Genomic DNA, 84,847 nt, shown 5'->3' on the forward strand with positions numbered 1-84,847 from the left:
ACAGAGCCGCTCAATATGTCTATCGCTGATCAATCTGTGGTCAATCCAGCTGAAGCTCTTAGGGACTTTGCGCAACCGGCTCGGTAAAATCACATGCTTTACAATCATAATTTTCTCCTTTTCCGTTAAATTGACAGGACAAAACGTCCTGACCCAATTGTTGCATACGGCGCAGAGTTTTTACTATATCATCTTGTAACGCAGAACCGGTAAATTGAGAAATTAACCCTATAATAACAGCTGGTTGAATGATTAAGGAATCTTGTAACATATTGTTCGTAAAATCGCTGTTATCCTTATTTATTTCAGAATGTTGCGCATTTAAGCGATCTTGTAACGCATTTTGTTTGTTTGAAAAACTCCGTTTCCAATAGCCCGGATGTTGTCTCCGCCATTCCTGTACCCGCAGGGTATTTAAAGGACCTTTAAAGTAGTTTTTGTTCTCAGGTTTCTGAAGCCATTTTTGTTGACCTGCCGCCTTGGCCTTCTTACGACACTCAGAGTTTTTACAATACCTTTGCCGGTTGCGATTCCTGCAATCAGGCACAAATAAACGCTTGCAGTTACGGCATTTTATCTTTTTTACCATTCCCATTCAAATAGCACCTCCCAAACGGGTTCAACTATTTATGAATGGGTATGTTTTGTGAAGAAAAAAACTAAAGAAAAAACCGGAAGAAAAATGAAGAAAAGGGTTTAAAAATTTATTATCCTGGAAGAAAAAGAAATCGAAGAAAATTACAGTTTAACTCCGGGGATTGAATTACATTTTAAAGTCGGCCCTGACAATGACAATGGAGAATAAGGCCATAAAGATTATCGTCATTGGTAAACGATCCCACACCAATGTCTGGTTGTCAGGCCGGATATGGTAGAAACCGGAGCCGAATGCAACTAATATCATACCCGAAAATAAACAATAATATACAAATTTAATATCAGGTATGATTTTTAACCTTTCAGTTTCTCTTAGTTTTATTACTCCCAGAACACCTACTATAAAAAAAGCAATATTAGAAACAACATTCCGGAAATTAGGTATTGTCAGAATTAATTTTGAATCTTGAAATTGATGATATCCGGGATCCTGCGGGATTGGTTCAACAAACAAAAGCCCGACGATTGCAGCAGTGGTCACCAATATTATTAATGAAATCCCGATAGCTTTCTTTTTTTGTATATCCATGGTCCGTTACCAGTTAGATTGATTAGATGAAAATGCCTTCCAAAGATTTCGTTTATCTGATTATTTGGTTTCTATTATATAGCAAAAGTTAAGGCATTTATAAATAAATTTATTTACAATATGGATGTAACAATTTGTAAATATATGTTAATGAAAACATCCTGTTTTGGAAATAAATCAGCGGCCTTGATCTGAACTGCAATCTACCATTTCCGGACGGACACTAAATAGGTGGGGATTAAGAAAAAGATACAATCTCATTAATGCTCTCGCTAAGCATGCTCAATAGATCAAAGGCAGGGCTCACATGGCAGGCATATGTGGAAGAATATAAAAGAGAAGTACTATTAATGATGCTTACACCTACTACTGTTCGGTGATGGGTAGTTACCAGAATTGAGGATTACAGGAAGCAAATGATTAACTTTATAGCAAAAAAAATCCAACCCACATTTAGCCCCCATTCCCGGTCTGATTTTCAGTTGATGATCCAATTCTTTATAAGCAATATCGTTACGAGTGGAAAATATGTGTACAAAGCACAATGTAAATTTTAAATGTCATTTTAAATTTACAGAGCCAGTTTCAAAACGCCCCATTTTGGCCGATCTCTGCGTTGGGCTCAAATTTCAATCCTCGAAATACTCCATGTATTCCTGTGGTTAAAATTTTCTCCCGCCTTGAGCTTGACCAAGCTGAAACGTTTTGAAAGTGGCTCTACATTATATTAATTCGGAAATTGTGTTCTCTTTTTCGTGGGGCTAAACTTTAAATATTTGGAACAAATTGAAAGTTGCACTTGCAAATTACACCGTTTTAATCAGTGGAAGAAAAGTAATATTTACTTTTACCGCGACAGCAAGGGAAATGAGGTTGATCTGCTGCTAAAAAGTGGATCAGATATTTTTCCTGTTGAGATCAAAGCAGGCATGACCATAACCAGAGACTATTTCAAAGGCTTGAACCATTTTGCGAAAGTATTTTCAGAACACATTCCCAAAGGCGCTGGCATTGTTTATAGCGGTAGCGAAAGTCAAAAAAGAACGAATGTTACGATTGTTCCGTTTAAGCGCATGATTGATCTTTTTCGGATTGTAGAAGAATAAGATAGATTTATAAAAGTTGATGGAACCGTAATTTGCGGATTATTGTTTCTCCAGTTCAAGTTTAATTGCCAGTCCTATTTTTTCTAATGTTAACGGTTTTTTTAAGTATTGACCTGCGCCTAAGTCCTGAGTTTCTTTCACCTCATTTGTTTCAGAAAAGCCGCTGACTATTATAGCTTTTTGCTTAGGATAAATTTTTATTATTCTCTCATAAGTCTCACGACCACTTAAGCCCGGCTCCATTATCATATCCAGGATTATCAAATCTACGGCATGTTCTTTCAAATACTCAATCGCTTCCTCTCCGCCGGGAACCGCAAAACTATCATAGCCTAGAGTTTTTAAAATATTACAGGTTATCTCTCTTTGACTTTCCACATCATCGATAACCATAATAGTTTCATGGTTTCCTTTATATTCTTTAATCAATAAAGGTTTATCTTTTTTAAATGTTTTATCTCTTGTAATGGGAAAGTATAAATCAAATATAGTGCCACTCCCGTTGCTTGTAACATTAATGTAGCCTTTGTGATCCTGCATAACATTCCATACTACCGCCAGCCCCAAGCCAGTACCGCTTTTGCCCATTATTTTCTTTGTAAAAAACGGCTCAAAAATTCTTTCAAGATGTTCCACTAATATTCCTGGGCCATCATCTGCTACAGATAAAATAACATACTCACCTGTATTTACGTCTTCATATCCTCTTATGGGTCTGTCTACATAGCAGTTTCTAGTCGATATGATAACAGTGCCGCTATCTTCAATAGCTTCAGCAGCATTTGCTATCAGATTCATTATTAATTTTCTGATATGGATAAGTGAGCCGGCTATATTAACCAAATCCTGATCAAGGTCGGTTTTGATTTCAATGGCTTGATGGAATTGCTTAAGTTTATTATATTCGGGGGAATGCAAATATTCTTTGACAATATTATTTAAATTTAAGGGCTCTTTAGGTGATGCTACGCCCCTAGCTATAGTCAACAGTTCCTGAACGATAGAAACCGCCTTGTTTCCTGACTCCTGAATGGTTTCTATAGGTTTTCTTAATTTGCTGTCTTCAGGTAAATCAAGTAATAATAATTCCGGATAGCTGACTATACCGGATAATACATTATTCAGGTCATGGGCTACACCACCTGCCAAAAGTCCAAGTGATTCCATTTTCTTGGATCTTGCAAGTTTTTCTTCACTTTCCCGTAACCTGTCTTCCGCTTTCTTACGCTCGGTAATGTCCTGATTCACCCCATAAGTTTTGAGTATCTGACCATTGGCATCTCTAATAACGGAGCATAGGACGCTGATATAACCGATTGTTCCATCAGCGTAAAATATACGATGTTCCAGTTTATACTGGGAGGCGTTTGCTTCAATTGCTTTCCGGGATTCTTCCTCAAGATAAGATATGTCGTCATGATGGACAAAGCGCCGGAAGTATTCAGCCAATGACATTGTATATCCGCCTGCTTGATCGGCTGTGGTGTGAAAAATCTTGTAGAAATAGTCGTTGAACGTAAAGAGATCATTGATGGCGTCGTATTCCCATGAAGCAAGATGCGCCATTTCTAAAGCATTGGCCAGCTTTACCTGAAGGTTTTCCTGTTCTTTATCGGTCCGTTTTCGTTCAATATCATTGATAAAAATTTCACCAATGAAGCGCAGTATAGCCTGGTTATCGTAGTCCCAGGTTTGATACTCATGCACAGCGTCAAATCCGATAAAACCTAAGAGGTGATTACTAAGCTTCATGGGTAGAACAATAAGCGATTTGATACCTTGATCCTCAAAGTGTTTTTGTTCCACCAGTGCTTCAGGCGGCAGATACTTTACGTTTGGCACATAAAAAACTTCATGCTTTTGGATTTGTTCGGTAAACCATGGCAATTCAAGAGCAAGAGGAATATCCTTTAAATCATCTATTTGTGGTTGGATACCATTGGCACACCATTCATGACTATTGTCGACCAGGTTACCGCTTTTTTGAAAAAGAAAGACATAGGCACGGTCTGCTCCTGAAAAAGCACCTACAGAAGCCAGGGCAAGGTTGATACCTGCATCAATTTCGTCTGAACTTAGTCCCACAAATTCCGAAGATATTTTACTGATTAACCTTTCAAGCTCCATACGCCGTGCCAGGGTTTCTTCAGTCTTTTTGCGTTTTGTGATATCTTCAATTATTCCTGAACCATGAATAAAACTACCGGCACGAAAAATTGGAATCCAGGAAGCTATTATGTTTAATATTTTTCCACCTGTAAAAGATGTATATTGACCTTCATAATATCCACGAACACCATTAAGGGATTTGCGAATTTCATTTGTCATAGTTTCATTCGGAAGATCGAGCATATTCAACCCTATGAGTTTTTCCCGGGTTGAACCTAATATAGCAATCATCTCTTCATTAACAGCTGAGATTATTCCTTGCTTATCATAATGAATTATTCCAATTGGTGCATTTTCAAAGAATAATCTGTGCTTTTTCTCATTCTCCTTAAGAGCTTTGGCTGCCTGTTTTCTGGAAGCAAACAATATGATAGAAACTGCAAATAGAAGCATTACCGTAAATGGTATAAAGCAACGCCCGATGATTTCTTTGTACCAATCCTTAGCATCAACATCCATACCGAGAACAGCAACAAGATTATTAGTATGTGGATCTGTTAATGGAATAAGAGCAGTAACCAGTTTGCCCCATCTATCGGTAACCGGTCCTGCAACAGCTTCCTGTTTTGTGTTGAAATAATGAAGATAGGAGTCCGAAACTTCCTTGTAAACTAATCCGGGTGGTGCGTAATCCTTGGAATCCACAGGCAATGAATCCACATAAAAGAAAACCACGCCGTCTGAGCGGCGTCCCATCAGGTAAAGAAATCGACATTTACTAACGGCATTGCGCATTGATTCTAATTGTGACTTTATGCGCTCATAAGCTGGTGTACCCAAATCACTTTCAGAACCGGACAAAGAGTCAATATGTTCGATATTAATGGCATTCGCAGTGATCCTTGCATGTATAAGCAGCTCCTGCCGCATATTTTTATCGGTCGAATACGCTACCCACCACATGGCTGTGATGCCTATAACGAAAACAAGCAGGAGTAAGAGTAGAAATTTGCGGTTTATTATTTTATTCATTATTATTTAAATACTATAAATTTAAATATTATTCGATAGTTTTTACCAAAAAAAAAGCCGGTTTCTAAAATTTTTATATAATATTTGTAAAGGCTATATCGGTATATGAGCAAAAATATATGAGGGAAAATTTGCGGGATAATATATCAACTTCCAAAATTTCGGCAAACAGATCCAGACAGGAACAAAATACGATGTAAATTTAAATTGAGGCATGAAATTTATCATTATATAAATTGCAGAATTGTATTCTTTCTTTTTTTGGGCTAAGCTTCATAAAAATCAGATAATACATAAAGGAGGTCACTATGTACGCAATAGCAATAAACGGAAGCCCAAGAAAGGGCGGGAATACTGAATTGCTTCTTAAGGAAGTGCTTTCCGAATTAAATGATGCCGGCTGGGAAACAGAGCTTGTGAAAGTTGGCGGAACGGCAATTCGTGGTTGTATTGCCTGTGAAAAATGTTTTAAAAATCAAGACAACCAATGTTCTGTTAAAAAGGATAAATTTAATGAAATCTATTCAAAAATGTTGAAGGCTGATGCTATGATTCTGGGCTCACCAACTTATTTTGCGGCTGTATCGGCTGATTTAAAGGCATTGATTGAAAGAGCGGGTTTTGTTGCTTATGCCAACAATAATGCTTTTGCCGGAAAAATAGGGGCGGCGGTAGTTGCGGTCAGGCGAGGTGGTGCCACCCATGCATTTGATACCATTAACCATATGTTCCAGATGTCAAGGATGATTATTCCCGGTTCAACTTACTGGAATATGGGCTTTGGCTTAGGCAAGGGAGAAGTACTTGAAGATAAGGAAGGTCTTGCCAACATGCGGCATCTGGGAAAAAGCATTGATTGGCTTGGCAAGGCTATTAAACCCAAGCTCTCCAAATATCCTAAGAGTAATTGAAAATACTGCTATGGAACTTTCCGGACAGATTGAAATAATAACCTATACGAATGAAAAGACCGGTTATCTGGTTGCAAAGGTGAAAGTTGCAGGAATGAAAAAACCTGTTACCGTGGTGGGAAATCTTTTGTCCCCGGCCTTGGGCGAAACTTTTACAATGAAAGGAGAATGGATAAAGCATCCCAAGTTTGGTGATCAGTTTGCTGTTTCCGAGTTTGTAAGCATTGTCCCCGAAGATGCCTTGGGTGTGGAAAAATACCTGGGTTCGGGAATGATAAAAGGCCTGGGGCCGGTTATGGCTAAACGCATTGTTAAAAAATTTGGTGAAAAGGCCCTTTCTGTTATCGAAAATGAAACAGAAAAACTTACTGAGATTGAAGGCATAGGCAAAAAACGGATAGCAGAAATAAAAAAAGCCTGGGATGAACAAAAAAGTATACGCAGCATTATGCTTTTTTTGTATGCACATGGAATAGGTTCGGGGTATGCAATAAAAATATATAGAAAATACGGAGACAGAGCTGTTGCGGTGTTAAAGGAAAATCCTTACCGGCTCGTATCCGATATTTTCGGAATAGGGTTTCTGACAGCAGATAAAATCGCACAAAAATTCGGGTTTTTAAAAGATTCTGATGAAAGAATTGCGGCCGGAATTTTCTATGTTCTTTCCGAACTGGCCAATGATGGACACGTCTATTACCCATATAAACTGCTTGTTGAAAAATGTGCTGAGATTCTTGATGTAGATAGAGATAGTATAAAGAACAAGATAGATGATTTGTCTTTATCGGGAAAAATAGTAATAGAAGAAATTGAAGATAAGCAAGAAGATAAACAATCAAAAGGAGTATTTCTTTTAAGATATCATTATTGTGAAACAGGTATTGCAAATTGTTTAAAGCTTATTGCCGATTCGGCGGGCCCTTTTAAAATTACTGTTTCTGATAAGGCCATAGAATGGGTGCAAAAAAGTATGGCAATCAAATTGGCCCAAAAACAGATTGAAGCCATAAAATCCGCTCTTTATAGTAAAGTAATGGTAATTACAGGTGGTCCGGGAACAGGTAAAACTACTATTGTGAATGCCATCCTTAAAATATCTCAAAGTCTGAAGTTAAAAACACTGCTCGCAGCGCCTACCGGAAGAGCTGCAAAACGTATGAGTGAAGCTACAGCGCACGAAGCAAAAACAATTCACAGGATGCTTGAGTTCAATTTCGAGCAGGGAGGATTTCAGAAAGACGAGAATAATCCTCTTGATTGTGATTTGCTGATTATAGATGAAGCATCCATGATAGACACAATCTTGATGTTCGGGCTCTTAAAAGCGGTGCCTTCCGGGACGGCTCTTATTCTTGTGGGAGATGTGAACCAGCTTCCTTCGGTTGGTGCAGGTAATGTTTTAAATGATATTATTTCATCAGGACTTTTTTCTGTTGTTGTGCTGTCTGAAATTTTCCGCCAGGCGAAAAAAAGCCGTATTGTAATAAACGCCCACAGGATAAACAGCGGGCAAATGCCTTTTTTAAAAACTGAAGATAATGAAAGCGATTATTATTTTATAGAACAGAATGAGCCCGAAAGGGCGGTAGAAATAATAAGAGAGCTTGTTGCGCATCGAATACCAAAGCGGTTTGGGTTTGACCCGTTTTCCGACATACAGGTTTTAAGTCCCATGCACAAGGGTGAACTTGGAGTATCCAATCTTAACATGATTTTGCAGGAAGCGCTTAATCCTGGAGATGCATTATATTCGAGCCAGGAGAGAAATTATAAGATTGGAGATAAGGTCATGCAGATTAAAAATAATTATGACAAGGATGTTTATAACGGAGATATCGGAAGAATAACTTCAATTGATTCCAAAGAGCAGAATGTGATGGTTTCCTTTGACAACCGCTTGGTAAAATATGATTTTAATGAAATTGATGAGATAATACTTTCCTATGCGGTATCTGTTCATAAGTCTCAGGGATCTGAATATCCGGCTGTTGTAATTCCTGTTCATACCCAGCATTACATGCTTTTGCAGCGCAACCTGATTTATACTGCTCTTACAAGAGGACGAAGGCTTGTGGTTATGGTGGGTGCAAAAAAAGCGCTTGCAATAGGAATCAATAACAGCAAGACTCAAAAGAGATATACGTATCTTAAAAACCGGCTTAGTATGACATCAACTTTATTGTGAAAGGGAAGTAAACATAATGCAGATTACTTCAGAAATATTTCAGGTTGGAGGAAGCGGATATACATCAGATAAAGATGCTGCCGTATATCTTATTAATTTTGGAGGTCATGCAGCCCTGGTTGATTCGGGGTGCGGCTTTTCCCGAGAGAAACTATTGAAAAACATTGCTGCCTGCAAAATACAACCTGAGCAGATAGAATATCTTCTTATTACCCATTGCCATTTTGATCATACGGGTGGAGCTAAAGGATTGAAAGATGTCATTGATTTGAAGATAGTTTCTCATGAATTGGAAGCAAAATACCTTGAAAATGGCGATAACGCAGTTACAGCAGCCAATTGGTATGGTGCTACTCTCCAGCCTTTTTCAATTGATCGAAAACTTTCAAAGCCGCGTGAAATTATAGAGCTTGGGGGACGACAGATTGAAGCCATTCACATTCCGGGGCATTCTCCCGGTTCAGTGGTCTATCTGACTGAATCTGAAGGCCAAAAAGTCCTTTTCGGGCAGGATGTTCATGGACCGCTTAACTCTATCATTCTTTCCAATAGAAATGATTATATAAATTCTTTAAGTCTTCTGGTAAGCCTTGAGGCGGATATTCTCTGTGAAGGGCATTATGGCATATTTCATGGCAAGGATGAGGTGAGAAAGTTTATTACATCATTTTCAGCATCAAAATAATGATACCTTCATAAAAAAGTGGCCCTCAAAAACGGTAATTTCTTCACCCTATATCACCTCAAACCAACATACGCTGTTTTACGCATTGCAACTTGGATAAACAAATTGTAAAAGAAATTTCGCAATAACAATATCAGGCAGGAAAATGAATCAACTACGACAAATAGCTTTCGGATATTCCACCCGTTGCAATGTGAAATGCGCACACTGTGTGGCCTCAGGTGGATCACCGGGTACAGACAAAATGGACTTTATCCGGGCAAAAGAAATTATCGAAGAAATGGCCTTGGCACATGTGAGTGGTATCAGTTTTACTGCCGGAGAGCCGCTCATATTTTTAGATGATATCTGCGGCCTGATTTTGGTTTGTAAGCAAAACCGGATTTATACAAGGGTGGTTACCAATGGGTTCTGGGCAAACTCATCGGATCAGGCAGATAAAATGGTATCTACACTGAGAAAAAGCGGCCTGTCCCAGATGAGGATCAGCACCAGCCGCTGGCATCAGGAGAATATCGACCGCACAAACATTGTTAATGCGACAGCCGCTTGTGTGAAACAGGGGCTGGATTATTTTGTTTCCTTTGTTACGGATTTTTCGGAAACAGATGACGATGTTGAACAGTTTCTTAAAGAAAATGAGTTGCGATATTTTCCGGAACCTGTAATCTATTTCGGAAGAGCAGAGAATTTTGAACGCAGACAGATCTTTACAGATTATTATCCTAACATATGTTCCATGAATGCTTATCTTTCTCCCAATCAGGACATGTATGCCTGCTGTGACGCCGGAAACCGGTTTTTAAAAACCGGGTTTTTATACCTTGGAAATTTGGAAAAGGAATCTGTGGAAGAACTGTTTAAAAAAAAAGAACAGCATAAAATATATCATCTTATCCGAAGTATAGGGCTTACGCGTATGGCTACTTATCTTGGGTTTATGGCCAGTGAAATAGTGCGGTATCGCAAATGCGAGTTGTGTGAAATGCTTTTTAATTCAAAAGAGAATCTGGAAAAGATTGAACAGAGCATAGATGATCTGATGATTGTAAGATAAAATTAAGGAAAAATGAAAATGGTTGAATTAGGAAAAATAAACACCCTCAAGATTATTAAAGTGGTGAGATCCGGCATAATCTTAGACGGTGGCACACTCGGAGAGATATTGATTTCCGAAAAAGAAGCCCCTGCACATTGCAAGGTAAATGATAATATCGAAGTATTCATATATATCGATTCAAAAGCCAAAATGACCGCTACAACCCAAAAGCCCTATGCCGTGGCAGGTCAGTTTGCTTTGCTCAAGGTGGCAGTATCCAATTCCTATGGAGCTTTTATGGACTGGGGTTTAAAGCAGAACCTGCGCGTCCCGGTACCGGAACAGAAGCAGCACATGAAACTGGGGCAGTTCTATGTCGTGTTTGTTTACAATAATAAAAAGAACCACATAGCAGCTTCATCCAGAATAGATAAGTTTTTGTCAACACTGCCTGTCAATTTCAAAGAGGGTGAGCCGGTGGACCTTATTATCGGTGAGTCAACACCTTTGGGCTATAAAGCGATTATCAACAAAACCCATGTGGGTGTTTTGTATAAGAATGAAGTATTTCAGATCCTGGAACAAGGGCAAAAAGTAAAGGGTTTTATTAAAAAGATCAGAGAAGACGGCAAGATTGATCTTTGCCTTCAAAAACACAGTGCCCAGGCTTTCGATGATTTGTCACAAAGTATTCTAAATATATTAAAAGAAAATGGCGGAAGCCTGGAAGTATCGGATAAAAGTTCACCGGAAGAAATCTACAGGCTGTTTAGCGCCAGCAAAAAAAGATTTAAAAGTGCCATTGGCGGATTGTATAAAAAAGGGATGATTGTTATTGAGGAACACCACATAAAGTTATACCGGAAGCCGGTAGTAAAACATATAAAAACCCGCAAACAGAATTTAAACCAGGCTGCCAGGCGCAGGAAAATTGATAAGTGAAACTTTCTTTTGTGTATCGGTTTCACTATCTACAGCTGTTTATAAGCGAATCTTTTTGCGTTAATTATCTCTAAACTTTCCCACGGTTAAATTGAATTCATTCCTCTATACTGTTTCTTACCGCCCGTTCGGCGGCGGTCAAAGCGCCTTCGAGATAACCGCCGTGTTGGTCGGCGGTTTCCGAACCGGCAAAATGTATTGCGCCGTCCCAAATGGAGGCTTGACCTGCCGGGGGGTGATAGAGAGGGTGTTCGTACATAGGCGGCTGGTCAAACTGGGTGGCGGTAAATCGCTCGCGAGCCCAATCATGGTAGAAGAAGGCCGTTGGTTGTGCCGCAGGTTTGCCATAAATGTCTGCAAGTTGAGATAGAATCGCCTCGATAACGAGTTGTTGATGGTTGCGTTGCACCGCCGGAATACCGACAAAGCCGGTTAGTCCGTAAGGGTTCTGGCTGTTGTTGGATCCGTCATGGATTTCGCCCAGCGGACCGTGCTGGCTGAAAGCCTGGCCCGAGAGGCCCGTTTGCCGCCAGAAAAGCTCATCGTAAAGAGCACAGAATTTTGCCTGGCCCGCCATCCACGTACCGATTTTCAGCATTTCCTGAGTTAAATCATGAGATAGTTCAGGGTTAAAGAAAATGGTAGCAGCGGCAAGGCGCGGCGGCAGAGCAAGGATTACCTTCTTGGCGCTGAACCGGGCCCAAGGTTCTGTTTCCAGTTCTCCTACGCTAACCAGAGCACCGGGGAACTTTTTTTCGATCTTACATACCGGGTGATTGAGTCTGATAGCGTTTTCAGGAATATCCTTACTTAGTTTTGTGATTAGTGCCATCATGCCGCCGGAAAGCCGCCAGGAGATGGGTTCCATGACGTAACCGCTGACGGTTCGGACGGCTCCATCGGGACTTTGGAAACGGCCCATGCCCTCATCAAACTGACGATAACCCTTAAGGCCCAATGTTTGGATAAGGCGTGCCATTTCCGGGTGAATCGAAGGCCAATACCATGAGGGGCCGAGATCGGAGAAAAAACCTTGATGTTCAGGGCTTAAAATTCTGCCGCCGACACGCTCACGGGCTTCGAGAACAATAAAAGATTTATTTCTTTGGGACACCAGGTAGGCGGCATAGATACCACTGAGGCCGCCTCCGATAATTATGATATCAACTGTTTCAGTAAGAATTGTAATATTCTATATCTCCAATATCACCATAGACCTAATTGATTTGCAGATGTTCTTTGGCGTTGGTGCTAAAAATCTCTTTATGATAAAAGAAGCGTGCCTATTCAGGCATATCCGGATAAAACTTTTCGAACATGTATGACGATCTCATCAATCTGTTTGTGGCACCCGCCTTGTTCTATAAATTCCGTGTGTTCGTCAATGGTAGAAATTATATACCAAGCGAAATCATGCATTTTGTTGCTCTGTACAGTAGCGTAACGTACCGATCACCGAGTGCAAAAGGCTACCACAATATTATGCAAAAGCGAAAAATGTTGAAAAACCAATTTAATCTAAAAAGCCGCGGCCTTTTGCATCCGGTGCATTGGGTTGTTCGGCCTTTCCGTTCGACCCTATTTCTTTCGATGTATCTCATCATGACATACCGTACATATGGTAATGAGATTGCTATCCGTGTTGTCTCCACCCTCTGCATGGTGTTTTTTGTGATGTAACTCCAAGTGGCGAGGATCAGATCTGTTCCACTCTTCGTGGGACCATTTGCAGAGCGTGCATTTATACTCATCACGTCTGAGAACTTTTCGTTTGACTGGGTCAGGAATGTGACGGTCATGTTCAGGGCTTTGCCTGTCAGCTTCCAGCAGATAGACTCCCACTTCAAGATCAGGACGACCTGTATTCTGAGTGACGACAGGCCAACCATATTCTGTCCGTAATTCTCTTACTCTTCTGGCCCATTCAGATCTATCTTTTGCAAGATATTTCAGTTCCTCCCCTGTTACTTTCTGACCGACATTTTTTCTTAAATATTTTAATATTTTGTCACGAACAGCAATGTTTTCTCTTCTTATTTCGTTTGCCAAATGCCAACGATGGGCTGCATCTCTATCCTGAACAACTGAAAGCAACAAATAATCAGAAGGTCCCATGGTTGTAACGTCAATGTCAGAAAATGGAAATTCATTTTCTTCCGCCATTTGTTTGGCGGTCAGGCCGCTCACGATTGACCACCCATACTGTACTTTTAGCTCTCGAACCCTGCGGGCATATTCTTGTATGCCTGAAACTACAAGGAGTTCATCACCGCTTATTATGATGGCAGGATATTTTTTAAAATAATAAAGAATTCTATCCCGAGCGCTTTTTGCAATCGTGGCTGGAATTAGAGATTTTCCTAAATCTCGTAAATGCTGAAAGCAGGGGACAAGAGAAAGAACTTTATCTCGTAACCTGTCGGATTTTAATTCCTGTTCAAAGTTGGTTAATAGTTTCTGTAATTGTTTTCTAATTTCTTCAGAGTTCATATGTAATATGTCTCTTCATGCCCTTTGAGAAACAAAAGCAGTTTCTTTTTTAATTTGTCAGAGTCTTTCACTTCGCAGGTCCAGACAGTCAAAATATCCCAACCTAATTGTTCAAGCTTATAAACGGTGGCTTTGTCTCTTTCTATGTTCTTGTCCAACTTCTCATTCCAAAAATATTTATTGGTTGTCGGTCTTTTCGCCCGTGAGCAATCTATATGACCATGCCAAAAACAACCATGAACAAAAATGATTTTTTTGTGCTTTGGTAATGTGATATCAGGCTTCCCCGGCAAGTCATTCCTATAAAGTCTAAATCTGTACCCCATATTATGGAGCAAAGAACGCACAAACAATTCAGGTTTTGTGTCTTTGCCGCTTACGCGCGACATAATTTGGCTTCGCTTTTTTTGTGAGAAGAGGTCCATTGTTCATATCTTTGGTCAAGTAGTAGCCTAACGACATCGGCTACTCTCGCAGCAAGAAGAGGCGGCACGGCATTGCCGATTTGTTTTGCAATTTCAATTTTTGAACCCAAAAATTGAAAGCTGTCAGGAAAACTTTGAAACCGTGCGGCTTCTCTGTGAGTGATAGGCCTATGCTGATTAGGATGTAAATAACGCCCTTTTTCAGGTTTGAAAAATTCGGTACGTATTGTAACTGAAGGCTTATCCCACCAAAGTCGTCCAAATAAATCAGTACCGCCTGATTTCTTTCTAATCCAACATTTAGGCGTTAACTCCGGCGCAATACGTTGTAGATCGAATCGATTCATCCCTTCTTCAGGTATTGCTCTATATCGTTTTCGGCTTAGTTCAGTTGGATTCCTCCCGAAATGCAAGTCTAAGGGCGGCTGTATATTTCTAATTTCAGTTCCTTCAGGTTCCGGCAAATCGCCAATGGCGTCTTTTACAGTTTTCCAGCGTGAAGGCGTTGAAAGGTATTCCTGTCTATCGAAGAAAAGTTTTAGCTGTTTTCCGTTGCCATTAGGGTTAAAATGTGTTTTTCGCGGAGGGAATAAAATAGATGGATCTGCGAACTTACATCCAATAATAAAAGCTCGAGTGCGAGTTTGCGGAACACCATAATCCGCAGCAATCAATTTATCCTGCCAAACCTTGAACCCAAGAGATTCAGCTGCTCCAACTATTTCACCATGCTCAAAAGTTCCTAGTAACTGAGGTACATTTTCCATGACAAAAATTGATGCACCGGATTTTTCTACCACTTCTAAGTAAGGCCGCCACAACTCTTTACGTGGGTCATTTTCACGATTTTTGTTTAGGAGGCTAAAACCTTGGCATGGCGGCCCACCGATAACTACATCAGCTTTAGGTATTTCTATTTTGCCTTTTTTCAATATCTCAACAATATCGCCTGCGATGCTATGCGGACCAAAATTTTCATTATATGTCTCAACACAGAGCCGATTAAAGTCGTTCGCCCAAACAGATTGGAAAGGTTGCCCGAAAACTTCTGAGAACCCTAAAGACATACCGCCGGCACCTGAAAATAAATCTATGAGACGATAACGTCTTGGATTCTTGATCAACCCTCCAGAACAGCGAGAATAATAAGTTGCTTCGTCCTCTTTAACAATAAGTGCTTTGTCTATTTTTATTATATTTTCATATTGATACATGTTTTTGGTGCCTTATCGGTATAAGTTTTTTATATTGTTTTGTGACTCTACCATCGCAGGCAACATTTTTATATCATAAAATTGTATCGGAGGCCTAACAAGTTATTGTACTGACCAGTATATCTCCAAATGGAGAAAGATTTGACAACCTTTTTATGATGTTTTAAAGCATTTTCTAACAGTATATCACTCAAGATTGAATCATATACTGTTAACGGGATAACTCCAAATGCTAGAAATACCTGAGGGCATAATTTCAAGATTTGGTTCTTTTCTCTCCATGAAAAATATACCTTTAGCCTCTCATTTGTGACTGTCTCCATTCCAGTTTGCCGGAACTTATCTTTTTCGGAAAGCCTATTTTCTTCTTCGGTTTGCTTTCAACAACCAACATATGATCCAATGTCTCAAAAACAGCCCGGAAAAGATCTTCGTTAATTTCATTGAGTTCTTCAAGTTCTTTTCTGAGGACAGCATTATCAAGAAACATTTGTCTTAATTGCAAGCGGACTAATCATTTTTCATCTTTCCCGGCAGGAATGGTAATAACCGGACACTCTGCAAAGCGGACAACTCTTTCTGCAACCAAACCAAATACTATACGACGCCACCCGGTAAATCCGTGAGTGGCAATGACAATAGCATCCACATTTTCCTCTGAAGCTAATTTCACGATTTCTTCTGCCGGTGATCCACTTAAGACAAATGAACGGTTTACGACACCATCGGATACTTTTTTATTAATTACAAAATCCATGTTAGCTCTTGCTATATCCATAAAGTCCTCAAACATATTAGATATTTGATAGCTTGTTTGTATTGTTGAATCGATAGGTTGTAAAACTTGCATTGATGTTACAACATTAATTAGAAGCAGCTCTGCACCAAAATGGCGTGCCAGTTCATCGGCTGCAACAACACCTTTGTAGGATAGTTCGCTATAATCTGTTGGTGCCAAAATTTTTTTAACGGGCAGTAGCATCAGTTCTCTCCTTTCTTTAAGATAAAATATGTAAATCCTATATCGACAGGCTGATTTATTAAATTATATTCCAGGATTAATTTAAATACAATAGGGTAAATCCTTTATTCTATGATCATATAATGAATGGAATGTATCAAATGTGAGTTTATTGCCGCGTATTACTGCTTTCCCAAAAGCCGTTACGAATAGATTCAATCGTCAGAAAAGCAAGATCAGTATTACCCCCTTAATTAAGTTTAAATATTTAATACTCCCCCAATACTCCCCCTATTTTATATTTTTCTCCAACATCTCTTCAACAACATAGCCGCTCTTGCCGCTTTTATCATTAATCGAATAATGCAGGCTGTCGTTTGTTTTATTCTTATAAATACCTCCCCAGTAGATAAAGGCCCTGTCCTTTTGCCCTTTTACAATCACAGCAAGCGGCATTTTTTCCAGATGCCGTCTTTCAATTTTCAGCAGATAGGTGCCGGCATCGGATACATCCACCGATACATTCTGCTTCCATACTTCTGCCGGTAACCTTACATCCAAAATTGTGTCTCTTTTGTGCATCGACATCCATTTCTTCTTGATTTCGGATTTCAATTTTGCTTTGTCCCTCCCGCTATACAAATCTTTGGGCGCACTAACCGAATTGAGGTAAATCAAAAATGTTTTGTCTGCCAGCGTTTTCAGTTTTATATGAGTTCGATTCACTTCCTGCCATGTTTTGTCCTTGCCCATCAGATTTGCATACGCATCGTTTTTCGCTTTAATGGACGCCACTTGTTTCACCAGGCTTGGCGTATTCTTTTTCCATTGGGTATACATCTGTTCCGGCGTATTCTTTAAACTCGCCACATGCTTCTTCCAGTTGGACATCCGGGTTACATCGAAATGGCCGATGAGTTTATTCTGCATGGCTTTAAGTTTCATTTTATAATTATACGATCTATTTTTGCTGGTAAAACCTGTAAGCAGACGCTTTACATTAGCATTGTTCTTCCACTTGCTGTCCGTACTGAGGGCCACAACAAACATCTTGTCTGTTTCAAAGCTGTCCAGCCGGTCTTTAAGTTCCACCAGTACCTGTTTGTAGTGATCCGTAGCAGCACCCGGATTTTTCTTACTTTTTTTCACATTCAGTTTCGGCTTGAATGTTTCATACCGTGCATACAACAGCTTTACTTTGGCACTGTGGTCAACCATTGTATCGTTAAGGCCCGTTTTAAGGTTCTTTTTGTTGGCACCTGTATTAGCCTTTGCGTCAGTCTTTGTATTAACCTTTTCGTAAACTATATTTCTGGCTTTTGCATTGGCCTTGTCCTGCTTGTATTTCGCAGTCAGGGATGTTTTTAAAGCACGAACACTGGTTCTTGCCCGCTCAACACTTTTATAATCATAGGTTTTCGGATTGTTCAGCTTGAAGGCTTTTTGGATCTTGTTACACTGAATCTCAAGCTTTGTTATGGTTTTCATAACCATATCATAATTCTTATCACCGTCTTTAGCGCCAAAATCCACTTTCTTGAACTCGCGGTCAATATCTTGAACCTTATTGCTTACCTGATTCACATAATAATTGACCGATTTGGCAGCATAAACATTACTTGCCACCATCAACACCAATGAAAGCAAACTGATCCCCACAATGCGTTTCATTATCACCTGATTCATCCCATCCTCCTCAATAGATTCAACACACAACCATCTATGCAACATATGCAGTATCAAAGGGTGCAGTAGCTTACATAATTAAACAGGTTTAAGTATTTATCTGGATATTTCTCTAAGCATTGAATCAAATACTGATTTTCCATTTCTACCATATTCTTCAACGAAACCGCTTTCAATAATTGAAATCTCTTGTTTAATACTTGAATTTCTAAGGGCGGTTCGTGTTCTTCTCAGCCATTCAAGCAATTCTGATCGTGTGATTAAATTGTGAGACAATGTTTGTCCCATTTCTAAACCAACCATGTGTAAGGATTTTTTATACAACAGACTCCACATTTCTTCAGCGGTAAGAACCCCAAAGATTGATGTATATAATTTACCTTCATATTCACCAATTTGCCCCTTATTAAAATCCAAATTTATATATTGCGACTTATTTGCAGTATAGAAGTTTGTAGATTTTAAATAATTATCGACCTCATTTTGATAGTAAGATATAAAAGATGTCTTAAATTTTTCCCTGTCTGCAGGAGAACCCTCAGCAATTAATTCCTTAAATATTGCAACAGAATTATCTAAAGCTTTTTTAAATCGACTTTGATAATTCATTTGATCTTGCACATATTTTGTTACATCTTCCGCAAAAAATTCACTATTTCTTTTTCCAATTTTTCCTGCAGCTACTTCGATGTGAGGACCAAGCACCAAATCAGCTTCCCGGTCTTGAAAACCTTTCCTGAAACCATCTTGAAAAGCTTTTTTTAAACTCAAATGAACTGTAAAATAATAATTTGACGTCCGCCAGTCTCCCTTGGGGTCAGAATCAGGTCTTCGTCCTGAGATCAAAAACTCAACAAAAGGATTATTGATTTGTTTAGGTTTATAATTTTCTAAGCGTAGTTTTTCTCCCCAATCATTTCCAGCTCTTTCATAAGCTTCAACTGTTTTTGCTGTATAGTCTTTATCCGATATCCTTACTATTTTTTCAACAATTTGAATTTGTGGTTCTGGCTTAGGCTGATTGAGGGGAACACAAGCAGATGTAAAATAAAAAATCATACTTATTGTGACCAATAGAAACAATTCATTTGTTTTACTTTTCAATTTCATCGCAATTTCCTTTGTTATTTATGTTTTTATCTTTCCATTTTAAAAACACAAAAGCCCCTTGCTTCAATTATCTGAAGATTGGGGCTTTATTATATCCTGTCATATTCGATCCTTTTGAGACCTTTGCAAAACGCCCCCTTTTGCCCAATTCCATCATCAAGCGAAAATTTCAATACTCGTAATACCCGAAGTATTCCTTTGGTTGAAATTTTTGCCTTTCTTGAACTTGAGCAAAATTGAACATTTTCAAAAGTATCATCCTATAAATAATAAAATGAGTTAACGGTTTATTTTTACAGAAAATGCCAAAACGACACAAATTTTATAATGAACAACAATACGAAAATTTTGCTAACACTTTCCATTAATTAAATTAAGGGAGAAAATAGGTTAACCAACTGTAATCGTGCATATTAACGTGCATATTAGGGTCACATTTTAAATATTTATTATTCTTTTATAGCCGTATTCAATCCGCTACCCATGCAAATCTCCATTTTTGTAATATTCTGTTTTTTCAAGAAACCATTTTTGACAAATTTATCATAATTTAAAAAGATCCATTTAATTCAAAGTATTGCCTTGCTTGATAAGACTTCGATTAAAAGTAATCTTTAGAATAATGGTATTCAAGGAAAAGATTACGTTCATTAAATTAAATATCGTACTTTAGACTCAGAACTTTAGTGTAAAAATGTCAACCTGGATTTTTTTGTCCAAAACCGTGAGAGTATAGGTGAGAGTTTAGGCCCTTTAGTTCTACAGTTATTGTTTTTCAATGAGACAATAACCTGTTTTATCAATTTTTTAACAAATGTCTTATAACGCCTGCGGGCTGTTTTTGTTTTGTTTCCGAAAAGTACCAAAACATCAGTTATATCCTGCCATTGCCGGGAAATCTTACCCATGATGTTGCTATGCCCTGAATAAGGAGAATGACCCAAAGCCTCCATATTTTCAACAAGCTGGGCTCTGATGGGATTTAGATGAATGTAACGGACCAACTCAAGCAGATAAGCATCCTCCTGGCATAAAATGGATTTATAGCGGTTCTGAAATAGACGCCCGGATCGATTATACCGCCGGTTAAATACAACTGCATATCCGGTAAGCAGCCACCTCATTGAAGTTGACACCGAAACACTGCCGGTTTTTACCAGTAAGTAAAAATGATTTAAAAATAGAGACCATGCAAAACAACGACTTTGGGTTTCGGTTATAAGCTTTCCAAACCGGTTAAGAAAATCATCGCGAATTAAAACAATTTATGCTTACACCGACTGGCAGTTTTTTACGCCTAATTTTTATTTTGCTTTCAAATGTAAAAAAACCATTATACATTTTTATCAATTCTTGAAAAAGGATTTTGCAGAACCGGCTTATTTATACTTGAAAAGATGTTTTGCGACACACCGGCAGTAATCTTTGCGACAGATTTAGTACCTTTTGCTCAAAGCAACTACTTCTTCAATTCTTCCTTAACAGCCAGACCTATCTTTTTAAATGTTATGGGCTTCTTTACAAACTGGCCTGCGCCCAGTTTTTGTGTTTTTTTCACCTCTTCTGTTTCAGCAAGGCCGCTTACGATCACAGCTTTTTGGCCGGGGCGTACCTTTAATATCTTCTCATATGTCTCACATCCATTTATTCCAGGGTCCATAATCATATCGAGCAGTATTAAATCCGCTCTATTCTCTTTCAAATATTCTACAGCCTCCTCTCCGCCGGAAACTGCGAAAGCTTCATATCCCAAGGCATCAAGCATCATACACGATATTTCTCTTTGGCTTTCCATATCATCAACAACAAGAATAACTTCCTTGTTTCCTTTAAGGTCATCAAGAGGATCAAACGAAGACCGCTTCGATAATTCCTCTTTAGTAATAGGAAAATACAACTCAAAAGTTGTAAGTTTTTCACCGGTTATCACATCTATGTAGCCTTCATGATCCTGAACAACATTCCATACGACTGAAAGGCCAAGACCTGTACCGCTTCTGCCCATTACCTTCCTGGTATAAAAGGGATCAAAGATTCTTTCAAGATCATCCGGTGATATTCCCGAACCATTATCTGAAACAGATAAAACGACATACTCACCTGCTTTTAAACTATCATATCCCCTCATTGGTTTGTCCAGACTGAGGTTCATGGTAGATATCGTAATACTACCACTGCCTTCAATGGCTTCTATGGCATTCAAGACAAGATTCATTATAGCTTTTCTGATATGAACATCAGAAGCATTTACATTAAAAGGGTGAGGGCAAAGATTCGCATTGATCGTAACTGAAGGATGAAAATGTTGAAGTTTGTTAAACTCAGGTGAACTTAAATATTCACGGATTATTAAATTGATATTTAATGGGGTTTTAACCGTAGCAACTCCTCTTGCTAATGTCAGTAAATTCTGGACAATAGAAACAGCCCTTGTTCCTGAATCCTGTATTGCTTCTATCGGTTTTCTAAGACTGCTGCATTCAGGCAAATCCATTAAAAGTAATTCCGGATAGCCTACAACACCAGATAATACATTATTCAGATCGTGCGCCACACCGCCTGCCAAAAGGCCCAGAGCTTCCATTTTTTTTAATCTGGCGATCTTCTCCTCATTTTCGCGCAGGGCCTTATATGCCTGCTTAACCTCGGTAAGATCAATCATAATCCCCCGCAATCCCACAGATTGTCCTTGCTGAATAATCGGGGTGGAATATACTATAAGAGGAAATGTGCTGCCGTCTTTTCTCAATGCGGTATATTCATTACCTTCTGATTTCTCACCATTCATAATATTTTGTATTTTGTTAAGGGCTCGATTTCTATCTTCAGGTATAAGCATCGTAAGGGCGTTAATTCCCTTTTTGAAATCATCTTCAGTATAGCCAAGCAATTCATATGTACGCCGGTTGACAAAAGTCGTAGTGCCTTGTTTATCTACTTCAAAAACAACCTGGGGCAATAGCTCAGCCAATTGTCTGTATTTTTCTTCGCTTTGCTGCAAAGCCTCTTCAGCCTGCATTATTTCAGTTCTATCGTAAAAAACTGAAATAAAGCATTTTTCCCCTGCGATCTGTACTTCTTTAGAAAATACAAATGTTTTGATTACAGAACCATCTTTTATGTTAAAATCTATTTCAAGCCCATTAACTTCTCCTGATGATTCCAGCTCCTTTATAAGCCTGTTTCTTTTATCTACAGAATATAAGCCCAATTCAGTAGAAACCTTACCAAGTATTTCCTCCGAAGTATATTTTGTCAACTCACAGAGTTTTTTATTTACATTAATTATCTTTCCTGTTTTCTTTTCCGATACAGCAATGGCCATTGGAGATAAATCAAATATAACCTGCAATTTTTTCCGTTTCTCTAAAAGATTTTTTTCCGCCAGTTTGCGCTCGGTAATATCTATATAAAAACCTACAATAAATTTAACCCGGTTGTTTTCTTTAAGCGGTGATATGATGATATGACAATGTATTTCTTTGTCATTCAGCCTGAAAGTTCCTTCTTCATTTACAAATTCACCGGCAAAAGCACGGCTGTTTTTGCTTTGCCACAAAGATAGAGTTTCTTTGTCGCTGCTCAGATCTTCGGGCCGTTTTCCAATAAAATCACCCCAATGTTTTCTGCAAATAGAATTCTGAAAAACATAACGGCCCTGTTCATCAATCACAAAATAATCAAAAGGGATGCTCTCGATTGCAACTTCAAAAATAGCCTCTCTGCCACGCATTGCTTCATAGCTTAACTTATATTCATCAACCTCTTTTTCCAGATCTTTAATCCTTGATTCAAGCTTTGCATAAGCTTCTGTATCAGACATTTGGCACGCTCCATATGATAGTAATAAAAATAAACAGCCTCAAATAAAATTAAAAAAATTTTTAACCCGGTATGAAAGTACTTTTTCACACACAAAGCTTTAAATATGGTGACATACTATTGTTAATAGAATCTTTGGTGCTCATTAAGTCAATTATAACAAAAGCAAGTTCTTAAAATAAAAAGCAACACCGCATTTGAGTTTCCAAAGTTTCATGTATTTGCCTCAGGCAAAATAATGGTGCAATCCGGCTATTTTTACACCGGCAAATTCATATTACTTTTCCACCATGTTTATTTATTATTTTGACGGTATTTTCGTGCGTTCAAAGCGATCACTTTCAGCGCTTCTGAAGAGTACTTCCCAAACATCATAAATATAGGCATCTTGATACCTTCTTTCCTGTTCAAAATAAATCCAATTGGCGTAATTTTGGTTATACGGGAAAACTATTTTTTTGGATAGTATCCAAAAGGATACCTTTTTATGTTTTTCATGGCATAAAACAAAGGTATTATAAATTATATATAGATACTCTATAGGCCGGTTTCTTAAATGCAGCCATTTAGCTGTCTATAATTGGATAAATGCATTTGGTAAAGCTGAGGACGATATTCGTTCGGAAAAAGCGATAAAGGTTGTGGAAGTACATGAAATGCATAGCTATATCTCTTTAAAAAAGAATATTGTTGGATCTGGATTGCTGTTGATCGATATGGAAAGAGGTTCTTCAACTGCGTATTGGGCGATCGTGGCACAGCCACTGGCGAGCAATTGTGGGATACCATCAAAAATATCAAGAATGGCAAAATAGTTACTGACTACTGGAAACCGTACGAAAATCTCATTCCTCAAGAGCTGCATATCCAATCCAAGGCTGAGACATTTGCTGTAGAGGGTTATAGTAGTTTTTTCGACACTTTCTTGCAAGAATTCGAAGTAAATCCAAATGCTACAGCTTTTCTTATTCCCCCTCACCCTGGCCCTCTCCCACGAGGGGAGAGGGTAAAAGGAAAACGGTTGCATAGGACTTAACAAATATGGTTTTGAAATATGATTTGAAATTCTGGTAGTTCTTTCCGGATTCGCTCGCTAGTGTCCGTCTATAAATGGTAGATTGCGCTTCAGATCAAGGCCGCAGCATTTTTAAAAACGCATGCGTAATGGGTTTACGTCGAGTATTTCAAAAACGCGAGAACGCAGATATGTGGCACAAGATGCCATTTATGGACGGACAATCACTATCCCCGATGCTTGCACCGGGGTTAGTGATAGATATTGCGATTCAAGAAAGATACAGTGATTGATATTTTTAGTTGCAGGAAGTGAAAGCAATTATATTTATTGTCGTGCCTGAATATCAGTCTTTAAAAGGTGATTCAATCATTTCAAACGGGTCGTAATGATGACCACGGCCTACTCTTAATGAACCCCATATTTCGCCTATAGTTGCATATTCTTTACAGGCTTCTATCATGGTTGGAGTAAGATTAACATTTCCCTGTTTGTCTTCTTCTACCAGTTTTTTTATTAATTCTTTTACAGCATTATTATTTCTCTTCTTTTTTATATCCTTTACTCTCTGAACCTGTTCGGCAGTAGAAGCTTTAGATACTACATGAATGGGAATTTTATGGTCTTGTTCAGGTGGAACCACCAAATCGTTAATACCTACAAGTTTCATGTCTCCGCTTTCTATATCTGTCTGACGCTTTAAAGCAGCTTCGTCTATCATTGCCCTTATCCATCCGTCTTTAACGCCTTCTTCCAGACCTCCCTTGTCAAGTATCTTCTGAAGAAGTTCCCATGACCTCTTTTCTACTTCGTTTGTAAGCCACTCAACATAGTAAGAGCCGGCAAGAGGATCAACCACATTGGCAATTCCGGTTTCATAAGCAAGAATGTTTTGTGTACACATAGCAATCCTGGTTGCAACTTCCGTAGGCAGACATAAAGGCTCATCATACATAACAGGGTCAATGGCATTACAGCCGCCAAGAGCAGCAGACATAAGCTGTACTGCAATTCGCCCTATATTGTTAAGAGGCTGCTGAGCTATAGCTGTAAGTCCGGATACCCGTGCTGCGATATAAAGCTTTTGTGCTCTCGGATTCTTGGAACCGTACCTTTCTCTTGCTATTTTTGCCCATATTCTTCTGGATGCCCTGAATTTGGCAATTTCTTCAAAAAAATCCATCCATATTGTAAAAGTAAAAGGAACCCTGTTTGCAAATTCGTCAAAATTTAATCCGCGCTCTACAAGCCGGTCGGCAAATGCTATTGTGGAAGCAAATCCCAGTGCTGTTTCCATAACAGCAGGCGTCCCTTCTTCTGAAACATTGTGTGCGCTTGTATGAAATGTTGCAAATCTTAATTTATTTTTCGAACAGTATTCGACTACATCAACTGCAAGTTTGGACCATAAATCCAGAGGCTGAGGGGTAACAAAGCCACTGTAGTACTGACAATATAAATTAAGAGCAGCACCGCCGTTTAAAGCAGAATAAGGGACGCCCTGCTTTTGGGCCATAGCAAAAAACATACAGGGTAAAACCGGGCCGCTTGCCCCTGACGATTCGAAAGTGATTGTTGTCTTGTCAATAGGAAAGCCTTCTAAAATGGTTTCAACATCATCTAATGAGGATACCGGTATGCCAACCAAACCGGCTTCATCCACTGCCATAGGATGGTCAGCATCAATTCCGACCTGAGTGGGGTAATCATTTACAACCTCAACTCCTTCCGATCCTATGCTGGCCAGATACTTCAGTCTTTCCATGGAATCTTTTGCCGAACCGAATCCGGAAAGAAATCTTCTTGTCCAGATTCTGTTTCGAAACATCCCCTTATATAAACCTCTTGTATAAGGGTATTCCCCGGCTTCACCGAGATCCCTGTCATAATCAAAATCTTTTAAGTCTTCGGGCTTATACATCTCTTTTAATGGTATACCTGAAGCCGACTCGAACTTCCTGTTTGCGTCTTCCTGAATCGTTGTTTTCATATTTGCTTCTCCCTGACAGGATTTAAATCCCTTTTGCTTTTCTTTTCAACAAGGGATGTAATTGTTTCTACTATTACATTAGACATTGCTCCGGGCCCGATAACTGCGTCAACACCCAGTGCCTTTAGTTCATCAGGAAAAGGATCCGGAATGGTTCCGCCTACAATTACTACAACATTGTCCATTCCCTCTTTTTTCAACATGTCAATCAGCTTGGGGACCAGTCTGGTATGATTTGATGACTGACAGCTTATACCAACAACATCTGCATCTTCTTCTACAACGGCCTTGAAAATTGTTTCAGGACTTTGAAATCTTCCAAGATATACCACTTCCATACCGGCATCACGCAACATTGCGCTTACAATTTTGGCTCCTACATCGTGCCCGTCAAGACCAATTTTTGAAATTACTGCTTTTATCTGCTTCATGAGATACTTCCTCTTTGCATTAGATTTTAGGCAATATTGAAGCTCCCCGACGCAAGCATCGGGGATTGCGCTCGTTGTTGCGGTTCAACTCACCTGCCATTTACTTTTTTATTTAGGTTCCGTTCCAAAAATATTAACCAATGCAACGGCACCGGTTCCGCCAAGGTTATGCGTAAGGCCTATTTTCGGATCCTTTACCTGGCGTTTGCCGGCTTCACCACGCAATTGCCAGAATATCTCGCATGCCTGGGCTACTCCTGTGGCTCCAATGGGGTGACCTTTTGATTTTAATCCTCCGCTTACATTGCAGGGTATATCACCGTCTAACATTGGGCCACCGTTTTCCACCCATTGACCGCCTTTTCCCCGCTCACAAAAACCTAAGTCTTCGTAATCTATTAATTCCGTGCAGGTAAAACAGTCATGTATTTCGGCTACATCTATGTCTTTGGGCGAAATATCGGCTATCTCGTATGCGGTTTTACCGGCTATTGTTGTTGTATCCCACTGGTGATAATGCCGTTTCTGGTGACCGTAAAAATCATCGCAGGCAAGTGCGCTGCTCCAAAGATATATCGGCTTGTCGGTATATTCCCTGGCGATATCTTCTCTGGTCAATATAATTGCTGCTGCACCGTCGGTTGTCGGGCAGCAATCAAACAGCCCTAATGGCCAACTTATCATCGGAGCATTCATTACCTGTTCCATGGTTACTTCAAACTGAAAATGGGCATACGGATCAAGAGTTCCGTTGTGATGATTCTTTACCGCAATCATTGCAAAATGTTCTTTCTTTGTTCCGTATTTTGCCATATGGGCTACACCGAATTGCCCGTACATCGCAGGCCCTGTCAGCCCTCTTGGATGCCACCACTGATGATATGAGGTGTTGGCCTGGCCTATCATGGATTCACGTCCCGGAATGTCTCTCATCTTCTCGGCACCTACTACAAGTGCTACATCATATACTCCGGCTTTAATGGCAAAAGCTGCCTGACGTATAGCATCACTGCCGGTACAACAGGCGTTTTCCACCCTGCTTACAGGTTTATCATAAAATGTGAGCGCATTGGAAAGGGTGGCTCCGCTTACTATTTCTTTTCTCAAGCTTGTTCCGGGTAAACAACATCCGAACCATGCAGCTTCAATCGCATCTTCTTTTATTCCCTTGTCAACGCTTTTTAAGCAATTCTCATATGATTCAAATATCATGTCTTCTAAGCTTTTTTCAAAAAGCTCTCCGAAACGAATCATACCAGCGCCTACCACTGCTACATTTAAAGGATTCTTTTTACGCGCCATATCATCACCCCCCTGCTTTTTCGTCTATAAGTCTGAACTTATATCCGTATTTTACGATATCGTTTTCCATGCCATGCCGCCTTAAAACAAGTTCGACCTTTGCCCCTACTTTTACTTTCTCCATAGGGCTGTCTACCATCATGGCGCTTATTTTGCCGCCGTATTCTCCCTGTTTTCCGGCTACCCTTGCTATGCACATTGGAAATGGCGCTTGTTCAGGATCCAGATAAACTATAAACTGATGAAAAAACGTTTCGATAACTCCCTTGCGGGGTAACGGAACTTTCTCAAACTCGCGGCTCCTGCAATCTTTTTCAACGCATATGTTTCGCTTTGGAAAATTTATGGACCCGCACTTGGTGCATTTTAAAGCCTTAAGACCAAACACAAAATCTTTATCACGCCAAAATAAAGGAGAAGAATCAACTGAAGACATTGGTTCCGGAAGGGCCAGGCCTTTTAGTCTCCCCTTAATTTTTTCGTACTGAATGTATTCTATGTATTGTTTATAATCATCCTTAAAATAATTCTGCACAGGCGATATATGCCCTCTTTTTTCATCTATCCCCTTTGTTGCAGTAAGAAGAAAAGCATCGCTTCCTGCACCCGATCCGTAAGAAGCCACAAGTATCTTCTCATCAGGCTTGGCATTATCCAGACCAGCTGCAAGAGCTATTAAGGATGAAGCTGAACCGGTGTCTCCTATCATCGGGGAAAGAGCGGTAACACTTAGTGCTTCGGGTTTAAACTTCATAGACTTTGCTACATCAGCAGGGCTTTTTCCATCCGGCTGGGTAACCGCCAGGTATGAAATATCTTCGGGTTTAAGTTTTGTTTCAGCTAAACATTTACCTATTGCTTGTCTTATATGAGCAAAATAACCCGCAGTTCTGTGAAAACGGGCATCATCATAGAAATTGGCATAATCTTTTTTTGCCATACGCCAGGTTGTATTTAAAGATGTTGATTGGGCTACACCGCTTCCAAGTTCTGCAATTGCATCACTTGTCCCCAGAATAAAAACCGCCGCCCCTGCGCCATATGCCGTTTCCAGCTGAGTTCCCATTTCTGCTACCTGGCAATCTGCTCCAATAGCCATGCCATACTTAGTTTTTCCGGAATCAACAAGGCCGGCGCACCCTAGTAATGCCGCCGTACCGGCTCGAACCGATCCGCCAAAATCTGCTATTATAACACCATCGGAAACACCCAAAGCCTCGGCAATCAGAATCGCTGAAGACTTATCAATATAAGCACCCGATACGGTGCCCAAATATAATGCCCCGATATCTGATGCATCCAGCCCGGCATGTTTTAAGGCATTAAAAGAAGCTTCAACAGCCAATGTAACAATGTCTTCATCTTCGCCTGCTACACTTTTTTCTTTAACTCCGCCCGCAATTCCTCCAAACGGCCAGGCTTTAGCTATAGACTTTGTAACAATCCTCTTTCTTGGGATTGAAACCCCATATCCAATTATACCCGCCATAATTATACCCTCGCTTTATAATTTTTATTGTTTCACTTTTTTGGCAAGCTCAGCTGCTATAACCAAACGCTGTATTTCATTCGTTCCTTCGTATATCTGAAAGATTTTAGCATCCCTGTAAAGTTTTTCAACCGGATATTCCTTGGAATAACCATATCCTCCGAAAATCTGTACAGCCTGAATGGCTGCCCTTACAGCTGCATCACCGGCCATGGCTTTAGCCTGGGATGACTCCAATATAGGAAGCTTTCCCTGATCAACCAGCCATGCCGCTCTCCAGGTAAGCAAACGTGCTGCATCTATTTCCATGGACATTTCAGCCAATTTTAGTTGAATAAGCTGCTGGGCGATCAAAGGCTTACCGAACTGAACCCTCTCGGAAGCATACTTTAAAGATTCATCCAGTGCCCTTTGGCCAAGGCCCAATGCGGTTGCAGCCGCCAAAGCCCTTGACCGGTCAAGAGCTTCCATAGCCACAACAAAACCCTGGCCTTCCTTACCTAATAAGTTCTCTTCGGGTATTCTTACATCTTCTAAGATCAACTCGACCGTATGAGATGCCCGGATACCCATTTTATCTTCTTTTTTTCCTACTTTTATTCCTGCTTCTTTGGGAACGATAAAGGCGCTTAATCCCTTGTGAGCTTTAGATGGGTCTGTTTTTGCTATAACAACATATACTGATGCCAGATCTCCGTTTGTGATAAAGGTTTTTCGGCCATTTAGCACATATTCGGAACCTATTTTATCCGCCTTGGTTGAAACGGCAGATACATCCGAACCGGCTCCCGGCTCGGTTACAGCAAAAGCTACAAACTTAATATCTTCAGATTCGCAGATTAACTTTAAATACTTTTCTTTTTGTTCCGGGGTTCCGAAAAACATTATTGGGATTACTGCTATACTGTTTAACAGCAAAGAAGTGGCAATGCCGGCGCACCCGTAAGTCAGTCCTTCGGCAATCAAACATGTTTCCATCATCCCCATGCCTGCTCCGCCATATTCTTCCGGAACACCCGCATTAATCAATCCCAGTTCATGTGCCTTCTGGGCAACATCCATTGGAAGTGTCCCCAGTTTGTCATATTCGGCAGCAATGGGTATGATTTCATTTTTTACAAATTTATCAACCATATCCTTTAAGGCAACCTGTTCTTCGCTCAATTCAAAACTAATCATAATTCACTCCGTTTTTGCAGATGTTGTTTTGTAATCATCGGTATGAACCCATACTAATAAGCATAAAGCGGGCCAATATATAAAATAAAAATATATCAATAAGTTATACATGAGCGCTTGTAAATAATTCCAATATGCTGTAATGTACTTCCAACATATTGGAATATGTTATAAATACAATCCAATATACCGGAATATATTTAATTTGTATATCAGGAAATGAAAGAGTGATTGAAATGAATATCAATGAGAAAGATTTTTTCCATCAGGCCACTAAACGGATTTGCGGAAACCTTGAGATAGAACAGGCGATGCTGCATACCTTTGAATACCTGAAAGATTTTATACCACTGGATGAAATGTGGCTGATTCTGGTAGATAGAAATATAGGTACAATAAAAACCATTGCGGGTGCAAATCATGCCGGTGCAAGAATAATGGACAGGCTTATACATGTTCCGGCGAATATAAGAAAGGAGCTTAACGAGTACGATTTTACACCCAAAAAAATAACAATTATCAACAGAGCCGAACTTAATCCGCTTGCCTTTAATTTATTAAATGTTTTGGGTTATCCTGATTCATCTTCATTGGTTTTTTCACTGTCAACCAATACTGACAGAATAAGTGTTTTTGTTATAAGAGCCACAGGAAAAGACCGGTTTTCGGATTCACATGCACGTCTGCTTGCCATGCTTCACGACCCAATTGCAATTGCCATGTCTAATGCCTTAAAGCATGAAGAATTACTTAAACTCAAAGAAGATGACAACAGGTATCTTGCCCAGGAGCTGCGTCAATTAACCGGAGAAGTAATCATAGGTGCAGAGTCCGGATTAAAAAATGTTATGGATATGGTTCAACAAGTGGCAATGAGAGATAATCCTGTATTGCTTTTAGGTGAAACCGGAGTTGGTAAAGAAGTAATAGCCGATGCTATTCATTATACTTCAAACCGTAAAGACGGTCCTTTTATCAAGGTCAACAGTGGTGCTATTCCCGAACACCTTATAGATAGTGAGCTTTTCGGACATGAAAAAGGAGCATTTACCGGAGCGGTGAATCAAAAAAGAGGGCGTTTTGAAAGAGCACATGGAGGAACAATTTTTCTTGATGAGATCGGAGACTTGCCCATTCAGGCCCAAAGCCGGTTATTACGCGTTCTTCAGCAAAAAGAAATTGAGCGTGTAGGTGGTACCAAAACTATTCTTGTTGATACCAGAATTATTGCCGCTACTCACCGTAATTTAGAACAATTGGTTTTTAATAAAAAATTCCGTGAGGATCTTTGGTACAGGCTAAGCGTTTTTCCTATCGTGATTCCACCATTACGGGAAAGAAAATCAGATATTCCTGCGCTGGTTAAGTATTTTTTGAAACGAAAATCGAGAGAGATGAATTTTCGTACTTTACCGGAGGTTAAGCCCGGGGCAATTGAGAAGATGATTGAATATCCATGGAGCGGAAATGTTCGTGAACTTGAAAATGTAGTAGAAAGGGCGCTTATCCAATATAGAGGAGGCCAATTAACTTTTGAGCATTTACATTTTCATCCTGTTGAAGAAACATTACTTCCTTCTGCTACAGATGGAAGGATATTAACACTAAACGAGATCGATGCCCGCCACATTCGTTTGGTGCTTGAAACAACAAATGGAAGAATTAATGGTAAAGGCGGAGCAGCAGAACTTTTATCTATACATCCAAACACTCTTAGATTCAGGATGGATAAACTTGGGATAAGTTATGGGAAAAAGAATATGTAAATTTTCGCCTTCCTTTTACTTGGACAAAATTGAACATTTTTCAAAGGTCTCACTATAAGTTATTCCAACATTAACAGCTTCGGAACTTCTTGATATTAAAAGGAAAATATTTATTATTTTGTTATTGCAGGAGATTATCAAATGCATGGTAAACCATTGAGACGTAGCTTTTATGTGTCCCGAATCGGAAAGTACTGCAACCTGAAATTTCTACTCTGCTTTTTCTGCTTTTTTCTCTATTGCCTTTCGCCGCATTGGGTGCAAGCGAATCCGGATGTAAACACACCAGGTAATTTGCAGCCAAAAAAGCTTGTTATCGGCACCAAACAATCGCCACCCTTTGCGTTTAAGGACCAGACGGGTCAATGGAAAGGTATCAGTATCGAACTGTGGGAGGCCATTGCAAAAAATCTGAAGTATGATTACGTTTTTAAGGAATATGATCTGCAAGGCTTAATGAATGCCGTTGAAAACAAATCCATTGATGCCGCAGTTGCCGCACTTACTATTACTTCCGAGCGTGAAAAACGGTTTGATTTCACACACCCTTTTCATACCAGCGGTCTTGGTATAGCAGTTTTGCAAGGCAAAGAAAATTCCTGGCTGGTTGTGCTTAACCGGTTCTTATCCCGGGCTTTCCTGGAAATTGTTCTGGCGCTTGTCTTGTTACTGTTTGTTGTGGGACTTCTTGTCTGGTTTTTTGAAAGGAAGAAAAACCAGGAACAATTCGGCGGCAGCTTTCTGGCAGGTATTGGTTCAGGCTTCTGGTGGTCGGCGGTTACAATGACAACGGTTGGATATGGCGACAAGGCCCCGCGAACCATCGGAGGCCGGCTGGTCGGCCTTGTATGGATGTTTATAGCCATAATTATTATTTCCAGCTTCACAGCTGCGATCACTTCAACGCTCACGGTAAATCAGATTCAGCAACATGTCAGGGGGCCTGAAGATCTTAATCGGGTGAAAGTCGGGTCAATAAAACATTCCACCAGCGCTTCATATCTTAAAACACAACGGATTTCTTTTCAGGATTACTCCTCCGTCATGGATGCTTTGCAAGGGCTGGAGGCCGGAGAAGTTGATGCGGTTGTTTATGATGCTCCTATATTAAGGTATCTGGTAAACCGGAAAATGCAAAACAAGATTCAGGTTTTGAACACCATTTTTGAAAAGCAACAGTACGGGATCGGCCTTCCGACAGCAAGTCCGCTACGGGAAAAGATAAACCGGCTGGTACCGGCGATAATAAGCGATAGAAAATGGCAGGATATTTTATTCCGCTATCTGGGAGAACCGGCTTCTTATTAACAATAATACCATCAATTCCACTAAGATTGAAAAGGTTATAGCAATTGGAATAGTATTCTGACAACCGCTATTTAATCTAAGAATTTAAAGATTTTTATGATGTACTTTGCTTTTATTATTCGATAGAAAAAGAAATAAAATTATACCAAGTATCATAATGCAGGCTCCGAAATAAAATGCGTGCCTTAGTTGCAGCATATCCGCTATCAGGCCTGCTGCAAGTGAGCCTGTAAGCATTCCAAGGCTGTGAGCTGCGGTTATTAAAGAAATCACAGAGCCCATACCTCCGGTATCTTTGCCTTTGATTACGGCAAGAGCCATAAGAGCCGGTATCGAAATGCCACCTCCTATACCAAAAAGAATGCTTGCAAAAAGACAGTTATTAAAACCCGTTGATCTTCCAAAATAGAGCATGGCAAAGGTTACAATTACTCCTCCTGCCGGTACAAGTATTCGTTTATTGAATTTATCGGCAACTATTCCCATGGGTGTGTGCATAATTCCACTGATGAAAACACCCAAAGAAACTAATAATCCTGTATAAAAGCTTGGCAGGAAAAATTCGGTATCCGCTAAAATCGGCAAAAATGCCCATATGATTCCAATGGATGTGGTGTAAGTGAATTGAAAAAGATAAAGTGCAGCTATATTTTTTTCAAAAATAAGAGATCTCCATTTTGCAGGAGTTTTGCCATAATTTTTTATATTTTCACTGGCAGTAGGAGGCAGATAAAACAGGCATATCAAAAAAGCTGTGAAAGATAAAAACCCCATGCATAAAAAAGCTGCATTAAGATTGTAGTAATCCTTTACAAATCCTCCGATGATAGGGCCGATGCTTAATCCTAAGAACATGGACGTGTTAAACATGCCCATAGCAAATCCTTCTTTCCCTTTAGGTGTAATATCTCCGATATAGGCCTGACAAACGGGCATAATCAATGCCGAAGCTATACCCTGGATAAAACGGATTGTGATAAGAGCCCCTATATTTTTAGAAAATAAAAATCCCACAGATACAATTGAATATGAGATAAGACCTGCGATAATAAATGGTTTTCGTCCTTTCCTATCGGATAATCTTCCGAAATACGGAACAAAAAGAGTTCTTGAAAGAGAAAAAACGCCAAATATCAGCCCGATATAAATTCCGCTTGCTCCAATATCATGTGCATAAACAGGTAATAGGGGGGTGACTATCCCAACACCTATTACTGCGGTTAATATTGAAAAAAACAGAATTGAGAAAATCTTTTTATTTAATTCAAGCATAATTGACTTTTTACTCGGCGTGGTGAAACGACTTGAACGGAAGGCCTTAATAAAAGCATGGCCATTTTCTTGCATTTTCATACAACCGCTAACACACTTGTCTAAGTGTCTGACTAAAAAAATGATTCAGCGTTATAGGCTTATACTATTCTTCCTATAAACCTTAACAGTCCATCAAGAATAGTGAGTGGATGCGGCGGACAGCCGGGAATAAATAAATCTACCGGTATAATATCCATGGCCCCGTTGTGCTGTTCCTGGTGGCCTGTGAAGGGGCCACCTGAGATGGCGCAAGAACCAACAGCAATCACTATCTTTGGATCAGGGACAGCGGCGTAAGTTTTTTCGAGGGCGATTCGCATATTTTCAGTAACAGGTCCTGTGATCAGTAGTCCGTCTGCATGTCTTGGCGATGCCACAAATTGTATTCCGAAACGGCCCATGTCCCAGGCCAATGTGCCAAGTACATTGCTGTCTGCTTCACAGGCATTACATCCTCCGGCAGAGACCTGTCTGAGTTTCAGAGACCTGCCAAAAATCCTTGCTGCGGCATCATGTCTTACTGGTGGGTGATCAGGCGACCCAGTATTAACAAACAGATTGTCGCGTTGTGAAGAGGCAAGGCGGTATTCGCGGCTGAAATTGATAGTCTCTTCAGGGCAGGCATTTTCGCAAGCACGGCAGAAAATACAATGGCCAGTATCAACTACCGGGCCGCCGGTTTCCTGGGATAGACATATAGCATCCACAGGGCAGGCAGCAATGCAAAGGTCGCAACCTTTTTTGCAGGTTAAACGGTTCACCACGGGACGTCCTGCAAATCGGGCCGGCAGTTCCGGAGGAGAACCGTCCGGATATGCCATGGTTCTATATTTCTGTTTAATGCGTGTTTTGATAATTCGAAGCATAAATACTCTCTTAAAACCTTTGGATCTTCTCCCAAATTAGCTGCGCTTTCATCATAAATCATGTCCGCAATAGGATAGATTGAAACTTTTATTACATAGCGGAAAATCGGAAATCTGCTGGTTGCGCAGGGCCAAAGCAAGTCCGAACCAGTTGTGAAAAGATGGATCAACAACCTTATAGAACAAGAAATGTCCCTTAGCGTCAGTGGCTGCCACATGACAAATCTCTCCCCGCCATCCTTCAACCATGCTGACTGTAAGCATTTTTTCTCTCATGGGGGTAATTTCATGTGTAATAGAACCATTTGGTAATTCACGAAGTTGTTGACGGATAAACTTAAGTGAAGCCTTGATCTCAAGCCAGCGCACATAGGCACGGGCGAAGCAATCACCTGTTGACCATGTGCAGGGATAGACCTGCGCAAACCGGTATATTCCATAGGGAAATTCCCTGCGTACGTCGCAATCGAGACCGCAGGCCCTGGCGGCCACGCCTACAAGGCCAACCTCAATTGCAGTCTCAGGAGATATTGTCCCGGTTCCCTCAAATCTGGCAAGAACCGAGGGGGTATCGAGCATAAGCTCAATGGCACCTGTTGCATCCTTATCCACAGCATCCAGCCCATTAAGCAGTCTCGTGATTAATTCGGTGTCAAGGTCCCAGGCCACGCCGGATGGACGGATCAAGCCGCGTCCGAATCGGTTCCCACACAAAAGTGCTGTGAGGTTCAGGACATCTCCCCTTATCCTTCCGCAATAACTCATAGTTGGTAAATACCCGACATCTCCTGCAAGCGCCCCAAGGTCTCCTAAATGGTTGGCGATTCTTTCCAGTTCGGCAGCAATAGCCCTTATGGCTTCAGCATGGGGAGAGGCCACTATGCCTGACATAGCTTCAACAGCCCTGCAATAGGCTGTAGCATGGCCGATGGTAGTATCACCTGCCAGGGTCTCCATATAATGAATGCTACGCGGTCCTGGCCCACCGTTCATAGCCCTTTCAATGCCACGGTGCTGATAACCAAGAGATATCTCGAGATGATATACCGTTTCGCCATGACATAAAAAACGGAAATGACCCGGTTCGATTACTCCGGCATGAACAGGTCCGACAGCCACTTCATGGGATTCCTCGCCTGTTATACGGAAAAAATCTGTGACCCCCACAGTAGTTGTTTCATGAAAATTGGTGTCATGAGAATGCAAAAAACGTATGGGTTTGAGCCAGGGGTGATCTTTGGGCCGGATCTGCCATATCTCAGCTATCTCTCTTTCAAACCAATGTGCTGCCGGACAATCAGGTGTTAATGATGGCCATAGATCAGGCAGATTGGATGCAGTGAGTAAAAGATCGCCGGATGAAGGCCTGGACAGCACAGCCATTATTCGCAAAGGGCCATCATTGTCAGGGCGCCAGACCGGCAAGGCAGAAAGCCGCGAACCGGCAGCAACTGAATCTTTTATAATTTTACTGAATTCTTCAAAGGTGATTACCGGCAGGCAGTCATGATCTATTGCCTGTCCGTTTGTGATTATTAGTAAATTTTCAGAAGGCATCTTAGAAACCTCCCGTCATGGCGGCTGCCTTGCCAAAGAAATTCCAGACGAATCCCGGGATATAAAGGCCCATCACCAGGATAACCGCGGCCAAGGCCATTGCCGGTCCGGCAAACCAGATAGGTTCCCGTTGATTGATATGGGAAGGATCAAAAGGCTTCTCTTTTTCAGGGAGTCCGAAAACCATGGGAATCACTATCCTTGCCATGGCTATAAAGATCACTCCCAGTACCACCAGATAACCGGCAGCTACAAACCATCGGCCTGATTGAAGCATTCCTTTTAATATCGTTATCTCACTTAGAAAAGGGCTAAAGGGCGGAGCACCTGTAATTGCCAGAAATCCAAATAGCCACAGGATACCTGCCAGAGGCGTAGTCTTTATAACATTACGGACATCGTCAGTTTTTTTACTTCCATAGGTGAAAAGTATTTGGCCGGAGACTAAAAAAAGCATACCCTTTGTCAGGGAGTGGTTTACGGCATGGAGCATAGCTCCTGTGCCTGCAAGGCCGCCAATACCTAAGCCCAGAGCCATGATCCCCATGTGTTCTATGCTTGAATAGGCAAGCATCCGTTTGTAATCGGACTGACGGATCATAAAGGCTGCAGCTATGGCCATTGAAAACATACCGAAGAAGACCAACAGCTCTCCGCTGAAAGACCCAAGTCCTGCAGCCGAAAGGACTGAATGAGCCCTGAAGATGCCTAAAAAGGCGCAATTGAGAAGGGCGCCGGAAAGAAGCGCCGAAACCATGGAAGGAGATTCGCTGTGGGCGTCCGGCAGCCAGGTGTGCATGGGGGCCATTCCCATCTTTGTACCATAACCCACCAGCAACATGAGAAAGGCTGCCTTGAGCCATGCCTGATCCAGTGAAGCAGCACCTGTAATTAAATTATCCAGGTTAAGATGCGTTTTGCCGTGACCGGCAAAGGCCATAAAATAATTACCCAGAAGGGCCACTGCTATGCCTACCGAGCAGATCAAAAGGTATTTCCATCTTGCCTCAAGGCTTCGATGATGGCTGTGAAAGCTTATCAGAGGTGCGCTGACAAGTGTAGTTGCCTCTACCGCCACCCACAACAATCCCATGTCGCGGCTTATGCAAACCATGCTCATGGAGGAGAGGAATAGCAGAAGGCAGGCGATAAATACTGCCTCCGGTTCGTTCCGGAACAGGAATCCTTCAACAGAATCCATGACCTTACGATCCGAATCTCTTCCGAGATAGCCTACAGTGTATATGGCAACTGCTAAAAAGAGGGCGCTGGTGATTGATAAAAATAAGAGACCGGTGGTATCCAGACCAATCCAGATTCCTGCCGTGGTGTGTGTCTTTTGAAGAGCCTGGACCGCTGTCATAATACTATGGCTGATTGCGCCGATGATCAATAATCCGCGCCTGATTCCTTTGCTGTGTATCACAAGGGCCAAAAGGCCGAGTGCGAGAGGAATCAAAACAATACTAATGAGCATGATATTAATCCTTCAGTTCCGACAAACGGTCGGTATCGATATTATCAAACTCCCGGGAGATCTGATAAACTGTAATTCCCATGACAAAAACAGCCACAAATACGTCCAGCAAGACCCCCATTTCCACAAGCAGCGGTTCTTCCACGGCAAGAGCTGCGCCAAAGGCATACACTCCGTTTTCCATAACAAGATAACCGACCACCTGGGTCAGGGCGTTTTTACGCGAAATAATTATCATCAAACCCGTCAGCGTGGTAAAAAGTGCAGCCGGGAGAAGAAAGGCTGATTCCTGGGAGACTGATGTCTTCAATGGAATAAAGATCAAAAAGCTCAAACCGAGAAGGACAATCCCTACAAGTACGGAGGCGCTGTAGCCGACAATGGGTTCAATTTCCCTCTGAGCCCCCGTTTCTCTCATTGCCCTGCGCAGAAGCCAGGGTAAAACCAGGCCCTTTACCATCAATGTTAAAAGGGCAAGAAAAATCAGCAGGGGTGGCCATGGTCTGTCAGCCATGGTCAACATAAAAGCGCTGAGGGCAAAAGCCTGGAATACAGTGGTCTGAATAACCGTCGCCAGACGACTGGTAGCCAATAGGCGAAAATCGGTTAATACAAGGCCAAGAATAAAAATATTGGTCCATATACTCATATCATTATCTCAGAATCCATAAAAGTGCGGCCACTGTCACGGAAAGGGCCACCACAAGCATTTGAGGTACATGCAAGAGCTTGAGCCTTGCCATGCACGACTCAATTATTCCGACGAGCACAGCTATGGCTAAAATACCTATTATATTTACAATGACGTCCACCAAAGGCAGCCCTGTCCTGAGCGGTATGGCTATGCCGACCAACAGTGCAGAAAACAACCACAGCTTCAAAGACGCTCCGTATTGTATGAAGGCCAGGTCCACTCCGCCGTGATCAAGTACCATGACCTCATGAATCATGGTAAGCTCCAGGTGCGTGTTTGGGTCATCCACCGGTATCCTGGCATTCTCCGTCAATAGAACTGTTAAAAAGGCAAAAGCTACAATCACAGAAACAGGGCCGAGAGGGGAGATGGATTTAGTCCATAACCCGGCATATATACCGGAAAGGCTGATTTCATGTGTGCCTATAGCAAGCACAGCCAGACCAAGCAGCAGCACAACTTCGGCAATAATCGCAAACTGTACCTCGCGGCTTGCACCCATTCCTTCAAAGGGAGATCCGGTATCCATGGCGGCTATCACTGTGACAAAACGGGTCAACCCTAAAGCGTAGGCCATAAAGACAAAGTCACCGGAAAAGGAAAGCAAGCCCCCGACTCCGCCTGACGGTACGATCAATATTGAGATCATCACAGCAGAAAGACCCATAACAGGACCCAAGCGAAAAACCCAGGTTGAGGTTGTGCTGTATACCGAACCTTTTTTCATCAGCTTGATAAGATCATAATAAGGTTGCAGCAAAGGTTGTCCCTTTCGACCGGCAAAAAGGGCTTTTGTGCGATTGATTATACCTATGAGAAGCGGCGAAAGAATCAGTGTGAGGAATAAATGAATTATCGATGACAGAATGGTCATGTCTGACTACCTCACTTTCACTAACAGCAGTATCAGAATCGTTATGGCAATATACAACACGTAAAGCTGGTTGCGGCCTTCCTGTAGCCTGTGTATACGCTGAGCCAGTTCACTGATCAATTTAAATATGGGGGCAAACAGATTCCGGCGGAAGATATCATCAGTATGAGATGATATCTCAGCATGTTGTGGAAAAAGTCCTTTAGTGAACCGGACATTGAGCTTTGGGCGCACCAGCCACTGGAACATACCGATCACAGGCCAGGCAAAAGATGAAGCAGTATATTGCATGCGATTGTTAGGAGCTAAATAGCCGCAGTCCCATGTTGGTCCGGTACTATTAACCCGTCTTGCAAGCAAAATGCTCCGCAGTCCCCAAAAAACTCCTGCAATGATTATCAATACTCCTCCTGCAAGGCTGATTTTCCAGAGAATTCCGCAGGCCATGGCTGATGTTTCCGATACATTTGCATCCCCTATCAATTGTCTTGCGACCGGAGTTACAAGTTTAATAGCTAAAGGACCGGCAAGACCTATGATAATACACAGGGCTGCCAGTGTGGTCATGGCAAAGAGCATTGGCCGTGGGACTTCATGCGCCCTGGCCGAATTTTCGCTTCGTGGTTCACCTAAAAATACGATACCAAAGACTTTCGCAAAGCAGGCGGCAGCGAGCCCCCCTATTAATCCCAGAGAGGCCATGGCGATCAATCCTCCAACAGCCGGGCTACCTAATGTGCCGGCCTTGGCAACTATTCCGAACGCACCAAGATATATAAGAAATTCGCTTATAAAACCGTTTAAAGGAGGAAGTCCGCAAATGGCGGCAGCACCGATGGCAAATGTCAGGGATGTCTGCGGCATTCTTTTCAGAAGACCTCCCAATAGATCCATATTTCTGGTGCCTGAAGCATGGGCCACACTTCCTGCTCCGAAAAAAAGCAGACTTTTAAAGAGGGCATGATTTAGTACGTGAAGCAGTCCCCCCATAAGGCCAAGGGTGGCCAGAACAGGATTATTTATTGATACGCCAAGGAGCCACAATCCCAGCCCCATGCAGATAATCCCGATATTTTCGACACTGTGGTAGGCCAGAAGACGCTTAATGTCATGCTGCGCCAGGGCGAACAGGACGCCCATAATACCTGAGACAGCGCCAATAATAAGTAGCGTCCAGCCCCACCACTGAGCCGGAGCACCGATCAGTAATACTATCCTCACAAGACCATATATGCCTGTCTTTATCATCACACCACTCATCACGGCTGAGACATGGGACGGTGCTGCAGGATGGGCATCGGGCAGCCATACGTGCATGGGCACAAAGCCTGCCTTTGCACCAAAACCGGCTAATGCCAGAATAAACAGGGCTGCTGCCGCACCAACAGGTGTAGTAAACTTGTCAAAGTCAAGACTCGCATTCTGCCCGCCTAAAAGTATAAAAAGAAACATCAGGCATGCCTGGCCAACATGGGCTGCTATAAGATACACCCATCCTGCCTCCCGGACCTCCGCCTTTTCGTGCTCGAACATCACCAGAAAAAAAGAGGAGAGGGACATGCCTTCCCAGGCGATCAGAAACAATATGCCGTTTCTGGAAAGAACCACCAACAGCATGGAAGCAAAGAGTAAATTAAAAAAGCACCACGCTGCGCCGAGATTCTTTTTGCCACGATAGATATCCATATAAGCCGTTCCATAAATGGCGGCAAGTGCACAGACAAGGGAGATAGTAATGATGAAAAAGGCGGACAAGGGATCAACTGCGATATAGAAAGAGCCGAAGGGAACCTGCCACGGTACATGGAGTGATGATTCTTTACCGGTCCATAGAATTGTTCCTGCTGCCCCCATGGCTAAAATAGCACCGGTCACGCTTGTAATAGCTCCCATCAGAGATGCGCTCTTTCCTGAACCGCCTGCAAAAACGCACACAGCGCTGCCAAAAAGGAGGACTGCAAGAGATGCCAACATCAGATCCATGATCATGATGCCCGTTCCTCCTTTCCCGCTGATTTGGCGACAAGCTGGGCATCCAGCAGGCCGGCTTGCAGGAAGATATCTTCCCTCAATCCGATTCGGGCAACAACTTCCGCAAATGTGGGCGAACGAAGGCCTAAAGAGAGCTTAGATAAAAGATTGAGATGGGCCTTGATTGTTGGGCTGACAAATGAAGGTATAAAAGCATCCTCAGGTTCTTCCATCATTTTTAGTGAGATAGGGATGCATTTTGTTGTAGCCCATTCCAGGAGTTCCGCCCGGTTAAACCTGTATTGTCCGCTGAGCTGATGCATAGGCAGCTTTTCCTGCGCTATCCAGCGATAGATTGTCTTTTCCGAAACCTTAAGCAGTTCCGCGGCGTCTTTTACCCTGAGTTTCATATTTATCTTATCTTTTCCCACTTTTTCATATACATCAGAGCCAGTTTCAAAACGCCCCATTTTGGCCGATCTCTGCGTTGGGCTCAAATTTCGCACGAAGTGAAGCTTTAGCGCTATCCTCGAAATACTCAATGTATTCCTGTGGTTGAAATTTTCGCCCGCCTTGAGCTTGACCAAAATAAAACGTTTTGAAAGTGGCTCATCACTGCTTGGACATTTTTGAATAAGACCATACTTTTATGTTCATGATAATTATTTGTCAATAGGACTCTTTTTATCGAACTATAACATAATATCTATTGCAGGATATATCCCTTTATTATTCCCCATTGGACATGGCTGAATAATATTATATGCTATATTTTGGCCTTTCTGAGCATGACCCTTGAATTTACTGCCATCGAAAAAGGCGCCGTTTGCTTCAAGAATATGCTCTATCCGGTTACGGAAAGCTTTAACAAAAGCATACCCGCTTCCGGTAAACTTCATAGCTCCCAGCATAAATTCTCCATCAACAGCCGAAAGTTTCTCAAGAGGCATGCCATGCTGCTCAAGATCAGCCTGATTAGATATATAACCCCATACAATATAATCCGAAGGAATATTTACAGGCTCTTTAAGATCAATAATTGTATGGGGCATTACAATTGAGCCTTTGCCTATTACAAGTGCACATCCGGGTTTTCCATGCAAAAAGGAATTAAACCCTACAAAAACTCTGAGGCCTATGTTTGCATTTATAATTTTAGCACCATGCGCAGTTACATTAAAACCCTCAAGCTCCGAATATATTATATAGCAATTTTCCTGAGCATTTGAACCTTTTCCAAGCGTAGCATTTTCAAGATACGCTCTTTGAGCAATAAGGACGTTTTCTCCGATCCGGTTTTTTCCCTTTAAAACGGAATATCTACTTATTGAAGCGCCTGAAGGAACGGGCATTGGCAGCTTGCGGTGAACAACATTGAAAACTTCCTGGAAATCCTCTTTACGATTTTCAACGAAATCCATAAATATACCCTGCGGCATTTTACCGGTTTCGAACCTGATATACTGGTTTAGTACATTTTCTGAAAAGTGGTAGCTGAAATTAAATTCGTCAGTCTTCCTGATTAAGATACTTCCCGGTTCCACCCATTGATGGATCATTTCACCCACCTGAACATAAGCAAAGCGACCTATCACGCAATCATGAAGAGTAGTAAGATCAACTGTTGAAAAAGGACCTAAAAAACATCCTTCAACTGGTGAACCATGTATGTTTGCATAAGAAGTTGAAGCTGTATTTTTTATGATAAATTCTTCTAAATTTTCAGGATCATGAGAATAGTTATGAACAAGCGTTTTTATGAGAAAACTATCGCTGATGGATATTTTTTCATCATGATCAAGAGCTATATCAGAACCCTCAAAATGGAAGATGTCACCTTTTGCCATTAATTCGTCGCCCCTTATATCGCTTTTATAAAGCACCGAATTGTCAACAGTACATTTACCAAGAAAATAACTTCCTGCAAGGTTCGAGTTACTGAAATGAAAATAAAGGGGATGATGGGAAGTTATGCCATAAAAAGCATAAAACTTGACCAGCTGATTAATGGGCACTATTTCACGAATATATGGCTCAACATCAAACGAGCCGTGTTCTCTCAAATTAATATTAACTCTATGAATTATTCTTTTTATAAGCTTTTCGAGTTGTTTCATGCAAGCCTTCCTTTTCATTTTGAAACAAAACTAATGATTATCTTACATAATTTTCTATCAGCTTTGATAAATTGTGCAAACTTATGGAAAAGTTTATTAAGAGTCAATATAAAAGATGGATCTGTGATTGTAAATATATATTGGAATAAGCGTTTTCTATTTGACTTAGTTTCGTATTACATGTATTGAAAACCCGCCGTGTGTATACGCTGAGGATTTTATGCAGAAGTTTTTTATCGGGATTTGCCGGTAATACTTCCCTGAATCTGATGGTTAGACTTTTTACAAAACTGCAAAGATAGTATTAGTTTAACTTAAAACAAAGTACGGTGTTATTTAGTATTAGAATAAGGTAATGGTATTTAAAATTAATTAACGAGGTAGGTGTTTAATATGTTGACCCGAATTTTCCCTTTTCTTGTGTGGTTTAAAAAATATAATCTTGAAGCCTTCAAGATTGATGCAATCTCCGGATTGACAGTGGCTCTTGTGCTTATTCCCCAGTCAATGGCTTATGCACAGTTAGCCGGGTTACCCCCATATTACGGTTTATATGCTTCATTCATTCCTCCCATGATTGCGGCACTTTTTGGTTCCAGCCGACAACTTGCAACAGGTCCTGTGGCTGTTGTATCTCTTATGACATCAGCATCACTGGAACCGCTGGCTACTTTAGGAAGTGAAGGCTTTATTGCATATGCAATCCTTCTGGCTCTTATGGTAGGTATTTTTCAGTTTTCGCTTGGGGTGTTTAGGCTAGGACTTGTTGTTAATTTCTTATCTCATCCGGTTGTAAACGGTTTCACAAATGCTGCCGCGATTATTATTGCTTCTTCCCAGCTCTCAAAAATGTTTGGAGTAAGTGTGGATAATGCGGCACATCATTATGAAACTATAGCAAAAGTTATTAAATTTGCCATGAATTATACGCACTGGCCAACTTTGATAATGGGAGCATCAGCATTTATTGTTATGATGGTTTTAAAACGTTTTGCGCCCAAAGTTCCCAATGTGCTTGTAGCTGTTGGCATTGCAACGGTGGTATCATGGATGATCGGATTTAACTGTGATAAAACAGCCGACATTACGTCTATTCAATCGAAAGAAACGATAGAATTAGTTGCAAATTATAATTTAGCCGTAGAAAACTCAATAATTCTTGGTGAAGAGCGGACTAAAGCATTGACAGCCCTTGATGAAATTATAGAAAAAGGAGACCCCATAGCAGTTATTGATGCTCAAAGAGACGTTAGTATAATTGCAGCCAAGATAGATACTTTAAAAAAGGAAATCCGTGTATATAAAGAAGATATAAGAAATCTTTTGTTTGCAGGAGTTAAACAGCCCGAAGAAATGATGTTTTTTTATCTTAAGGAACAGGTTCCTGAAGGAGTTGAAACAGACGGACGTATCTGGCGTATCAAAGTGAAAAACAATACCCTGGATACAACCAAGCTTACAATGATAGGCGGAGGCGCTATTGTCGGAACAATACCGGAAGGGATTCCAAAATTTTCCATACCCGCGATAAATTTTAAAGTTATGATGAAACTTTTCCCATTTGCAGCAATTATCTCACTTCTTGGTTTCATGGAAGCTATTTCAATTGCAAAAGCGATGGCGGCAAAAACAGGACAAAGGCTTGATCCCAATCAGGAACTGATAGGGCAAGGACTTGCAAATATTTTGGGTTCATTTACAAGCGGGTATCCTGTTTCAGGATCATTTTCAAGATCGGCGGTTAACCTTTCGTCCGGTGCAGTTACGGGTTTATCCAGTGTTTTCACCAGCCTGACAGTATTAATAACGCTTATGTTTTTTACCCCGCTTCTTTACTATCTTCCTCAGTCAGTTCTTGCTGCGGTTATAATGATGGCGGTTATAGGCCTTATAAATGTTTCCGGTTTCATTCACAGTATGAAGGCAAAATGGTATGACGGTACAATTTCAATTATATCTTTTATCTGTACTTTGGCCTTTGCGCCCCATCTTGATAAGGGCATTATGGTTGGTGTTGTTTTGTCTTTGTGTGTTTTTCTGTATAATAGCATGAGACCGAAAGTGGCTTCATTATCGCGACATGATGATGAAGCTTTACGCGATTCAACGGTTTTTGGACTTAAACAATGCCATCATATAGATATGGTTCGTTTCGATGGGCCGCTCTTTTTTGCAAACGCAAGTTACCTTGAAGACCAAATTACAGAGCGTCTTATGAATAAAAAGGATCTTAGGCATATTGTGATAGTTTGTAACGGTATAAATGATATTGACGCTTCGGGTGAAGAAACTTTATCATTGGTAGTTGACAGGACAAGAAGCGGTGGAGTTGATATTTCATTTTCCGGTGTAAATGAAACTGTGATGAAAGTGTTTAAAAGAACGCACCTGATAGAAAAGATAGGTGAAGATCACATATATCCTACTATGGAAAAGGCTGTATGCTCGGTTTATGATGAAACACATACTGATAATAAGGAAGATATGTGTCCACTACAAACTGTTTGCCGTATTGCATGATTATAAAAAAAGGAGGTACTTATGTCTGTAATTACTATTTTTAGCGGCACCTTCTGTGAAGAAGAATCTGTTGTTGAAAAAGTGCTTACATCAACAGGATTTAAGCTGATAACAGATGATGATATTGTTAATAAAGCAAACAGGCTTTCAGGTATAGCTGCAAACAAGTTAAAAAAAGCTTTTTTGGCCAAAGAGTCTGTTTTTAATAATTTTACACATGAAAAAGAACTTTCAAGCGCATGGCTTAAACTTGCCGTTGCCGAAAGCATATCCGAAGATAAGCTTCTTCTATCAGGCTTTGCAGGCCAGCTTGTTCCTAAAGTAATCAGTCATGTCTTAAAAGTATGTATTATTGCCGAAATGAAGTTTAGAATATCTAATGCAATCATGGAGCAAAAGATTTCTGAAAAAGAAGCGGTAAGGCTTATTCATAGACAAGATGAAGACAGGCTTGTATGGATAAACACTCATTTTAATAAAAATGACCCTTGGGATTCTTCATTATACGATTTAGTTGTTCCTATGGATAAGATGCTGCTGGAAAAGGCGGTTTCTCTTATAGTTGAAAATGCCGGAAAAGATGTTGTAAAACCTACAGAGCTTTCCCGAAAATCCGTTGAGGATTTTCTCCTTGCTTCTCAGGTTGAAGTAAAACTGGCAACGGAGGGACACAATGTTGATGCTGTTGCAAAAGACGGTGAGGTAACCATAATAGTAAATAAGCATGTTTTTCTCCAGAGTAAACTTGAGGAAGAGCTAAAAAGTATAGCCGACAAAGTACAAGGCGTAAAGTCTGTTGAGACTAAGTTTGGAGAAGGTTACTACCAGACGGATATTTACCGTAAGTATGATTTTAAAATGCCGTCTAAGGTTTTGCTTGTAGATGATGAACGCGAATTTGTGCAAACTTTGTCGGAACGCCTTATCCTGCGAGATATGGGGTCTGTTGTGGCATATGATGGCGAATCCGCTCTAAGTATGGTTACGGAAGACGAACCTGATGTCATGATTTTAGATCTTAAAATGCCGGGGATAGACGGCATCGAAGTATTAAAACGTGTTAAAAAGGACAGTCCTGATATTGAGGTCATAATTCTAACTGGTCATGGAACCGATGCTGACGAGGAAGTGTGTATGAAGCTTGGTGCATTTGCATACCTGCAGAAGCCAGTGGATATCGAGATATTAAGTGATACCTTGAAAAAAGCAAATGATAAGATCAGGCGCGGGAAAGCTTCTGAAGCAAAATAGCGAGCGTAGCCTCGTTGCTTTTGGCAAAATTAGTGAGATAACCTAAACTTTTAAAACTTTCCGCTGTTTTCAGCGGAAAGTTTTAATGAAATAATTGATTTATGCTATTATATACAAAAAATACTGTTCAATAAATCAGATTTGGACATCTTATGTCTATTCTTGAAAATTTAAAACCGAAATTCTGGAATTACAGTGATGTGGCCGCAGGCCCGCATAAGCATCTTTTCAACTTCAGGCGTATGTGGAAGATTGCGGTTTTGGTAATATCCATGGTAGCGATAATACCACTGGTTTCGATTACACTCATAGATTATAAAGTAACCCAGAATGCGGTAGAAACTGATTCTTTATTGCGTACAGCCCGTCTTGTTTCAAATACCTGGCGCACTGTTTCGTTTTTTCTTGTAGAGCGAAGAGCCGCCCTTGATTTTGTTGTACGGGATAATAGATTTGATTCATTGTGTGATGCAAAAAGGCTTTCCGAAATCCTGAATAATCTGAAAAAGGGATTTGGAGGTTTCATTGATATTGGTGTAATTGATTCAAACGGGATGCAAAGGGCCTATGCCGGACCCTATAAACTGCATGGTATAAATTACCGTGACCAGAGCTGGTTTAAGGATGTAACCAGCAAGGGAGTAAATATAAGCGATGTTTTCATGGGGTTCAGGCGTACCCCGCATATAGTTATTGCGGTCAGACACAACCTTTCAAAAGAATCTTTTTTTATTCTTCGTGCAACAATAGATACCGACAAATTTAATGATCTTCTATCCCAGCTTGAGGTAAGCGGTCTGGGGGATTCTTTTCTTATAAATAAAGAAGGAGTTCTCCAGACACCTTCAAGAGATTACGGCAAGGTTTTGGATAAGATGCCTTTGCCAGTTCCTGAATTTTCCGAACACACCCGTGTTTATGAACAAACATACCAGGACAAAGCGCTTGTAATAGGATATGATTACATTCATGACACGCCTTTTATTTTGATGATTGTTAAGCAAAAGGCCGAACTGATGAAGCCGTGGCAAAAAACCCGACTACAACTCATCGGGTTTCTTATTGCAAGCATAAGTGTTATAGTAGTTGTAATTTTAAGTGTTTCCACATACCTTGTAAACAGAATACTCCTTGCCGACCAGAAGCGCATTCTGACCCTGCACGAGGTTGAATATTCAAATAAAATGGCCTCAATCGGCAGGCTTGCCGCCGGAGTGGCGCATGAAATTAATAACCCTCTTGCGGTTATAAATGAAAAAGTCGGGCTTATTAAAGACATGCTCACATTCAAAGGCGATATTAAAGAAAATAAAAGATTAATTGAGCTTTCCAACTCGGCCCTTTATTCTGTGGACAGATGCGGGACAATTACAAAACGCCTGTTAAATTTTGCACGTCACCTTGATGTTAAAATCCAGCAGGTAGATATTGGTGAAGTGATAAAAGATGTTTTGGGGTTTTTAAGTAAAGAAGCGGAATACAGGAGTATTAAAGTCTCAGTAAGCGTTTTGAGTAATATCCCACAATTTGAAAGTGACAGAGGAAAACTTCAGCAAATATTTCTAAATATTGTAAACAATGCATTTGCAGCCGTAAAAGACGGCGGTAAAATTGATATTACCGCAAAGCGCGAAGGGACTGATTTGATTTCAGTAACTTTTACAGATAATGGTCAGGGTATTCCTAAATCGGATCTGAAAAAAGTGTTTGAACCGTTTTTTTCGACCAAAACCAAACAGGGAGGAACGGGGCTCGGCCTTTCCATAACTTACGGGCTTGTGCAGGAATTGGGCGGAAGTATAGGTGTTCAGAGTGAAGTGGGGAAAGGAACAAGTTTTGTTGTAACCCTTCCGCTTAAGATGGAAAAGAAGGAGGGAAAAGACAGTGAAAATCTTGCTAGTAGACGATGAGAAAGAGCTGGTGTCGACTCTTGCGGAACGTCTTTCTTTAAGGGATATTGAGGCGGATTGGGTTACCAGTGGAGATGCCGCTATAAAAAAATGTGAAACCAAAACTTATGATATAGCTGTTCTCGATATCAAGATGCCTAAAATTGGTGGAATTGAACTTAAGAAAAAACTGGATTCAAAGAATCCCGGTTTGAAATATATCTTTGTAACGGGCCACGGGTCTGAAGATGATTATATGACAGCATGTGGCGAAACAGGGGCCGAATATTATCTTGTAAAACCAGTTAATATTGATGATCTTATAGTAAAAATGAACGATGTTATGCTAAAAAAGGCGTAGGTGTAATATTGGCATCAAAAATGGGTATAAATGGTGAAAATGCCCTTAAATTTTTTGGGAATATGACAGCATCGATTTCTCATGAAGTAAAAAACGTGCTTGCGATTATCAATGAAAATGCCGGTCTTCTAGGGGATCTTTGTATAATGGCTGAAAAAGGGCTTCCTATTGATCCGGGCCGCTTTAGTGCCGTTGCGGAAAAAGTAATAAAACAGGTTCAGCGGGGTGATGTGATTATAAGAAGGCTTAACAATTTTGCCCATAGTGTTGATGAACCGGATTGTGATTTTGATGTAAATGATATACTTGTTTTGGTCTTGGATCTTTCCGAGAGAATAGCTTTGATGAGCGGGATTAAACTTGAAACCAATAGAACAGCAGATCCTGTTATTATAAATGCCAATCCCTTTTTATTTGAAACTCTTATATGGTTTTTTCTTGATTATGCCATGAATGTCATTGTTGGAAAAGAAAAAACCATTTGTATTACAGCTGAAAAAAATTCCGATAATGTTGTTATAACTTTTTCCAAATTAAAAGGACTTCCCGGAATTCAAGCAGATGAATTTCCAGGAGAGCGTGAAAAATCCCTTCTTACCGCCCTGAATGCAATAACGGTAATTGATGCCGATTCAGAAAAGATAATTATAAAATTATAACCCTTTGTTTCAACCCCATGTCAGTCGTTTTCCAAATCATATTTTTTAGTCTAAATACAGATTTCTTGTAAAATCATAAAAACTACAGGCCTCCCGGTTAAAAAAGGAGGCCTGTATGGATATTGAACAATTTAAGATATTAATTGGATATAACGGGTTAGTTAGTGTCCAAGCCTTAAGCCCCAACCTTCAAACATGAACATGATACCAAAGCCATACCACATTGTGTAAATAACATAAAATACGAGGGAGAAAACAACCATACCAGCTTTTTCTGAAATATTTTGCGGAACTATTTTATAGTAATTATAAGAGCATTCAACTCCCTTTTTTGTTATGGAAGAAACAAGTTTCATTTCCTTGAATTTTTTCTGTTTGCCAAGCTCTTCCTGCATCAGCTTTAAAGCTGAATGCCAGTTAAACATTATCTTTCTTTCATTATAGCCATATTTTTCAGAAAGGGCCTGTCCATTGTTGTTAAACATATTATCAGCATCTTCAAGGCAGTTTCCCAAAATCTTATTAAAATTACCATTGATGCTTAATTGAGTTCCTGACACATTTGCTTCAGCGCCTCCTTTTATAAAAAGAAGGGCTGCTTCCTCTGCCTGCTTAGGTTCTTTCATTTCCAAAATCACGGAAATCGAATCATTATTGTATGTTTCGATTTCACTTTTAAGTTTGGGTATGTAGTAGGCTGAGCCTTTTGATATGGTATTATATAGTGAATCAAGGTAATTTAAAGCATTTTTACCTTCGAATATGGGGCAAAACATAATTGTCAGAACAACAAAAAATGCGACCAGCAACCCAACCCCGCCAAAAAATTCCTTTTTATCTGCTATCATTTTATAAAGCCTCCTCTCCTTTGAGCTTTTTAATATTTTTAAAGAAGGTGCTTATAACCCATACAGCAAAAAAGCCGATTACAATAAAAAATAAAACGTTTCCTATCATATCGAGTATTTTGCAGGTTTCTTTTGACAGGGTAATAAGCTTTATATCCGCAAGTTTACCGGGAAGAGCAAAAAAACGGTTGCTGAAGCCAGCCAGCACAGCCATTGCATAAAAACCTCTTATTGTTATACCTTTTACAACTTTGGTTGCCATGGCTCCAACCTGTATTCCTAAAAGAGAGCCGAGCAGCATACCCATTGCAAGAGTGTAGAAAATAAACCCGTAAATTGCATACTGGCTAATTGCGGCATATCCTGCTGTAAAAATAATCTGGAAGACATCAGTTCCAACTGTTGTAAGAGAAGATACCCCAAGAACATATACGAAGACCGGAAAAGTTAAAAAACCACCACCAACACCCATGATAGCTGCACAAAAACCTACAAGAGCTCCGCTTAATACAAGAAAAAGAGCCGATATTTTGCGTCCTCCGGGTACAAGACCTTCATCGAAAGTAATCATCGGAGGAATATTATATGACTGAATTTTCTTTGGAAGATTGCCAAGATCCATTCCTTCGGAATCTCCTCCATGGGCATCGCCTCCGGCATTTGGCGATTTTCTTGCCTGAAGAAAATCATAAAGAGAATATATTCCAAGAATACCGAGCATAACAACATATATTATTGTGATAAAAGCGTCACTCAATATGGGATTTATATCATAGATAACACGGTTTATCACACCTCCTGTTGTTGCCCCGGCAACAGCGCCTATTATAAATATCAGACCCAGAGCTACTGAAATATTGCCAAGTTTTCTGTGAATAACCGATCCCATAATTGCTTTGGCAAAGATATGAAAAAGATCGGTTCCTACAGCAAGAATACCTTTTATTCCGGCACTCATAAGCGCGGGCGCAATTATAAAGCCTCCGCCTGCTCCGATACATCCTGTAATCAGGCCGGCGCATATGCCTATAAGTATTGATGCAACAAAGATAGTTGGTGTAAAAAAAGCCGGGCTATAGGCGGTTTTCCCTCCCAGAAATTCCGGAAGAGCTTCTCCCAACGGTTCTGCAAATGCAAAACCACCAAGAATAATTGGTATAATTAACAAACCCAGTATCACAAGCCTTTTTTTATCTCTTAAAATTACATTTGAGATATCAAGCTCCCATTTTGCGTGGGCTCGTGCGCCCATCATCATAAATTCCCCCCACTGCTTGAAAAAATTCATATTCTTTATGCTCCTTTTTACTTTTTATTGAAAAAACCCACTAAAATTATATAACTTTGCGTAGAAGTTGCTTCTATAAAGAATTATTAAATCTAAATATCTAATTAAGCTTAAGCGGCCCGTATTTTCTAAAAAGAATTGTACTTAACAATTAAAAATGAATAGCAAAATACATACCATAAAACTTATATGTTTATATGTTAATAAAGCCATTATGCGATTAATTACAGTACTATACAATAAAGAAAGCAAAAACGATGGAAATATATAATAAACAGTCAGTCAAACCAAGGCTATGGTTTATATATTTAAATATATAGATAAATATACATATAAATCATGAATAAAATAACAATAAAATTATGTTTCATATATCCGAAATGTAATCGGCAGTGCATTTGTGGATCAGTTAAGATAAAAAACATGTCAGGATTTTTTACAATCTGTAAAGGATAATATTTCATATTCTATAGCAAGAGCTCTGTTTTGCAAGATAAAGTAACAGATAAAGTATGCACTCGTGAATAATATAAAATAATGTTGTTTTCTTAGCTGCTTGTTTTATATTTATAGAAAAAACATTGCTGTTTAACTCTATTCACGGCTAAAAATCTTTAGAATCAGTTAAATATATTGAATACTCTATAAGCCCAGGCATGCATTTGGCATATCAAAACTTACGCAAATATTTTCGAATTGAAACATTAAGCTCCATGATGTAGAGTCAAAAAACTACCATTTTAACTTTATTATTAAAGTATTATGATAAAATTTACTGAAATTTATAATAAAATTTTTAAAAGAAATAAAATAAAATCGCCATATGATTTGCAACATCTTTTGAGTGAATTCAAATCCCGATATCACAACTTTAAACTTCTATTAAGTTCCAACAATAAAGCACTTGATATTATGGCTGATATCGAGTTGCTTCTTGAAGGTAAAAAACCATTTGGCATGTCCCAGATAAAATCTCATTGTACTGCTGCATCGGTTAATGTTTATAAAATGTTAAAAAACTTTGATGAACTTGTCCCGGGAAAATACAGTGAATTGTTTTCCCGATTCAACGATATACAGCAGGACATAAATAATATTGTTTCACAAAAAAAGTCTGCAACTGATCACAGACTAGTTATACCTCTTGTTTCAGTTAACAAAGATATGGCCGACTTTATCGGAAGTAAAATGGCTAATATCGGAGAAATAAAAAACAGACTTAATATACTAGTGCCATCAGGTTTTGTTGTTACTTCTGCGGCCTATGATAAACTGATTTCACATAATGATCTCCAGGCTGAGATAGAAAGGCTTTTTCAGACAACCGACACCGATAATATGGAACAACTTTATACTTTGTCTTCAAAGATCCGGCAAATGATTATGAGATCTGAAGTGCCTGATGAACTTGAAGATTCCATTATTAAATCCGTTTACGACATAGAATATATCAGGGGCAGGAAAATACGCTTTGCTTTAAGAAGCAGTGCTATCGGAGAGGATACTGCTAAAAACACATTTGCAGGTCTTTATCACTCAGAATTAAATGTTGGTGTCGACAATATTATTGACGCATATAAAACTGTGATAGCAGGAAAGTATTCGCTTCCAGCTATTACATACAGGCTGGAAAGAGGGTTTCGGGATGAAGATATTCAAATGCCGGTTGGTTGCATGGAAATGGTGGATGCTGTTTCGGGAGGAGTATTATATTCAAGAAACCCTTTGGATATGAGTGATGATTATATTTTTATTAATTCAGCATGGGGTTTGCCCAAGTCGGTTGTTGACGGAAGTATTGATTGCGACCTTTTTGTCGTTTCAAAAAAACCGCCGATTACGCTTGTACATGAAGATATAAAAGTAAAATCAAAAAAGTTTGTCTGCTTTTACGAAGAAGGCGTATGCCGCATGGATAATACCGGAGAATCAAAAGATCTTCCCTCTTTGACCAGGGAACAGATGTATAGTTTATGCAACATGGCGCTTGCGATAGAAAAATATTACTGCTCGCCACAAGATATTGAATGGGCGGTTGACGGCAAAGGGTCGATTTATCTGCTTCAGTGTCGGCCATTACAGGTATCGGAAAAATATAAAGAGGTTGTGTTTCAGGATCATGCAAAAAAGGATGCAACCGTTTTAGTTAAAGGAGGCATTACCGCAAGCCCAGGAGTAGCATCCGGAAAAGTTTTTCATGTTGATAAGGCAGTTGATATTTTAAAATTTCCGGAAGGAGCCGTGCTTGTAGCAAGGCAGGCGTTGCCGGCATGGGCGCCTCTTTTAAACAGAGCTTCTGCTGTTATTACTGAACAGGGAGGTTTTGCCGGTCATCTTGCAAATGTTGCCCGGGAAACGGAAGTGCCTGCTCTTTTCGGTGTCCCCATGGTTTATGATAAATTAAAAGATGATGAAATTGTAACGGTTGATGCAAACTGCCTTGCCATCCATGCCGGAATAATAAAATGTCTGTCGGATCCTTTTGAGAAACAGAATAATCTTATGCATAACAGCCCTGTTTATGATGTTCTGAAAAAAGTAAGCAGGCACATTGTTCCTCTTAGCCTTCTTGATCCTGATTCGCGTGGCTTTAAACCTTTAAATTGCATATCCTTGCACGATATCACCCGGTTTATACATGAAAAATCAGTGCATGAGATGTTTAATTTCGGGAAGGAACATAACTTTTCAGAGCGTTCAGGAAAACGGCTTGTGGATAAAATCCCGATGCAGTGGTGGGTTTTAAATCTGGATGATGGGTTTAAAGAAGAAGTTGTTGGAAAGTTCGTTCATCTTGATAATATTATATCTATTCCAATGCTTGCAATATGGGAAGGAATCACTTCGATTAAATGGGATGGGCCTCCTCCTGTTGATGGGAAAGGACTTGCCAATGTGATGTTTGAAGCCACTTTAAATCCTGCTCTGACAACCGGTCTTCGATCCAAATATGCTGAAAAAAATTACTTCATGATATCTAAGTCGTTTTGCAGTCTAAGTTCAAGGCTGGGTTTTCACTTTTCCACAATAGAAAGTATTGTATGTGACCGGGAAGGAGAAAATTATATCAGTTTTCAGTTTAAAGGTGGTGCAGCTGATCATGACAGAAAACTCAAAAGAGTCCTGTTTCTTGCGGAAATACTGGAAAGATACGGCTTCAGAGTAAGCGTTAAAAAAGACAGCCTGTTTTCAAGGGTAGACAACAGAGAAAGAGTATTTATGGAACAGCGCCTTAAAATACTGGGCTATCTGACAATTCACACAAGACAGATTGATATGATTATGTCAAAAGAGTCCGCTGTAAATCATTACAAAAAGAAATATTTCGCAGATATTGAGAAGATAATAGGTGCCGAAGGCTAAAGCTTTGTTAAGCGCTTATCAGTAACTTTCGGATTTACCCCTATTTTCTTCAAGGCGGGTTATTTTTCCTTCCTGAATTTTTTTTCTTTTATAGGCGTCTTCGAGCTTATATAGCAATTCATCAACATCGGTTGGTTTCATCAGATAGTCAAAAGCTCCAAGTTCCATTCCCTCAACAGCAACCTCAACGTTCGCATGCCCCGTCAGCATAACTACTTCAACAAGGGGCTTTATCTTTTTAATTTCTCTTAATGTCTGTATGCCGTCCATGCCCTGCATTTTTACATCCAGAACAACAAGATCCGGTGGAGACTCTTTTAAAATTGTAAGTGCCTCTTCTCCGCTATATACTCCACTTGCCTTTACCTTTCTCTTTAACAACCTTTTTAACAATGTGTCTAAAAACTCTTTTTCATCATCTACTATAAGAACGCTGAATTCGTACACTTTAATTGCCTCCTGCCTTTGAGCAAACCTGTATGATCTTATTAAACAAATCTTCAAAATCACACGGCTTTGTGAGATATTCAGCAGCGCCGTAATTAACAGCTTCTTCCGACGCAGCCTCCGATCCGTGTCCTGTCAGTATTATTACCGGAAGTTCCGGAGTCATTTTCCCGAAAATTTTCAAAACCTCGATTCCATCCATATCTTCCATCTTAAGATCAAGAACCGCTACATCAAAATCGGTTTTTCGCATAGCCCTGAGCGCTTCTGTTCCTGAAAAAGCTTTTGTTACATCAAAATTTCTTTTTGAAAGTCTTTTGGCAATAACATTGACAAAGTCTTTTTCATCATCCACAAACAATACCTTGATAGGGTCATTATTTTTATCGGGTTCTGCATTTATGCTTTGTTTTCTTTCCGCCATTTTAAATTACCTGTTCTTGCTCCAGCAAAGTATCCATCGCCTACGATGGCTCTTATGTCTATCGAAAAAACCGCTTATTAATTTCTTTTGGTGGGAAGCCGTATATAAAATGTTGTCCCGGCATCGACTACACTTATAACATCGATTATTCCTCCCATCTTTTTTACTATTCCGTAGCATATTGAAAGTCCCAATCCGGTTCCTTTCCCCACAGGCTTTGTTGTGAAGAAGGGGTCGAATATCCTGGCAAGATTTGATTTGGGAATTCCAGGGCCATCATCAGCTATGCTGATTACTGTTTCATTTGCTTCCAGAAAGCTTGTCAGTGTTATATTTCCACCTCTTTTTTCCAAAGCATCCAAAGCATTATTCATAAGATTCAAAAAAACCTGCTGTATTTCAGTATGTGACAGCCGTAATATCGGGAGGTTTTGCTGAAGATTGGATTTTATGCTGACATTGCTGAATTTCGCTCTTTGCGAGCAAAAACTTACCACATCATTTATTACATCGTTTATATTGGTATCTTCCAATACAGTATCCGTTTTCCTGGCAAAACTCAAAAGCTTTTTAGTAATATCCCGGCATCTTTTTCCCTGGGTCTTTATTTGCGCAAGCGCCCTTTCAAGTTCTTTCCTGTTTTCCGTGTTGCTTAAAGGCTCATCCTCCATAAAGTCGTGAACCCAACCTGCTTCTTCAACCATAATTGCAACAGGATTATTGATCTCATGAGCTATGCCGGCTGCAAGCTCACCAAGTGAAGCCAGTTTTCCTGTTTCTAAAATCTTTTGGTTCATGGCTTCTTTTTCTTCATCCGTTTTGGCTATTTTGGCTATTATCCATTTTGAAAGCAAAAAGGCGGTTATCATGATTACTATGCCGTCTATCAGAATAATAAGAATAGTAATATGTTTAGCATCAGTCAGCTCGGCAAAGGCATCCGATTTGTCTTGCTGGCAGATAAGTACCCAGTCACCGTTTTTTATCAAAGAGGCTACATATAAATGCTTTTTCTCCGAATCATCCTCTATCTCGGAAAAATATATCTCCTCTTTTGTGCTGATTCCTTTTTTAATATTGTTGAAAATGGAATATACTTTGCTGGAAACGACTTCAGAATTAGGTTTTGACTGAAATTCTCCTTTGCTGTTTAGTATGAATGCAAACCCGGTTTTGCCTATCCGGAGGTTTTCAACAAGAGAATTGAAAGTAGCAAAGCTTATAGTTGTTTTTAATATCCATGGAAGTCCATTGTTGTTTTGTCTGACAGCGATTATAAAATGAGGAGTGCCCCGCAGGCCAAGAAATATATCGCTTATAAAATAATTGCTGTTAATTGCCTTCCGAAACCACTGAGTTTCCGAATAATTAGCCTTTTCCAGTTTAAAAGGTCCAGCATAAGTTATCTGAATGCCTTTGTCATTAATTACTCCAAGGTCTTCAAAAACAGAACCATATTCAGTCTGTAGCGAAGCAAGGCTGTTGTTTAGAAAGTCTTCATTATTAAGTTCCTCAAAAGTAAATGATTTTGCCATAAATCTTATACTGTTTAATTTTTCCAGCAAAAAACCGTCAATATTTTGCTTATGCTTTAAAACAAGTTCGCCGAGATGGGCGTTTTGTTTTTTATGGTAGGAAGCACTGAAGCGTTCTAAAATAATGCCGCTGACCGTGACTAAAGGAACAAAAGAAAGCGCAATAATAATAAAAAGCATTTTTTTTAAAAGGTATTTATAATAAGGATCTTTTAGTTGGTTTTTCCAGGTCATGGTATAAAATCAGAAATTGTTTTTTCAACAGTTATGCAAGTATATGTTTTTGTCTATCTTATAATCTATCGTCTGTAAAGTTGTTTTTGGCGGACACATGGATGAAAAATCAGGACGTGTTCGTGTTTTTAATATTAATTATTGAAAAAAAGGTTATATGTATTTGTTTATATAGGATATATATATTAATAAGCGCCGTAGGAATCAACTCAAGAAATAAGTTTTTGTTAGTTTGTTATGTATTTTTTAAAGCAACCCCGGTTTAACTCTTTCCTTTCAAAAAAACCGGAAATCCCCATACAATATTTCGGCAGTATGTCATAGTGTATTTTACATATTGTAAAAAATATCGACACAGATCTTAAAAATCACAAATTGCGTATCATGACTTATTCTAATAAATCTATATGTTATAAATATATGCCTTTAAATAAAGATGGCACATGTCTTGCCTTAATATTTGTAAAATAATTTATACCGGGGGAATAGGCATTGAAAAAAGAATTCAAAATACTAATTGCAGACCGAAACTCCAATGTTAGAGAATTTTTAAAGCGTGAAATGACAGACGAAGGATATGCCGTTGTTATGGCGGAAAATGGAAGGGATGTTTTAAAATGGGTATATAATCTTAATCCTGTCGATCTTTTAATACTTGATCCTGATTTGCCCGATGCTGATGAATCTTTATTGCTGATGAAACTTAATCAAAAAACCCCCTACATTCCGGTAGTACTTCATACATTTTTTTCAGATTATATTGCTACTTCAAAAATTCTTGCTCTATCAGAGTTTGTTGAAAAAGGCGGAAACAGCATAGAACAACTTAAAAAAATTATTGAAACTATTTTAAAGAACAATATCAGCACAAACCTTGGAAAAGGATAGGCGGAGGTACTGATATGAAAAGAAGGTTATACGCAAATCTTCAGAGAAGAATTATTCTTATAACCCTATTTGTTTCCTTCGTACCGCTGATCTTTCTTAGTATTACAATCTACCAACAATTTGCACGTGTTTTTAAAAACAAAATTCAAGAACAAATCACTTATCGGGCTAGAGTTCAGAGTAATGCTATAGAACTATTCCTAAAAGAACGCACTGCAATTCTTTTGGCTATGTCCGACTCATATACATTTGATTTCCTATCGGAAAAAAATAATCTCGAGAAAATCTTCAAAATAATGAACAACCGGGTTGGAGGGTTCATTGATCTGGGAATGATAGACAGCTCCGGCCGTCATGTCGCTTACATCGGTCCTTATAACCTCCTTGATGTTAATTATTATTCGGAACCATGGTTTCATGAGGTTGAAAGCAAGGGTGTTTATGTAAGTGATGTGTTTATGGGATATAGAAACGTACCTCATTTTATTATCGCCCTCCAGCGTCAGGAAGCAAACAGAAGATGGATACTAAGAGCGACTATAGATTCCGATGTTTTTGAAAGCCTCGTTCGTACCGCACAGGTTGGAAAAACAGGGGATGCTTTTATTATAAACAAAGATGGCTACTACCAAACCAGCATGCGTTTTGGAGGCGCAATTCTTTCCAAATCGAGCATAGACACTACTATCTTCGGAGAGGGAACAATGGCGCTGGAAAAGATAAACGAACATGGGAAAAAGTTGTTATATGCCGGCCGCTGGTTTAAAAAAAACAACTGGCTTCTTGTTATAAGCCAGGATGCTTCCGAAGAAATGACACACCTTTTCAAAACAAAACAAATGGAAATTGTTATCGTAACAATAGGCTGTCTGATGATAATTTTTACTACTATCTTTACAACTCACAAAATCATAAAACGTCTGGAATATGCAGACAATAAGATGAACGAACTTAATGCTCAACTCGTTCATTCGGATAAACTGGCTGCCCTTGGCAAGATGGCCACAGGTGTTGCCCATGAAATAAATAATCCTCTTGCAGTAATAGCTGAAAAAACAGGTTGGATGGAAGATCTCTTAGAGGAAGAAGAGTTTCAGAGCAGCCAAAATCTCGAAGAGTATAAAAAGTCGCTTTTAAAAATCGAAGAGCATGTTGAAAGGGCAAGAAAGGTTACACATGGAATGCTCGGATTTGCGCGCAGGATGGAACCTCACTTAGAAGATGTTGACATTAATAAGGTCATTAATGAAACAATAACTTTTCTTGAAAGTTATGCCCGTACAAATAATATCTCTATAATAAATGATTCAAAATCCGATCTTCCTATTATCGCAAGTGATCATTCACAGATACAGCAGGTATTTTTGAATCTTTTGACCAACGCTATAGATGCGGTAGGAAAAGATGGAAATATATATATAAGCAGTAAAAGCAATGATTCTAAAATAGCAGTCAGCATAAAAGACAATGGGCCTGGGATTCCCAAAGAGCGTCAGACAAGAGTTTTTGAACCCTTTTTCACCACCAAAAAATCGGGCAAAGGCACAGGGCTTGGTTTATCCGTCAGTTATAATATTGTAAAGAATCTGGGTGGAACCATAAACCTTGAAAGTGAAGAAGGGAAAGGGACAACATTTACCGTTACACTTCCGGTTGTTGTTCCTGAAAAGAAATAAAAGCAAAACAGGAGGACTAATGTTTACCTTCCGTGTATTAATTGTTGATGATGAAACTGATTTTCTGGAAACAATAGTAAATCGTCTGCAAAAAAGGAAAATAGAGGCAACAGGAGTTTTAAGCGGAGAAGCCGCATTAGACCTTATTAATAAAACATCCTTTGATGTTGTTTTGCTGGACGTCAAGATGCCGGGTGGAATTGACGGGATAGAGGTGTTAAGAGCGATAAAAAAATTACATCCTTTAACCGAAGTAATACTTCTAACTGGTCATGCCGCTTTAGAAACCAGTATTGAAGGATTAAAGCTGGGAGCATTCGATTATCTGCTCAAACCGGTGAAGTTCGCAGAACTACTTGAAAAGCTTACAGCGGCTTGTAAAAAGAAAAATGCACAGCAACTGAAAATTAACAGTGCAAAAATACAAAAATAATTTGGCATCATAAGGCATATTTTTATTAAATACTGTTGAAACTTAAACTATACGCCCGTGAGGCGAAAAAATAATAAAACATAAAAAGGAGGGTAACAAAATGCGTAAATTGTGGTTTAAACTTACAGGTATGATTACAATGACATTTCTTGTTATAGCCAATGCAGCTTTGGCGGGAGGGGAGAAAGCTTCACTTCTCGTTATAGTAGCCGACACCCGTAAGTTAAGCGGCTGGGAGGCATGGTTTGCCAATCTTTATAATGAAAGTCATGTGTATTTCACAATTTTAACAGTTGTATCCATTCCGATTATCGGAGTGATTTTTGGTGTTATAGCAGACCTGGTTATGTCCAGGATAGGAATAGACCTAAAATCCAGGGAATTGTCCGAACACTGAGATTTACGGCTATCCTTAAGGGAGAGAAATATAATTATAATAAATAATATTTTCTGGAGGTTATATCATGGATTGGTTATATGTTCTGATGCCCATTTCGGGAGTTACAGTATTCTGGCCAGGCCTTGTCATCCTTGGGGTCGGGGTCGGAATAATTGGTGGTTTTTTTGGTATGGGCGGGGCTTGGATGGTTACGCCCGGGCTTAATATTCTTGGTTTTCCCATGGCCTTTGCCATAGGAACCGATATTGCCCACATGGCTGGAAAGTCTCTTATTTCCACAATGCGGCACGGCAGGTTCGGAAATGTTGATTACCGGCTTGGCATGATCATGCTCGTAGGCACTATTGTGGGATTTGAGTGCGGCGCACAGATGATAATGTGGCTTGAACGAATAGGAAAAGTAGAGTTTATTGTACGATGGATGTATGTTGTACTTCTTATTCTTATCGCATGGATGGTTTTTGCAGATGTAGCTAAAAAGAAAAGAAAAGAAAAAGACGCCAGGGATCAAGGTCTGGATGTTGACAAACTTGCCACTGGTCTTGAATGGCACAAAACTTTTCATAAACTTAAAATACCCCCTATGATACATTTTAAGGCAGCTGGATTTACCTGCTCTGCGTGGCTGCCAATTTTTATCAGTTTTCTTACAGGCTGGCTGGCCGGCATCCTTGGCATAGGCGGAGGACTTATACGTATGCCCGCTCTTATCTATTTCATAGGTTGTCCTACCCACATAGCCGTCGGAACAGACCTTTTTGAAGTTATGATATCAGGTCTTTACGGAGCCGGCACATATACTTTCAAAGGCAGAACGGAACTTGTCGCCGTTGTTATAATGCTGTGCGGTGCCGCTGTAGGAGCACAAATCGGAACAGTAGCGACCAAATATATCAAAGGTTACGGAATTCGTATCGCTTTTGGAATTGCTGTTATCGGCTGCTGTGTTTCCATTATAATGAAGCTTATTCCAAGGTATGTGGCAGGAACCAAAGCTATAATGGATACTTGCTCAACAGTTCTTATACTAGGGCTTGTTGGCGCTTTGTCTCTGTATATTCTTGTCAGAATGATCCAGGGCGCAAAGAATGAAATTGCTATGAAGAAGGGAGGCGCTTAGCATGAGAAAGCATACTATGATAAAAAAACATGGCCTGTTTACCGTATTGTCTGCTTTATCATTTATTTTTATCTTTGCCTGCGGAAAATTAGGAAATGTAGATCAGGGCAGAGTTATCGAATTTGATAAAGAAAAAGCAACGGTTACACTAATAAGAGACTTTAATGCCGACCCGAAGAATCCGGACTATACACATCTTCCGCCTTATACATATGAGATGCCGAAGAACCCTGATGAAATCGGAGCTCTTCCCAAAGCCGGTAAACGTATGCAACTGGATACCGAGAAAAACCAGATAGTCATATTTGATACAGCCACACAAAACTTTAAAGCAATAGATTACAAAGTAATCGATCAGAAAGATAATGTGGCCAAGAAAGACCCACTGGTCTACGATGAGGAAACTGAGGAACCTAAAACTTTTCCTATTATAGACAAAGCAAATAAAACTATTACCCTTTATTCGGGTAGGCAAAAAATTCTCATTACTTTTTCACTTCCTGAGCAATATTTTGCTCTACCGGACGATACCTGGGATTCAGGAGATGAAGTCCGCATATATTATAAGGTGGAAGGGAAGGCAAGACGGTTTATGAATATCAGCAAAACCGATATTTTCAAGAAATAACAAATTGATGCCTTCATAAAAAGTCGTTTATTGACTTTTTGTGAAGGCGACTAAAACGGAGATAAAGCGGCAATGAATGATATGGAAAAAACCCTGCGCTTAAGAAGAGCTGTTGGAAAAGTTGCCGCCATACTTTGTGTTATTGTCTGTTTTTCACTCATTGATACAATAATAGCAGGGTTCAGGCAATCAGCAACCGAATTTGATGTTCTTCCGGGAACATCGGTAGAATTAAATGGGCTCACAGCAGAAAAGGTTAAAAGTGGCGATGAAATTGTCTATAAAAGCAGCTCAGATTTTATTCAAATTTCAATTGATTCACTTCAGAAAGGCCACTGGTTTGGTAATAACATGTGGCAGGGACATCTTATAATAAGTCCGGACGCAAAAGCCGGCGAATACAGCATCATCGTCGGCATTAAAGATATAAACCTGCAAAAAAAACACGATAAATTTCTTGTAAGAGTATATAAGGATTATGCGAAATATCAACAAAGCTTCAAATCTGTAATAAAACGATACATAGATATTTCGCCATGGGTTTTTGCGGCTTCTTTTTTACCGTTTATTATTCTATCTTTCGGGTATATATTTATACTATCCGGAAAAATTGAAAATCAGATGGCAAAGCAGAAAAAGGCGGTAATTTACAAAGTAAAAAATACTAAAGAAACATGTGAAATCTTTTTTGGCTTGGGTATGGATCATGGCATTAAAGTAAGCACATGCCTTACCGTTTTCAATGATAAGGGCCAACCAGTGGGAACCGCTGTAGTTAATAGTGCAAATGGCATAGACTCTATTGCTTGCGCGGAATTGGGTTGCCTGATTAAACCCGGCTATATTGTATCAGTCTCCTGATAAATACAACTCATATTATTTTATATTATTGATATATATTGATTATTAGAATAATCTTATCCTTTTTTAACTTATAAACTTTTACGATTCATATAACATGGAAATCAACAAATGAATAATATACGCCTTTTACTGGTGGATGATGAGGAAGATTTCAGAATAACACTGACAGCGAGATTAAAAAGGAGAAATATTGATGTTGTCGATGTTAGTAGCGGTGAAAAAGCAATAGAATTAATCAGAAATAATAAATTCGATGTAGTCATAGTTGATATTAAGATGCCTGGTATTGATGGAATAGAAACCTTAAGATATTTAAAAAGGATAGACCCGCTATTAGAGGTAATACTTCTTACCGGACATGCTTCGGTGGAGGCAGGCATAGAGGGGATAAAATTGGGAGCTTATGACTATATTGTCAAGCCGTGTAATTTAAATGATCTTTTATCCAAAGTTGAGGATGCTCATCGTCGAAGGCATATAGAGGAAGAACGCATTCGGGAAAAATAAGAATGTTTAAAAAGCTTAAGTTATTTTACAGAGAAAAAACATCCAAAAGCAATCATGAAAGAGATAATATATCTGATCTCTTCAGATATAAATATTCCTGCTTTAAAATGCTCTTGGATTCAAACTCCGAATTTTTAAAAATAATAAGTGACATTGAGGAAAAACTTATAGGACAGCAGGTATTTGGCATGTCGTATATAAGATCAAGATCAGGCAAGGCAATTTTCCATGCTCTAAGGATGGTAAAAAACCTGGATGATCTTTCCGGCCATCGATATTCTTTACTTTTTGATATGGTTGAAAAAATAAATATAAATATTAAAGAAATTCTCAAGAAAAAAAAGGAGGATTTCCCTGCTGAATTTATTTTACCTTATTCAATGATAAATTCGGAGATGACTGACTGGGTGGGAGGTAAAAACGCCAATCTTGGCGAAGTATATAACAAAGTTTGTCTTCCTATACCACGCGGATTTGCCATCACCACACGGGCTTTTAAATTATTTATGCTGAAAACTGATCTATTGGACAAAATCAGCAAAAAAAAGATGGAGATCGACCCTGATGATCCTGAAACAATAAAAACCATCAGCGAGGACATTTGCAGTTTGATATTATCATCTAAGGTGCCTCCTGAACTGGAAAAAGCTATAAATCTTGCCTATGCACAACTTGCAGAAACTGCTTCTGATGTAAACCCTTTGAAACCTTCGTTAAGGGTGGCAATGAGAAGCAGCGCAATAGGAGAAGATGGAGAACATTCATCTGCAGGTCAATATCTGTCCAGATTAAATGTGCCGGGAAGCCAGCTGATTCAGTCATACAAGGAAATTGCAGCAAGTCTTTATACACCACAGGCTATTACCTACCGCCTCAATAAAGGAATAAGAGATGAAGACATCGGCATGAGCGTAGCCTGTCTTCAGATGGTGGATTCTGTTTCAAGCGGTGTTATGTATTCAGGAAATCCTCTCAATCTGCTGGAAAAAAATATTATCATCACTGCTGTATTGGGGCTGGGGCCTTATGCTGTTGGAGGAATTGTAACTCCTGACAGATACCTTGTGGATAATGATGGCCGGGTAATTGAAGCGGATATTTCTTATAAGACCGTTAAACTAGTCAGTAATCCTGATGATGGATTAATGGAAACCGATGTTTCGGATGAACTTCGCCACAAACCCTGCCTATCACCAGAAGAAATAAGTATACTTGCAGGATATGCCACAAAACTCGAAAAACATTTCGGGTGCTCTCAGGATATAGAGTGGGCTCTTGCTCCTGACGGTAATCTTCTTATCCTTCAAAGCCGACCATTACATGCCGAACAATATGGAAAGACTATTCCTATAACGCCTGTATTTACTCAATACCCTCTTTTGATAGAAAAAGGCATGAGCGTTTCAGGCGGGGTAGGTTCAGGGCCTGCTTTTATAGTTGCTTCAGATGAAGATCTCTTGAATTTCCCGGATGGATCGGTTCTTATAGCAAGACATTCTTCCCCTAAGCTTGTCATGGCTATGAAAAAAACCCGGGCTATAATAACCGATATCGGCAACATAGCCGGGCATATGGCCTCTCTTGCCAGGGAATTTGGTGTTCCTACAATTGTAAACGCCTATGATGCAACCACCAGGATACCGTCCGGCATGGAAATTACCGTAGATGCCTACTCAGGAAGGGTATATCAGGGAAGGGTACATGAATTGGAGCCATTTCAGAATAAAGGCAAATTCCCCATGAAGGACACGCCGGTGTACAAGATTTTAAGAGAAGTAAGCGACTGGATAATTCCTCTGAATCTCACGGATGCAAGATCGCCAAATTTTACACCTGATTCATGCAAATCTCTTCATGACATAAGTCGCCTTGCTCACGAATTCTCCTACACTGAGATGTTTCAACTCAGTGACTTTGTCTGCGAAAAAAATGGAATAGCTTTTAAACTTAAGAGCAATATTCCGCTTGATCTTTATGTTATTGATATAGGTGGCGGCTTTACCGAAACGAATACGGATCATAAGAATGTAACTCCCGACAAGATAGCTTCAATTCCTTTTAAAGCGCTGCTTGGAGGAATGATACATGAAGATTTTCAAAAAGAGCATTTGCGCCCTGTGGAATTCAAAGGCTTTTTATCCGTGATGAAAGAACAGATGCTTTCTCCTCCTTCTCAGGTTGAAAGGTTCGGTGACCGAAGCTACGCCATAATTTCAGATAAATATCTTAATTTCAGTTCGCGTGTGGGTTATCACTATGGTGTCCTTGATTCCTATTGCTCCCAGACAGTTAATATGAACTATATTTCATTTTCGTTTAAGGGCGGAGCCGCCGATGATATAAGGAGAAACAGACGAGCAAGGACTATCGCAATAATCCTTAAGTCAAACGATTTTGCCGTAGAAGTCACAGGAGATAAGGTCAGCGCGCGATATCAGAAGCACGAAAGCGCTCTCATTGAACAAAAGCTTGATATAATCGGGCGTCTCTTACTGTTCACACGACAAATGGATATGCTTATGACAAATGAGGCAAGCGTAGAAGCATTGGCCAAAAACTTTATGGTTGAAAAATATACGTTTTGATGGACTCTTCAATACGCCATCAGTACTATCCCATGAAACTTAAGCTGAAACCGTTTAAAAAGTACAAATCACCTTTTTGGATCAACAAAGAGATAACTTGCACCGAATTAGCATATAGGCAGTATGCAATTAATTATCTTCCCGGGCAAATGTTTCCATGACTATGTTGTGTTTTTCAATTCTTGAATGAAGTGTGGGACGGGAGAGGCCTAAAAGTTTGGCAGCCTTTGAGCGGTTTCCATTACATATATTTAAGGCTTCACTTATTAATATAGACGAGAATTCATCCATGAAGCTGTCAAAAAGATTTTCAGCATCGCGGGTTTTCAATTCTTTTCTAAGCCATTGCCTCATGGCTTCATCGCCCATATCCTTCTTTGATCCGTCCGAATGAGGTTTTTCACAGATAACCTGGGAAATATCATCAGCGGATAAGGGCACTCCCCGGTTAAATATCAGAGCTTTTTGTACAGTGTTTTCAAGTTCACGTACATTACCTGGCCACGAATATGACGAAAGCAAAGTTTTTGCCTCATCATTTATTCCGGGGTTTTTAATGCCTTTTTCATTAGAATATTTTGTGAGAAAATAATCCGTTAAAACAGGTATATCATTTTCCCTTTCTCTTAAGGAAGGAAGCTGAATCGTAACTACTTTCAAGCGATAATAGAGATCCTCTCTAAATCTTCCGTCAAGAATCGCCTTTTCAAGGTCTCTGTTTGTAGCTGCAATGATTCGGACATCGGTATTAATATTAACAAGGCCGCCGACGCGCTCAATTTTTTTTTCCTGTATAAGTCTCAACATTTTTGCCTGAAGATTTAAAGGCATATCCCCGATTTCATCCAGAAAAATTGTTCCATTATGAGCCTGTTCAATCTTTCCCACCTTGCGATGAGCTGCGCCGGTAAAGGCGCCTTTCTCATAACCGAACAGTTCACTTTCAAGCAGATTCTCCGGAATGGCAACACAGTTTATTACAAGAAAGGGTTTATCAGCCCTCAGGCTATACTGATATAAAGCTCTTACAACCAATTCCTTTCCGGTTCCGGATTCACCCCGCACCAAAACAGTAGCATCGGTTGGGGATACCCTCCCTATTGCTTTGTAGAGTTCCTGCATTACACTGCTACGTCCGACTATCGCATCTCTTGATGCTTTATCGGTAATTGCGTCCACATCAACAGGAGAACGCATAAAACGGCTTGCATTTATGGCCTGTTCAATAAGAGAGAGCATTCCAGGTATGTCAAAGGGCTTAAGGATGTAGTCAAATGCTCCCAGTTTTGTTGCTTCGATAGCTGTTTCCGTTGTTCCGAAGGCGGTCATTATTATAACCGGAAGTTTTGGCTCAATTTTATGTATTGCCTTAAATGTTTCAAGTCCGTTCATGCCAGGCAGACGCATATCAAGAATTACAATATCAGGAGCCTGATTCCTGACTTCACTTAAACCGGCTTCACCGGAAGCAGCTCCAACTACACAATAGCCTTCTTCAGCCAGAAGTTTTTGAAAACTTTTGCGGAGCTGATCATCATCATCAATAACAAGAATAGAGCTCAAATGCTTTTTCCTTTACTTTTGTCTTTTGCAGGAAGAGTAATTATAAAAGCCGCGCCCTCCCGTTTCTTTGATTCAACATCAATACGACCGCCATGTTCTTCAATTATTCTGGTTACTATACTAAGCCCAAGCCCTGTTCCCTCTTCCTTGGTTGTAAAAAAAGGCTCCATAATTTTTGCAATAAAAGATTTTGGAATTCCTGGGCCATTATCACTAAATTTTAACACGACAGCTTTACCTATTGCAGTATCAATATCCTCATATTCATAAATTGTTATTAAACCGCCTCTTATCATTGCTTCGCAGGAATTGATCATCAGATTGACTATTACTTCTTTTAGTTGTTCAGGATCAATATCTATTTCAGGAAGATTTTTTTCTCTTACAATATTTACTGTAACATCATATGATTTAATACGATGTTCGAGCAGTTGTATTGCAAGATCTACTACAAGAGAGGGGCTGATTTTTTGCATCTTCAGTTTTGGCGGCCTTGAAAATTCAAGAAAGTTCTGAACTATGGTATCCATCTGGCGTATTTCATCAGATATCACCTTAATGTCATCTTGCTGTGTTTCTGTAAGGTTTTTGGAACGTTCAAGCGAAAAAAGCCGCATTTTTACGGATGTAAAAGGATTTCTTATGCTGTGTGCCATTCCCGCGGCAAGTTTTCCTACCAGGGCCATCTTCTCAGACTGCTGTAAATGTTCACGACTTTTTTCCAGTTCAAAATGTGTAAGGTCGAAATCATTGATCAGATCTCTTACATTTTTAACAAGCACTGCGATTTCATCATGCGCACTTCCTGTATTACCTTCCCGGCCTGCTTCCATAGCCAAACGGTAAATAGGCTTTAGAATGCCTTTAACAAGAAGAACCCCCATCATGATAATAAGAAATGTGCTCATAATAAGAGCACTTACGGCAAAATATCTTAATTGAATAGCTTCATTATGACTATTTTCCTTGGCAAGGGCAACCCTGTTTACATGAACAATCTTATATTCATCACAAAGTTCGATAATCTTGGTAAATTGATTTCGTACATCTTTATGAAGCTTTGCCCCTTCTTTACGCTTACCTGCAATATAATAAGAGATAACACGGTCTTTCAATCCTATATAGATACCGTATTCCTTTTCTATATTTTCGATAATCTTTTTTTGAGATTCATTTTCGGATATGAGTTTTACTTCTTCGAGTTTCTTCTTAAATATCTGTCTGTATTCACCCAACTGTCTCAGCCATTCCGGATCATTATCGAGAAAATAATAGGTTACAAAACCCTTCTGACTTATTATAGCCATTTCAAGTTCTTCAGCTGATTGCAACGCAACTATATCTTTTTCAACCAAATGCGTTAAGGCACTTTCTATTCTGAAAGTATACCAAAACATAACGGAACCGCCAAGAATTGTAATTATTATGAGCGATATCAGTATTGCGTATATTCTTATACGGAGACTTAAATTATTTTTCATTTTGTTTTATTTAAGAAGATAGCTCGTGTTTTCCTGCTATAGCATGGTTTAAATTTATTCTTCAGTTGCATTAGCCTTTACGTTTATATATCTTCTTATACCAATGGTGTATAATTTTACAACCTCATAAATTCTACTTTGCCTTTATATATTTGAATATCATGGAATTAAAACAAGGCTTTTTTTCCCATAGCCGACAAAACAGCTAAGGAACTGATTTTGGGTTCGATGCCCAGCGAAAAATCTTTGAAAAAGAGCGAATAAAATATGCCGGGAGATAAAAGATATGATTAAGTTTATAAAAACAATTGTACTTATTGTAATGGCTTTTTGTATTGCTTCAAATGTTTGCGCCGCTTCTCCGGCCACCGGAACTATTACAGCAACCCAAGCCTGCCAAGCTTATGTTTCAAAAAACAAACTAACCAACCCCGATAACACAAAGCTTGTGATCAACAAAAATTATCCGGTTATTGAGGCCAATAAAGCAGAAAATCCCAGTTGGTACCGGGTGCGTGTTTCCGGTGCGAATCCGGTAGAACGTTGGATTCCAAAGCATTGTGGTACGTTTGATGTCCAAACCGAAAATAGCGGAAGTTCCGGTGGACAAAGTGGTACTCAGACTAATGAATGCCAGACTGCGGGCCTGGAAGATAGTTATGTGCTGGCGTTAAGCTGGCAACCCGCTTTTTGTGAAACGCATTGTGATAAACCTGAATGCCGTATAGAAGATAAAAAATCGTATCAGGCACGTAATTTTACCCTGCACGGTTTGTGGCCTAATAAAAAATCATGCGGTAAAGATTATGGCTTCTGCGGTGAGGTTCAAAACACACCGGGCGATTTTTGCGACTATCCTGTGCTGCAACTTTTTTCTCAAACCCGGCAAACGCTCGAACAAGTTATGCCAAGTGCCTCGGCTGGCTCCTGTTTACAGCGCCATGAGTGGTTTAAGCACGGTACCTGCCAGACTAAATGGTCCATTGATGAATATTACGAAACAGCCATAGATCTGACACATCAATTCAATGAATCGGGCATAGCTTATTTTTTTACCCGCAATACAGGTAAAAATGTCAGCGAAGAAGAGTTTATCAGCAAAGTGGAGTGTGCACTCGGAAACGGCACGCACAACCGCATAGAGTTAAAATGCAGTAATGGAAATCTGGTTGATGTGTACATAACCTTGCCGGCTGATATTACTCCCGGCCAAAGTCTGGGTGAACTAATGGGACAGGGGGAAAGCCGGTATAAATCAAATTGCGGCGGCAGCTTTCATATAGACCCGATAGGCGTTCAATAATTGTACTGCTTTTAGCGATGGGTTACGAGAGATGGGAAGCGCATAGTGAAGTGGAAGCATTATGGTTTTTAAACTCGTACTGAAAGATTTGTATAAATAAAATCAGAAAAACATATCATTCTCATAAATAATTTCCTCCTCACCGAATATTCTATCAAACTCCGGCTATTTTTTTAAATTCGTTTCGTTCTTGCTGATTACCGACAATTGCCACCAGATCCCCTTCTTGAAAAGAATAATCTGCTTTAGGATTGGAAAAAAATACTTTTTCTTTGATAATCCCTACAATTGATGCCCCGGTTCTGGCACGAACAGCAGCATCTTTAATGCTTTTACTGACAAGAGGGCTTCCAGGTGCAAGAGTAACCCACGAAATTTCCAACATATTTTTTATATTATCAAACTTTGCAAGAAGCCTATGATCACTATTCGATTGATAAATCGGCGCATAAATTTTTTGTCGTACGGCATCGGTGTATTGCTGAATAACGGCTACAGGAATTTCCAGGTGGAGAAGTGCCTGCCTTGCAATTTCCAGCCCTGCCTCCATCTCTGGCAGAACCGCCATATAAACCCCGCTTTCATATAACTTCCGAGCATGATCAGCGCCAATAGCCCTGACAATGATATGCAATTCCGGTCTAAAACGAAGAGCCTGTTCTACAATCGACTGAGAGGTAACAACTGAAGGGGTAGTAATGAGCAAAAGTCTGGCGGCATGTATTTTTGAAACATCAGTCACTGTTGACTGACTCATGTCGCCATAGATTATCGGATATTTTGCAGCTTTACATTCAAGCATTCGCTGGTAATTTAATTCAATGATGACAAAAGGGAGATTGAGTTGAGTCAAGATCTGGGCGATGTGTTGTCCCACCCGCCCGCCGCCGGCGATGACGACATGATCCTTAAGTCCTGAATGCGGAATGTTTTCTGTTTGCAAGGGTTCATACTTGAATAGGCGTTTTTTTAATTTATAGAGAGGAGCCGCCAAGGACGAAGCAAATGGGGTTAACACCATGCTCAACACTGATACGGCGAGGACGAGTGAATACATATTCTGGTCGATGGCCTTAGTTTCAAGTCCTAGCCGTGCAAGTACAAACGCAAATTCACCCACCTGAAACAACCCGAGCCCAACTGCAATTGGAACAATATTGATATATCGGAAGAGCATGGCCAGCAAGGAGAATGTTGTACCTTTGAAAACCGCGATGACAATAACCAGAGAGAGAATCTTGTCCCAGTTTTCCAACAAAAACACCGGGTCAAGAAGCATGCCGACCGATGTAAAAAACAAAAGACCAAAGATATCCCTTAGGGGAATAATATCACTCAATGCTTGATGACCATAGTCAGACTCACTCAAAACCATACCGGCAACAAAAGCGCCGAAAGCAAAAGAAAGCCCGAAAAGGTATGTGGCATATCCCACCCCAAGACCTATGGCGGTGATGGATAAAATAAAAAGTTCCCTGGAGTTCCATTGGGCCACATGCGACAGCAACCATGGAAGTACTTTTCTGCCCAGATAAAGCATCACCACCAGGAAGATTCCAGATTTGATTACGGCAATTACCAAGAGGGGCAAACCCGCCTCGGGGTTGCTTAGTTGAGGGAGGATAATCATCATCGGAATGACGGCCAAATCCTGAACAATGAGCATACCAATCATTACCCGACTGGAAAGTGTTCCCACAAGCCCCCTGCTCATAAGGGTTTTCAGGGTTACCATGGTGCTGGAAAGTGATATTAATGCCCCAAACCATAACGCACTCGCCGAGGACCACCCTAAATACTTCCCAAGACAAAAGCCAAGACCGATGGAAAGCAGAATTTGAACAGGAGTGCCAAACAGGGCAATGTTTCGTACCGGTTTTAACTCGCTGAGAGAAAATTCCAACCCCAGCGCAAAGAGAAGAAGGGCTACTCCGATTTCTGCCAATAGTTCTATTTCATGAATATCTCCAACCGTAATCCCACCAGTGTATGGTCCTACAACAACGCCCGCAAGTATGTACCCTAAGATCAACGGTTGTTTGAATTTTTGCGCAATGAGCGCACCAACCAAGGCGGCAAGAACGATAATTATGATATCTGCGGCTATACCCATCAGGAGAACCTCACTTCAATTGCATTTTTTCATCCTCTATATTTTAGCCTAATATAGGAACATCATTTATTTGACGAATGAACTTAAGAGCTTACCAGCTACCTCCTGTCTCCCATAATTCTTAACAACATAAGGAATAGATTTATAAAATCCAAATATAGTGAAAGAGCTCCCAATATAGCTCCTTTTCTAATAACACCTGCCTCGAGTCCGGAAGGTTGTGTCATTGCCATGTGTTTTAATTTCTGCGTATCATATGCAGTTAATCCAACAAAAACTATTACTCCGATATAACTGATAATCATACTCATGGCGGAGCTTTTTATAAATAAATTGGCAACAGACGCAATTATAATGCCTATTAATCCCATGGTCATAAATCCGCCCATTGATGTCAAATCGCGTTTTGTTACCATTCCGTATATGCTGCATGCTAAAAAAGTCGCAGCGCATACAAAGAAGGTTGATGTAATAGATGAAGCAGTATATATAAGAAATATAGCAGATAAAGTAGCACCGTTTAATGCTGCATAAATTATAAACATTGCCGTTGCCGTTGATGCTTTCATCTTGTTTACTCTGGCGCTTATTGTAAAAACCAGTGCTAATTCGGCTATTATTAATCCGAAAAATACAAGCTTATTGCCGAATATCAAGCTTTGGAGTCCGGCATCGTTTGAAACATAATAGGCAATAAGACCTGTAAGAGCGAGACCGATTCCCATCCAATTATAAACACTGCGTATAAATTCATTTACAAGAATCTGGGTTTGTGCACCTTTAAGCGGATATGATTGTTGCATATTTTTTTCCTTTTAATTTTATATGTTAATAAAAATTTTGTTCTTTATATTAAAATAAACTCCATAATAAATAACTTTTATGAGTTTCTTCTCTTGACAAATTTTTCTATTTCTACCGCAAAGAAAACTACAGAAGACAATGCGAGAGTAAACAATAATTCAACAAAGGTTAATGGTTCTGTCTTGAATATCGGGTTTAAGGCCGGAACATAGATCGTTGACATTTGAAGGGCAAAAGTCAATACGAATGCACTCAGTAAAGGTTTATTTGATGCCAATCCCTGGCTGAAAATAGACTCGGTTTCCGATCTTATTGCAAGCACATGTCCCATCTGGCTCAAGCATAAAACAGTAAACACCATGGTTTGCCAGTGGGCGTGCCCTGTTTTAATAGACCATGCCTGCGTAAAGATTGAAACAAAGCCCATGAGGAGTCCTACCCAGACGATATGGACGCCAAGACCGTGTGCAAAAATGCTTTCCATAGGGTGCCTGGGCGGTCTTTGCATGATCCCTTTTTCGGCAGGCTCTGCCGCAAGGGCAAGACCGGGAAGTCCATCAGTCACGAGGTTTATCCAAAGAATATGAATCGGCAGAAGAGGGATAGGAAGCCCTAAAAATGGGGCAAGGAATATGGTCCATATCTCGCCGGAATTGCTTGTCATGGTGTATTTTATGAACTTACGGATGTTGTCGAAGATTCGTCTTCCTGCCTTGACAGCCTTTACTATGGTGGCGAAATTGTCATCAAGCAGTATCATATGTGCCGCTTCTTTTGAGACATCCGTTCCTGTAATTCCCATTGCAACACCGATGTCCGCCCTTTTTAATGCCGGAGCATCATTGACCCCGTCACCCGTCATGGCAACAAACTGTCCCTTGTCCTGAAGGGCCTTTACAATCTTCAGCTTTTGTTCAGGGGCCACTCTGGCATAGACCCTTATATGTTCAACCCTTTCTTCAAAATCCTCCATGGATAACTTTTCAAGTTCTCTGCCGGTAATTACGGCATCAGAGCCATCTTCTAATATCCCAATCCTCCTTGCTATAGACTGTGCGGTAAGAGGATGGTCGCCCGTTATCATTACAGGCTTTATCCCGGCTGCCTTGCACATTGAAACAGCTTCTTGTGCTTCTTGCCTCGGTGGGTCAATCAGCCCCGCAAGACCCACGATGGTAAGTTCTGACTCAACATTTTCAGGAACTAAACCGTCAGGCAAAGCAGCCCACTTTCTAATGCAAAGACAAAGAACCCTCATGCCATCGGCAGCCATCGCATCGTTAATCTTGTTAATCTCACCAATATCAACTGCCGTTACTCCCTTAGATGATAAGACATCAACCGACTTTTCAATTAAAACATCCAGGGCTCCTTTTGTAAAAGAGATGAAAGCAGCTTTATCTTCCGGTTCCGGACTTGATGCCTGCCATTTATGAAAGGTGGTCATACACTTTCTATCTGAATCAAATGGAATTTCGGCAACGCGGGGGAAATCTTTTTCTAATTCTTTTTTGTCAAAACCGTTAAGTTTCGCAGCAGTGTATAAAGCAGTTTCAGTGGGATCACCGATAACATTGTTTTCTCCATCCGTTTCGGCATCATTGCTAAGGGCAAGTCCCGTCATGAAATAACCGGAAACGGATAATTGATCGCTACCACTTTCATTTTGCAAGCCTTCTAACGCACCGGCTCCTGCCGACATACCATCAGCGTATATTTTTTCTACGCTCATCTTATTCATAGTCAGGGTTCCGGTTTTATCTGAACAGATGTAGGTCACTGACCCGAGGGTTTCTACAGCGGGTAGCTTTCTAATGAGGGCATTCTGCTTTACCAGCTTTTTTGCTCCAAGCGCAAGTGAAATGGTTATCACAGCGGGAAGTGCTTCAGGGATTGCGGCAACGGCAAGAGAAATGGCGGTAAGAAGCATAAGTAAAGGAGCTTCCCCCCGTAGAATGCCTGCTATAAAGACAATAGCGCATATTGCAAGAATGGCAAAGGCGAGTTTTTTGCCAAAGCTTAAAAGCCTTTTCTGAAGCGGTGTCTTTACTTCTTCCTCATCCTGAAGCATGGTTGCAATTTTGCCGAGCTCAGTATTCATGCCTGTTGATGTAACAATACCTGTGCCGCGGCCATAAGTAACAAAGGTCCCTTTATATGCCATGTTCTTCCTGTCACCAATCGGAAGATGTTCATCATGCAGAGCTTCGGTTCGCTTTTCAACCGGGACAGACTCGCCAGTAAGCGCAGCCTCTTCAATCTTTAACTGTGAAGACTCTATCACCCTCATATCGGCAGAAATAATCATTCCTGCTTCAAGAATTACAATATCGCCTGGGACAAGGTGTGAGGCCGATATACGCTCGTGCACGCCGTTTCTGATTACGGTTGCAAATGAGGCCGTCATTTTCTTCAGGGCCGCCATTGCCTTTTCCGCCCTGTATTCCTGTATGAAGCCAAGAACTGCATTTAAGATAACAATCACAATTATGGCTATGGTATCGGAAAGATCCCCTATAAACCCCGATATTACGGCGGCGGCAATCAGGATAAGAATCATAAAATCTTTGAACTGATCAAGAAACATCGCAAGAGCGGTTTTCTTCTCTTTTTCCTTTAACTCATTAGGGCCATATTCTCCAAAGCGTTTCAGCGTCTCTTCTGAAGAAATGCCCTGTGCGGATGATCCAAGTTCGTTAATGACTTCATTTATATTCTTCTGATGCCAGTTCATTGGTAGTTCCTTAGTCCTTATAGGGTTACGCCCTTTTCTCATATCTATAATGCTCTCTACAATACCTGCAAACAATACGCAGAATAACCATACCTAAACAATGGGAATCTCTACTTTCTTATTACTATTCGTTTATCTCTTTTGTATATCTCCCACACCTATAAATGGCACTGCCCCGCCGCCTGTAACCTGCGGGAGGATCCCATTCCATTTATCTATAGCCCTGAGATTGGCCTCTATCTTTCTAAGCTCTATAAGGTCCGGCGAAATATTTGCCTTTTGCAGTCTCAGGGACTCTGCCTCTGCCTTTGCTGCTGTGATCGTCTGCTCCGCCTCTATCTTTATCCTGTCGAGGTCTCTTTTTGCCTTTAGTGCGAGCTGTTCTGCTGTCTCCTCTTTTGATTTAAGTTGTTAATACCCCACAGTCTCTGCTGTTGGGTTTCCTATTATATATAAACCAGTATATCAGCCCTACCATTACCAATCCTCCTATAACATTTCCTATTGTTACAGGAAGTAGATTTGCAAAGAAGAAATTATCCCATGTCAGGGCAACATAGTCACCTGCGGTTTTGCCGATATTTTCCCACAAAAGAGGCTGTGCATAAGATTTTATGAAAATGCCTATGGGAATAAAATACATGTTTGCCACACTGTGCTCAAAACCTGAAGCTACAAAATCAGTTATTGGAATAATTATGGATAATATTTTATCCGTAGTAGTTTTTGCGCTGAAACACATCCATATGGCAAGACATACCAGAGTGTTACACATAATTCCCAGAAATAAAGCTTCTATAAAGCCAAGATTGCATTTTGCCGTTGCTGTATTTAAAAGCATTAAGTCCGATTGAACCTTTGCCGAACATGAATTGATGGGTGAAAAGCATAATTATTGCGGTTAAAATAGAACCTGTAAAATTCCCAAGATAGACTATAGTCCAGTTTCTTAATTACTGTTTTAAAGATATTTTGCCGCTTGCCAATGCCATAATAATGAGATTGTTGCCTGTAAATAATTCTGCACCGCTTGTAGCTTTTTTAAACACCAGGTTCTTCCGCTTTTTTTGCCATCTCTGCCGGAAGCAGCATGTCTATACGGTATTTTATATCCGTATCATAAGTTATTGCTACTCTGAGAGTTTTCTCTTACTGAACGGCTGTTACGGGTTACGAAGCATAGATTACAATTTGGGAAACCTGATCCACCCTCCCAAAAATTCGCGACTAATTACATAACCCGTAACTGTGATATTTTCCTATAGCAATTTAATAACTCAGCTAAAATGACTTCCGTAGATGGTTTTTATGTTTGTATTTGTGAGTTATGCGGGAATGCCGGAAACATATTTTAGCCACATTTACTTCTTAAATACGCTGAACAATTTATCCATGCCTGTTTTTTCAAACTTGGAAACCGTTTCCAATTCTCCGGCATCCAGCCAGATTCCGTCACATTCTGAGCATTTATCGATCTTGATTGATTTGTAACTAATCTCTAAAAGCTCCATGCCGCATTTGGGGCATCTCATAAAATGAAGTTCTTTAAGTCTTTCTTTATCCTTTCCAGCGAGTTTTTTGTGTTTTTCGTCTTCAATTTTCTTTTTTCTTTCAAACTCCATTCTGGCAAAATACTCTTCTTCTTTTTCAGTGGGTTTCTGAACCATGATCGTTTCCTCCCTTGTTTTTATATGGGGTTTTGTTTTTTATCTTTTTCTAAAAAGTTTATGGCAATTTTATACTAAGAAAGCCTTTGATGTCAAAGCTAATACAATTAATATTAGGATAGATTTTTTCCGATGGTAAAAATAAATTGAAGATTCCCCGCCGCAAGCAGCGGGGAATGAAGTTGCTATTTCGGTTCAATAACGAAATGATCCCTTCTGTTCTTAACCCAGGCATCTTCGTTATGACGAGGATCAAGCGGTTTCTCTTCTCCGTAGCTGTTGATTTTTAAACGTGATGAGGCTATGCCAAGATTGATGAGAAAAGTTTTTGCACTTTGGGCACGCCTCTCTCCCAGAGCAAGGTTATATTCATTAGTTCCGCGTTCATCACAATGCCCCTCAATTGTTACAGACACACCTGGATATTTCTCAAGATATACCGCTTTCTTTTTAAGAATATTCTTAGCATTACCGTTAAGAACCGAGCTGTCAAAATCAAAAAGAACATCCTCATTAACAAATTTCATTGCTTCTGTTGTACTCATAGACATTTTTTCATCTAGGGAAGGTCCCTTGGGTTTGATATAAGTCTGCTCATCCGGAAAAGTTTCAACATCAATATCCGCAGAAGGCTCATCAGTGTTCATTTCTTGTTCAGGTTCAGGTTCATCTTTGACTTCCACGGAATCACTCATTACTGAGCGTTTACTGCAAGAAACAAAAAATAATAGCCCAGGAATTAAGAATAACAGAACAAAAACAATCAACATTTTATTCTTCATTTTCAATCTCCCTATAGTTATATAAAATTATTATACACCATAACATCACTTTTTACTTCTATATGCTATTTTCATTATAGAAACGTATTTCTATCAAGCACCAACTTGCACATCCCAAACAGGAGCAGTGCCCGGAGGAAGAGCATCCTGGCATAACAATGTAGTACAACTCGGGCAATAGAATTCATGATAAACAAGAAATCTATCGGTCTGAAGATAATTCTTTCCGATTTCGCTTCCTTTGATCTCGGCTTTTAATGCATGATCTTTGTAATTCTGATCATTTCCGCAAAATACATGGCCGCATTTCAAGCACTGGATCTTCTTGTCTTTGGTTACTTGCAGGTTTTCATGAATTCTTATGATACCTTCTTCAATGGAAGCACAATTTAGCTCGGGAGCTTTACATGTTGTCGCAGCACGCTCTCTTCTTTTTGCCTTGAGAAGTTCTCTTTGTTTTTCAGTTCCCTCTTTGTTTATGCCTTCATTATTACCTTCAATTATTACACCATATATATCTTTTGCGTATTCAGGAGATATTATCAGATTAATAATATCGGCTAAAACTCTTTCAGGTTCACGATCCAGAGGATCTCCATAGCCGCCTGCGCCTACTCCGTACAAATAGTAAATATCACCCTGGAAAGCAGGTGTTGCGGAAACCATGGTAGGCCATTCTTTTTGATCGCCTCCGGTTGCTTTAATATCTTCAAGACAAGTAATAGCCTTTCCACTTGCCAGATATGCGTCACTTGTGGTGTTATTGGCAACGTAATTTTTATAAGGAGCCGGCTGATGTCCTCCCCAAAGTCCTGGACCAGCTGTGGTTTCCTTGTTCCAGCCAAGAATAAGAACCTGAACTCCGGGAGTATTATGAACCTTATAGATAATCTCCATACCTGTGCCGCCGCGGTATTTTCCGGCGCCGGCTGAATTCATGGCCTGACGTTTTGTAAGATAAATAAAGGGCATGATTGATTCATACATCTCAACATCTCCGGCTATAACTTCAGGTGTTACGGGAAAGCAACCCGAATCAACACCGTCAAAACCGGAACCGGCGCCCTGACCGCCGCTTAATATATCAAAAAATACCGTCCCCATAACAAGTCCATACTGATTGGGACCGCCCCAGGCTATAACCGCAGAATTGGGGGGTGAACAGGCATTCTGATCGCCATAATATTCAGGAACTCCTACCATCATTTTCGAAACCAGAGTATTTAATATAGCGCAAAGCTGTAAAACATGGAAAGCCGACATGCTGACAGGTGCAGGCCAGTTTGCATTTTCTATACTACCTTCAGGAGCTATAATATCTACAACGTCCAGAACACCCCTGTTCCACTGCTCTATATAAAACAACCGGGTACATAAAATAGTGTAAACAACACCTCTCACTGATTCGTAAATCATATTTGTAGGGCCTGGCCTCTGGGGATCGGAACCGGTAAAATCAATAGTAAGTTTGTCTCCTTTTTTGGTCATGGTCGTGACAATTTTAGCCAGATTGTAGTTTTTGCCGTCATGATCTATATAGGATACATCCCGCCAGACGCCATCGGGAAGTTCTTTCAGTTTGGCCTTGGCATAAGCTCTTGTATCATCGATCATCTGCACAAATATGGACTGCATGTCTTCTTCGCCATATTTTTTAAATAATTTTAATATCCTTTCCTTGCCCACGTTTAAACCTGCAACACGGGCACGGCAATCAAGTGTTATTCCTCCCGGATCACGAACGGCTCTTTGAAGAAGCATATATGTATCTTTGCGCTCAACACCTTTATCCATGAGTTTCAAACCGGGAATTCTGATTCCCTCGTGAAATATTTCCAAGGCGCTCGGGCACATCCCTCCGGGCTCTATAGCTCCTACTTCACCTGTATGAAACAGGGCGGAAAGCCAGCAGATCAACCTGCCTTCATAATACACAGGGCAAAAACAGGACTGGTCCGGAGCATGCATTCCTCCGATGTACGGGTCGTTAAACATGAAAACATCGCCATCGTTTATGCCGGGATTTTCGCTGTACCATTCTATAACTTTTCCAATTTGTTTTTCCACACCGCTTATGTGCAGCAACAAACCGGCTGAACTTACTATCGTCTCACCGTTGGGCTGATGCAGACTGAAAAGAACCTCTTTTGCCTCTGTTACCACCACCGAGCCTGAAACCTTCTCCATAGTGGAACGTCCCTCCCACAAGGTCTGCCAGATACTGTGCTTAATAACCTCATAGGTGATAGGATCTATCTTGAAATCACAACTATCTGTACTCATATATATTCCTCCTCTACGGTCAAAAATTAAAGTTTTACGATAACCACGTTCATGTATGCATCGACCTCCGCCTTTTGATCGGGGAGGATGACCATGGTGGTGCTTGGTGTTTCGATAATGGCCGGGCCTTCTATCTTGTTGCCGTATTTCAACTTTCTGGAATCGTAGATGTTGGTTTCTGCATAATCATTGTATTTTCTGAAAAAGGCCGGTCTTGTCCCTTTAACAGCCGGTGAAGAATCGGCTACAGGCTCATAGGAAGCCTTTTCAAGGGAAGGTTTAAGAAGTTTACTTACTGCATTTAACCTGAAAGTTACAACCTGCATACCCGCTTCACGGAATCCGGAACCCTTGCCGTAAATTTGCTCATATCTGCCTTCCCAATCATTCATAGTCTGCCGGACATCCTCGGCATTAAGCTTTTTGGTCGGAACAGGGATATTGACTTCGTGAACCTGCCTGTTATATCTCATATCAAGCTCGCGGTGAAGCTCAACATCGGCTGCTGCTATGCCTTCAAGAGCCATATCTTCAATAGCTTTTTTTTCCATGCTTTCAAAAACCGCATTCAGGTGCACCGGATCAGCAGGCATGATATTAACATCGGTCTGGGTGTAAACATGAATTACATCCGAACAGGCAATGCCGAATGCCGAAAATACCGAAGACTGAGGAGGAATTACAACCTTTTTAACGCCCAAATCTTTTGAAAAAGATGCGCAGTGCATAGGCCCGTTGCCGCCATATGAAAGAAGTACGAAATCTCTCGGATCATGGCCTTTGTCAATTACCGACTGCCTTAAGTTGTCTGCCATAAAAGAATTGATAATGTCATATATACCGGCAGCAGCCTGAACCACATCCATGCAAAGAGGATCGGCTATTTTTTCTTTGATCGCCTTGTAAGCTTTATCTTTATTTATGGTAAGCTTACCGCCGAAAAAATAACCCGGATTCAGATAACCAAGTACAACATCAACATCGGTCACTGTGGGTTCTGTGCCTCCACGTTCATAGCAAACAGGGCCTGGGGTGGAACCGGCACTGTCGGGACCAACTTTTAAGCCGCCAGTAACCGGATCGATTCTTGAGATTGTTCCGCCTGCTGCTCCGATACATGTGATGTTGATAATCGGGATAGTTACACGAAAGCGCATCATGATGGGCTCTTTCTTGAAAGACCATTCACCGTCTGCCAGAACGCTTACGTCAAAACTGGTGCCACCAACATCTGTTGTTATTATGTTTTTTTCCCCAAGAACATTACCTAAGAATTTGCTACCGACAACACCACCAACAGGACCGGATTCAATGGTTGAAACAGGTCTTGCAGTCTCCCAGCTTGTTACACCGCCGTAAGCATGCATAATGGAAATATCCTGCTTTAACCCGGAATTCTTCAGCTCCTGGTTTAATGAATCAATATATTCGCGTGTCAGCTTTCCTATACAGGCATCAATAATAACAGTCATTGTACGGGCATATTCTCTGAGTTTGGGAGATATTTCATGAGATACCGCCAAATAAATATCCGGATAATTCTCCTCTACCAGCTTTTTTAACGCAATTTCATGTTCCGAATTCGTAAAAGACCATAACAGACATATGGCTATAGCCTCACAACCTTCCGCCGCCAGCTCATCAATTGCCTGCTTTGCCTGTTTGAGATCCAAAGGAATTACTGCTTTGCCGAAGCAGTCTATACGCTCAACTATGCCTTTAATCAATGGACGGGGTACAAGCGGCTCAGGTTTGCGGCAGGTAGCCTGATGTTTGACTTCATCTTCACTAAGCCCATCAGTTTTTGCACCGGCTCTCATAATGATGGAAATATCTTCATGCCCGGCTGTGGTTAAAAGACCTACTTTTCCGAATGTACGGTTTATAACAGCATTGGTTCCAAGAGTCGTGCCATGACCTACGTAAACCGTACTAGGCAAA

General features: G+C 40.2%; 68 protein-coding genes. 25 read left to right on the plus strand and 43 right to left on the minus strand.

Annotation, left to right across the window (positions count from 1 at the left end):
• Positions 1 to 58 precede the first annotated feature (58 nt).
• Together KKC46_10465 and KKC46_10470 are read right to left on the minus strand one after the other, a co-directional pair.
• A complete protein-coding gene (locus KKC46_10465; GenBank protein MBU1054239.1) occupies positions 59 to 595 on the minus strand; it encodes a hypothetical protein in 537 nt (178 codons plus the stop codon).
• A gap of 168 nt (positions 596 to 763) precedes the next feature.
• Positions 764 to 1,186, minus strand: a complete 423-nt coding sequence (locus KKC46_10470; protein ID MBU1054240.1) for a ceramidase domain-containing protein — start codon at positions 1,184 to 1,186, stop codon at positions 764 to 766.
• Between the two features lie 755 nt (positions 1,187 to 1,941).
• On the opposite strand from KKC46_10470, the gene KKC46_10475 reads away from it, so the two are divergent.
• Positions 1,942 to 2,292: a DUF4143 domain-containing protein gene (locus tag KKC46_10475; GenBank protein MBU1054241.1), complete on the plus strand. Its 351-nt coding sequence runs from the start codon at positions 1,942 to 1,944 to the stop codon at positions 2,290 to 2,292.
• A gap of 39 nt (positions 2,293 to 2,331) precedes the next feature.
• Here the strand turns inward: KKC46_10475 and KKC46_10480 are convergent, their stop codons facing one another.
• Complete coding sequence (locus KKC46_10480) at positions 2,332 to 5,433, minus strand: PAS domain S-box protein (protein MBU1054242.1); 3,102 nt, start codon at positions 5,431 to 5,433, stop codon at positions 2,332 to 2,334.
• Between the two features lie 308 nt (positions 5,434 to 5,741).
• Here KKC46_10480 and KKC46_10485 point away from each other — a divergent pair, with 308 nt between their 5' ends.
• From KKC46_10485 to KKC46_10505, 5 genes are all read left to right on the plus strand, one after another.
• Complete coding sequence (locus KKC46_10485; GenBank protein ID MBU1054243.1) at positions 5,742 to 6,344, plus strand: flavodoxin family protein; 603 nt, start codon at positions 5,742 to 5,744, stop codon at positions 6,342 to 6,344.
• Between the two features lie 10 nt (positions 6,345 to 6,354).
• Positions 6,355 to 8,532 carry an ATP-dependent RecD-like DNA helicase gene (locus KKC46_10490; GenBank protein MBU1054244.1) on the plus strand — a complete coding sequence of 726 codons (2,178 nt, stop codon included), beginning with the start codon at positions 6,355 to 6,357 and terminating at the stop codon, positions 8,530 to 8,532.
• A gap of 16 nt (positions 8,533 to 8,548) precedes the next feature.
• Positions 8,549 to 9,217 carry an MBL fold metallo-hydrolase gene (locus tag KKC46_10495; GenBank protein ID MBU1054245.1) on the plus strand — a complete coding sequence of 223 codons (669 nt, stop codon included), beginning with the start codon at positions 8,549 to 8,551 and terminating at the stop codon, positions 9,215 to 9,217.
• Between the two features lie 145 nt (positions 9,218 to 9,362).
• Entirely contained in the window at positions 9,363 to 10,274 is a 912-nt protein-coding gene (locus KKC46_10500; GenBank protein MBU1054246.1) for a radical SAM protein, read from the plus strand.
• An 18-nt stretch (positions 10,275 to 10,292) separates the two neighbouring features.
• A complete protein-coding gene (locus tag KKC46_10505; GenBank protein MBU1054247.1) occupies positions 10,293 to 11,198 on the plus strand; it encodes a GntR family transcriptional regulator in 906 nt (301 codons plus the stop codon).
• Positions 11,199 to 11,295: 97 nt separating this feature from the next.
• On the opposite strand, the gene KKC46_10510 is transcribed toward KKC46_10505, so the two are convergent.
• The 10 genes from KKC46_10510 to KKC46_10555 form a co-directional block, all read right to left on the minus strand.
• Positions 11,296 to 12,381 (minus strand): FAD-dependent oxidoreductase, encoded by a 1,086-nt coding sequence (locus tag KKC46_10510; GenBank protein MBU1054248.1) that lies wholly within the window; start codon positions 12,379 to 12,381, stop codon positions 11,296 to 11,298.
• Positions 12,382 to 12,776: 395 nt separating this feature from the next.
• Positions 12,777 to 13,688: an HNH endonuclease gene (locus KKC46_10515; GenBank protein ID MBU1054249.1), complete on the minus strand. Its 912-nt coding sequence runs from the start codon at positions 13,686 to 13,688 to the stop codon at positions 12,777 to 12,779.
• The gene (gene vsr, locus KKC46_10520) at positions 13,685 to 14,113 is read right to left on the minus strand and encodes a DNA mismatch endonuclease Vsr (GenBank protein ID MBU1054250.1); all 429 of its coding nucleotides are present in this window, start codon (positions 14,111 to 14,113) and stop codon (positions 13,685 to 13,687) included. Before vsr ends, KKC46_10515 begins: the two co-directional genes overlap by 4 nt.
• On the minus strand, positions 14,065 to 15,234 hold the full coding sequence (locus KKC46_10525; protein MBU1054251.1) for a DNA cytosine methyltransferase: 1,170 nt from the start codon (positions 15,232 to 15,234) through the stop codon (positions 14,065 to 14,067). Before KKC46_10525 ends, vsr begins: the two co-directional genes overlap by 49 nt.
• Positions 15,235 to 15,622: 388 nt before the next feature.
• On the minus strand, positions 15,623 to 15,817 hold the full coding sequence (locus tag KKC46_10530; protein ID MBU1054252.1) for a hypothetical protein: 195 nt from the start codon (positions 15,815 to 15,817) through the stop codon (positions 15,623 to 15,625).
• A gap of 24 nt (positions 15,818 to 15,841) precedes the next feature.
• A complete protein-coding gene (locus KKC46_10535; GenBank protein MBU1054253.1) occupies positions 15,842 to 16,309 on the minus strand; it encodes a universal stress protein in 468 nt (155 codons plus the stop codon).
• Between the two features lie 270 nt (positions 16,310 to 16,579).
• Complete coding sequence (locus tag KKC46_10540) at positions 16,580 to 17,974, minus strand: hypothetical protein (GenBank protein MBU1054254.1); 1,395 nt, start codon at positions 17,972 to 17,974, stop codon at positions 16,580 to 16,582.
• Between the two features lie 96 nt (positions 17,975 to 18,070).
• Positions 18,071 to 19,084 carry a hypothetical protein gene (locus KKC46_10545; protein MBU1054255.1) on the minus strand — a complete coding sequence of 338 codons (1,014 nt, stop codon included), beginning with the start codon at positions 19,082 to 19,084 and terminating at the stop codon, positions 18,071 to 18,073.
• 683 nt (positions 19,085 to 19,767) lie between these two features.
• Positions 19,768 to 20,349, minus strand: coding sequence for a transposase (locus KKC46_10550; GenBank protein ID MBU1054256.1), 582 nt, complete (start codon positions 20,347 to 20,349; stop codon positions 19,768 to 19,770).
• Positions 20,350 to 20,543: 194 nt separating this feature from the next.
• Entirely contained in the window at positions 20,544 to 22,907 is a 2,364-nt protein-coding gene (locus tag KKC46_10555; GenBank protein MBU1054257.1) for a PAS domain S-box protein, read from the minus strand.
• 693 nt (positions 22,908 to 23,600) lie between these two features.
• Between KKC46_10555 and KKC46_10560 the strand changes: the two genes are divergently transcribed.
• On the plus strand, positions 23,601 to 23,942 hold the full coding sequence (locus KKC46_10560; GenBank protein ID MBU1054258.1) for a hypothetical protein: 342 nt from the start codon (positions 23,601 to 23,603) through the stop codon (positions 23,940 to 23,942).
• Positions 23,943 to 24,267: 325 nt separating this feature from the next.
• On the opposite strand, the gene KKC46_10565 is transcribed toward KKC46_10560, so the two are convergent.
• From KKC46_10565 to KKC46_10585, 5 genes are all read right to left on the minus strand, one after another.
• Positions 24,268 to 25,911: a methylmalonyl-CoA mutase gene (locus KKC46_10565; protein MBU1054259.1), complete on the minus strand. Its 1,644-nt coding sequence runs from the start codon at positions 25,909 to 25,911 to the stop codon at positions 24,268 to 24,270.
• Positions 25,908 to 26,342, minus strand: a complete 435-nt coding sequence (locus KKC46_10570; protein ID MBU1054260.1) for a cobalamin-dependent protein — start codon at positions 26,340 to 26,342, stop codon at positions 25,908 to 25,910. Before KKC46_10570 ends, KKC46_10565 begins: the two co-directional genes overlap by 4 nt.
• A 108-nt stretch (positions 26,343 to 26,450) precedes the next feature.
• Positions 26,451 to 27,644, minus strand: coding sequence for a thiolase family protein (locus KKC46_10575; protein MBU1054261.1), 1,194 nt, complete (start codon positions 27,642 to 27,644; stop codon positions 26,451 to 26,453).
• 4 nt (positions 27,645 to 27,648) lie between these two features.
• Positions 27,649 to 29,133, minus strand: a complete 1,485-nt coding sequence (locus KKC46_10580) for a hydroxymethylglutaryl-CoA synthase (GenBank protein MBU1054262.1) — start codon at positions 29,131 to 29,133, stop codon at positions 27,649 to 27,651.
• Between the two features lie 24 nt (positions 29,134 to 29,157).
• Entirely contained in the window at positions 29,158 to 30,309 is a 1,152-nt protein-coding gene (locus KKC46_10585; GenBank protein MBU1054263.1) for an acyl-CoA dehydrogenase family protein, read from the minus strand.
• 239 nt (positions 30,310 to 30,548) lie between these two features.
• Between KKC46_10585 and KKC46_10590 the strand changes: the two genes are divergently transcribed.
• Positions 30,549 to 32,078, plus strand: a complete 1,530-nt coding sequence (locus tag KKC46_10590) for a sigma 54-interacting transcriptional regulator (protein ID MBU1054264.1) — start codon at positions 30,549 to 30,551, stop codon at positions 32,076 to 32,078.
• A gap of 141 nt (positions 32,079 to 32,219) precedes the next feature.
• Positions 32,220 to 33,386, plus strand: coding sequence for a transporter substrate-binding domain-containing protein (locus KKC46_10595; protein MBU1054265.1), 1,167 nt, complete (start codon positions 32,220 to 32,222; stop codon positions 33,384 to 33,386).
• Positions 33,387 to 33,470: 84 nt separating this feature from the next.
• Here KKC46_10595 and KKC46_10600 read toward each other — a convergent pair whose 3' ends face one another.
• The 9 genes from KKC46_10600 to KKC46_10640 all read right to left on the minus strand — a co-directional run bounded on the left by KKC46_10600 (position 33,471) and on the right by KKC46_10640 (position 44,256).
• Positions 33,471 to 34,658: an MFS transporter gene (locus tag KKC46_10600; protein MBU1054266.1), complete on the minus strand. Its 1,188-nt coding sequence runs from the start codon at positions 34,656 to 34,658 to the stop codon at positions 33,471 to 33,473.
• A gap of 140 nt (positions 34,659 to 34,798) precedes the next feature.
• Entirely contained in the window at positions 34,799 to 35,566 is a 768-nt protein-coding gene (locus KKC46_10605) for a 4Fe-4S binding protein (GenBank protein MBU1054267.1), read from the minus strand.
• A gap of 51 nt (positions 35,567 to 35,617) precedes the next feature.
• A complete protein-coding gene (locus KKC46_10610; GenBank protein MBU1054268.1) occupies positions 35,618 to 37,123 on the minus strand; it encodes an NADH-quinone oxidoreductase subunit C in 1,506 nt (501 codons plus the stop codon).
• A 1-nt stretch (position 37,124) separates the two neighbouring features.
• A complete protein-coding gene (locus KKC46_10615) occupies positions 37,125 to 38,600 on the minus strand; it encodes an NADH dehydrogenase FAD-containing subunit (GenBank protein ID MBU1054269.1) in 1,476 nt (491 codons plus the stop codon).
• Between the two features lie 4 nt (positions 38,601 to 38,604).
• Positions 38,605 to 39,249, minus strand: coding sequence for a hydrogenase (locus KKC46_10620; protein ID MBU1054270.1), 645 nt, complete (start codon positions 39,247 to 39,249; stop codon positions 38,605 to 38,607).
• A gap of 4 nt (positions 39,250 to 39,253) precedes the next feature.
• Entirely contained in the window at positions 39,254 to 40,168 is a 915-nt protein-coding gene (locus tag KKC46_10625; GenBank protein ID MBU1054271.1) for an NADH-quinone oxidoreductase subunit H, read from the minus strand.
• Positions 40,169 to 40,174: 6 nt separating this feature from the next.
• Positions 40,175 to 42,157 carry a hydrogenase gene (locus KKC46_10630; protein MBU1054272.1) on the minus strand — a complete coding sequence of 661 codons (1,983 nt, stop codon included), beginning with the start codon at positions 42,155 to 42,157 and terminating at the stop codon, positions 40,175 to 40,177.
• Positions 42,154 to 42,549 (minus strand): helix-turn-helix domain-containing protein, encoded by a 396-nt coding sequence (locus tag KKC46_10635; GenBank protein MBU1054273.1) that lies wholly within the window; start codon positions 42,547 to 42,549, stop codon positions 42,154 to 42,156. The genes KKC46_10630 and KKC46_10635 overlap by 4 nt, the downstream gene beginning before the upstream one ends.
• A gap of 282 nt (positions 42,550 to 42,831) precedes the next feature.
• Positions 42,832 to 44,256 (minus strand): transferase, encoded by a 1,425-nt coding sequence (locus KKC46_10640; GenBank protein MBU1054274.1) that lies wholly within the window; start codon positions 44,254 to 44,256, stop codon positions 42,832 to 42,834.
• Positions 44,257 to 44,649: 393 nt separating this feature from the next.
• Here KKC46_10640 and KKC46_10645 point away from each other — a divergent pair, with 393 nt between their 5' ends.
• The 5 genes from KKC46_10645 to KKC46_10665 all read left to right on the plus strand — a co-directional run bounded on the left by KKC46_10645 (position 44,650) and on the right by KKC46_10665 (position 50,936).
• On the plus strand, positions 44,650 to 46,776 hold the full coding sequence (locus tag KKC46_10645) for an STAS domain-containing protein (GenBank protein MBU1054275.1): 2,127 nt from the start codon (positions 44,650 to 44,652) through the stop codon (positions 46,774 to 46,776).
• 21 nt (positions 46,777 to 46,797) lie between these two features.
• Complete coding sequence (locus KKC46_10650) at positions 46,798 to 48,027, plus strand: response regulator (GenBank protein MBU1054276.1); 1,230 nt, start codon at positions 46,798 to 46,800, stop codon at positions 48,025 to 48,027.
• Positions 48,028 to 48,179: 152 nt separating this feature from the next.
• Positions 48,180 to 49,937: a two-component sensor histidine kinase gene (locus KKC46_10655; protein MBU1054277.1), complete on the plus strand. Its 1,758-nt coding sequence runs from the start codon at positions 48,180 to 48,182 to the stop codon at positions 49,935 to 49,937.
• Positions 49,912 to 50,277: a response regulator gene (locus KKC46_10660; protein MBU1054278.1), complete on the plus strand. Its 366-nt coding sequence runs from the start codon at positions 49,912 to 49,914 to the stop codon at positions 50,275 to 50,277. The genes KKC46_10655 and KKC46_10660 overlap by 26 nt, the downstream gene beginning before the upstream one ends.
• Positions 50,278 to 50,285: 8 nt before the next feature.
• On the plus strand, positions 50,286 to 50,936 hold the full coding sequence (locus KKC46_10665) for a sensor histidine kinase (protein ID MBU1054279.1): 651 nt from the start codon (positions 50,286 to 50,288) through the stop codon (positions 50,934 to 50,936).
• Between the two features lie 161 nt (positions 50,937 to 51,097).
• On the opposite strand, the gene KKC46_10670 is transcribed toward KKC46_10665, so the two are convergent.
• Positions 51,098 to 51,784 (minus strand): hypothetical protein, encoded by a 687-nt coding sequence (locus KKC46_10670; protein ID MBU1054280.1) that lies wholly within the window; start codon positions 51,782 to 51,784, stop codon positions 51,098 to 51,100.
• A 1-nt stretch (position 51,785) separates the two neighbouring features.
• Positions 51,786 to 53,072, minus strand: coding sequence for a sulfite exporter TauE/SafE family protein (locus KKC46_10675; protein MBU1054281.1), 1,287 nt, complete (start codon positions 53,070 to 53,072; stop codon positions 51,786 to 51,788).
• Between the two features lie 912 nt (positions 53,073 to 53,984).
• Between KKC46_10675 and KKC46_10680 the strand changes: the two genes are divergently transcribed.
• The gene (locus KKC46_10680; GenBank protein ID MBU1054282.1) at positions 53,985 to 56,435 is read left to right on the plus strand and encodes a pyruvate, water dikinase; all 2,451 of its coding nucleotides are present in this window, start codon (positions 53,985 to 53,987) and stop codon (positions 56,433 to 56,435) included.
• Positions 56,436 to 56,453: 18 nt separating this feature from the next.
• Here the strand turns inward: KKC46_10680 and KKC46_10685 are convergent, their stop codons facing one another.
• From KKC46_10685 to KKC46_10695, 3 genes are all read right to left on the minus strand, one after another.
• Positions 56,454 to 56,882: a response regulator gene (locus KKC46_10685; protein MBU1054283.1), complete on the minus strand. Its 429-nt coding sequence runs from the start codon at positions 56,880 to 56,882 to the stop codon at positions 56,454 to 56,456.
• Between the two features lies 1 nt (position 56,883).
• The gene (locus tag KKC46_10690; GenBank protein ID MBU1054284.1) at positions 56,884 to 57,306 is read right to left on the minus strand and encodes a response regulator; all 423 of its coding nucleotides are present in this window, start codon (positions 57,304 to 57,306) and stop codon (positions 56,884 to 56,886) included.
• A 77-nt stretch (positions 57,307 to 57,383) separates the two neighbouring features.
• A complete protein-coding gene (locus tag KKC46_10695; GenBank protein MBU1054285.1) occupies positions 57,384 to 59,075 on the minus strand; it encodes a two-component sensor histidine kinase in 1,692 nt (563 codons plus the stop codon).
• A gap of 492 nt (positions 59,076 to 59,567) precedes the next feature.
• Here KKC46_10695 and KKC46_10700 point away from each other — a divergent pair, with 492 nt between their 5' ends.
• The 9 genes from KKC46_10700 to KKC46_10740 all read left to right on the plus strand — a co-directional run bounded on the left by KKC46_10700 (position 59,568) and on the right by KKC46_10740 (position 68,176).
• Complete coding sequence (locus tag KKC46_10700) at positions 59,568 to 59,963, plus strand: response regulator (GenBank protein ID MBU1054286.1); 396 nt, start codon at positions 59,568 to 59,570, stop codon at positions 59,961 to 59,963.
• A gap of 14 nt (positions 59,964 to 59,977) precedes the next feature.
• Positions 59,978 to 61,639 carry a GHKL domain-containing protein gene (locus KKC46_10705; protein ID MBU1054287.1) on the plus strand — a complete coding sequence of 554 codons (1,662 nt, stop codon included), beginning with the start codon at positions 59,978 to 59,980 and terminating at the stop codon, positions 61,637 to 61,639.
• 19 nt (positions 61,640 to 61,658) lie between these two features.
• A complete protein-coding gene (locus KKC46_10710) occupies positions 61,659 to 62,072 on the plus strand; it encodes a response regulator (protein ID MBU1054288.1) in 414 nt (137 codons plus the stop codon).
• Positions 62,073 to 62,172: 100 nt separating this feature from the next.
• The gene (locus KKC46_10715; protein MBU1054289.1) at positions 62,173 to 62,469 is read left to right on the plus strand and encodes a hypothetical protein; all 297 of its coding nucleotides are present in this window, start codon (positions 62,173 to 62,175) and stop codon (positions 62,467 to 62,469) included.
• A gap of 67 nt (positions 62,470 to 62,536) precedes the next feature.
• Complete coding sequence (locus tag KKC46_10720) at positions 62,537 to 63,592, plus strand: sulfite exporter TauE/SafE family protein (GenBank protein MBU1054290.1); 1,056 nt, start codon at positions 62,537 to 62,539, stop codon at positions 63,590 to 63,592.
• Between the two features lie 16 nt (positions 63,593 to 63,608).
• Positions 63,609 to 64,220: a DUF4881 domain-containing protein gene (locus KKC46_10725; GenBank protein ID MBU1054291.1), complete on the plus strand. Its 612-nt coding sequence runs from the start codon at positions 63,609 to 63,611 to the stop codon at positions 64,218 to 64,220.
• A gap of 72 nt (positions 64,221 to 64,292) precedes the next feature.
• Positions 64,293 to 65,081 carry a hypothetical protein gene (locus KKC46_10730; GenBank protein MBU1054292.1) on the plus strand — a complete coding sequence of 263 codons (789 nt, stop codon included), beginning with the start codon at positions 64,293 to 64,295 and terminating at the stop codon, positions 65,079 to 65,081.
• A 111-nt stretch (positions 65,082 to 65,192) separates the two neighbouring features.
• Positions 65,193 to 65,591, plus strand: a complete 399-nt coding sequence (locus KKC46_10735; protein ID MBU1054293.1) for a response regulator — start codon at positions 65,193 to 65,195, stop codon at positions 65,589 to 65,591.
• 2 nt (positions 65,592 to 65,593) lie between these two features.
• Complete coding sequence (locus KKC46_10740) at positions 65,594 to 68,176, plus strand: phosphoenolpyruvate synthase (protein ID MBU1054294.1); 2,583 nt, start codon at positions 65,594 to 65,596, stop codon at positions 68,174 to 68,176.
• 129 nt (positions 68,177 to 68,305) lie between these two features.
• Here the strand turns inward: KKC46_10740 and KKC46_10745 are convergent, their stop codons facing one another.
• Entirely contained in the window at positions 68,306 to 69,739 is a 1,434-nt protein-coding gene (locus KKC46_10745; protein MBU1054295.1) for a sigma-54 dependent transcriptional regulator, read from the minus strand.
• The gene (locus tag KKC46_10750; protein MBU1054296.1) at positions 69,736 to 71,220 is read right to left on the minus strand and encodes an MCP four helix bundle domain-containing protein; all 1,485 of its coding nucleotides are present in this window, start codon (positions 71,218 to 71,220) and stop codon (positions 69,736 to 69,738) included. The genes KKC46_10745 and KKC46_10750 overlap by 4 nt, the downstream gene beginning before the upstream one ends.
• A 286-nt stretch (positions 71,221 to 71,506) precedes the next feature.
• On the opposite strand from KKC46_10750, the gene KKC46_10755 reads away from it, so the two are divergent.
• A complete protein-coding gene (locus KKC46_10755) occupies positions 71,507 to 72,523 on the plus strand; it encodes a ribonuclease T (GenBank protein MBU1054297.1) in 1,017 nt (338 codons plus the stop codon).
• Positions 72,524 to 72,677: 154 nt separating this feature from the next.
• On the opposite strand, the gene KKC46_10760 is transcribed toward KKC46_10755, so the two are convergent.
• The 9 genes from KKC46_10760 to KKC46_10800 form a co-directional block, all read right to left on the minus strand.
• Complete coding sequence (locus tag KKC46_10760; protein MBU1054298.1) at positions 72,678 to 74,636, minus strand: cation:proton antiporter; 1,959 nt, start codon at positions 74,634 to 74,636, stop codon at positions 72,678 to 72,680.
• A gap of 98 nt (positions 74,637 to 74,734) precedes the next feature.
• On the minus strand, positions 74,735 to 75,439 hold the full coding sequence (locus KKC46_10765) for a Bax inhibitor-1/YccA family protein (GenBank protein ID MBU1054299.1): 705 nt from the start codon (positions 75,437 to 75,439) through the stop codon (positions 74,735 to 74,737).
• Between the two features lie 77 nt (positions 75,440 to 75,516).
• Positions 75,517 to 78,174 carry a cation-translocating P-type ATPase gene (locus tag KKC46_10770; GenBank protein MBU1054300.1) on the minus strand — a complete coding sequence of 886 codons (2,658 nt, stop codon included), beginning with the start codon at positions 78,172 to 78,174 and terminating at the stop codon, positions 75,517 to 75,519.
• Positions 78,175 to 78,577: 403 nt separating this feature from the next.
• Positions 78,578 to 79,015: a formate/nitrite transporter family protein gene (locus KKC46_10775; protein MBU1054301.1), complete on the minus strand. Its 438-nt coding sequence runs from the start codon at positions 79,013 to 79,015 to the stop codon at positions 78,578 to 78,580.
• A 112-nt stretch (positions 79,016 to 79,127) separates the two neighbouring features.
• Positions 79,128 to 79,223, minus strand: a complete 96-nt coding sequence (locus tag KKC46_10780) for a formate/nitrite transporter family protein (GenBank protein ID MBU1054302.1) — start codon at positions 79,221 to 79,223, stop codon at positions 79,128 to 79,130.
• 312 nt (positions 79,224 to 79,535) lie between these two features.
• Complete coding sequence (locus tag KKC46_10785; GenBank protein ID MBU1054303.1) at positions 79,536 to 79,841, minus strand: zf-TFIIB domain-containing protein; 306 nt, start codon at positions 79,839 to 79,841, stop codon at positions 79,536 to 79,538.
• A gap of 185 nt (positions 79,842 to 80,026) precedes the next feature.
• Complete coding sequence (gene pal, locus KKC46_10790; GenBank protein MBU1054304.1) at positions 80,027 to 80,536, minus strand: peptidoglycan-associated lipoprotein Pal; 510 nt, start codon at positions 80,534 to 80,536, stop codon at positions 80,027 to 80,029.
• 180 nt (positions 80,537 to 80,716) lie between these two features.
• Positions 80,717 to 82,906 (minus strand): hydantoinase B/oxoprolinase family protein, encoded by a 2,190-nt coding sequence (locus KKC46_10795; protein MBU1054305.1) that lies wholly within the window; start codon positions 82,904 to 82,906, stop codon positions 80,717 to 80,719.
• A gap of 26 nt (positions 82,907 to 82,932) precedes the next feature.
• The coding region (locus KKC46_10800; protein MBU1054306.1) for a hydantoinase/oxoprolinase family protein at positions 82,933 to 84,847 on the minus strand (1,915 nt) is incomplete at its 5' end.

It is taken from the genome of Pseudomonadota bacterium (genome assembly GCA_018817425.1).
Lineage (GTDB): Bacteria > Desulfobacterota > Desulfobacteria > Desulfobacterales > RPRI01 > RPRI01.

Bases quoted from the DNA above. Each gene is read 5' to 3' on its own strand.
- KKC46_10490 (MBU1054244.1), top strand. From the start codon at position 6,355: ATGGAACTTTCCGGACAGATTGAAATAATAACCTATACGAATGAAAAG.
- KKC46_10645 (MBU1054275.1), top strand. From the start codon at position 44,650: ATGTTGACCCGAATTTTCCCTTTTCTTGTGTGGTTTAAAAAATATAAT.
- KKC46_10760 (MBU1054298.1), bottom strand. From the start codon at position 74,636: ATGGGTATAGCCGCAGATATCATAATTATCGTTCTTGCCGCCTTGGTT.
- KKC46_10705 (MBU1054287.1), top strand. From the start codon at position 59,978: ATGAAAAGAAGGTTATACGCAAATCTTCAGAGAAGAATTATTCTTATA.
- KKC46_10735 (MBU1054293.1), top strand. From the start codon at position 65,193: ATGAATAATATACGCCTTTTACTGGTGGATGATGAGGAAGATTTCAGA.
- KKC46_10595 (MBU1054265.1), top strand. From the start codon at position 32,220: ATGCATGGTAAACCATTGAGACGTAGCTTTTATGTGTCCCGAATCGGA.
- KKC46_10750 (MBU1054296.1), bottom strand. From the start codon at position 71,220: ATGAAAAATAATTTAAGTCTCCGTATAAGAATATACGCAATACTGATA.
- KKC46_10470 (MBU1054240.1), bottom strand. From the start codon at position 1,186: ATGGATATACAAAAAAAGAAAGCTATCGGGATTTCATTAATAATATTG.
- KKC46_10610 (MBU1054268.1), bottom strand. From the start codon at position 37,123: ATGCCTTCTGAAAATTTACTAATAATCACAAACGGACAGGCAATAGAT.
- KKC46_10675 (MBU1054281.1), bottom strand. From the start codon at position 53,072: ATGAATTTTTTCAAGCAGTGGGGGGAATTTATGATGATGGGCGCACGA.
- KKC46_10715 (MBU1054289.1), top strand. From the start codon at position 62,173: ATGCGTAAATTGTGGTTTAAACTTACAGGTATGATTACAATGACATTT.
- pal (MBU1054304.1), bottom strand. From the start codon at position 80,536: ATGAGTGATTCCGTGGAAGTCAAAGATGAACCTGAACCTGAACAAGAA.
- KKC46_10565 (MBU1054259.1), bottom strand. From the start codon at position 25,911: ATGAAAACAACGATTCAGGAAGACGCAAACAGGAAGTTCGAGTCGGCT.
- KKC46_10500 (MBU1054246.1), top strand. From the start codon at position 9,363: ATGAATCAACTACGACAAATAGCTTTCGGATATTCCACCCGTTGCAAT.
- KKC46_10620 (MBU1054270.1), bottom strand. From the start codon at position 39,249: ATGAGTATATGGACCAATATTTTTATTCTTGGCCTTGTATTAACCGAT.
- KKC46_10640 (MBU1054274.1), bottom strand. From the start codon at position 44,256: ATGAAACAACTCGAAAAGCTTATAAAAAGAATAATTCATAGAGTTAAT.
- KKC46_10695 (MBU1054285.1), bottom strand. From the start codon at position 59,075: ATGACCTGGAAAAACCAACTAAAAGATCCTTATTATAAATACCTTTTA.
- KKC46_10730 (MBU1054292.1), top strand. From the start codon at position 64,293: ATGAATGATATGGAAAAAACCCTGCGCTTAAGAAGAGCTGTTGGAAAA.
- KKC46_10545 (MBU1054255.1), bottom strand. From the start codon at position 19,084: ATGAAATTGAAAAGTAAAACAAATGAATTGTTTCTATTGGTCACAATA.
- KKC46_10575 (MBU1054261.1), bottom strand. From the start codon at position 27,644: ATGGCGCGTAAAAAGAATCCTTTAAATGTAGCAGTGGTAGGCGCTGGT.
- KKC46_10680 (MBU1054282.1), top strand. From the start codon at position 53,985: ATGGCTGATATCGAGTTGCTTCTTGAAGGTAAAAAACCATTTGGCATG.
- KKC46_10795 (MBU1054305.1), bottom strand. From the start codon at position 82,906: ATGAGTACAGATAGTTGTGATTTCAAGATAGATCCTATCACCTATGAG.
- KKC46_10770 (MBU1054300.1), bottom strand. From the start codon at position 78,174: ATGAACTGGCATCAGAAGAATATAAATGAAGTCATTAACGAACTTGGA.
- KKC46_10555 (MBU1054257.1), bottom strand. From the start codon at position 22,907: ATGTCTGATACAGAAGCTTATGCAAAGCTTGAATCAAGGATTAAAGAT.
- KKC46_10720 (MBU1054290.1), top strand. From the start codon at position 62,537: ATGGATTGGTTATATGTTCTGATGCCCATTTCGGGAGTTACAGTATTC.
- KKC46_10485 (MBU1054243.1), top strand. From the start codon at position 5,742: ATGTACGCAATAGCAATAAACGGAAGCCCAAGAAAGGGCGGGAATACT.
- KKC46_10530 (MBU1054252.1), bottom strand. From the start codon at position 15,817: ATGTTTCTTGATAATGCTGTCCTCAGAAAAGAACTTGAAGAACTCAAT.
- KKC46_10600 (MBU1054266.1), bottom strand. From the start codon at position 34,658: ATGCTTGAATTAAATAAAAAGATTTTCTCAATTCTGTTTTTTTCAATA.
- KKC46_10650 (MBU1054276.1), top strand. From the start codon at position 46,798: ATGTCTGTAATTACTATTTTTAGCGGCACCTTCTGTGAAGAAGAATCT.
- KKC46_10635 (MBU1054273.1), bottom strand. From the start codon at position 42,549: ATGAAACTCAGGGTAAAAGACGCCGCGGAACTGCTTAAGGTTTCGGAA.
- KKC46_10630 (MBU1054272.1), bottom strand. From the start codon at position 42,157: ATGATCATGGATCTGATGTTGGCATCTCTTGCAGTCCTCCTTTTTGGC.
- KKC46_10710 (MBU1054288.1), top strand. From the start codon at position 61,659: ATGTTTACCTTCCGTGTATTAATTGTTGATGATGAAACTGATTTTCTG.
- KKC46_10505 (MBU1054247.1), top strand. From the start codon at position 10,293: ATGGTTGAATTAGGAAAAATAAACACCCTCAAGATTATTAAAGTGGTG.
- KKC46_10540 (MBU1054254.1), bottom strand. From the start codon at position 17,974: ATGAATCAGGTGATAATGAAACGCATTGTGGGGATCAGTTTGCTTTCA.
- KKC46_10605 (MBU1054267.1), bottom strand. From the start codon at position 35,566: ATGCTTCGAATTATCAAAACACGCATTAAACAGAAATATAGAACCATG.
- KKC46_10615 (MBU1054269.1), bottom strand. From the start codon at position 38,600: ATGCTCATTAGTATTGTTTTGATTCCTCTCGCACTCGGCCTTTTGGCC.
- vsr (MBU1054250.1), bottom strand. From the start codon at position 14,113: ATGGACCTCTTCTCACAAAAAAAGCGAAGCCAAATTATGTCGCGCGTA.
- KKC46_10625 (MBU1054271.1), bottom strand. From the start codon at position 40,168: ATGACCATTCTGTCATCGATAATTCATTTATTCCTCACACTGATTCTT.
- KKC46_10535 (MBU1054253.1), bottom strand. From the start codon at position 16,309: ATGCTACTGCCCGTTAAAAAAATTTTGGCACCAACAGATTATAGCGAA.
- KKC46_10590 (MBU1054264.1), top strand. From the start codon at position 30,549: ATGAATATCAATGAGAAAGATTTTTTCCATCAGGCCACTAAACGGATT.
- KKC46_10480 (MBU1054242.1), bottom strand. From the start codon at position 5,433: ATGAATAAAATAATAAACCGCAAATTTCTACTCTTACTCCTGCTTGTT.
- KKC46_10670 (MBU1054280.1), bottom strand. From the start codon at position 51,784: ATGATAGCAGATAAAAAGGAATTTTTTGGCGGGGTTGGGTTGCTGGTC.
- KKC46_10570 (MBU1054260.1), bottom strand. From the start codon at position 26,342: ATGAAGCAGATAAAAGCAGTAATTTCAAAAATTGGTCTTGACGGGCAC.
- KKC46_10725 (MBU1054291.1), top strand. From the start codon at position 63,609: ATGATAAAAAAACATGGCCTGTTTACCGTATTGTCTGCTTTATCATTT.
- KKC46_10785 (MBU1054303.1), bottom strand. From the start codon at position 79,841: ATGGTTCAGAAACCCACTGAAAAAGAAGAAGAGTATTTTGCCAGAATG.
- KKC46_10690 (MBU1054284.1), bottom strand. From the start codon at position 57,306: ATGGCGGAAAGAAAACAAAGCATAAATGCAGAACCCGATAAAAATAAT.
- KKC46_10465 (MBU1054239.1), bottom strand. From the start codon at position 595: ATGGGAATGGTAAAAAAGATAAAATGCCGTAACTGCAAGCGTTTATTT.
- KKC46_10580 (MBU1054262.1), bottom strand. From the start codon at position 29,133: ATGGCGGGTATAATTGGATATGGGGTTTCAATCCCAAGAAAGAGGATT.
- KKC46_10515 (MBU1054249.1), bottom strand. From the start codon at position 13,688: ATGAACTCTGAAGAAATTAGAAAACAATTACAGAAACTATTAACCAAC.
- KKC46_10740 (MBU1054294.1), top strand. From the start codon at position 65,594: ATGTTTAAAAAGCTTAAGTTATTTTACAGAGAAAAAACATCCAAAAGC.
- KKC46_10495 (MBU1054245.1), top strand. From the start codon at position 8,549: ATGCAGATTACTTCAGAAATATTTCAGGTTGGAGGAAGCGGATATACA.
- KKC46_10775 (MBU1054301.1), bottom strand. From the start codon at position 79,015: ATGCTTTTAAATACAGCAACGGCAAAATGCAATCTTGGCTTTATAGAA.
- KKC46_10765 (MBU1054299.1), bottom strand. From the start codon at position 75,439: ATGCAACAATCATATCCGCTTAAAGGTGCACAAACCCAGATTCTTGTA.
- KKC46_10755 (MBU1054297.1), top strand. From the start codon at position 71,507: ATGATTAAGTTTATAAAAACAATTGTACTTATTGTAATGGCTTTTTGT.
- KKC46_10655 (MBU1054277.1), top strand. From the start codon at position 48,180: ATGTCTATTCTTGAAAATTTAAAACCGAAATTCTGGAATTACAGTGAT.